Here is a 115,343-nt window from a genome sequence, read left to right as displayed (position 1 = left end):
GGACAACTTCCATTTTCTAAGTTTATTGCAAAGGAAAGTCCGAGATTTAAAACACCAGCAAATGCGATTACTGTTGAAATCATTTTAGGAATTATTTTAATGATTATTAGTGATCCGAATAAGCTATCTGAGATTTCCGTATTCATTATTTATATTTTCTACGTAATGACGTTTATTGGTGTCTTCATCTTAAGAAAACGTAATAAGAATAAAGAGCGTGCATATAGTGTACCGTTATTCCCGATCGTACCAATCGTAGCGATTTTAGGTTCGTTCTTTGTAATCGGTAGTGCGATTATTAACGATCCGGTAAGTTGTTTCTTATCAATTGGAATTGTCTTTACTGGACTGCCGGTGTATTGGTACTTAAATAAGAAGAAAGAAACAGAATGATGGAAGGGTAGGCGTATAATACGCCTACCTTTTTTACTGTAAAAAAATTATACTTGCGTCCACTTTCTATTTTGGTTACTATAGTCGTAGTAACCAAAATAGAAAGCGTGGGGAAAGACTTGAATTTTCGTGTTTATATTTTAGCTATCGCGGCTTTCGTAGTCGGAACGGTTGAGTTAATTATAGGAGGAACGCTCGATTTAGTTGCCAATGATTTAGGAGTATCTATTAGCGCAGCTGGTCAGCTTATCACAATATTTTCGGTAGTATTTGCTTTGTCAGGTCCAGTTTTATTAGCTTTGACAGGGAAGTTTGAAAGAAAAACATTGTATGTTGGAGCATTATCGATTTTCTTAATCGGAAATATTATTTCCGCATTTAGTGTGAATTACGGAATGCTAATGTTCTCAAGGGTTATTTGTGCAGCGAGTGGTTCATTAATTATTGCACTATCTGTAACACTTGCGTCTAGTGTAGTAGAACCGCATTTTCGTGCGCGTGCAATTGGAATCATTTTTATGGGAATTAGTGGATCACTTGTACTTGGAGTACCGCTTGGTCTTGTACTCGGAAATGCATACGGATGGCGTGCACCATTTGTATTAATTTCTGTATTAACAGTTATGGCAATTGCTTGTATTTCATTGTTCTTAACGAAAGTACCACCGACATCGGTATTATCAATAAAAGAACAACTTGCTACTTTAAAAGATAAAAAAATTGTAAGTGCACAGTTAACATCATTTTTGTTTTTAACGGGTCATTTAACATTGTATGCATATTTAACACCGTTTTTAAAAGATGTTATGCATGTTGAAGCAAACTGGATTAGTGTGTTTTACTTTATTTTCGGAATCGCAGCAGTAATTGGCGGCGGGTTCGGTGGATGGCTTGCTGATAAATGGGGATCGAAGAAAAGTATTATCTCGATTATTATCGTATTTGCATGTGCAATCTTCATGTTGCCATTAATGACATTCTCATTCCCGCTCTTCATCATTATGATGGGACTTTGGAGTATGCTGAGCTGGGCGATTTCACCAGCACAGCAAAATTATTTAATTGAAATTGCACCGGAATCAGCTGGTATTCAGCAAGGTTTAAATAACTCTGCGCTTCATTTAGGAATTGCACTTGGTTCAACAGTAGGTGGAGTTGTTATTGAAAAATCATCTGTTATATATAATGCTTGGGTAGGCGGTGGCTTTATTATATTAGCACTGCTTTGCGCTATTTTCTCGATTACGAGAGGACGCTCTACTCAGTTCGTGAAAGAAGAATCTATCGTTTGATAGGTTCTTTTTTATTTGTAAAAAATTGCAGGTTTTAGTAGGTAAATGGAGAAAAGGGTATATAGCGAGGTGAGGTATATGTATTCGAATTTTTCAATTATTGGTCTTCTAATTTCAATGCTCCCTTTGTTTCTTATTATTCTTGCACTTAGATGGATTCGTTTCATCTATCAAAATTCAGAGAAACAGGTAGAGCAAAATGAGAAAATCATTGAGCTGTTGATGGAGATAAAGGAACAAAATAAAAAGGAGTCTAAGTGAAAAACTAGACTCCTTTTTATTATTTAATTAGTATCTTAATTTCATTAACAAACTCTTAATTTCCTCATCTTCCATAAAGAGATCATGATGTTTCTGAGTAATCTTTGCAAGTGCAACGTCGTGATAGAAAAATTCTGTAAAGAACTTTACGAAAGGTTGTGACATTGTTTTCATCGCTTGCCATGATTCTTGTTCTACGCCAGCAAATAAAATTTCACGATCGTCAACGATGAGTAGCAAGTAGCGCTCTAATGCATTAGGCTCTTCAGCTGGGATTAGAAAATGCATGTTTTCTAAGTCTGTTTCTACTTCTCCAACAATAAGAGATTCAATTTGAACACCTTGTTTTGCTTTTTGTTCTAGTAAAGGGAGATATTCTAAAAGAGTATCATTCCAAGCTGAAATACGGATTGATTCTTGTGCACTTTCAATGAGTTCTTTACTTTGAACTCGAATAGAAGATTGCATTTTTAAGCTCCACACACGGTCATCTGTAAATGATTTTTTTGATATGTTTGTTTCCAGTTCTTTAATATTTGATTGGAATTCTGTCGTTAATTTTTCAATTGCTAGTTTTAGTGGTAATGCTGTATACAATTTTTTCTTTTCTGAAACAGAATCCATTACCATTCCTTTATCGATTAGGCGTGCTAGTACTTCATATATTTTTGCTTTTGGAACACCTGAATGCTTCACAATTGTTGTAGCATCTAATGGTTCATTGCTTGATACGACAACTTCATAAGCTTGGCTTTCATATTGTGAGAAACCGAATTTTTGTAACATAGTTCCCTCCGAACGAATGAGATTATATTTTAAGGATAATGAACTATTTGTTTTTGCACAAGTGGTAGTAAGTTTTCTAATTGTATTAAGGTGAGAATTAATTTCAATTTTTTAATTTTATCTATTATACTTAATATAATGATTAATAAGATTTTAATTTAATACGAAGGGGATGCTTGGGGGAAAATGTTAAGAAGTTTACGTTTAAAAATTGCGGTAGTGTTTTCAGTACTTATTTCTATGATGTTCGTAATATTGGGTACAGCTGTGTATCAATTACAGAAAGAAAAGGAAGTGCGTTCCTTAGACGAGTATTCTCAAAATGCGATGGATCTTGTGACAGAGCAACTTACGACATTTGTTCAAAGAACGGATGAAGATATGGGGTATTACGCGAACAGTGAGATGATTCGTAATATGCTTCAAGGTGGGGTTACTCCGGAAGAGGAAGCGTTTTTAACGAAAGAGTTTGCGGAGTATAAAAAGAATCATCCTGGTATTTTAGATTTATATATTGGTACGAAAGATAAAAAAACATTAAGTGCCAATCTTGCTGAAGGTGGGCAAGTGCCAGAAGGATACGATCCAACGACAAGACCATGGTATAAAGATTCAGAGGCTGATGTAAAAAAGGTCCATTGGGGACAACCTTCTTATGAAATTGCAACAGGCAAGTTAAGTGTAGGTGTTTCTAAAGCAATTACAGCTCAAGATGGGTCTGTATTAGGCGTTGTTGCGATGGATGTATCGCTTGGGACGATTCAGAAGTTGCTTCACAATATTCAATACAATAATGACGGAGAAATGTTTATTATAAATGATAAAAATATGGCTCTTGTTTATCCAGAAAAGATAGGAAAAGATGTTTCTAAAGAGCCACTTATAAAGAGCTTAAATAAAGAGGTAACAAAATATGCGGTCACTACAATAAAAGGTGAAGATGTAGTTGTTTACAGTCAATCATTTGATACGATGAAATGGACGATAGGAATCTTTTATCCGAAAGAAACGATCGATGGGCTATTAAATAGTACGAGAAATACAGTTATTATAATGGCATGTATTAGTTTATTAGTTGGAATCGTAGCTTCCTACTTATTCTCAAGAAGATTAGCAAGACCACTGCAACTATTAAAGAATCACGTGCAAAAAGTAGCAGAAGGCGATTTAACGCTGCGAATGAAAGTGACAAGTAAAGATGAAGTTGGAGAGTTGACGAAGCACTTTAATGATATGGTTGAACAAATGAATGAAATGGTAAGTAAAATTAAAAACAGCGTATCAACGGTGCAACAATCAACAAATAGTTTACATTATTTAACGAACGAAACAGTGGCGGCTAGTAGAGAAGTTTCAGGAGCAATGGATGATGTGAGCGGAGGAGCTTCTACTCTTGCGAATAGTGTGGATGAAGTTTCTGCTCAGCTCGAAAATATGGCGGAGTCAGTGGAACAAATGAATAGCTCTGTTGATGAAATAAAAGGAGTGGCTGGCAAAGCGGAAGAGGCATCTAAGCAAGGATTAAATACAATGAGGAATTTAATCCGTACGAGGGGACAATCATCTTCGATTGTTGTTCATACAGAAGAAGCATCGGATAAGTTAGAACAAAGAGTTGGATCGATTCAAAATGTTGTTGAGCTTATAAAAGGCATTTCGGATCAAACAAATTTACTTGCTTTAAATGCTTCGATTGAAGCTGCCCGTGCAGGTGAGCAAGGTAAGGGATTTGCGGTTGTTGCTGAAGAGGTTCGGAAATTAGCGGAACAATCAAAAGAGGCTACCGGAGAAATCACAACGATGATTGGTGATGTGCAAGTAGAAGTAAAAAGAGTTGTAGAAGTTGTAAGTAAATTGAAAGACATTGCAGATGTGCAAAATAAAGTGACGACAGAGGCAGAAATGGAGTTCCGCACAATTATGTCAGTTGTAAATACGATTAGTACTTCAGTTGAAAAAATTGTAGAAGAGGTACATAACATAGGTTACGAGCAAGGAGAAATTACAGCGGTAATGCACACAATTGCTGGTACGAGTCAAGAAAGTGCAGCTGTTTCCGAAGAGGTACATGCTGCAACGGAATCACAGGTGAATCATTTAGAAAAGGTAGCTCACACGATGGAAAGTTTGACAGAACATATGAGAGATTTAGAAAGATTAGTCGAGCAGTTTAAAGTGGAAGAGTAACATATTAGTAAAATGATGAGGATTTCGGTAAAATAGACAATGGATATATAAGAAACGATTATAGGAGGAAGACTACTATGGCAATTGTTGATGTATCGATTATTCCAGTAGGAACAGGTAATCCAAGTGTTAGTGAATATGTAGCAGAAGTACAAAAGGTGCTAGAGAAAAATGCGGATCGCGTGAAGTATCAATTAACACCGATGAATACAATTATTGAAGGAGATCTTCCTGTCATTCTAGAAGTAATTCAACAAATGCATGAAGTGCCTTATACGAAAGGTGCACAGCGTGTTGCAACAACAATTCGTATTGATGATCGTCGTGATAAAGTAAGCACAATGGAGAAGAAATTAAACTCTGTTCGATCAAAATTATAAGAAAAAGCAGCGATTTTCGCTGCTTTTTTCATATAGGAGGTAAATGAAATGAGTGAAAAGTTTAACGAGCAGTTTGACGGGTTACTAGAGAAATACACTGAGCTGTTACTTGGTGAGAGTAGTGAAGAGCGAAAAGAACAGGTGCAGAAGTGGGCACTTTATTCTTACATAGCGAAGACGATGCCAGCTTTAGTGAAGCATTGGAATGAGACTTATCCAGATGCGAAAGAAGAGATGGTGCAGTTAATTACGGATATTAAAAGGCTGAATGAAGAGAAGCGAAATGAGCAGTGAGAAAACTTGAGGTGAATGTTACCTCAAGTTTTCTTTATTAATATCCTTATATAATTTACATGGAATATTAAGGGTTTTATAAGCATGTCGAATATTTTCGACATACCTATTTTATGCCTAGTAAACCCGTTTTTTCTAAATGTCGAAAAATATTCCCTTCATATTTACATGCGAGAATATAGGTTTTTAAATGTTTTTATAGTATTTTATAAATTATCTAAATAATTATTTGTATCCAATAATTTTAAACAATGATATAATTTTGAAGAGGGGTAAAAAACAGATAAATTACAGTCATAGGGGTGAATTACATGGAACAATTAATGCGAAATTCGTTTCTTTTCTTGTCAAAAAATAAAGCGCTAACAAAACTGGCTAAAAAGTACGGTTTGCGCTTTGGTGCAGGTCGCTTCGTCGCAGGGGAGACGATTGAATTAGCGACAGCTGCAATTAAAGCATTAAATAAGCAAGGTCTTTGTGTAACGATCGATTATTTAGGTGAATTCGTTGATAACGAAGCGGAAGCAAATGAAATGGCTAGCGAATCGATTGAAGCGATTCGTGCAATTGGAAGAGAAGGTCTTAATTCGCAGCTTTCTTTAAAAATGACTTCTATGGGATTAGATATCTCTGATGAAATCGTAATGAACAATATGCGCCGTATTTTAGAAGCTGGAAAAGAAAATGGTGTGTTTATTACAATTGATATGGAAGACTATACGCGCTGCGGGAAAACAATTGAGATCTTTAAACAATTAAAATCTGAATACGATAATATTGGTACAGTTATTCAAGCTTACCTATATCGTACAGAAAAAGATATGGAAGACTTAAACGCTTATAATCCTAATTTACGTCTTGTAAAAGGGGCTTATAAAGAACCTGAAGAAGTGGCGTTCCCGGACAAGAAAGATGTAGATGACAATTATAAAAAAATTATTAAAATGCACTTATTAAATGGGAATTATACTGCAATTGCTTCACATGACGAAGCGATTATTGAATATACAAAAAAACTTGCCGAAGAACACAACATTCCAAGGGATCAATTTGAATTCCAAATGTTATATGGTATTCGTAATGAGCGTCAACTTGAGCTAGTAAAAGAAGGTTACAAAATGCGTGTTTACGTACCTTATGGAAACGACTGGTATGGCTACTTCATGCGTCGTCTAGCAGAGCGTCCAGCAAACGTTGCGTTCGTATTAAAAGGTATGGTTAAAAAATAACCAAGGAGAAAATACTCCTTGGTTATTTTAATTGCTGAAATGCGTAATGCGCCATTTTTTTCGTATCAGGATATAGTTGCGCGCGAGTAGAAGATAATACGACGTTAATGACGCGTTTACCGTCTTTTTCATCCACTGTTACGACTGTATATTTGCCGAGTGCTGATAGACCGCTTTTACTTCCAATCGCATATGGATCGTCATATAGTTCTTCTCGTCCATAGTTTGCGATGTTTGGAGAGCGTTCTGAAGTATGTAGAGTTGTACGTGTTGAATTCATATATTCTAAAACAACTGGATACTTTAATGCTTCTTTCGTAATAATAGCAATGTCATATGGTGATACTTTATTCCCAATTGCATCAGCACCACTTGCGTTCTTGAAAGTTGCATGCTTTGTACCAAGTTCCTTTGCTCTAGCATTCATCATTTTCACAAATTCATTTTTTGATCCTGCGATATGTTCTGCAATTGATTCAGCTATTGGATCTGCACTAATGATAAGCATAAGTTTTAATGCCTCATCACGCTTTAATTTTTCTCCAGCACGAAGTTTAATTTTCTTGCTTTGACTTTCTGTTTTAATTGCATTTTCTGTAACCGTAATTTCTTCATCTTCTTTTACATTCTCTAGTAAAAGAAGGGTTGTCATCATTTTGGCTATACTAGCCGGATAAGAACGTTCGTCTTCGCGTTTCCCATACAAAATATTCCCTGTGTTTGCATCGATTGTAACTCCATATTGCCCAGTAATGTTAGGTTGATCAGCTCTTACAGCTTGTTGCCTTTGTGCATAAGAGAAGAAAATCATCCCTGTAAATAGTGTAGCAATCATTACAATCATAACTATTGTTCGTTTCATCATCGTTCCCTCTTTTGTTTTCCATATGTACAAATAAATTGGGCAGAAAAAGCAGCCATTAATCATTATGCCACGTTCTCTGCCCAAAAATATAGCGTTATTTTTCGCCCATATTATGCTTCTTATATTGTTGGTTATTACCTTGGCGTCCTTTTTCAACACCGTGATTATGTGGACCTGCGTTTCCAGTTACACTAGCTGCACTAATTCCAGCCTTTGAAGGGTTCTTCTTAAGTTTTGCCATATATATTCCTCCAGTTTCGTCAGATTATAAAAAGGAAAAGTGCATTTAAACAAAGAAAATACACATGTATAGCATAGCCAAATGAAAGAAAAATATTTATTTCAGAAAATTTTATCAATAAATATATTGCGAAAATTTAAACAGTATCATATATTTATTAGTAGAGGCTCACTCATTGATTGCGACTTATGTCGAAAAATTGAATGAGCATTCATTCAAGAATAGGGGGAGAATTGGATGTTCCAAATTAAAAAGGCTGCTGTTCTAGGTTCAGGCGTAATGGGTTCGGGAATTGCGGCACACTTAGCTAATATTGGTATTCCGACATTATTGCTTGATATTGTACCACCTGCGCTTACGAAAGAAGAGGAAGCGAAGGGACTTACATTAGAACATAAAAGTGTGAGAAATCGTTTTAGTAATACGGCTGTACAGAAACTATTGAAGCAAAAACCAGCTCCTCTGACAGTGAAAGGAAATCTAGCACTGATTGAAGCAGGTAACTTAGAAGATGATCTTGAGCTTCTTGCTGATGTAGATTGGATTATTGAAGTAGTAGTTGAAAACTTAGATATTAAAAAGAAATTATTTGAAAAAGTAGACGCTGTTCGTAAACCGGGTTCTATTGTAAGCTCGAATACGTCAGGCATTTCAGTTGAAAAAATGGCAGAAGGTCGTTCAGACGACTTCCAGAAACACTTCTTAGGCACACACTTTTTTAACCCACCACGATATTTAAAACTTCTAGAGGTAATACCGACGAAAGAAACAGATCCACAAGTATTAAGCTTCATGAAACTATTTGGCGAAGACGTTCTTGGAAAAGGCGTTGTTATCGCAAAAGACACACCAAACTTTATTGGAAACCGCATCGGTACGTACGGTTTATTAGTAACTCTTCAAGAGATGATAAAACGCGGCTACAGCATTGGGGAAGTTGATTCTGTAACAGGTCCATTAATTGGTCGTCCGAAGAGTGCAACGTTCCGTACATTAGATGTTGTCGGTTTAGATACATTCGTACACGTTGCAAATAACGTATATGAAAACGTACAAGAAGAAGAGCGTGATGTATTTAAAGTACCAGCTTTCATGCATGACATGCTTGATAAAAAATGGCTTGGAAGCAAAACAGGTCAAGGCTTCTTCTTAAAACAAGGAAAAGAAATTTTAGAACTAAATCCTGAAACGATGGAATATGAAGCGCGTAAAAAATTAAAAGCTGCATCCGTAGAGTTAAGTAAACAAGAAAAAGGATTAGCGAATAAATTGAAAGCGCTTGTATACGCAAAAGACCGCGCAGGAGAGTTATTATGGAACATCATTACACCAACTCTTTTATACTCTGCAAAACTTCATAAAGAAATTGCTGACGATATCGTTGCAATTGACCAAGCGATGAAGTGGGGCTTCGGCTGGGAGCAAGGACCGTTTGAAGTTTGGGATGCAATCGGCGTTGGAAAATCTGTTCAAAAGATGGAAGAAAACGGCGTAGTCGTTCCTACTTGGGTGAAAGAAATGTTAGAGAAAGGTTTCACTACTTTCTATAAACATGATAACGGCGATAGCTACTATTACGATAATGGCGAATATAAGCTAATCGAGCGTAATAAAAAAGCAATTTCTCTTAAGCAATTAAAAGCGAAAAATGGTGTATTAAAGAAAAATAGCGGAGCGAGCTTAATTGATTTAGGTGACGGCATCCTTTGCTTAGAGTTCCATTCGAAGAGCAATGCAATCGGTATGGATATTACGCAAATGATTAACTACGCTGTTGATGAAGTAGAAAAGAATTATAAAGGTCTTGTTATCGGTAACCAATCGAAGAACTTCTGTGTTGGTGCGAACCTAGCAATGATCTTAATGGAAGCACAAGACGACAATTACTTTGAAATTGAGTTGGTTGTGAAAAACTTCCAAGATGCAATGACGAAAATTAAGTACTCTTCTAAGCCAGTTGTAGCAGCACCATACGGTATGACGCTTGGCGGAGGTACAGAAGTTTGCTTACCAGCAGCTAGCATTCAAGCTTCTAGTGAAACGTATATGGGCTTAGTAGAAGTTGGTGTTGGCTTAATCCCTGGCGGAGGCGGTAATAAAGAGCTATACATTAAACACTTAAATAAAATGCCAAACGGTGTAGAGTTTGATCTGCAAAAAGTTGCGAATAAAGTGTTCGAATCTGTAGCGATGGCGAAAGTTTCTACATCAGCACAAGAAGCTGTATCGAACAACTTCTTAGGCGATAAAGACGGTATTAGTGTGAATGGTGATCACTTACTATATGATGCGAAACAGAAAGCACTTGCTTTATATGAAGCTGGCTATAAAGCACCGATTCGTAAAAAGATACCAGTTGTTGGTGAAACAGGATATGCAACTCTTGTACTTGGTGCAGAAGCAATGCATTTATCAGGTTACATTTCTGAACATGATCTTCACATTGCGAAGAAACTTGCATATGTCATTGCGGGCGGAAAAGTGCCGTACGGAACAGAAGTTGATGAGCAGTATTTATTAGATGTAGAACGTGAAGCATTTATTAGCTTAGTAAGTGAGATGAAATCACAAGCAAGAATGCAGCACATGCTTGTAAAAGGAAAGCCATTACGTAACTAATAACGAGGGGAGATATCGTTCATGAGAGAAGCTGTCATTGTTGCGGGAGCAAGAACACCAATTGGAAAAGCAAAGAGGGGTTCATTAAAAACAGTTCGTCCTGACGATCTAGGGGCGTTAGTAGTAAAGGAAACGTTAAAGCGTGCAAATTATGAAGGACCAATCGATGATTTAATTTTCGGTTGTGCGATGCCAGAAGCAGAACAAGGTTTAAATATGGCTCGTAATATCGGCGGACTAGCAGGACTTTCTTACGATGTTCCAGCTATTACAATTAACCGTTACTGTTCTTCTGGTTTACAAAGTATCGCTTACGGAGCAGAGCGCATTATGCTTGGTCACTCTGAAGCTGTATTATCAGGCGGAGCGGAATCAATGAGTTTAGTTCCAATGATGGGACACGTTGTTCGTCCGAATAGTCGCCTTGTAGAAGCGGCTCCGGAATATTATATGGGTATGGGACATACAGCAGAGCAAGTTGCTGTGAAATATGGAATTTCTCGTGAAGAGCAAGATGCATTTGCAGTAAGAAGTCATCAACGTGCTGCCAAAGCATTAGCGGCAGGAAACTTTGCTGATGAAACAGTATCTGTAGATGTGACGTTACGCTCGGTTGGCTCAAACAATAAACTGCAAGAAGAAACAATCATTTTCGCACAAGATGAAGGTGTAAGAGCAGAGACGACGCTAGACATTTTAGGTAAATTACGTCCAGCATTTAACGTTCGCGGTTCTGTAACAGCTGGTAACTCTTCACAAATGAGTGACGGTGCAGCATCTGTACTATTAATGGATCGTGAAAAAGCAGTGAGCGATGGCATGAAGCCACTTGCGAAATTCCGTTCATTTGCAGTAGCTGGCGTACCACCAGAAGTAATGGGAATCGGCCCAATCGCAGCAATTCCAAAAGCGTTAAAACTAGCTGGGTTAGAGCTATCTGATATTGGCTTATTCGAACTAAACGAAGCATTCGCTTCTCAATCGATCCAAGTTATTCGTGAACTTGGTTTAGATGAAGAAAAAGTAAACGTAAACGGTGGTGCAATCGCACTTGGACATCCACTTGGCTGTACAGGAGCAAAACTAACACTATCTCTTATTCACGAAATGAAACGCCGCAACGAACAATTCGGTATCGTAACAATGTGTATTGGCGGCGGAATGGGAGCAGCGGGAGTATTTGAATTATTATAAAAAGTGGAAGCGGCTTGTTCAGAACGAGACGACGCTAAAGCAAAGAATGGAAGCAACAAAGGTTTATAAAAAATAAACGGGAGAGCCAGCTTCTTTCAAAAAGAGAGAAGCTGCTCATGAAAATATGAAGGAGGAAATTTTCATGGAAAAAACAGTAGGAAATGCGGTTAAAGGCGGTAGCTTTTTAGTTGATGAGATTACGATTGATCAAGTGTTTACGCCAGAAGATTTTTCATCTGAGCATAAAATGATTGCAAAAACGACAGAGGACTTTATCGTAAATGAAGTTCTTCCAGAGCTTGAATATTTAGAGCAACATGAATTTGATCGTTCAGTTCGTCTTTTAAAAGAAGCTGGGGAGCTTGGTTTATTAGGCGCTGACGTACCAGAAGAGTACGGTGGGATTGGTCTTGATAAAGTAAGCTCAGCGTTAATCGCAGAGAAATTCTCTCGCGCTGGCGGCTTTGCAATCACTCACGGTGCTCACGTAGGTATCGGATCGTTACCAATCGTATTATTCGGTAACGAAGAGCAAAAGAAAAAGTATTTACCATTACTTGCAACTGGTGAAAAATTAGCTGCATACGCATTAACTGAGCCAGGTTCAGGATCTGACGCATTAGGCGCAAAAACAACTGCACGTTTAAATGCAGAAGGTACACATTATGTATTAAACGGTGAAAAACAGTGGATTACAAACTCTGCATTCGCTGACGTATTCGTTGTATATGCAAAAATTGATGGAGAGCATTTCTCAGCATTTATCGTAGAGAAAGAATACGCTGGTGTATCTACAAGCCCTGAAGAGAAGAAAATGGGTATTAAATGTTCTTCAACTCGTACGTTAATTTTAGAAGATGCGTTAGTACCGAAAGAAAACCTACTTGGTGAAATCGGTAAAGGTCATATTATCGCATTCAACATTTTAAATATCGGTCGTTATAAATTAGGTGTTGGTACAGTTGGATCTGCAAAACGTGCAGTAGAAATTTCAGCACAATATGCAAACCAACGTCAACAGTTCAAGCAACCAATCGCTCGCTTCCCATTAATTCAAGAGAAACTTGCGAATATGGCAGCAAAAACATATGCAGCTGAAAGTTCTGTATATCGTACAGTAGGTTTATTCGAAAGCCGCATGAGCACATTATCTGAAGAAGAAGTAAAAGACGGTAAAGCAGTAGCAGCTTCTATCGCTGAATATGCAATCGAGTGCTCTTTAAACAAAGTATTCGGTTCTGAAGTATTAGACTATACAGTAGATGAAGGTGTTCAAATTCACGGTGGTTACGGATTTATGGCAGAATACGAGATTGAAAGAATGTACCGCGATTCTCGTATTAACCGTATTTTCGAAGGAACGAACGAAATTAACCGCCTAATCGTACCAGGTACGTTCTTACGTAAAGCGATGAAAGGTGAATTACCACTTCTTCAAAAAGCACAAAAATTACAAGAAGAGTTAATGATGATGATGCCAGAAGAAGTAGGCGATGAGCCATTAGCACTTCAAAAGTATTTAGTAACTAATGCGAAGAAAATAGGCTTAATGGTAGCTGGATTAGCTGCTCAAAAATACGGTAAAGCATTAGATAAAGAGCAAGAAATTCTTGTGAATATCGCTGACATCGTAAGCAACCTATACGCAATGGAATCAGCTGTTCTTCGTACAGAAAAAGCAATCAAAACAACTGGTCTTGAAAAGAATAAACAAAAAGTGTTATACACTGAAGTATTCTGCCAAGAAGCATTTAACGAAATCGAAGCAGACGCGAAAGAAACACTTATCGCAGTTGAAAACGGCGACATGCTGCGCATGATGTTATCATCATTACGTAAATTAACTCGCCACACACCACTTAACGTAATTCCGAAGAAACGTGAAATCGCTGCGAAAATTTTAGAAGATGAGCGTTACACAGTTTAATATCTTTAAAGAACAGTAGTCGTTTATACGGCTACTGTTCTTTTTTTTGAAAAAAAGAAATTTTTAGTGACATAAAACTAATACCATTAGTATAATAAAACTAATGGTATTAGTTTTCGTGAAAAGGGAGATGGGACTATGAGGATGATACATGAAAAAACGTTATATCAATTGTCATTTTTGCCAAGAGCGTTTCCTGTAAATTGTTACTTTGTAGAGGAAGATGATGGTTTAACTTTAATTGACGCGGCTTTGCCATATAGCGCAAAAGGTATTTTACAGGCGGCTGAGAAAATAGGAAAACCAATTACTAAGATTGTATTAACACATGCGCATGATGATCACATCGGTGCATTAGATGCATTAAAGGAAGTACTTCCTCATGTTCCAGTCCATATTTCTAAGCGGGACGCAAAGCTGTTAGAAGGAGATACGACGTTACAAAAGGATGAACCGAATATACCGATAAAAGGCGGTGTACCTAAAAAAGTAAAAACGGTACCTGATGTTTTATTAGAAGATGGCGACCGAGTTGGATCGCTTCTTGCAATTATGACACCGGGACATACACCAGGATCCATGTCGTTTCTTGATGTACGAAATAAAGCTCTTATTGTTGGGGATGCATTTCAAACAAGAGGAGGTATGGCTGTTTCGGGACAAATGAAATTTTGGTTTCCGTTTCCAGCGATGGCAACGTGGAGCAAAGAAATATCATTACAAAGTGCACAGAAGCTAAGCGAATATGAACCTTCCTTGCTTGCGGCAGGGCACGGAAAAATGATAAAGAATCCAGGGGCCGTCATAGAGCTTTCTATTAAGGAAGCGAAGCGGAATATAGAAAGTAAGAAAGAGGGGTAATTTATGTCACCGAGAATCGGACTTACATTGCAGAAAATTGTAGAAACAGCTGCAGAAATTGCAGATACAAATGGAATACAAGAAGTAACGTTAGCTTCATTAGCGCAAAGGTTAGGGATACGTTCGCCCTCACTATATAATCATGTAAAAGGGTTACAAGATGTACGGAAACATCTTGGTATTTACGGAATACAACAGTTGCATAACAAACTGGAAGAAGCGGCCGAGGATAAACAGATGGATGAAGCAATTCATGCATTAGGAGAAGCATATGTAGCATTTGTCCGAAAACATCCTGGACTATATGAAGCAACTTTTTTACGAGATGAAGAAGTAAGAAAAGCAGGTGACGGAATTGTAAAGCTTTGTCTTCAGGTTTTACAACAGTATGGCTTAGAAGGAGAGAATGCACTTCATGCGACACGTGGATTTAGAAGTATTTGTCATGGGTTTGCGTCAATTGAACAGCAAGGTGGATTTGGTTTGCCGTTAGATTTAGATACAAGTTTACATGTATTATTGGAAACGTTTATTAAAGGATTACGTGAATAAGAAACGAGGCAAACAAAAACCTTAGAAGTGATTCTAAGGTTTTTTAGTGCATATGATTCGAAAAGAGCGGTAGGCTTTTTCTCATTACATGATATTATTTAGCAGGTTTGAAAAATGTGTATATAGCTACGGAAAGGCAAACGAAAATAAAAGCAATAGGATCTTGATATGGACTAGGCTCAGAGCCCTTCTGGATTCCTGTAAGGAAGTCATGTGTTTTCATGTTCATTGCTCCTTTAACTAATAAATTTTATATGATGCGAGAGTTATGGTGGATAGATAAGAAATTTTTGGAATTTCATCTAATAATTATTCTATAGTAATCTAATTCCAAAAACTATATAATACAAAGCTTTCATGATATGTAAAATTGCATATTATTCTTTTTGAAAAAATTGTTATATTATCTATATATTTGTATTAAAGGTTTTTTGTTAAGGTAATGAAAACAAATGGAGGAATAGTATGAGAAAAACAGTATTAGACGCGTATAATGCAGAAAGAGAAGTAGATAACATAACATATAAAAATCTAGTTGTAACGATTGCAAGCATTCTAGGGTTCTCACTCTTAGGGGGATTATTCCTTGCTTTAGCCCTTGGAATTTTTGGAGAAGAGGTATTACGTGCTAATTTAGAGGGATATTATTTACTTCTATTTGATGCAGCTGTTGTTACTATTGTTTTATTTGCGTATAAACCAGTGCTTCATTTTATTAAGAACATATGGGATGTATCTATTTTAAAAAATGGGAAAACCTACTTGTATTTATTAATAGGTTTTATCATCATTGCATTAACTCAGTATGTAATGTTAGAGTTGTTTAGCTTTGAAAGTGCAGAGCAGCAACGAGATCAATTAGGGAGCTTAGGGCTTCAAAATAGTCTACAAAGTATTATATATGTGTTAAGTGTTGCTATAATTACACCAATTAAAGAAGAAATTTTATATAGAGGTATTTTGTATCGATTTTTTGAAAAGAAATATAGTTTTCTAGTTGGTATCATTATTTCTTCCTTTATCTTTGGGATTCTTCATGGTGGTTTTCCGGTTACGGCAATGATTATGGGGATTGTATTTGCTATGTTATACAAAAAGACGCAATCTATTATACCTAGTATTATTTTACACATTATATGGAACTTACTTGTGAGTATAAGTATGATTGTTTCTTTATAAAATTGAATGAATATTTAGCATAAAAGATGAATGGCCTAGCTATTCATCTTTTATTTTGTTTATATGTGGGAAAAGTTGATGAATACAATCCAAAAAGAACCAAATACTAATGATGAATGAACAAAGAAAGGCGGGTATGTTATATGCAAAACTTAACAGAGCTTGAAGTAGAAAACTTACGTCATTTAATTGGTGGACATGCAACGATTATTAACAAGTTGGAGCAGTATGCACAGACGTGTACAGATCCACAACTGAAACAAATGCTACAAAAAGATGCGCAAGATGCACGAAATACGAAACAGCAATTAATGACTTTCCTAGGATAGGAGGAAGAGAAAGATGAATGAAAAAGATATGGTAAATGATTATTTAGCAGGATTAAATGCAAGTTTAACAAGCTATGCAAATTATATTGCTCAGTCTGATAATGAACAGTTACATCAAACGTTAATTCAAATTCGTAATCAAGACGAGGCGCGCCAACGTAATATGTATGAGTACGCAAAGCAAAAGAGTTATTACAAACCGGCAGCACCTGCTAATCCGATGATTGTACAGCAATTAAAAAGTCAATTAAGTGCGGAACAATAGGGAAAAGAAAACGAGCGAATCTATTCGTTCGTTTTCTTTTTGTATATGTCAATAAATACATAATAAATATTTTTCCAGTTGTAACAAATATGACGAAAATGGAATATGACAATTCACAAAAAGGACAAAAACTTTGCTCAATATTTCACAAAGTATCCATGGTTTCTATCGTGAGAACCTCTATAATTAGGAGTGTAAAGAACAAAAGAAATAGATTATATGATCACTTAGGAGAGATTGCTATGAAAAGACATACAAGAAAAATTGCAATTATCGGTACTGGATTAGTTGGATCAAGTTGTGCGTATTCTATTGTGAATCAAGGTATTTGCGAAGAGCTATTATTAATTGATATAAATCATGAACGTGCAGTTGGGGAAGCAATGGATTTATCACATTGCATTAACTTTACAAATACAAGAACAAAAGTATATGCAGGAAGCTATGAAGACTGCAAAGATATGGACATTGTTATTATTACAGCAGGGCCAGCACCAAAACCTGGACAAAGTCGCTTAGATACTTTAGGAGCGAGTGCGAAGATTATGGAAAGTGTTGTTGGTGGTGTAATGGCAAGTGGATTTGATGGTATTTTCTTACTTGCATCGAACCCAGTTGATATTATTACATATCAAGTGTGGAAATTATCTGGATTACCTAGAAATCGCGTAATCGGTACTGGTACATCACTAGATTCTTCTCGCTTAAGAACAATTTTATCTGAAATGCTACATGTAGACCCTCGTAGTATTCATGGGTATTCATTAGGAGAACATGGTGATTCTCAAATGGTTGCTTGGTCTCATGTAACTGTTGGTGGAAAGCCAATTCTGCAAATTTTAGAAGAACAAAAAGAACGATTTGGTGAAATAGATTTAGATGAAATCGTTGAGAAGACTGCAAAAGCCGGATGGGAAATTTATAAACGTAAAGGAACTACTTATTACGGAATCGGAAATTCTCTAGCATATATTGCAAGCTCAATCTTTAATGATGATCACCGTGTCATTGCTGTATCAGCCATTTTAGATGGTGAGTACGGTGAATATGATATTTGTACAGGAGTACCCGCTATTATTACTAGAGACGGTATAAGAGAAGTTGTAGAACTCAATTTAACAGAGGATGAAGAATCTCGATTCGCAAAATCAAACGATATTTTACGTGATTATATGAAAACAATTGGTTACTAACTTATAGGAGAAGGTGAAACAAATGAAGGAATATATAATGTCTCGTGTATTTAAAGCATCTGCTGGTATCGCACAAGGTATTTTCGTATCCCTCGGAATTGGTTTACTAATCGAAAATATAGGAAGAATTGTTGATATACCATTACTTATTACAATCGGAGTTGTTGCAAAATCACTAATGGCACCAGCGATTGGTGCCGGCATTGCTTTTATGCTCGGTGCAAACGGTCTTGTAATCTTCTCGGCGATGGTAGCCGGAGCGATTGGTGCCGGATCCATTTCAATTACTGAAGCTGGTCTAATTATTAAAACAGGTGAGCCAATCGGTGCATTATTAACAGCAACTTTAGCTGTATATATTGGTAAACGTTTAAGCGGAAAAACTGCTTTAGATATGATGCTCGTTCCATTTGCGGCCATATTAGGTTCTGGTTTAGTTGGTATTTGGTTATCTCATAATATTACTCCTGTTTTAAATGCAGTTGGAGCGTTCATTAAAGATAGCTCAGCTGGTAGCCCGTTTATCGCTTCTATCGTCATTGCAGTAGTTTGGGGACTATTACTTATCTCTCCAGCTTCATCAGCTGCGTTAGCGATCGCACTTAGCTTAGACGGTGTTGCAGGTGGTGCAGCTCTTGCCGGATGCGTTGCTCAGTTTATCGGATTCTCTGTCATCTCAGCAAAAGAAAACAATTTAGGTGGCATATTAGCTCAAGCTCTTTGTACTCCGAAAGTACAGTTGCCAAATATCACTAAAAATCCAATGATTCTCGTCCCAACTGTCGTCGCCAGTGCTATAGTCGGTCCGGTATCCGCATTAATTTTCCAACTGGAAGCAGGAAAAGAAATTGCAGGTCTTGGATTAAGTTCTCTTATCGCACCAATTAATTTAATTTCCAGCGAAGGATGGGAAGTTCTCCCGGCGATGGTAATTACTTATATCGTCATTCCAGTAGCTGTTTCTTATATACTTTACATTGCTCTTAAAAAAGCAGGTCGTATTCATTCTGGTGATATGACTGTACCGCAATCTTAAATTGAACATCTCCTTAATAATAGATAAAAGCAGACTGAGAAGCCACAGTCTGCTTTTTTTTCATGTTACATTCTATGATTTTGTTTTACTGGAACTCTTATTGATTCTTTGGCCAATAAGAGTTGAACGCCGAAGTAAAGTATGCTTGCGAGTGTCATTCCAGAAACGGCATCTACAAAGGCATGTTGCTTCGTAAATAGCGTTGATAAAATAATAAGTGTACCGAAGAAAGTAAGGATGTAATATTCAAAAGCATGTTGCTCTCTACGCTTAAAGGCAGCTAACATAATTACAAATGTAGTAAGAACGTGAATGCTAGGGAAACAGTTTACCGGTTGATCGATACTATAAATATAGCGAACTAGTTCAGAAAATACATCTGTTCCAACGACAGTCGGACGCGGTACAGTTGTTTGCCAAAAATAATAAATAGAAAAACAAGCAAGCTTTCCAAAAATAACACTACTTAAAGTGACATAATATTGCTTTCGGTCAGCGAAGCAGTAATAAATAAGTGCGCCGTATAAGTATGGAAACCAAAGTAAATAAGGAATAATAAATGCTTTTACAAATGGAATCCAATCATCTACTACAGTTGTAACGTCTACTGCGTGAACAGTCGATTTATTTAATACGTCGTAAAGGGGACTTACGAGTACGAGTAGAAGTATATAACTTAACGGAAGAAAAGATGAAAGTTTAAATTTCTTCATGTTGATCTCCTATGTTTAGTAATGTAAGTAAATTCAATTGATTATAATATAGAAACGTGAATTGGGCTATCGATTTTACTTACATTTTCTTGAATTAACCTTACGTTTTTGTCACTTGACTAAAAAGAAGGGTGAGGGTGCTAAATGAAGCGTTTATCATATTTTTTAGTTTTTATATTGTTATGCCTAGTAGGTGCTGGGTGTGCAAAGAATAACGAAGGAGAAAAATTAGAATATAACGGAAGAGCACTCGTAATTGGAGTTGTTGGAGAAAAGCCGAAAGATACGTTTAGGAATGTAAAGTTTGAAAGTATAAAGTTAGAAGAAATGCAGGAGAACTCAGCAAAAGTTGATGGTTTTTTCGTTATGAAAGAATACTTTAAAGAGGCATCAAAGGAGCAGTATACGGACTTATTTTTATCGTTAAAGAAGCCGGTATTTTTTATTGGTTTGCAAGATAGACCGTATTTAATTTTTACTAACAAGGATTTAGATTATGATAATACCCCGAAGGATAAAACGATGACGTATACGCAAGGGTTTGTAAATATGGGGAACCCTGAAGGTCAATATTGGGGTATGGGATTATATAATGATACTGTTTCCGATCGAAATATTCATAATATGTATATAGTCGTATTTCAAACCATTTCGGATTACTTAAGTCGATGATGAAGGAGCCTGTAAAAAAGGCTTCTTATTTTTTAAAAATAAACGTTTGTTTAAGCTGTATGCTCGGTAGAAAGAAACTCATGTAGTTCAAAGGTTAAGAAAGAAAAATAAGAAATTAATCAAACGTTTGTTTAAGCTGTATGTTCGGTAGGAAGAAACCGATGCAGCTCAAAGGTTAACAAAGAAAAATGGAGAATTAATCAAACGTTTGTTTAAGCTGTATGTTCGGTAGAAAGAAACTCATGTAGTTCAAAGGTTAACAAAGAAAAATAAGAAATTAATCAAACGCTTGTTTAAGATATATGTTTGGTGCAGAATCTAAAAAAATTTATATATTTATTTTTTTCTTAACAAATGGCGGAAAAATAAGAAAAATTCGCAGGATTATTAAAAATTATCACGAAATAAGTAAAAGTTTAGCGAATAATGGTTTGAAATAATAAAACGTTTTCTATATGATAAAGGTAAAGGTTAGTAAAAAAGTAGGTGAATTTATGACAGTAACATTTTATTCATATCCAAAGTGTGGCACATGTCAAAAGGCAAAGAAATGGTTTGAGGCAAACGATGTAGCATATGAGATGATTCATATTGTTGAAAATCCACCATCAAAAGAAGATTTACGTAATTTACATGAAAAAAGTGAATTACCATTAAAAAAATTCTTTAATACAAGTGGAATGCGTTACCGTGAACTTGGTCTGAAAGATAAGTTGAAAGATGCAAGCGAAGACGAAATGTATGAGCTTTTAGCATCTGATGGCATGTTGATCAAACGTCCAATTGTAACAGATGGAACGAATGTAACACTTGGTTTTAACGAAGAGCAGTTTGAAAGTGTGTGGAAAAAGTACCAATAAGGTATTTTTACATAATTAATACATTCACTGGAGGTACAGTCATGAGCATTCCAAATAATTTACGTTACTCTGAAGAACACGAATGGGTAAAAACTGAAGGTAATGAAGTTGTTATCGGTATCACTCACTTTGCACAAGGTGAGCTAGGTGATATCGTATTCGTTGAACTTCCTGAAGTAGGTGCAACAATCGAAGCTGACGAGCCATTCGGAAGCGTAGAATCTGTTAAAACAGTTTCTGAGTTATACGCACCTGTAAGCGGTAAAGTTGTAGCAGTAAACGAAGAATTAAGTGACCAACCAGAACTTGTTAACGAATCTCCATACGAGGGTGCATGGATGGTTAAAGTTGAACTTTCTGATGCAAGCCAAGTTGAGAAGTTATTAACTGCAGAAAAATATGCAGAAATGACAAACCAAGACTAATTATAGTCGACTAAAGGACAGCCTTTGTGCTGTCCTTTTTTATTTTGTGTAAAATAATGAATGTAGAATCATATACTAATTATCGTGTAGGAGAACGTTTTTTGAAAAAACTTTTTCGTTTAATCTTTATGCAGGTCTAGCCGTTTTTGTTTTTCGTTGTCTAGCTCCAGCGACTAGATTGTTCGGTGGCTTCGCTTCTTCCTACAAGGCAAAAAGCGCCTCTACGTCAGAAGCTCCATCCCCCTCACAATCTAAATGAGCCGCTTGCGCTTTTCATTGTCTAGCTCCAACTCCTAGCCCTTCATGTCTAAGAACCTTCCGCACGAGAAGACAAAAAGCGTCTTCTGTACGGAAGAACCTTAGCCAACAGGGCTAAACAGTCGGTTTCGCTTTTCTTTTGCAAAAATAAACAGGAAACAACATGAAAATAACGAATATACTATATACTAAGTTCAAGGTTGTATAGTATATGGTGATCGGGTGATGACATATGATTTATGTGGAAAAAGTCATTATTGTAGAAGGTACATCAGATAGAAGAAAGATTGAATCTATTATTCGTGAACCAGTGGAAATTGTTTGTACAAATGGTACAATTGGTTTGTCGAAAATGGATGAGCTCGTTGATCAGTTTTTTGATAAGGAAGTGTATGTGCTAGTGGATGCTGATGATGCTGGAGAAAAGTTAAGGAAACAATTTCGAAAAGAATTTCCGCAAGCCGAGCATATCTATATTGATCGCTCGTACCGAGAAGTGGCAACTGCGCCATCTACACACTTAGCAAATGTATTATGGGGAGCCGACATTGACGTTTATACAGAATATTTACGGTAAGGAATGATAGAAGTGATCGATTGGACAGGAGCCGAAGCTACAGCCCTAATAGAGAATGAAGAAAAAACAGTGTTATATGTATATACTCCAATGTGTGGAACATGCCAATTAGCAAAAAAGATGTTAACAGTCGTTGAGATGACAATTGAAGGCCTCAAAATTGGGATGTTAGATTTAAATTATGCTCCGCATTTAGCGAAAGAGTATGGGATTGAAAGTGTACCTTGTTTACTTGTTTTTGAAAATGGGACACTGATGAAGAAGATATATGCATTTCATTCGGTTGAATATTTATATACGGAATTAAAGTAGGCGGCAAAATTTTTGCCGCCTCGACATATTTCTTGGGAAATATGTCGAGATGCAGGATGGATACAGTATTTGTCGAGCGAAAATAACAGGATTGCTCTTTAGTGAGAGGGAATGGTATGTAATAGAAAGTGATATGAAGGATGTGATTTAGGGTGAGATTATATTCTTTGCTTCAATCATTTGTAAATTACGCTAATGGTCAATATCATTTAGAGCCACTTTTAAGACAAGAAGAAAAAACTGTTAATTTCCGCTTTAGAGATGAAAGTTGTTCGTTACAAATTTCAAGAGATTATATAGAGCTGGTACATGAGGAAAGAGGAACGGAACAAATCATTTGCTTAGACGAAAAGGATATAGAACAATTGGTGAATGGAAATGTACGATTGCAAATGTTAATGAATGATGGACGTGTACAATATTCAGGAACGTACCGAACGATGTTATTAGTGGAATCGATGTTTCATATATGTAAACCGATGTCAGTAGGTGCTTAAAATTCTGAAGTTTCATTTTTTACGAAAATTTCTGTTGACATGGTGAGTGTATATTGATACAATTCAAGTCATAAAATATAGACAATTTCATAAATTTCAAATCAGACGAAAATTGAATCTGATTTCTCTTATCAAGAGAGGTGGAGGGACTGTGCCCTGTGAAGCCCGGCAACCGTCAACTTATGTTGAAATGGTGCCAATTCCTGCAAAGCGAATGCTTTGAGAGATGAGAGAGAGGGATAATGTTGTTATATACGCATATAAACCTTTCTGCTTCTCTAAAGCAGAAAGGTTTTTTTATTGTTTGAATGTGGAGGACATTCAAATAATAAAAGTAATGATAACAGTGGACTACACGCATTAAAAATAAAAAATTGCGGAGTCGACCTAAACAAAAAAGGGGTGAACATCATGATTCTATTAGAGAATGTAAGGAAAATATATAAGGCGAAAAGCGGTGATGTCACTGCTGTAGATAACGCCAATTTAAAAATAGAAAAAGGCGAAATATTTGGTGTTATCGGATATAGCGGCGCTGGGAAAAGTTCTTTAATCAGATTGTTTAATCAGTTAGAGAAACCGACTTCTGGCCAAATTACAATTGCGAATCGTGTTATATCAGCAATTACAGGAAGTGAACTTCGTAAGGCAAGGCAAGAAATCGGAATGATTTTTCAGCACTTCAACTTACTTTGGTCACGAACTGTACGTGAAAATATAGAGTTTCCACTTGAAATTGCAGGTGTTGATAAAACGAAGAGAAGAAAACGTGTTGATGAATTAATTCATCTTGTTGGATTAGAAGGAAGAGGAGACGCGTACCCATCTCAGCTGAGCGGGGGACAAAAACAACGCGTTGGGATTGCAAGAGCATTAGCTAACAACCCACAAGTACTTTTATGTGATGAGGCAACGTCAGCTCTTGATCCAGAAACGACAGATCAAATTTTGGATTTACTATTAGACATTAATAAGCGCCTTGGTTTAACAATTGTACTCATTACACATGAGATGCACGTAATTCGAAAGATTTGTAATCGAGTGGCGGTAATGGAGAGAGGAAAGATTGTAGAAACGGGTCCAGTACTTGATGTATTCCGTAATCCGAAGCAAGATATTACGAAACGATTTGTACAGCAGTTAACAGATTCTGAAGATACAAATGAAACGATTGAAAGTTTAATTGAAAAATATCCAGATGGAAAAGTGATTCGTTTGCAGTTTATCGGTGAGGCTGTAGAAAGACCAGTGCTTCAACGATTGATGCAACGCAGTGATATAGAAGTTAGCATTTTGCAAGGAAATATCGCACAAACGAATAACGGTTCTTACGGTAGTTTAGTTGTTCATTTAAATGGTGAGGAAACAGCGATCCAGCAAGCAATAGAAGGAATTCATCAAGATCAAGTAGAGCTGGAGGTGATTGCACATGGATAAGTTACTCGCAAATGTTGATTGGAATCAAATGTTAGAAGCAACTGGTGAAACGTTATATATGACGGCAATCGCAGCTCTTGCGACATTTGTTTTAGGACTAATTTTAGGATTGTTACTCTTCATGACAGCGAAAGATAATTTATGGGAAAACAAATCAATTAATACGGTGATTGGAGCATTCGTAAACATATTCCGTTCTATACCGTTCATCATTTTAATTATTTTATTAATCCCATTCACAAAGATTCTTCTTGGAACAATTCTTGGAGCAAGTGCAGCGCTGCCAGCTTTAATTATTGGAGCGGCACCATTCTACGCGAGAATGGTTGAAATCGCACTTCGCGAAATTGATAAAGGTGTAATTGAAGCTTCAAAAGCAATGGGAGCAAAAACAAGCACAATTATTTTAAAAGTATTGATTCCAGAATCGTTACCAGCATTAGTATCTGGTATTACAGTTACGACAATTGCTTTAGTAGGCTATACAGCAATGGCGGGAGTTGTTGGTGCTGGTGGTCTTGGAACACTTGCTTACTTAGAAGGATTCCAGAGAGGGAATAACGATGTAACAATCGTTGCGACAATTTGTGTATTACTAGTTGTATTTTTAATTCAGTGGATTGGTGATAGTTTAACGACTCGAATAGATAAACGATAATAAAAAACGGGAGGATGTTTCAAATGAAAAAATTATTACTTACGGCACTTATTTCAACTTCAATTTTTGGTTTAGCTGCTTGTGGCGGGAAAGATAAAGATGAAAAGAAACTTGTTGTTGGTGCGTCTAACGTACCGCACGCTGAAATTTTAGAAAAGGCAAAACCGTTACTTGAGAAAAAAGGAATTGAGTTAGAAATTAAAAAATTCCAAGACTACGTATTACCAAATAAATCGTTAGCGGATAAGGATTTAGATGCAAACTACTTCCAGCACATTCCGTATTTAGAAAAAGAAATTAAAGATAAAAAATATGACTTTGAAGTAGCAGGAAAAATTCATTTAGAGCCAATTGGTGTATATTCTCAAAAATATAAGAGCTTAAAAGAACTTCCGGACGGTGCAACAATCATTATGAGTAATTCAGTTGCTGATCATGGACGTGGTTTAGCGATTTTACAAAAAGAAGGCATTTTAAAGATTAAAGACGGAATAGATCCAGTTAAAGCAACTCCAAAAGATATTGCAGATAATCCGAAAAATCTAAAATTCAAAACGGATATCGAGCCTGGTTTATTGCCACAAGTGTATAACAATAAAGAAGGCGATGCTGTTTTAATTAACTCTAACTATGCAATTGATGCAAAGTTAAATCCGGAAAAAGATGCCATTGCAATTGAAGGAAATGATTCACCGTACGCAAACATAGTAGCTGTTCGTAAAGGCGATAAAGATAAGAAAGAGATTAAAGCTCTTGTAGAAGTATTACATTCTAAAGAAATTGAAGACTTCATTAATAAAGAATATAAAGGGGCAGTTGTTCCTGTAAAAGAATAATTGCTGAAAAGGGCTGGTCTGATGCCAGCTCTTTTTCATAACTACATAACTATTGGGGAGAAGGGGACATCATATGAAAAAGATTCTATTGTCAGTTGTTACAGCGCTGTCTGTATTTACATTAGCTGCTTGCGGAGGGAAAGATGAGAATAAGCTTGTTGTTGGAGCTTCTAACGTGCCACACGCTGTTATTTTAGAAAAGGCACAGCCGATATTAGAGAAAAAGGGTATTAAATTAGAAATTAAAAAATTCCAAGATTATGTGTTGCCGAATAAAGCGTTAGCGGATAAGGAAATTGATGCGAACTACTTCCAACACATTCCTTACTTAGATAAAGAAATCCAAGAAAAAGGATATAAAATTGTAAACGCAGGAAAAATCCATTTAGAGCCAATGGGCATTTATTCTAAGAAATATAAAAGCTTAAAAGACTTACCAGATGGCGGGACAGTGATTATGAGTAATAACGTAGCGGAGCGTGGCCGTATGTTAGCATTGTTACAAAAAGGCGGCGTGATTAAGCTTAAAGATGGTGTAGATGTGGTTAAGGCGACAGTAAAAGATGTAGTCGAAAATCCGAAAAACTTAAAATTTAAAACAGATGTTGAACCTGGACTTTCACCGAAGTTGTATGAAAATAATGAGGGAGATGCTTTATTCATTAATTCGAACTATGCAATTGATGCAAAATTAAATCCAACGAAGGATGCAATTGCGATTGAAGGAGCAGACTCTCCGTATGCAAACATCATTGCAGTTCGTAAAGGTGATGAGAAGAAAAAAGAAATTAAAGAGCTAGTAGAAGTGTTACATTCAAAAGAAATTCAAGATTTTATTAATAAAGAATATAAAGGTGCTGTACTTCCAGTAAGTGAATAAATATAAGGAAAGGACTGGGAAATTACCAGTCCTTTTTTCTTTATATAAATAAGAAGAAAGGTGTATCATAGAAAGATGTAAAGGAAATACTTATATACATTTGTGAAAAAACGGTTACTTTTTTTCGTCGTTTGCGATATCATTTTATTTGATATAAAATTAGAATGAGAATAAAATGAGAATATGAACGTTTTAGGAATTTTTAAAATGTATATATAGGATTAATGGAGGTATTGAGATGGCTGGTTCTACATTAACGGTTAAAGACTTACACGTATCAATTGACGGCAAAGAAATTTTAAAGGGTGTAAACCTTGAAGTAAAAGGTGGAGAAATCCACGCAATTATGGGACCTAACGGAACAGGTAAATCAACTTTATCTTCTGCAATTATGGGTCACCCAAAGTATGAAGTAACAGAAGGTAGCATCATCATTGACGGTGAAGATGTATTAGAAATGGAAGTAGACGAGCGCGCACAAGCGGGTCTATTCCTAGCAATGCAATATCCAAGTGAAATTAGCGGAGTAACAAACGCTGACTTCTTACGTTCTGCAATTAACGCACGTCGTGAAGAAGGCGATGAAATTTCTCTTATGAAATTTATCCGTACATTAGATAAAAATATGGAATTCCTAGAAATGGATCCAGAAATGGCACAACGTTACTTAAACGAAGGTTTCTCTGGTGGAGAGAAAAAGCGTAACGAAATTCTTCAATTAATGATGATTGAGCCAAAAATCGCAATCTTAGATGAAATCGACTCAGGTCTTGATATCGATGCATTAAAAGTTGTATCTAAAGGTATTAACCAAATGCGCGGCGAAGAGTTCGGTTGCCTAATGATTACGCATTACCAACGCTTATTAAACTACATCACTCCAGACTTCGTTCACGTTATGATGAACGGTCGTATCGTTAAATCTGGTGGCCCTGAGCTTGCACAACGTCTAGAAGCTGAAGGTTACGACTGGATTAAAAAAGAATTAGGTATTGAAGACGAAACAACAGAGCAAGAAGCGTAAGAGAGGAGCATAAACATGACAATCGGTACATTACCTTTCGATCAAGAAACAATCCGTCAACGCGCAAGCGAAGTAAACGAAGCTGCTTGGTTGACTGAGTTCCGCTTACAAGCTCTTGCACAAGCAACAGAACTTCCAATGCCAACGCCTGATAAAACGAAAATTGAAAAATGGGACTTTATCGGAAAAGGCGACGCTGCTAAGCAAGAGCCTGTAAGTTCTTTAACAGAGCTTCCAGAAGCAGTGAAAAACTTAATCGATGAAAATAACAGCGTATTAGTGCAACGTACTGGTACAACTGCGTTCGTTTCTTTAGCAGACGAAGCAAAAGACAAAGGTGTTATTTTCACAGATATCGTAACAGCTGCAACAGAGCATGCTGAACTACTACAAAAGTATTTAATGAAAGACGGCGTGAAAGTAGACGAGCATCGTCTAACTGCACTTCATGCTGCATTAATCAACGGCGGTGCATTCGTATATGTTCCGAAAAACGTTGTTCTTGAAACTCCACTTCAAGCTGTATTCTTAGTAGACGGCGAAGAAGCTAACGTATATAACCACGTATTATTCGTAGCTGATGCGAACAGTACTGCAACTTATGTAGAAAACTATGTTGCAAATGAAAATGCTAAAGGTATTGCAAATATCGTAGCAGAAGTAATCGTGGAACAAGGCGCACAAGTGAAATTCGGTGCGGTTGATCTATTAGCAAAAGACGTAACAACTTACGTTAACCGCCGCGGTGTTGTTGGACGCGACGGCCGCATTGATTGGGCTCTAGGCCTTATGAATGATGGAAACACAATTTCAGAGAACGTTACGAACTTAATGGGCGACGGTTCATATGCTGATACGAAAACAGTAACAATTGGCCGTGGTAACCAAACACAAAACTTTACAACTAAAGTTGTTCACTTCGGTAAACACTCTGAAGGTTGGATTTTAAAACACGGTGTACAAAAAGATAGTGCAACATCTATCTTTAATGGAATTGGTAAGATTGAACACGGTGCATCTAAATCAAATGCACAACAATCTTCTCGCGTTCTTATGCTAGACGAAAAAGCTCGCGGTGATGCGAACCCAATTCTTTTAATTGATGAAGATGATGTTATGGCAGGTCACGCAGCTTCAGTAGGCCGCGTAGATCCGTACCAATTATACTACTTGATGAGCCGTGGTATTCCAAAACGCGAAGCAGAACGTTTAGTCATCCATGGATTCTTAGCACCTGTAGTTAATGAGCTTCCAATTGAAGGAGTAAAAGCACAGCTTGTTGAGGTAATTGAAAGGAAAGTTCGCTAATGAATATTCATGAAATACGCAAACAGTTTCCAATTCTTGATCAAAAAGTGAACGGCAAACAACTTGTTTATTTCGATAGTGCAGCAACTTCTCAAAAACCAATTCAAGTCATTGAAACGTTAGAACGTTACTATAAAGAATATAATTCTAACGTGCATCGCGGTGTTCATACGCTCGGTACGAAAGCTACCGACGCGTATGAAGGTGCACGTGAGAAAGTTCGCAAGTTTATTAACGCGAAATCAATGGAAGAGATTATTTTCACGCGCGGAACGACAACTGCATTAAATACAGTAGCAGCTAGCTATGGTCTTGAAAATGTAAAAGAGGGCGATGAAATCGTTATTTCTTACATGGAGCACCATAGTAACATCATTCCGTGGCAACAAGTTGCGAAGAAAACTGGTGCAACTTTGAAATACCTTCCGCTTCAACCAGACGGTACAATTTCTTTAGAAGATGTTCGTCAAACTGTTACACCGAATACAAAAATCGTTTCTATTATGCAAGTATCAAACGTACTTGGAACGATTAATCCTGTAAAAGAAATCGGAGCAATCGCACACGAAAACGGAGCAATTATGGTCGTTGATGGTGCACAAAGTACACCTCACATGAAAGTGGATGTACAAGATTTAAACTGTGATTTCTACGCATTATCTGCTCATAAGATGTGCGGACCTACAGGTATCGGCGTATTATATGGTAAGAAAGAATTGCTAAACAATATGGAGCCAATTGAATTTGGTGGTGAAATGATTGATTTCGTAGATTTACAAGAATCTACTTGGAAAGAGCTTCCGTGGAAGTTTGAAGCAGGTACACCGATTATCGGTAATGCAATCGGACTTGGTGCGGCAATTGATTTCCTAGAAGAAATTGGTCTTGATAATATTGAAAAGCATGAGCATGAATTAGCGCAATACGCTTTAGAAAGACTATCAGAAGTAGATGGCGTTACAATTTATGGTCCAAAGCATCGCGCTGGTCTTGTTACATTTAATATTGAAGACGTACATCCTCACGATGTAGCGACTGTATTAGATGTAGAAGGCATTGCAGTTCGCGCAGGACATCACTGTGCACAACCGCTTATGAAGTGGCTAAAAGCTTCTTCAACAGCACGTGCGAGCTTCTATTTATATAATACAAAAGAAGAAATTGATACATTTGTTGAATCGCTAATCAAGACAAAGGAGTATTTCACAAATGTCATTTAATAATTTAGATACGTTATATCGTCAAGTTATTATGGATCATTACAAAAATCCTCGTAACCATGGCGTGTTAGAAGATAGTGTTACCGTTAACTTGAACAATCCAACTTGCGGCGATCGTATTCAACTTACGATGAAAGTAGAAGAAGGTATTGTGCAAGAGGCGAAGTTTGAAGGCGAAGGATGTTCAATCTCAATGTCTTCAGCTTCAATGATGACACAAGCAGTAAAAGGTAAGAAAATTGAAGAAGCACTTCAGCTTTCGAAAATTTTCTCTGACATGATGCTAGGAAAAGAGTACGATGACAGCATCGATTTAGGAGATATTGAAGCATTACAAGGCGTATGCAAGTTCCCTGCACGTATTAAATGTGCAACATTAGCGTGGAAAGCGTTAGAAAAGGGCTTAAACGAAGATAAGTAATGTTAAAGGTTCCTAAAAATGAGGTTATCTAAGGAGGGACACACCAACATGGCGAAGCAACTGCCAGATATCGGCGATTACAAATATGGTTTCAAAGACAAAGACGTTTCGATTTTCCGTGCTGGACGCGGTTTAACAAAAGAGATCGTTGAAGAGATTTCACGTATGAAAGAAGAACCACAGTGGATGTTAGACTTCCGTTTAAAATCACTGGATAAGTTCTATGAAATGCCAATGCCACAATGGGGCGGCGACTTAAACGACTTAGATTTCGATGAAATTACGTACTACGTAAAACCATCTGAGAAATCTGAGAAGTCTTGGGATGAAGTACCTGATGAAATTAAAGCAACATTTGATAAATTAGGTATTCCAGAAGCTGAGCAAAAATATTTAGCTGGTGTATCTGCACAGTACGAATCTGAAGTTGTATACCACAACATGAAAGAAGACCTAGAAGCTCTAGGAATCGTCTTCAAAGATACAGATAGCGCATTAAAAGAGAACGAAGATATTTTCCGTGAGCATTTCGGAAAAGTAATCCCACCAACAGACAACAAATTCTCTGCATTAAACTCTGCAGTTTGGTCTGGTGGATCATTCATCTACGTTCCAAAAGGTATTAAAGTTGATACACCACTTCAAGCGTATTTCCGTATTAACTCTGAAAATATGGGACAATTCGAGCGTACGCTTATCATCGTAGACGAAGGCGCACACGTACACTACGTAGAAGGTTGTACAGCACCTGTTTACACTACTAACTCACTTCACAGTGCGGTAGTAGAAATCATCATTAAAAAAGATGCGTATTGCCGTTATACAACAATCCAAAACTGGGCGAACAACGTATACAACCTAGTTACAAAACGTGCGGTTTGTGAAGAAAACGCAACGATGGAATGGATTGATGGTAACATCGGTTCTAAATTAACGATGAAATACCCAGCAGTTATCTTAAAAGGCGAAGGCGCTCGTGGTTTAACATTATCAATCGCGATTGCTGGTAAAGGCCAACACCAAGATGCTGGTGCGAAAATGATTCACTTAGCACCAAACACGTCTTCAACAATCGTTTCTAAATCGATTGCGAAGCATGGTGGTAAAGTAACTTACCGTGGTATCGTACACTTCGGACCAAAAGCGAAAAACTCTCGCTCTAACATCGAGTGTGACACGTTAATCATGGATAACCAATCTACATCTGATACAATTCCTTACAACGAAATCAAAAACGATTACGTTTCACTTGAGCACGAAGCGAAAGTATCGAAAGTATCAGAAGAACAATTATTCTACCTAATGAGCCGCGGTATTTCTGAGCAAGAAGCTACAGAAATGATCGTAATGGGCTTCATCGAGCCATTCACTCGCGAACTTCCAATGGAATACGCAGTTGAAATGAACCGTCTAATCAAGTTTGAGATGGAAGGTTCTATTGGTTAATAGATAAAGTAGAAGCGCCCTGCTGTGCAGGGCGCTTTTTTGTTTTGCGGATTTGTCTTGGCTTGGGAGAGGATACCCGGGTGGGTGTTCAGCTAAATATATCAACGATTTTTCAAATATATCGATCATAAACGGGAATATATCAACGATTATTTCAATATATCAACGTTTCGACAAGGAATATCGATTTGTCGACAAGATAAGACAAAAGAAAATCCTCACATACCCCAAACATTTTATAAGAACAGAGAACGACTAGGTTTAAGACAAAGATACTGACAAATCCACTTGAACAACCACCCACTGAATTCTCTATTAAACTTTTTGACAAATCCACCCCTCCCTCCACTATCTGGAATTCTTTCCTGCATTAGCAAAAGTTTCTCATATGAAAAGGACAATCTTTTGCTTTTTCCCTCAATGCGAGTACAATGTAAAATAGCAAGAAAAGACGAAAAGTATTTACAGGATTATTGCGTACGCGTAGCGTAAATGGCAGTAAGGAACTGAGAGGAGGTTTTTTCTCTGAATATAAATAAAGAAACAATCATCCACCTTTATCATACAAACGATATACATAGTCATTTTGAAAATTGGCCGCAAATTTCTCGGTTTGTTCTAGGGGAGAAAAAGCGAAGACAGGAAGCGGGAGAGACTGTTTTGACGGTTGATGTCGGTGATCATGTGGATCGTTTTCATAGTATTTCGGAAGCGACAAATGGCCTTGGGAATACGAAGCTTTTAAATGAGGCGTTATATGATTATGTAACGATCGGAAATAATGAAGGCATTACGTTAGCGAAGGAGCATTTGAATCGTCTATATGATGATGCTGGATTTGAGGTGCTCGTTGCGAATTTATTTGAAAAAGAAGGGGTACGTCCAGCGTGGGCGAAGCCTTATAAATTGCACACAACGACGGATGGGATTACCATTGCTTTTATCGGATTAACGGTAGCTTATCCAGAGTTTTATCATATGCTCGATTGGCATATTGAAGATCCGCTTATCCATTTAGAGTCTATTTTAGAAGAAGTGAAAGATGAGGCACATATTACCGTTGTCCTATCTCACCTTGGAAAAAGTATGGATGAGTATATGGCAGAGCATTATGATATAGATGTTATTTTAGGTGCACATACGCATCATTTATTTGAGCGTGGTGTTCTACTGAACAATACTTTACTTTGCTGTTGTGAAAAGTGGGGACGTTACGTTGGCCACGTTCAGCTTACTGTGGATAAAGAGACGAAGAAGTTGTTGGAAAAGGACGGTAGAGCGATTAAGACGGAACGGTTAGGTGCTTATAGCGAGCCGTTATCCACAATTGAAATACTGCAGGAAGAAAGTAATCATATAATGGCAGAGCCTGTCGTTCATTTAAAAGAGTCATTACTGGTTGATTGGTTTCAGGAGACGCCGTTTTCTCATATGTTAGCAAGTGCGCTGAAAACATGGTGCGATGCAGAGATTGGCATGGTGAACGCCGGTGTACTTCTTGAAGGGCTAGAAGAGGGTGTTGTAACGCGCGGAGATATTCACAGAATTTGTCCACATCCAATTAATCCGTGTGCTTTGAAAGTTCCAGGAAAGATATTAAGAGAAGTTATTTTGAAAGCACGTAAGCCGAATATGGAGAATCTTGAGGTGAAAGGATTCGGATTTCGGGGAAAAGTGATGGGGAAAATGATTTATGCTGGTGTAGAAGTCATTCCAGATACGATTCCTGGCAATAAAATTTTATTAGAAGATGTATTGATTAACGGCGAATCGCTGGAGTTAGACCGTATATATACGGTAGGAACAATCGATATGTTTACGTTTGGATACTTATACCCAGAGCTATCCACACTTTCTGGCAAACAATATTATATGCCAGAACTACTTAGAGATGTGTTAACGGATATGTTAATAACTCATACAACTTCCGTTAAACTATAGGCTAGTTAACTTGTAACACTCATTTTTCTCTTGTCATACAGATAAGAAAGAGAGGAGTGTGAACTATGGTTAATGTGGAGCCAATTATAATTGATAATTATACGTTTATTGCGGTTAGCGTGAAACTTCCAAAGACGAATTTGCTAGCTGTAATGAGCGATAAAGGATATATTATGTGTGGTGCATTAGATGTAGGTCTTTTAAATGAGAAATTAGGTGATCGAGGAATTATTGCTGGCCGTGCGGTTGGTGTAAGAACGATTGAACAACTTCTTGAAGCGCCACTAGAATCGGTAACGACTGGAGCTGAAGCGTTAGGCATTCCAGTAGGAACGATTGGAAAAGAAGCATTATTAAAAATGAGATAAGCATATATCGTCCCTCCTTCTTGCATAGAAATGATATAAGAAGGAGGTTTTTTTATGAGTATATTTCGCTCGAAAAACTCGCGGTTTCGAAGGGGACCTATTGCCTTTCGGTATATACTGCTTATGTCGTTTATTCTTTTTGTTATATTACTTACGCAAGGGTTGTGGATTGTGAACAGCAGCATTCAGCCGACCTTAATTAAATATGGGGAAGTAGAGACACATAAAATGGCGACAGCAATTATGACGAAGGCGGTAAAGGATAGAATTAATGAAGGATTCGATGTCGATTCATTAATGAAAGTACAGAATGATAAAAACGGAAAAGTATCCACAATTAATTTAAATACGAAGCAAGTAAATGAAATCGTAACGTCAACGACCACGTACATAGAAAAATATTTGCAACAAGTAGAACAAGGGAAGTTGAAGGAGCTAGGTATTTCTGAAAAAAACGGGGCGACTATGGCAGTTCCTTTTGGACGTGTAACTGATAATGCACTTCTTGGTAATATAGGACCAGATATTCCGATTCATTTCACGCCAATTGGGCATGTGAATACAGATATTAAACAAAAAATTGAGCCGCATGGAATTAATACTACAGCGATTCAAATTGTTATGGAAATGGAAGTAACATTGCAAGTAATTATTCCATTTCATACGAAAGAGATAACTGTGAAACAAAATGTTCCGATTGCGACGCGTATCGTTCAAGGGGAAGTGCCTACGTATTATGGAAGCGGAAGTGTTGCTGTACCTGATAAAAAGAAAACAGATAGTTAGTTGCATATAAAGTGAAACTCGGCTGAGCCGGGCTTTTACTGGATAAAAAATAACCGTAGCAATGCAGCTACGGTTATCTTTTTGTATTTGCTCGTTCTTTTCGTTCCCAAAGGCTTAAATGCATGTATGGATCGAAGGCCCATTCTGTATAGCCATTGTCTTTATATATGCCAAAATGTAAGTGGGGTGGGAATTTTCCGGCTGTACCAGGAGGTCCATAACCAGTGCTACCAACAAATCCAATTACTTTTCCTGGCTCAACAATTTGTCCAAGCTGTATTTCTTTTGAGAACCCGCCTAAATGAGCGTAATAATGGTAATTGTTATGAAGGTCACGAATACCAATGCGCCATCCACCAAGGCGGTTCCAGCCTTTTGTTTCAATAATGCCATAGCAAGTAGATCTTACTGGTACACCATAGCCTGCGAATATATCGGTTCCTTCATGAACTCTTCTTCCCCCAAAACTTCTTCCAGCGCCGAAAGTACTACGGTAGCTATGGTCACTACGAATCGGAAGAGGAAAAGCATTTCCTTCTAAATTAATACGTCCATAATGTTTATAAATTTGGGCGTATTCAGTAATTAAATCAACTGTTTTTGCACGTCTATAATATTCCCAAAGCATAATTTTAATACGGTCTTCTGACGTTCCTTGTTTCCTTAAAATAGTCGCTGCGGTATGCAGAAGATCACGGTCGCTATTTGCATTTGCAAATCCATCTTTGTCACCATCTAAACCTATTCCGCCAAATAGAGAAATTGTATGGGGGAGAGTATCGTTACTATTAACAGGTCCAGCCCATATTTCTGGTTTGAAATAAAGGGAAATGATGGCATCTGGTTTTTTTGGAATATCTTTTCTTACGCTCCGTATATTTCTTTCATATTGATCCATTGCAGCTAAGTAATACCATGGAATGCCTGAAGACTGCTCGGTTTTTTTATATAGTGCCATGCGCTTTTCGTATATGCTTTGCTGATTATCTTCACCGTAAGCGATGTTTTGGTGGAGAAGAAAACAAATAGAAAGCAAAAGAGAAATTTTTCGAAGCATGAAATAGACTCCTTTCACAACATCACTCTTTTTAGTGTGGGATATACGGAGTATTTCATTATAGGGAACGATTGGAAAAAATCTTAGAATCTTCATTTGAGCAAATCGCTTTCATACGTTAGAATAGATATGTTACATTGAAAGAAGCGAACACGGTAAACTATTTCATATTGTGCGGAGTTGATAACCATGACAAAACAAACAGAATATAAGCGCAAGCCCGAATGGTTGAAAATTAAGTTAAACACGAATGAAAACTATACAGGCTTAAAGAAAATGATGCGTTCTAAGAATCTTCATACCGTTTGTGAAGAGGCAAAATGTCCGAATATTCATGAATGCTGGGCTGTAAGAAAAACAGCAACATTTATGATTTTAGGTGCGGTTTGTACACGTGCTTGTCGTTTTTGTGCGGTTAAAACAGGCTTACCAACTGAGCTTGATTTACAAGAACCAGAACGCGTAGCAGATTCAGTAGTACAAATGGGCTTAAAGCACGTTGTTATAACAGCGGTTGCACGTGATGATTTAAAGGACGGCGGAGCAGCTGTTTTTGCTGAAACAGTACGAGCAGTACGTCGTAAAAACCCATTCACGTCTATCGAAGTATTACCATCTGATATGGCTGGGGTAGAAGAAAACTTAAAAATGTTAATGGATGCAAAACCAGATATTTTAAACCATAACATTGAAACAGTACGTCGATTATCTAACCGAGTTCGCGCTAGAGCAAAGTATGACCGTTCATTAGAGTTTTTACGTCGAGCAAAAGAAATGCAGCCTGATATTCCAACTAAATCGAGCATTATGGTCGGCTTAGGTGAAACAAGAGAAGATTTAATTGAAGCAATGGATGACTTACGTGCAAACAATGTGGATATTTTAACTCTTGGACAATATCTACAACCATCTAAGAAGCATTTACCAGTTATTAAATATTATCCACCAGCAGAATTTGCAGAGCTTAAAGAAATTGCACTTAGCAAAGGATTTAGCCACTGTGAAGCTGGCCCACTTGTGCGTTCTTCTTACCATGCGGACGAGCAAGTACGTTCTGCAAAAGAAAAAACAGCAGAAGCTAAATAATGAAAAAAGAGAGCTAACGATCAGCTCTCTTTTTGTTTGTACTCTAAAACGGTATTTGTACATGTTAATAAAATCTTTTTTAATTCTTCTGTGGATAATTCAATTGTAAATTCAGGTACACCAGGTGTAATTAAAATTTTATCGTACGTATAAACGGAACTGTCCACAATAATTGTTACTTCTTGTGAATAACCAAAAGGAGCTACACATCCTGGAGTACAGCCAGTTTCCATTCTTAGTTCATCAGGAGAACAGAGCGATAAGCGTTCTCCCGTTATTTCTTTCATCTCTCCGCGGTTAAGCCGATTTCCTTCTAACGTAAAAAACACATAAAAATTTCCAGATGTTGATTTTAAAAATAAGCTTTTACTTGGAGTACCTTGTAAGCCAAGTCTTTCACGTACAATCCGATCTGTCTCATAATCGAGTACCGGTTCGTGTTCGAACTTTTCATAAGAAACATTTGTTTTATGTAGTAGAGCAAGTACGTCTTCGTACATATGAAATAATACCCCTTTCTATTGTTAGAACAGTCTCTTCTCGTGGCGTCAACTGAATGTTTTGGAAAGGGATATTACTTGGACGATGCTTCCCATAAGCGTGTTATGATACATTGTTCGTCGATTGTAATTTCGTAAATATCAGGATTCGTTAAATTTCTCCATTCATTAAAACCAATCGTATGATCAAAATGCTTTAAAATGAGTGTAAGTAAATTGCCATGTGTAACAAGTAGTGTTGTCGTATGGTTTAATTGTAAAACGTCTTGAATAAGCGATATGGCACGGTCTGTTGCTTGTTTTGTGGACTCTCCGCCTAAGAAGGCAATATCTATGTTCGTAAAAGTGGATTCTAGTTTTTGCATCCAATCATCCATTGGAACGTTGCTCAATATGCGTTCAGTTAATCGTTCATCTTCTTGGATAGATAAGTTAGCTTGGAGCGCATAGGGCCGAATGGAATCGATAGCTCGGACAAATGGGCTTGAAATAATATGATCGATTTGTAGAGTATTTTCTAAGAGGAATGTGGCAAGGGTATTTGCTTGGTCTTTTCCATCGGTCGTTAATTCAGCATCACATTCTTGCCCAGTTGCTGAACAATGTCGTATTAAAATAATTTTCTTCATAATTCATCCCCATCTTTCAAGTTGACGCTATATACTTCGACAAATGTGGAAATAATTCCTTTTTATTGGAAACAGCATATGGATTTAAATATGTGGAAAAGTAATGTGGATAATAAAAAATTGAGGTGCAATGATGAAAAAAATGATATGTATCGTATTCATTATTTGTTTTCTTGCGCAATTGTCCACAACATATGCAGAATCCAACCGAAAACTAAATTATCCAAGCAATCAAAATAAGTCATTTGTGAGTGAGGATGCTTTTTATAAACAGTTAGATAAGAAGATCTATAAAGAATACAAAAATGCAGCATATAGTGTTCGGAAAAAAATCTTATTTAAAGAAGTGCCTGATGAAGAATTTTCTTTCCTACAAAAAACAGCTGTCGGTTGTCGAAGTAGAGTGGTGCTTCAAGATTTTTTTGTTCACCCTGATCGCCAAGTTTATTTTTTCGCTTCTTTTACTCAAAATGAAGTAGAAGCGTTTCATAAGTACATCGTTATAGATGCAGAAACAAAGAGGGAGCTGCAAGAGGGCAAAAGTTATCATCCATATAAAAAATAAACCACCAATTTTGGTGGTTTATTTTTTACTCCGGTACACTCATTAATTTCTCTTTCATTTTGCGAATAAGAACGACAGCGCCAATTGTACACAGAAGTGTAATTCCTTCGGCAACGAAGATGTTGATTGTTTTTGTTTGGTAAAGTGCCGCGAAAAAGTCTACAAATGCGTGGAATAGTATAGCGTATACTAGGAAGATGTATTTCTTCTGTTTTACTGCGTATAAAACAAGCATTGTAAAGGCGATTTGAAGCACGAGTGCCATAATTCTTTCTAAGCTACCAAGGAAGTATAAGTAGGCAGGTTGCTGAATTAACATGTCCTGTAAAATGCTGAGATCGGGTTTTTGTTCAATCAGTCGAGCGAAGCTACCATCGTTAATAGAATTAGCAAAAATTAATGCTTGTAATGCAGAAAAACCGCCAATTAAAATAGATTCAATTCCGCCGTGACCAATTCCATAAGCGAAGCCATCTTTATATTCTAGATATTTTTTTAGTAAGAAGAAGAAGGCAACGAAGCGTCCTAATTCTTCAAAAATACCAGCAGTCAATCCGCCATAAATTGCGAAGACAAACGGATTTTCTAAAAATGGAGCGATTGTTGGATTACCGCGCATAAATAGGTGGAATGGTGTTTCAAGAATTTGGGTGAATCCGATAAAGATAAGAACACCAACGCCGACCACTTTCCAATTAATATTATATTTTTTACGGAAATAAACGAGTACGATAATTGGGACCAGAATCGAGACAATGAGTTGAAAAATGATGCTGGCAATTACAGTATTTGAAACCATACTTTCACCGCTTTCTAATATATGTACATATCTATTATGCATGAAATAGGGGAGAGATGAAACTTTTAGAAAGAAAATGAATTTACTTATTGACTCTAACGTTGCGTCATACTTTATCGTATGTACTAAGGGGGAGATACAAATGACAATGAGAGTAAAAGAAGTAGCTGATTTAGTTGGAATTAGTGTGCGCACACTGCATCATTACGATGAAATTGGGTTGTTAACCCCAGATGAGACGACAGAGTCTGGATATCGTCTGTATTCCAATGAAAATTTAGAGACATTGCAGCAAATTTTGTTTTTTAAAGAGCTTGGCTTCCCTTTGAAGAAAATTAAAGAGATTATCATGAGTCCATCATTTGATCGCGAAGAGGCACTACAGCTTCATAAGAAGATGCTTCTTGAAAAGCGTGCCAGATTAGATAAGGTGATTGCGACGATTGATAAAACAATTCAGCATACAAAAGGAGAGATTGAAATGACGAATAAAGAGAAATTTGAAGGATTCGATTTCAGCCATAACCCATATGAAGAAGAAGCACGTGAAAAATGGGGAGATGCAGCTGTAGATAAAGCGAACGAATATGCAAAAGGTATGTCAAAAGAGAACCAAGAGGAGTTTAATGCTATTTATAGAAATTTAGCAACGCTTAGACACGATGCACCAGATTCTAAAGAGGCGCAGGCAGCTATCAAAGTATGGTACGATTACTTGCAAAACTTTAGTCACTATTCATTAGACGCTTTTAAGGGACTCGGTCAAATGTACGTCGCTGATGAGCGCTTTACGAAAAATATCGATAAGTTTGGCGAGGGGTTAGCGCAGTTTATGTGTGATGCGATGGAGATTTATGCGGATCGTAATAAAAAATAAAAAGTAAAACAGGTGGAGGTTCTCTCCACCTGTTTTACTTTTTAATCATATTATTTAAAGTCTGATCCCCCGTATTGTTCAAATGAGGATTTTTACTCATTTCACGTTTTAGCATATCGAGGCTTTGCGTATATTCTGTATCATTTAATGCGCCAGATTGAAGCCCTTGAATTTGAGAAATCAACTTTTGGTCTGTTGATACATATGCTTTATAATAGCGAGGGACGATGGACAAAGCGGTTTTATATACTTGATCTGCTACGAGTTTTGGATCCGTTGTGTTTGCACGGTATACAACAAATACTTCATCATCGGTAACGAGTGTAGCAGCGTTTGTAACGTCAGGAAGTTTGACTGTCATGCTTGTAATCATTTCAGCGACCTTCTCGCGATTAATGGCCCCTACTTGTTTGTTAGATACTTCATGTTTTTGTTTAGATGAATAACCGACTCTTGTGAGCCTTGTATTTGTATTTTCTGTATGATACATGTCGTTTTTATTGGAAACAAGAACACGGCTTCCTTCTTCGCGCTCCATTTCGGCTTTATTATTTGTTTGGCAGCCTGCAAATAAGGAAAGAGTGAGAAGGGAAAGTAAAATTTGTTTTTTCACGATGTATCACCTCCTTCTCCATAGCATGTACTAATTTGCAATTTTTTGTATTTGAAATTGTTGGTTGTTATGCTTTGTGATACGATAAAAAGAAGAATGCTTAGAGAGGAAGTTAATGATGGAGCAAAAGCAAGAGCAAGAGATTCATGCTACGGTGAGCATTAATAATGTTCAGTACGAAGTAATTAAAAACTTTCGTGACGGTTTTAGTGAAGAAGCATTTAAAGAGCGCTATGCAGAAATTTTAAATAAATATGATTATATCGTTGGAGACTGGGGATATGAGCAACTTAGATTGCGCGGATTCTTTGATGATAGTAACCAACGTGCGACATATGATACGAAAATTAGTACGTTAACGGAGTATTTATACGAGTACTGTAACTTCGGTTGCGCACATTTTGTATTACGAAAAGTGAAGAAATAAAAAAATCCTCTTACAATTGTAAGAGGATTTTTTGCATATTTTTGCTTACAAACAAATCGAGATATGATCGCCTTCAGAAAGTATTGTATTTGGCTTCATTTGTTGTCCGTTCAATTGAATATCCCCATTTTTAATTTTATCCACAATGCGTGTACGGCTCCAGTCGGAAATATATGTGGATAAGGCTTTATCGATGCGGTGGGAACCGAAAACAATATCTAATACGATCGTGATTTCGGTTATGCCGCTTTCTTGATGTTGCGTAATGGAAATGGTAGTAGTTGTTTCTGGCTGATCCTGCTGCGTCATATCGACTGTTTCAACGTGATCAGTAAATGCTTTATAAATACGAAGTTTTTGATTCCACGTATGGTCTTTCGGACATTTATAAATGGCAAAGCGGTATATGTTTTTTCCGTTGGCGTTATGCCTACGAATATTTGTGTCGGTAAATAGGGTAGTACGTCTGCAATTTTTACAATATTTTTCGATTGTGTTTTGCTCGTTTTCATATAAACTCCAAGAAAGTTGTACTTTCTGCATTTTCCTTCACCTCTTATAGTAGTGGTAAAGGAACGTAATACAGCTATTTGGATGTCTTGTAGTATGAAGGCATGAGAAAAAGACAAGAATAAAAGGAGGTCCCCAAAGAGGAACCTCCGTAAACATCATACTACAGATGCAATACGCTCCTTTGTAATGGGAATGGGCAGACTACTCCCTTGAAAAAGCACGGTGCTTTTTTGAGAGTAATGCTATCCAATTGCTGGTCCATTACAAAGTAGTTGTTGGCATACGTAGATAACGTCCTTTCTATCCAAATAGATTTATTCTTAATTATAACACAAAAGATTGAAAATTCTAAATACTCGTGATGGAAAAACACCAGCTAAAATAGCTGGTGCATACGATAAATTATATAAGTTCAAATAAAAATGAGCGTAATTCTTCTGCAATTTCTTCAGTCATAGAAAATGCGTGCTCTAAGTAGCCTGGTTCGTTTAAATCGTCAGCACCGATAATTGCAAATTTATTACTTTGCATATCAAGTACAATTGTTTTACCGTAATGACGATCGGAGTATAAAAGCGCTAAATCGTGACGCTCATTTTCTCCCATAAAGCTAACGAAACGAGTTTTTGTAGCGACAGTGTCGTCGTACAGAAAGAAACGTTCTTCCATACACATGGCTCCTTTATTAAATATCTAAGTTTAAGTGTGGTTTATGATCTAAATGGTGATGCGTTTTAATGAATCGTACTGTTCTTGTTTTGTAACGCATTACGATAGAGTATGTTTCAGCTAAATCTCCGCCAAGGAATTTAACACCGTCTAATAACTCACCAGCAGATACACCAGTTGCTGAGAAGATTGCATCATCCCCAGATACTAAGTCATCTAACATAAGAAGTTGACGAGGGTCTTCTAATCCCATTTCACGACAACGAGCTTCTTCTTCTTCGTTCATTGGAACTAAGCGAGCTTGCATTTCACCTTCAAGGCACTTTAATGCTGCTGCAGAAATAACACCTTCTGGAGCTCCGCCAATACCTACGAATAAGTCGATACCCGTTCCAGGTAGTGCTGTTGCGATTGACGCACCAACATCACCGTCACCAAATAATTTTACGCGTGCACCTTTTGCACGAACACGGTCAATAATATCTTGATGACGTTCACGTTCTTGAACGATAACCGTTAGATCACGAATCTTTTTATTGTTAGCTTCTGCTACAATTTCAATTGTTTTTTCAATTGGATCATCTAAGCTAATTTTACCAGCTGCTTTTGGACCAACCGCGATTTTTTCCATGTACATATCAGGAGCATGAAGAAGGTTCCCTTTGTCTGCGATTGCAATAACTGCCATTGCATTTGCAAGACCTTTTGCAACGATGTTTGTACCTTCTAATGGATCAACGGCGATGTCTACTTCCGGACCGTTACCTGTTCCTAGTTCTTCACCAATATACAACATCGGTGCTTCATCAAGTTCTCCCTCACCAATTACAACTGTACCTGCCATGTTTACTGAATCGAACATATCACGCATTGCTGTAGTTGCTGCATCATCTGCTTCATTTTTCTTTCCGCGGCCCATCCACTGTGCGGATGCTAAGGCTGCTGCTTCTGTTACACGGACAATTTCTAGTGCGAGTTCACGTTCCAAGATTCCATTCCTCCAATTTCAAAAATCATACAAATATAACTATAACAAATAACGGAGAAAAGGTGAATTCGAAAAATTGTCGATTTTTTCAGAAGAAAGCGTTACAATTAAAATGTAAATGCTTTAATTTCCAGGTAGGTGACATTCATGTATTTTGTAGACAGAAAGAAAATAGAACAAATGCTAGTATGTTTAGAACGAGCAACAAGTACATTTCAAGAGAAAAAGATATATGAAACCGAGTTTGAATTTTACGCATTAGAGCGCATAGCCCATCTGATTATTGATACTGTATTAGATGTAGGAAATGCGATGATTGATGGATTTATTATGCGCGATCCAGGAAGCTATGAAGATATTATTGATATTTTAATGGACGAGCGAGTGATAAGTGAAGAAGATGGACAAGGGATGAAAGAAATTATCCTTCTTCGAAAGATGCTTACGCAAGATTATATTCAAATGAATCATGACGAATTATATAAGACGATTCAAAAACATATTGCAGTGGTAGAAAAATACCCAGCAAATATTCGCAGTTATTTAGAAAAGGAATTAGGACCTGTATCTGCATTTGTACCAGAATAATTATGCTTATAAGATCCCCAGAGAATGCCTTTTGGGGATCTTATATTGTATGTGAGAAAGAAAAGGGAGAAGGGTGAAGTATGGGGGAAGCACGTACTACGAAAGACGAGATTGTACAATTGTTGAAAGTAAAGGGAGAGCACACAGTAGCTGAACTAGCTGATGTTTTAGAGATTACAGAAATGGCAATCAGAAGACATTTAAGTAATCTTGAGAAAGACGGACTCATTTATTCTAAGATGGTAAGGCAACATGTCGGAAGACCAACTTATTTGTATGGATTAAGTGAAAAGGGAGAAGATACATTCCCGAAAGAATATAAGCAATTTGCGATTGATATGTTAGAAGATTTAGCTCGAATGGGCGATGAAAAAATACTTCGTTACGTTTTAAAAGAGAGAACGAAGCGAATGGAAGAACAGTTGCAAAAGAGAGTAAGTAATCAAAAGAATTTAGCATATAAAGTGCAAGAGATAGCAGCTATGCAAGAGAAAAATGGTTATATGGTTCAAATAAAGAGAGATGGAGAGAACTCTTTCGTAATTGAAAAACAAAACTGTCCATTAAAAGAAATTGCAGAGAGATTCCCGCAAGTATGTGAAGATGAAAAAGAGATGTATAATCGTTTATTTACGAACGCAGAAGTGAAAACGCTAGCAAACATGTGCGAGGGCGATTGTAGTTGTTCTTACCAAATAAAAGAGAAAAAATGAACGTTATGGGGCGCTTTAAGGTAAAGCGTTTTTTTCTTTGGAAAAAGCGGGTAATATAAGAGTGGTATGATAGGTGAGAACGTTAGCATAGAAGGAGAGACATAATGATGTATAAAGGTTACTTAATTGACTTAGACGGTACGATGTATCGCGGAGAAGAACAAATTGAAGAAGCGAGCGACTTCGTAAAAGCTTTAGGAGAGCGCGGCATTCCTTATTTATTCGTTACGAATAACTCAACGCGTAAACCAGAACAAGTGGCAGAAAAACTTGTTCGTTTCGATATTCCAGCGAAAGCAGAGCAAGTATTCACAACGAGTATGGCGACTGCGAACTTCATTTATGAACGTAAACAAGATGCAACTGTATATATGATTGGTGAAGAAGGCTTACACGATGCACTTGTGGAAAAAGGATTTGAACTTGTGGATGAAAATCCTGATTTCGTTGTTGTTGGTTTAGATCGTGACATCACATATGAAAAGTTAGCAAAAGCGTGTCTTGCTGTGCGTAATGGTGCAACGTTTATTTCCACAAATGGGGACATTGCCATCCCAACTGAGCGCGGGTTATTACCAGGTAACGGTTCATTAACATCGGTTGTAGCAGTATCAACAGGTGTGGATCCAATCTTTATCGGAAAACCAGAATCAATCATTATGGAACAAGCTTTAAAAGTTCTTGGTATAGGAAAAGATGAAGCATTAATGGTTGGGGATAACTATGATACAGACATTTTAGCAGGAGTAAATGCTGGTATGCATACGCTTCTTGTCCACACTGGAGTCACAACTGTGGAGAAGTTAACAGAATACGAAGTTCAACCGACGCAAGTTGTGCATAACTTGACGGAGTGGATTGAGAAGATGTAATGAAAAAAGCTGTTCCAAACTTTGGAACAGCTTTTTTTATTTCGTTGTGACTAGTATCGATTTTTGTCGGTAAGTCGATATATTTGAAAAATAGCCGATATAATCTGAGTTACGCCGATATATTTAGAAAATCGCTGATATAATCTGAGTTGCGCTGATATATTAAAAAAATCGCTGATATAATTTTATTAGAATGCACGATTCACAACGTCTTTTACTTCTTCAAGATATTGTTTACGCACATCATTATCCACAGAAGGGACACTTGTATAGAATATATGCTCAAGTGTTTCAATACCTGTGAATTCAAAAATACCAACATCCGCTGTTTTCTTCATTGCATCAAACATGCCGCCTGCTGTGTATGCTTCTTTCGTATTGCCCATTGTAGATAATAACAATCCTTTTTTACCGCTTAATAACTTTTCAATGCCGTTTTCACCGTAAGCATAAGCAAATCCATGGCTAAACACACGGTCAACGTATCCTTTTAAAATAGCAGGAAGTCCCGCCCACCAAACTGGATAAATAAATGTAATGCTATCAGCCCAAGAGATATGCTCTTGTTCTTCTTTAATATCTTCGGGTGTGTTTCCTTGAGAAAATGAGATGAAATCGGAAGCGCCTAATACTGGATTGAAGTTTAATTCGTATAGATCGCGAACGCGTACTTCATGACCTTTTTCTTCTAATTCAAGTTTTACCGTTTCTAAAATTGCATGGTTGAAGCTTTCTGTATTTGGGTGTGCATAAACGATTACATGTTTCATTGTTCTTCCTCCTATTTGTGGATATGTGAATAGCTATTTGTATATCTGTAACCATTATGGTTACTGATTTTATAGAAGTCAAGTAATACATATGTAGGTATAAAAAGACGCTCGAAAATCGCCTTTTTATACCCCGCTCATACAAAGTACAAAGAAGACGAATAAAATGATAACAATACCAATGCCAAAGTTAAATACGAGAGTGCTATCCATATATGTAGCCTCCTTGTTTGAAAGTAAAAAGCACTCTAGTTAAGAGTGCTTTTTTTATTTTGAATCTACTTTATAACTTTTAGAAAGTGATTCATGCGTGTAATGATTTACATTATTTTATGTATTTATACTTTGAAATGAGTAAGTCCTTGTTGGATATAGAAAAAAAGACACTCGTTCGAGTGTCTTTTAAGATGACAAAATGTGCCAATTGCTTGAGGTTGATAAGACGCTAATTTCCGTGTTAACGCCTTTTCTTTAATCAAGAAGTGTAGCAACAGCGATTCAAATAAATTGTACCATCTGTTTAATCGCGGTGCGTATGCAATTGTGCATATTATGATCATGAGGTAGGTAATGAACTGTGAATAATTTGAAGTGATTTATTTACGATTTCTTCTGCGGCATATATGCCGATTGCGTCTGTTTTTAAAATATGGGGTTGTAAGTTATCATGCATTGCCCCTAACTCACCATGAAGTGGTGCGAAGGCATGGTTCGCCTTTTCAAGCATGCATAAATCAAGTAAAGAATCCCCAGCTGTAATAATCGTATCTATTTGCAAAATTTCTTTTATATATTGCACGGCGTCCCATTTATTAATTGGTTTTGGTACAAAGTATAGCTTTCTACCTTGAAGTGAATGATTCCAGCCTTGTTTGTCTAACCAGGAAGTGAAGGATGATAATTCATCATAAGGAATGTTCTCCCGTTTAATAATGCAATAATGGAATAGATCATCAGCTGTTTTTTGTGATATAACCCAATCTTTATGAGCTATTTGTCCAAATTCCTTTAGTATGTCGTTTCTCTCTATACATTCAACCGATAGTCTTTCTTTTACTGTCCTGTTCCAAGTACCATCTTGTTTCCCGTTATGAAGGATATTGCCGCCGTTACTTGTAATGGCGTATTCGGGAATGATTTCGTTTTGGAATAAAGCAATACGCTGAAACTGCTCAATAGTTCTTGTTGTAACTGGGATGAAATGTGAGTGCAGTTGTAATTTTTTTAGTAGTGAAATGGTTTTATGTGATATGAAAGAAATTTCTTTTCCATCTAAAGTTTCAATGAGTTGAATTGATGCATCTTCTATAGGGGCACGAAACGATTTCCGGGAATAAATAAGCGTTTGATCAAGATCACTGGCGAAAATCATATTGTTTCCCTCCTAAGAGGCTTAATGAGCCCACAACATGAATAAGCCATATTCTCATAGATTTCAATAGGGACATTCTTTTCTTTAGCGAGAAGTAAAATATGCTTTAAATCGGGATTGTTTTGCTGGCGTATTAAAATTTTCCACGGTATTCTCCGGAGTAATACGCGAGTTGTTTCACCGACTCCTGGCTTAATTAAGTTAATATCGTCAATTTTAAAGTGATTTTGGATAGACTGTATATCTTTTAATCCTTGCCAAGATGGATCAGTGTAAGTTGAAGTAATATAACGTAATTGATTATCTATATGAGAATGAACAGAAGGGAATAAATCTGTTACCTCATCAACGAAGAAATTTGATAAGTCTTCTTGTTCTAGCTCTTTATAATATTTAACACCATGAAAATCATTTGGACCGATATAGGTGTCATTTAGTACAGTGCGGCTAATTAGTCCAGAGACTGTTGCATTTAAGCAAGCGCTAGGAATAAGAAAATCTTCACGTGTACCGTAAATTGAAGTACAGTAACCGGGATCAGCAAGCACAGCCATACAATGAGAAATGTGTGTATTATTCCGTTCGTTAAATGTGTGTACTGCATATTCTAATTCTTTTTTTATTGCACCTTTTCCAGTCCACCCATCAATGAATTGAATTGTTTCTTTAGGGTGATGTTCCAAAATATAATGGAGTGCATTTTCATCAATACCGCGTCCGCGAACAATAGAAATACAATAGTGAGGTACATCAAGGTTGTATTGATAGCGTATGTAGCGTTTGATAAGAATGCCAATAGGTGTACCAGCACGAGCTAATGAAATGAGGACAAGGTTAGTTCCTTTAGTTTGTATAATCTGTTCGGCTACAACTCCAACAGCGATGGCTAGTTTGTGTTTGTATTGTTGCAGGGAAGAAAAGAATAAATCCATATACGCTTTAGATGGTTTATATTCCATTGGTAACATTTCGGAATAATGTGTGCCAGCTTGAATTGCTTGTTCTCTAGTTTCCGTGGAACTTTCTTTCATTAAATCACTAATATCTTTTAATAGAAAAATAGCATCATTTGGATTGTAACTACTAATATGAGAATTTACTTTTACCATAATTATCAACCTTCCTTTTCTATGCTATTTGAAAATGAGACGATATGAATAAAGGGAATAACTGTTTGTAACTGCTGTAGAAGAGGAAACAGGGCTTCTTCTCCTAAATCACGCTCAATAAAAACAAATACTTCATCGTAATCATGAGGTGAAATATTATAAAAGTAATTTGTAATAGTAGAATCTTCAGGACTTGGATATGAGAAATGATTATGAATGGCATAGTTCATATCATTTGAAACAGGATGGATAGGGCTTCTTGTTGTAGATTGATATAAAATATTTTCACCCATTTCAGCAGCAATTTTCATTGGGATATACATAAATTCACCCGTTCCGAGACAGAGTGTTCGTTTTCCAATTCTTTCTCTTTTTAAAGTTTTTCCCGCTTCTTTAGCGAAAGAATGAATGGGCTTTTGTTCATATGCTGAAATGCCAAATCGCCCAGTATATTTTATATAATTTGATGTATAGGTTGATTTTGGGCAGGTAAGGGTATGCTTTTTGAAATCAGGTTTTGTTTCTTTAATTTGAATATCTGTTTTTGCAATATTTAATGGTTGGCCAGTTGTATGAATACTGCCTTCTAATAAAGAAATAACATGAATCTTAATTTGAAGTTCTTCTTCTAATTGTTTAAATTGTTTTCTATTAGTATGAGAACGCCAGTCTAATAAAGAAGCAATTATATATTCTTCTCTTGGGAATTTATTTTGAATAGATCTAATAATATTTAATGCTGTTTTTCCTGTTGTCATCTCATCATCTACGAGAACAATTGGATTGTTGTTTTGAAAAAAACTTTCATCTACATAACAACGGTGCGATGTTGCATGAGAATGTTCTTCCTCAAATGTAATGACAGATTCTAGGTGGGGTATCGATTCCCTAGTTGTATGCACATACTTTGCATTTTGAAAGCATTGAAACATAGAATGACCAAGTGCTGTCGCTGTTTCAGCGAATCCGATGAACAAAACTTCTTCTTGCAGAGGATATTGATAACGAAATACTTCCTCTGGGATTTCATGAATTTCTAATGAAATGAGATTTAAAATTTCTTTTTGAAATGGATGAGAAGTATTATGTAGCATTTCCATATATCTTGCAGCGAGAGCAAATCCACTTGATAGAGAGACTGCAGGTTTAATAGGAAGATGCTTTCCAAGGATTGTACTCACAAATAAAAAACTACGTTTCTTATTTATTCTCGCAGCCATTTGAAACAGCTTGTCTAGCGCTAAATTATATGGATTATCACGTACTTCTACATGAACTTGTATATTATTTAAAACGTTATACGTGTTGCTTTGCGTTTGTAATAAGGAGATCGGTGAATTGTTTGTTTTCATGTAGCACCCCGTAAATATTAGATTTTAAAATGGTTTTGCGAGCCCAGCCATAATGAGGTTTTACTTCATTCATTTTGTTAGAAAAGCTGCTTTTTAGCACTCCATTATACGTATCTGCATTTTGTAAAATGGATCTCGCATCTAAATAATCTTCCATTGTGACAATATGCATTGCCTGTACAACTTTAATATGAGATGGGTGAATAACTGTCTTACCGATTAATCCATTTGCATGGTCGAGTGATACCTCTTGGATGAGCCCTTCTTCATAATCATTAGAAAAATATTCCCATACACATCCTGAAATAATATATTCATTTGTTGCCCTTGAGAAAACGTTAATAATGTCCGAAATACAATCACGAACAACAGTAATATGATAGATAGGTGTGTATTTATTACGCCGAATACTAAATATACTTGAAAAGTCAGTAGCACCAATACGTACATTTAAGATGTGATCACGATAGGAGTCTAGTAAATCCTTTATTTGTAATAATGATTCTATCCGTGTTTCTTTATACATAATTTCTGGTGATTCTAAAATCGGCATTCCATAAAGTGATAATGAGTATAACTCGTTTATATATGCAAGCTGATTGATATAAGCCTTTCCATTAATCGGTGTGAATTTTGGAAAGACAAAACCACATAAACAATGAACAGCACTACCTAATTCAGTAACAATTGTCTTCATTTGACTTGGCTGTCGAACTCTAATAAAAAGAAGTGGGATGTCTGCTTGATTTAGTATGTTGGCACTGACTAAGTTGGCGATTTGCTGTATTTGAACGACGATGTTTTGCTCTGCAAGTTTTACTTCTTCATCGCTGATAGCGTCCTCTAGACAAAGAATAATTGAGGTAGCATCCACATGTTTCTTTCTAATTATATCTTCCGCAATCGTTTCTTTCGTGCCAGGAGTATATAGTGTGGCGCCTAGTGCGTAAGCTAGTTGTTCTTTCCCTATATTTTTTGAAAAACTAAGAGGTTCTTTATAGAAAAAATTTTGCCGTTCTTCTAAGGAGAGGTAAGAAAAGTAATTCAAATTGTCACCACCTTATTTGTAATGATTCTGTTTAATCGTAACATAATAAGAAAAATCTTCCATAAAAATGAAGCGAGAAATTAAAAAAATATATTGAGAAAGATGAATTATAAGATGAATATCGAATATTGTTAATAGAAATATAATAGGGGGAAAGAGAAAGTGGATATACATAAGTTAACAGAGGAAGAGGCAAATGAGATAAATACGTGGACGTACGAGGAACCATATAGTTTATATAGTTTTTCAGGCGAGAAAGAAGTAATAGAAGAGCTATTAGATGGAACGTATTATGGCTGTTGTGTCGATCAAGGAGAGTTCATCGGCTATTTTTGTTTTGGAGAAAATGCACAAGTACCAGGTGGAAGAGATGCTAATTTATATGGTGGAGAAGATGTGATTGATATCGGACTTGGCATGAAGCCGGCGTTAACTGGGAAAGGAATGGGGAAAGAATTTTTCCAAGCTGGAATAGCGTTTGCCACGAAAGAGTTTAACGCAAACATGTTTCGATTAAGTGTAGCAACATTTAATACAAGAGCGATTACGTTATATAAAAATATCGGATTTAAGCAAGGGCTTATTTTTTTGAGCCGCGGAAGAGAATTTATGCTTATGGAATACGAAAGACCGTCAGCATGAAACTGACGGCCTAGAAAACATTATTATTCTGAGTGCTCAGCTCGGTGCGCTAAACGACTTGATGCAGCGGCAGCGATTCCGCCAACGATATCATCAAGGAACGTGTGCACCTTTCCAGTTGATTTATCATTTAAGTATTCTAAAATACCAGGTTTTAATTTATCAATATATCCAAAGTTTGTGAAACCGATAGAGCCGTACACGTTCACGATAGAAAGTGCGATAACTTCATCAATTCCGTATAAGCCTTCATCACGTTTTACAATATCTTGTAACGGTTCACTTAGCATTCCCTTTTCAGCAAGGACATCAAGTTCGATACCTGTAATCAGTGCGTTTTGTACTTCACGTTTTGATAGTACACGTTCTACATTGTAACGGCATTCTGACATCTCTAAATTTGGATGGTATTTTTTTTGAAGAAAATGAACAAGTTCAGCAATATCGTCAATTGTTACACCGCGTTCTTGTAATAGTTGTAATGCTCTTTCTTGTAGTTGATTTGATTCTTTCATGTTTATCACCTTTTTTTCTTTTTAGTATTTGTATACGTTTCGTTGCTTTATCATGTGCATAGGAATGAAAGGCGAGCACAAGCTCATATATATAAAGAAAAACCATAGGTGGCGACTGCGATGATTCAGCATATTTATGAGCATTATCACATGCATGTTAAAGAATTAATCCCCCTTGGCCCCTATAAAAGCTTTTGGATTCGCAACAAAATTTATGTACTTGTTCCAATTGGAGAAATGGAGGAAGAAGTACTTGTAGAGATGAAAAAGCTCAGTGATTATATGAACCAGCAAGGGGATATAACTGTAGCGACTTTCGTTCCGACTATACACGGCTACTATGTAAGTGAGATAGAAGAACAAAATTACTGCTTATTAAAAGGTATGCGCACGTTAGAACGACATGCTATGTCATTAGGAAGTGAACTTTCTATATTCCATAAACGAGGTGCATTCTTTCCAGAAGAAATCGAGCAATTAAGCCGCATTGGTGAATGGAAAGCGTTATGGGAAAAGAGACTCGATCAGTTAGAAAAGTTTTGGCAATCGCAAGTGATGAACCACCCTACAGACGTATTCGATCAATTGTTTATTGAATCCTTCCCGTATTACTTAGGAGTTGCAGAAAATGCCATTCAATATGTTGTTGATACAGAAATGGATGATACGCCGCAACTAACGGATGCAGCGACAATTTGCCAAGAACGATTCACACCTTTATTATGGCATCAAACGAAGCGTCTCAAACTCCCTTTTGATTGGGTGTATGATCACCCAACTCGAGATATAGCAGAATGGATTCGCTATATGATGATTGAAAAAAAGAAAGACTGGGATCAAACAATCGTTCAATTTGTTACAGATTATGAACGAAATTACTCGCTGTCCTCATTTGGGTGGCGCTTATTATTTGCAAGGCTCCTGTTCCCGCTTCACTATTTTGAAACGGTCGAACGATATTACCAAACTGGAAACGAAGAACAAAAAAGCATATATAGAGATCGCTTAGAAGCCATTTTACACGATGTGAACCGCTCAGAGCAATTTATGAAGCATTTTTATGGCTCACTTCGTTTACCAGTAGATAAGCTCGGGATTAGAAAATTAGATTGGCTATCCTAAAAATATAAAAAAGAGACCGAGTGAGGTCTCTTTTTTATATACCACAATTTTATGTAATACATTATGCCCCTACCTGCTGATCTGTACATATATTTAAAACGAATTGATGCCTTTCGAGCTTTTCATTTACTTTACCTAATAATTCTTGCTGGATTTCTTTAAATAAAAATTGATAGCTTGTATTCCATGTTGGTATAACGGATGAAAGGCCTAATAAATACTCTTTTTTCTTTTCTAGTTCTTGAATTGTTACAAAAGTGTTCCCCATTTTTGGCATTTGTCGTCCCCCTATGTTTTTTTACTGTATATGTGTGAACGATTCACTATATAGTATTAATTATCGCATTTTTTGAGAGGGATTTCCAATTTTGTTTTATGATGTTAACGGATAAATGTGATTTGAATAAAAAAAGGAGACCAAATTTGGTCTCCTTTTAGAAGGCGATTCTGAGCGAGCCGCTTCCGCTTTTAGATTAATATCTAGCTCCAGCGGCTAAAATGTTCGGTGGCTTCGCTTCTTCCGTCGAGGCAAAAAGCGCCTCTATGTCAGAAGCTCCATCCCCCTCACATTTTGAGCGAGCCGCTTCCGCTTTTAGATTAAAATACTTGTTCTACTTCGATAACGCCTGGTACTTCTTCAAGTAACGCGCGCTCGATACCAGCTTTTAGTGTGATTGTAGAACTTGGGCAGCTTCCGCATGCACCCATAAGGCGTAGTTTTACGATACCTTCTTCAATGTCTACTAATTCAACGTCTCCGCCATCGCGAAGTAAGAATGGACGTAATTTATCTAATACTTCTAATACTTGTTCTTGCATATGTGGGTTTTCCATTTTTATCGACTCCTTTCATCAGTTTTATTATAATCAAGATAGAGGGGAAAATCTATTTTTTCTCTTCTTGTTTTATTGTCGAAATATTGTATCGTGTTTTTTCAGTATAGAGGTATGGAATAAGTTTGTAAAATGATGTGCTTATGTAATAAGACATCTGAATATACTGTTGGGACAAGAAGTGGGGGAGAAGAAATGGTTAATGTTCAAGTGTATGGGACGAAAGTAATTTGTGCGAGCTGCGTCGGAATGCCATCTTCAACAGAAACGTTTGAATGGTTACAAGCGGCAATTGGTCGTAAATATGAAGGACAAGAAAATAAATTTAATTTCGAGTATATTGATTTCCAAGAAGAACAAGAAGATGCAGATAAAAAAGCATTCGCAGAGCGCGTAGTGGAAGAAGATTTATTTTATCCGGTCGTTCTTGTAAATGGAGAAATTGTTGGAGAAGGAAATCCTCGTTTGAAGGATGTTTATGAAGAAATCGAGAAATATTTATAAAACAAGAAGTCTTTGCGAATTTGCAAAGGCTTTTTTTATTGGAGGGATAGATATGAAAAATGGAGTGAAGCATGCGTTACCAACGGAAGTACAACAGTTAATGGAGCGGTACACAGTAGAATTAAAAGAAATTTTTTTAGATGAAAAAATAGTAGGGATATATATTTACGGCTCCATCGCACTTGGTGCATTTTATGCAGAAACGAGCGATGTTGATTTTGTTACAGTAATAAGTGATTCCGTGAATGAAGCTGAAAAACAGCAGCTTGTGGAACTACATAAGAAACTTAGTGATAATACGCTAGGTAAAAGAATGGACGGTATGTATATTCCGCTTGCTGACTTAGGGAAATACAATGATGAAATGAACGAGTACGTGTATTGTGCAGATGGTAAAGCTAATGTTGGTCATTGGGACATTAATGCGGTCACATGGTGGACGTTGAAAAATCAAGGCATTACAGTTACAGGAAAAGAAGCAGAAGATCTTCCGCTGCAAATACAATGGAATGATGTAGTAAATACGATGAAATACAACGTAGAACAGTACTGGAGTGAAAAGGTGAAGAAGCCATATTTATTTTTTATAGAAGAGTGGGTAGAATCAGCTGTCGTTACGATGGGACGCATTTTATATACACTAGATTATAAAACAATCGTTTCAAAAGATAGAGGATTGCAATACTTGTCAGAACGTTCAGCGGAAGAATGGGAGCTCTTATTAAAAGAAGTAGCGAGAATACGGCACAATCCAAAAGAAAAGCGAATGCTCTCAAGGTGGAGAAGAGCAGATATGACGAAGAGGTACTTACTGCATTTAATTGAGACGTGTAGAGAGAAATGGTAGGGAAGAAAATGGACAATACAGTGGGGTGTATTGTCTTTTTTTATGTTGGATTTGGTATATAATGGTTTAAAAGGTTTAATTATACTGGAGGGGATAGGATGAATATAGAATTAGCTACATATGAAGAAAAGAATGAACAAATGAGTATGCGCCAAGTAATTAGCATTCTATTAATTATTTTTGGGGCCATGCATGGAATTGGTTTTTTGAACCTTTTATATGATTCTTCCTTATATCCATGGTATGTAGATCATCTTATTCCACCTTTCACGTTTTGTATGATTATCGTAATGTATGCACCGGCAAGAAATTGCTGCTTACATTTAATAAAATCATTACAATTCAATAATTTTAAACACTATGTAACGATAGTAATGACAGCGATTGTAATGCTTATATATCTTGCAATATTAAATTTAGTTTTACCACATGGGATTGGTGTGGACGAGTCTAGTATAGTAATAAAGCCTACTAAAAATGAAATCATTTTATATGTAGTTGTGCTCACCATTTTTGCACCGATTTGGGAAGAGCTTTTATTTCGAGGGATACTTTTTAAGAAATTATCTCAGCGTTTTTCTACACTTACTAGTATCGTTATAAGTGCTTTCATGTTTACTTTTGGCCATCCCCTTACAGTAGGTAGTATTTTATATATTTTTGGTATGGGTATATGTTTAGCATACACATATAAGAAAACGAAGAATTTACTCGTTCCAATTGGGATTCATTTATTAAATAATTCGTTTTATTTATTAGTAAATTTTCAACTATAAAAAGACGCCTTTTAAAAAGGAAGTCTTTTTTATTTTGTAGTAGATAGAAAAGTATTTACAAGTATTGTGTAGAGGAAAGATAATAGAAAAAAATATGCGCATGGGGGAAGATGATGAGTAAATATAAATTACATATAGATAAAGAACAACTATGGAAAGGCTGCGTTTTAAATTCGATTGCCCATGCAATTAATGTAGCGCATTGTCCAGATTTCTCACATGAAAGTTCATGGGATGGATTTAACTATAGTATGCAAGATAGCCAAGGCGGACAAGGCACAATTACGTTTCATCCGAATTACACGATTATATGTCTTCAAGATGTGAATAGCGAGAGAATTGATGAGTGGATTGATGCGAAAAATTATTTTGAAGGGGCACCTTCGGAAGTAATAGATATTGCGAAAGAAGAAGCACTTCAATACGTATTAGAAGAAGTAGAAGGCGAAACAGTTCCTTTTATTACAACTGCATTTTGGATTGAGGATAGTGGTGCGTATTCAATTGATTCATTTGAAGAGATGGAAGAGCACGGCGGATTCTTATTAGAAATTCCATTACTTGATACAGAATCAGCAATAGAAAGACTGGAAGAAGAGTATGAACTGACAGAGGAACAAATAGAGCTTTTACAACTCGTGTATAAGAAAAAAATCCAAAGTCCAAATGAGGAAATTAAGTTGTCTAAAGAAGAAATAGCAATGATTGGAACGGAAGATAGCGAAGGATTGGAAGTTAGTAAGGACTCATTTGAAGAAATGAATATTACTTGGGAGTTGTAGGGGGAGGATAAAATATTTCTGATTTAAAAAGTCACAAAAGGAATATAAAGCACTAGTAGAAAGTACAATGTGAAATTACATTGTACTTTCTACTAGTTTTTTCATATACATATCAACTTCGTGAAAGAATATGGGCTCTTTTTCCTCGGTATTCAGATGCACGGTGCAATGTAAATATTGCTGTAAGTAGCGATTAGCTTGTTCGTACTGTTTTAATTTGTAGAAAGAAAAACAGGTAAGAAGTAGAAACGCTTTTTCTTCTAATATTGGAACGACAGCTAGTACCGGAGTAATGGAATGTATATTTATTTCCACTAAATTTTCATAAGATGCCCACGTTTGAAACCAGTCGAAAATAGTAGAAAGGTAATTCGGAATGTTGATAGTTTCATGTGAAACATTGTGCAATAGCTGGTTCTGTTTGATATGTATAGGCTCTATTCTCGTTTGTAGAATGCAAGCGAATATTGAAATGTTTTCTTTTATTTGTAATTGGTTCGTAATAAGCTGCGGGAGACCGATAGGGTGAACTCCTATATTTATATAAAAATCATCTCCAAACTGGCTTTTTTGTATGTTAATGAGCTTATAAAATCCGTTTTCAGCTTTGAAAAATGTATGTCTTTTTTTCTTAAAGCCGAGTGGTTTTAAAGTGGCGTGTAAATTTGTAATAAAATCTTGCTCCTTTTTAGAGCCAGGCTTATTCTTCGTCATATTCATAAGTAGTTAAGTTTTGTAAGAAACTTTCAAAGTTAGGTGCTAATTCAATAATTTCCTCAAACTCATTATCGATAAATATAACTGGAGGATTTTCAGCTACATTTCGATAGTCTAATGCAATCCATGTATGTCCATCACCAGATAAAAGTACGATATTCTCAGGCATTTCCCATTCTCGAATTAAATAGCGGCTCTCTAAAATACTAGATTCATTTTCATTAAAAGAAATACCATATAAACCAGATACATTAACGTGATCGTCTGCCCAAGAATTTGGCTTTGAAGTAGGGTGAACATCGAGACGAAGAGTTCCCCCATTTTGTTCTTTTAGAAGGGTTATATATGATTCTGGAAGCTTTACGTTCAGTACTTCTTCTGCTTTTTTGATTAGTTCATCGTTAATGGGTGCTAGTTTTAAATAGTCATCGTCTGCCCAAATTGTACTCTTCATATTCGGTCACCTCAAATAATAGTTTTAAGAATCTTATGTCATATATTATAGTTAGTTTAGATAACACGCAATAGAGGGAGGGACGGAGTATGGATGTGTATGAATACCTCGATCACGTAAATTCTAAAGAAGATTTATTAAAATTTCTTGTATACCTCCAAAAGGATTTTAAAGTGAATAAAGATGAATGGGAGAATGTAGAGGTAGAGACTTATTTAGAGGCATTAAATAGTTGGTTAGGTTCTTGTGAATCGGTTTATATAAATCAAGGAGAGAAGTTTCCAGAAAATATTTCATGGAAGTTTATTGCTCAAATGTTACTTGCGGCAGCTCATTATGAATAAAATTAGATTTTTAAAAGATAGAATGGAGAGGATATCATGATTAACCATAATAAAATTAAACAACTTTTAACACATATAGATCGTGCTGAGGATAATGAAATTGAGCTAGAGTATGAATCTGAACCTATGACGATAGAATTGTTTAATAGTGAAGAAATAGAAGAAGGGCAACTTGGTTATAGTTTTGATGAAGAAGGACAAAGCTTAGTCGGGAATGAAGAAGGAGATTGGAAAGAAGGATGGATTGTAATAGGGATAGATTCATATCTTGGAGACCCGATTTTTGTAGATAGTAATGATGAGAACTGTCCAGTTTATACAGCTATGCACGGTGAGGGAGAATGGGAGCTGGAATGTATAGCGGAACGTATAGAAGATATTATTGAGAAAGTGAAGGGGAATGTGGGGGAAATAAAATAGTATTTCAATGTGATTAAGAGGGAGGAAATAATGAAAAAGTTTCAAATCGAACTAAATAAACTGCCGACAGAAAATGCTGGAGAAATAGTACTTAGTATAGATGAGAGAATTGTGTTTGAAGAAAAAACAGACATAATAGGACCGATTTGTCAGTTGTTTGATGCTTGTATCGAGGTTTTTAAATATGATGACGCTACAATTTTCTTAAATGAATATGAAAAAAAGATGGAATTTAAGAAGAAAGATGGGGAGTTTCTCATTATTAATCAGAGAGGCAAGAAGTTAGCTAGTGTTGATAGCGAGCAATTTTTACGAGTACTCTTTTCGTTTCTTAAAAAGGAGATAGGGCAGATTTACATGAGTGGAGTTGATTCTTTTCGAATCAAAGATGCTTACCATAGAATGTTAGAAATTGATCCATTTGTTCCTAAACTTGTAAATGGAAATGACGAAATTATGTATCGAACTTATCATTCTACAAGTGACAAGTATGAATTAAAATGGAAGTATTTAAAAGGGAGAGAGGTTGAACCGATATTTACTCCGGTACTATCTCATGATAAGAAGAGTATCTTTTATGTAGAGGAAAATAACCATAGAATTCGTAAACTCGATAGTGAAACGAAAGAAGAGATTTGGCAGTGCCGTATTCCAATAGTAGAAGATTGTAATTGCGTTACTGTGAATGGTGTCGTAATTATTTGGCATGCAAATAGATTTGGAGAAAGTATTGCGAAATTGTATGCTATTTCATCAAGTTGTGGACAGCTTTTGTGGGATTTAGAAATAGAAGGGCATATTATACAAGATGTAAAAACTATGGGAGAAGAGTTACCACGTTTACTAGTTATTACACAAGAAGGCTACAATGTTTTATTAGAGCTTGAAAGTGGAGTAAAAGTATGGGAAAAGAATGTTCGAGTCGGAGGAGAAAAATTGCAGTGCCATCTTGGCCCAGATTACTATGTATTAGCAGGGAATCCTTTTGATGAAGATGGGGAAGTTGATGCATATAGTAATGTTGCAATTTACATTCAATTATTAGATGCTTCTACACGATGGAAACAAATGATGGAAGATTGTAATCCAAATGAACCAGTTACTTTAACTAATGAACATTTTATATGTGTAGCAATAGATTCATTACAAAAGTGGGAATATGGAAAAGAAGGCTGTAACTTAATTTTTGAAAAAGCTTTTGATGAGGTATGGTACTCTTGCATTGAATCAAAGGAAGCGAAAATACTATTAACAAGAACTGAGTATGGATATGAAGGGGTAAGTAGACAAATACAATGTTATGACCATAAGATCGGTCAAAAGTTATATGAAGTAAATATGTCTTTTGGAATTGAATTGCCTCCATTTCTTATCGGAGAGATGATGGTATTGTCCTTAGGAGAAGGCAGAATTTGTGGTATTAATATTCAAACAGGTAAAGTGCTTTGGAATAATACTACTCTACATGATATTACAGAGGTTCTGTTATATAAAGATGGAGAAATTTACATTGCAACTTCAAATTTAGAATTGATAATACTTGATGCTGAATGTGGCGAAGTAAAAAATATAATTAAACTTCCTAAAAATGTTGTTGTAATAGATTTTATTGTATCAATTGAGGAAGTTAATAATGGACTATTCATTAGTTGTGTAAGTGGAAATATGTTTGAAATAGTAGAAGGCTAATTTGTGAGTTTTCTTAAGTCGAGATGTTTGTTTTAAAGTAGTAGTATATATTCACTAAAAAAGATGTATAAAAATGATTTTGATGCATCCTTTTTAGTGAATATATAAAATAATTAACTTAGTGTATTAAAGATATGATACATGATTATTTTAATATAATTAAAAGTAAAATGAAATAAGAAACGGATAATTGTCGGAATATATTCGATTTCCGTTCATTTTTATGAAATATGTGTACTTTTTGTTAGATTCCTTCATTTTGTCCATATACAATAAATGTATATAGAAATAAGAAAAGGATGATGTACGTGAAGGACACTGTTTTACAAGAAACGATTTCTCCACAAGAATTACATAAAGTTGTTCAAAAGAATACAGCTTATTATGATTTTAAGTGGGGTAAAGTAGAAAACCCTGCGCAAGGGAATACGTGGAATTGGGTAGCCTTTTTCTTCCCAACCTTTTGGTTAGCTTATCGTAAAATGTATAAGTTATTTATTATATTTGCGTTATTGGCTATACCTAGTATAGTTATACCCCCTTTTATAGATATTCCAGATGGGATTTATGTAACATTTAGTTTAGCTCTTCAATTAGGAATGATGATATTTACTGGATGGCAAGGAAACCGTTTATATTATAAGCAGGCTGTTCGTGTTTTTCATAAGGGAGAAGATGCGTCTGATCATGAGAAGGCGTATTTCTTACAATCTAAGGGTGGCGCTAGTGTAGCTGGTATGATTGGTTTACAAGTTATAGTCGGGATTGTGTTTGGCGGAGCTATGCTCGGACTTTCTCTTTTACCAACTGAGCCGAATATTAAAAACGTTGTTCGTTCAACTGGTGAAGGGGTTACTTTAGAGATTATGACTGATAATCCAACCTGGAAGTTTGTGAAGAAAGAAAAAGATTATGATGTAGTAGAGTTTACTGGTTATGATTATACAGAGAAGAAAAACGTGAAAATTAAATTTGCTGTTTATTTCGATGAAGATTATTTCGAGTGGCAAGAGGTATATGAAAATAATAAGAAGTTAAGTGAAGAAGAAGTAGAAGAATATCAAATTTACATTGAAGAAAATAATTGGGGTTTCTAGAGGGAACTCGTTCATTTTGAAAAGAAGAATCTTGTGAAGATTCTTCTTTTGTTTATTAGGGGGGAGAGAAATAATTTCAGCATTAATAGAAGCTCTAATAGGATCTATTAGTTTAAGTACGGGTTTACACACGAAAAAGATTGATGCTAACATACTTTACTTGCAGCAGTATGAATGGTTTCGAATGATATATGAAGACGAAAAGTATCGAAAGTTATTTATTACGAACTACAAAGTTCGCTCATATTTACAAAGTAAGTTAAGAGTTCGATTGCTCGTAAAAAATAAAAATGCACAACGAAGATTTTTAAAATTAGTAGAAGAACAAATAGAAAAAAGGCATACGAATTGAAATTTTGTAAAATACAATAAAAAATGAGAATTTGAGGTAGGCTTGTCAATAACGTGAGACTATGGCACTATAAAGAAATGCTATACAAATTTTATTTATCGAGATGTAAACATCAATTTTGATTTTTACGTATAAATAATGAACGGAGGAAATGAATTTATGGCTACTTTACCAAATTGTCCAAAATGTAATTCAGAATATACGTATGAGGATGGCGTTCTTTTCGTATGTCCAGAATGTGCTCATGAGTGGGGCCAAGAAGCAGAAGCTGAAAATAATGATGGTGCAAGAGTTGTAAAAGATGCGAACGGAAACGTTCTTCAAGATGGCGATGCAGTTACTGTTATTAAAGACTTAAAAGTAAAAGGAACTTCTTCAGTTGTGAAGATCGGTACGAAAGTAAAAAGTATCCGTCTAGTTGATGGCGATCACGATATCGATTGCAAAATCGACGGTTTCGGAGCTATGAAGTTAAAATCACAGTTCGTTAAGAAGGCGTAAGACAATAAAAAGAGGAGGCGAATAGCCTCCTCTTTTTATTATGTCACTTTTGTCGGTAAATCGATATTTCGTACAAAATCGTTGATATATTCTGAGTTATGATAGATATATTTGAAAAATCGTTGATATATTGCAAGTTATGATAGATATATTGAAAAAATCGTTAATATAATTTCATTCATCGTGAACTACGCACGATTCACCGTGCACCATAGTCAATTTCTTTCAACTGACATCGCTTATTAAAGAACGTTTTATATCCAAGCTGTAAAAAGATAATGACAGCAAAGGCAGTACTTCCTGAAATACCGAGTATGATAGCGATTTGATATTGAATGGCTGTGAATGGTGATACACCGGATAATATTTGACCAGTCATCATGCCTGGTAAGCTTATAATCCCCATTCCGACCATAGAATTAATTGTTGGTAAAATAGCAGAATCAAAAGCGTCTCGAATGAGCGGAGCAGCAGCTTCTTTCGGTGTTGCTCCGAGCATAAGTGCACCTTCAATTTGACCTCTTTGCGACTTCATATTGTTTAAGAACGTATTTGCACCGAGAGAAACACCAGTCATGGCATTCCCAACTAACATGCCTGTAATAGGGACGATATATTGCGGAGCATACCAAGGGTTATGACCGATAATAACGAAGATAAATAGTAGAAGTGGCCCAATTGATCCGGCGACCATGGAAAGGGCGGCTACTCGTTTTAATTCTTTAGACATCGGGATGTTAACTCGTTTATAAATATTAAAAATTGCAAAGGTAGTAATAGAAGTAATGAGAGCAATTGTATAAAATGGATTACTGTTTTCAAATACGTATGTAAGGACATATGCAACAAGTACGAGCTGAATGGTCATACGGAATGTTGCGAGCGCGATTTGTTTTTCGCGAGGTATTCCTTTTAATTTTACAAGTCCAATTAAAATAAGAATAAAAATATAGGCAGCTGCAAGTTGCCAAATTTGGAGTTCAATAACGCCCTTCAACAGAGAGCACTTCCTTTCTAGTTGCACCGTTTGCTTTACTAATCTCAATAATGTCGTCTGCAATTTCTTCTGGAAGTTGTTGTGAGTGTGTGATGAAGATAATTGTTTTTTTCTTTTTTCGTGCTAGTTCAGTAAATTGTTTCATAACGCGGCGTTCTGTATCACTGTCTAATGCTGAAGTGGGTTCATCTAATAAATAAACAGGCGGATCCATAAGTACGATACGTGCAAAGGCAAGTCTTTGTTTTTCACCGCCGGATAATGAGGAGGCGCTATCTTCTAATTGCTTGTCTAAGCTAACGGTTTGTAGTGCGCTCCGCAGGGCATCATCATTTGGAAATGGTTTTTCAGAAAGACGAAGTCCCATTAATAGATTTTCTTTAACGGTTCCATCAAAAAGAGGTGGAGTTTGCCCAAGCATAACTACGTCACGACGTAATTGAATAGGCGGATAATCAGAAATTAACTTTCCGTTATATTCAATTGTGCCGGATGTTGGAGATTGTAAATCGTTTAACATGCGAAGCAATGTGCTTTTTCCGCTTCCGCTTTCACCGATAATGCAAGTGATCTTTTCTTTTTGAATCTGTAAATAAGGAATGTGTAGTATATCTTTATATATAACGTCTTTTAATATAAACATAAATCGCTCCTTTCTGATTCTAGTTATATCGTATCAAAAAAGAGGGGGAAATGGTTATAACGAACAACGTTTTTTCTTCGTCTTGAGTTTTATTAATAAGTTAAGTAAACGATCTAATTCTTGGCTGAAAGAAATCACTTTATCATGAGTGAATCCGTATCGTTCAACGAGATAGATTAACTCTTTCTTTTTCGCTTCTATTCGATTGTTTAGTTTCGATAAGTTCATAAGTGGAATGTAATGCCTCCTACAAAAGTATTTATAACATAAAAAATAAGACCGAATGAATTCGGTCTTCAAGGAAATAATAAAATAACTTACAAATAGCATACACTGTTTATCAATAGTTTTTAATATAAAAATGAAAAATAAATCATTATACATATTGAGAAAGATGTGTCTGATAATTTTTAAAAACTGATGCAAAGAAGCTGCCTACATAGTAGACAGCCTGTAAAGTATTAACCTTTATGATATTTGTACATCCAAAGAAGGCCGGATTTTAATAATCTTGGTACACGTCCCATTAACGGTTGATTTGCGAGTAAACCGAATCCATGCTTCTTACCAAGAGATCCTAGAACACCTTTTAATTTAATAACAGGTAGTTCATCAGGGAGTGGTTCATTATTCCAACGTTTTAATAATATTTGGACAATTTGTTCTCCTTGACCTTCAGCAAGTTGGGCAGATGGTGCATGTGGAAGTGCTGCGCAATCTCCTACAACGTAAACGTGCTCGTTGTTTGGAATATTGTGATATTTCGTTAAGACAACCCGTCCGCTACCATCTTGTTCAACTGGAAGGTTTCGAACAACTTCATTTGCTTGAATACCAGCTGTCCAGACGATTGCATCACATTCAAGTGGTTCATCGTGGTTATACACAATATTTGGTTCCACTTTTGTAATGTTAGAGTTTCTTATAATATTAACTTTATGTTTTACGAACCATTCTTCTACGTATCTACTTAATTTCTCTGGATACGGGAATAAAATTCTATCTTTTCGATCAAATAAATAGATTTTTAAATCAGAACGGCTTTCGCGAAGTTCACTTGCAACTTCCACACCACTTAAGCCAGCACCAACGACAGCTACTGTTGCATTTGGTTCTAGACTATTTAATTGTTCATATGTTTTACGTGTTTGTTCAATTGATTGTAGACTATGTGTATATTCCTTCGCCCCAGGAACGTTATGATATTTATCTTCACAGCCAAGTCCGATAATTAAATCATCATATTGGATTGCTTCGCCGCCATCGAGATGAACCGCTTTTTCTTCGAGGTCAATATTTGTTATTGTGCCGTATTGAATATTGAGGCGTGGGTGCTCAGGAAACGGTATACGAATATGCGTTTCTGAAATAGTACCCGCAACTAATGCATAATATTCAGTTTTGAAGCAATGATATGGTACTTTGTCGATTAATGTCACTTGTACATCATCTGGAAGTTGGTTGCTTGGAAGTAGCCTTTGTAGAATTCTCATTCCACCGTAGCCGCCACCTAGTATTACGAGGTGTTTCATGATGGATTACCCCTTTTCTGTTGAAATATCCCCTAATCATAAAATTTTATATTAATAAAATATTTTGACTTTACTCAATCAAATTATATCGAATTTGTGAACAAATAACAATGCATGAATGAATACTCTGTTGTACAATAAGAAGAAAAGTAAAGTAAACTGTTTTGCCCTTTTAGTTACTATTTCATTGCAAGTAGCATGTTATATAAAATAAAATCATCTACTTTGAAGTGAAATAGTGAAGTAACTAAATAGTTTAGGATGTATAACGAAAACAACAAGAGACAGCTTAGTTTTCTTCTTATAGATGAAGTCAGAAGGTAATTTGTTTTGTAGTACAGGGGGGAGAATTTTGATTAAACCATTAATTGAATTTTGTGTAGGTAACCTTGCAAGTGGTTCACAAGCAGCTCTAGAAAAATTAGAAAAAGATCCGAATTTAGATGTAATGGAGTATGGTTGTCTAGGGTATTGTGGTATTTGTTTTGAAGGACCGTTTGCACTTGTAAATGGTGAAGTTGTACAAGGTGCAACAGTAGAAGAGCTTGTTAATAATGTATATGAGTATTTGGATGAAAATCCAATGTTTTAAGGTGTTGCGAATGAGCAACGCCTTTTTCATTTTATTTTAGATAAAACGTTATTTTGGAGGGTAGTTTAATACTATAGATAAATAAAAAAAGGCCCTTTTTAGAAGGGCTTTTTTCTTACACAATGTGTGTAAGAGTGGCTCATCGCCAAACGTTGTCAAATATGAGAAACGGGGGACATTCATATTGTGTTCTAAAAGCATGCATTCTATACTTAAAATAACAAATTATTTTTGGAGTGAATACAAATGAGCCAATTTTCTTTTACAAAAATGCATGGTCTTGGCAATAGTTATATATATGTAAATATGTTTGAAGAGCAAATTCCTGAAGAAGATTTAGCCCTTGTGGCGGAAAAGGTTTCAAATATTAATACTGGTATTGGAGCAGACGGAATGATTTTAATTTGTCCGTCTGATGTAGCTCCGGTGAAAATGCGTATGTTTAATAATGATGGATCAGAAGGAAAGAGCTGTGGTAATGGTTTGCGCTGCGTAGCGAAATATGCGTATGAGCATAAACTAGTAGAGGAAACAGTTTTCACAATTGAAACGTTAGCTGGCATTGTAACGGCTGAAGTAACAGTAGAAGATGGTTTCGTGACATTAGCGAAAATCGATATGGGAGCACCGCGTCTAACACGTGCAGAAATACCGATGCTCGGTGAAGGTGAAACACCATTTATTCGTGAAAACTTCTTATATAATAATCATCGTTATGCATTTACGGCTGTTTCAATGGGGAACCCGCACGCGGTTATTTTTGTTGAGGATGTAGAGAAGGCACCTCTTACAACACTTGGTCCAGTTCTTGAGACACATGAAATGTTCCCAGAGCGAGTGAATGTTGAATTTATCGAGATTTTAAACGATGAAGAAATGAATTTCCGCGTTTGGGAACGTGGTTCAGGTGTAACGCAAGCTTGCGGAACAGGGGCATGCGCTGCCGTTGTAGCTGCTATTTTGAATGGGAAGATGGAACGTGGTAAAGAAATTACAGTCCATTTAGCTGGCGGCGATTTAATGATTGCGTGGACAGAAGAAGGAAACGTGTTAATGAAAGGACCTGCGGAAGTAATTTGCCGCGGAGTGTATGAGTACAAGATAGAAGCGTAAAGATGTATAATAGAATGAGAACAGAAAGGATGGTGTATTTCATGATTGAAGTAACAGAACAAGCAGCTTTTCAAATTAAAGATATGTTAAAAGATGCTGAAGATGGAGAGAAGTACGTGCGCCTTGCTGTACATGGCGGCGGATGTACTGGCCTTTCTTACGGCTTAGGATTTGAAGTAGAACCAAAAGAAGACGACACAGTTCTTGAGTTTTTCGGTGTTGAATTTGTTATCGATACAGAAAGTGCTCCAATTGTTAAAGGAGTAAAAATTGATTATAAACAATCTATGCTTGGTGGCGGATTCACAATCGACAATCCAAACGCAATCGCATCATGCGGATGCGGATCATCTTTCCGTACAGCGACGAATGCCGGTAAGCCAGAAGAGTGCTAAGTTTTTAGCCGAAATAGAAAAAGACCTTTTTAGCGATGGAATAAAATCGTTAAGGAGGTCTTTTCTTTTGCCGTAAAAGCCCGATTACCAAGGCTAATCAATATTTCACTTTATCTTTGCATAGATGCAAGTATCAGTTAGTTGTTTGCCGTCAGCTGAAAAATCTTCATTACGTAATATCCCTTCAAGTTCAAAGCCTAGTTTTTCAGGGAGTGCACGACTTTTCGTGTTATTACATTCACATCGTATTTCAATCCTTCTAAATTTGAATAACTGAAATCCAAGGTTTGCTAACGCACTTACTGTTTCTGTCATATATCCACTGCCACTAAATTGCGTGTTAATCCAGTATCCAATTTCACATTTAGAAACCTTCCAATCAATTCGATGAAGGCTAGCTGTTCCAACAAAATCATTCGTCTCTTTATGATAGATAAGATAGCGAAAGCTTTCTCTTTTCAAAAAATCTATATGTGCATTTCTCAGAAGAATTTCCGTTTCTTCAACAGTAGGAATGGACTGAAATAAAGACAACCATTGCTTTAATTCATTAATGGAATCTTTAATAGCTTGTTGTACTATATCCCCTTCACCAGCTTGAAGTGGTGCTCGAAGAATGAGTCTGTCTGTTTCTATTTGTAACGGAACATCTAATAAAATAGGGTTCATATCATTTCTCCTCTCGAAAACTTTAAATTAGGACAGAATGAAACTTATATCATAAAAAACTTTCACCCAAAAGAAATAATTCTGGGGGACGAGAGTTGCAATTTATAATAAATGAATTGAAAAATACTTTATCTCACTAATAGAAAATCACGTCACAGCATCACCATTAGTTATTATAGAACTGTGCGAAGTACAGGAATATAGTAAAGCTTATCTCCCATAAAGGAACCTCTCAAAAACGCGTAAACAATAAATATATATTCAATTCATTATTTAGAAATCCCTTTTCACATATTGAAAACTAAACTATCAGTTGGTACAGCAACATTAGGTTGTTAAACTAATGAATAGGTTAATTGAATAAGAAATTATTATTTTTTAACCTGCTTTAAATTGAATGCATAATTCACGATTGATTATCTAAACGCAATCGCATCATGCAGATTTGGATCACTTTTCCGTACAGCGATGAATGCTGGTAAGCCAGAAGAGTGCTAAGTTTTTAGCCAAAATAGAAAAGACCTTTTTAGCGATAGAATAAAATCGTTAGAAAGGTCTTTTCTTTTGGCGTTAAAACAGAAAATGCATGTAAAGTTACTTTAGAATTTAATTTGAATGTTATTATATAGAGAATATATGATAATTGTTGTGAATTCGACTTTCATATTGTTCGTTTAAGACAAGATTATGCAACAGAAATGTAAATGAATAGAAGAAATATACTATTTATTAGTTATATTTAATGTTAATATTTGTAACGAAGATGATTGGTGAGGGCTGATTAAAGTTTCACTTTATATAAAAAAGGTGCATGAGAGAGAAGGCTATAGCAAATTGTATAGAACTGAATAGTTCCGTATTAATTAAAATACGTTGATTACTAGATATTAAAAAATACCGGGGGGATTAGAGTGAAGTCATTTAAGAGAGTACTTATAGTAGGGATGGCGTTGACTACAGTATCGATTTTGGGAGCTTGTTCTAGCGATACAGACGTATTAACAAAAGTAGGAGCAAAGCAACCAGCGAAGGCGGAAGGTGACGTACTAAAAGATCAGAAGAAAACACCTATGACTACGAGTAAACGTGAAAGTATTAAAAATGAGGACGCTTCATCATCACAGAAGCGTTATATTTCTCATGATGAATCTCAAAAAATTGAGGAAGGTATGACGTATACGGATATTCTTAATACGATTGACTATGGTGGTGAGAACATAAAATATTATAATAACAATGAAAAACGCGTATTTTATACTGAAAAAGATACGGATGGTACATATGAGATTATGGTTGAATTAAATACATATGGTTACGTTGTGAATATTGAACGTACTGCTATAAAGGATAAAGATAAAGAGAATGAGGCATCTACGAAACGTATTGAAGAGCCTGTAAAGGAATATGAAGAAAAAAACGATCGTGTACCGTGGTATAAAGATGTAAATAACAATTCGGCAGCAGTAAGTTACAATCAATATTTGAAAATAAAAAAAGGTATGCCCGCGAATCAGGTAAAAGCTACAATTGGACAGCCACATGTGATTGAGAAATATAAATCTTATTCAGTATATGACTATACTGGTTATGGTGGAGAAGGATCATTACGTGTAATCTTTGAACCGAATGGAACTGTTACGGATGTAGTGGAAGACGGTTTACCACGATAATAAATTAGTTACGGGAAGAGTTGTAGTAAAGTTGTCTTTGATTTTATAAAGTTTTTGGGAGCATCTCCGAATATAGGTGAAAAAATAATTCTCTTAGCCATGTTAACTATAGTATTAGTATTTACCGAAGTTTCTTCCAAATTCAATAGCGTTATTGTGGATGTTGTTGTCGTATTATTTTTGTTGATATATACCGCAGTAGGGCAGCAATTGTAATTGGACGTAAAAGGACGCGGAGGAGTAGCAGCTTCCTTTTGAAAGAAGGAGGAAAATATGATGGAGGATATTTTTGAATTCATAGGGAGATACGTAATTAAACCTATTATTAATTTAGTAAGATATCTTGTAATAGAGATTATAATTGAGGGCATAATAGAAGGCGTAATAAACGGTATAAGGAAATTACGTGATAAGTGGCGAAATTGGCGTGAAAGACGTTATTGGCGGTAGTGTAGCTGATGAGCGTGCGAAACAAAAACGTTATACAGAAGTTATGAAGAAGTTTAATGAAATGATAGCAAACGACCCGCATTTACAATCTGTACTGGTTCCAATTGGTGATAGAATGATGATTTCTAAAGTGAAGAAATAATTATTATCTTACAAAAGTGTAATGTTCATGTCATGTTTTTGAATTTCTTCTTTAAGCTCTTGGCTTTAAGATAAGAATATAAGAAAAAACATATGAGGTGAAGGAAATGAAAAGATACATTGCACTGTTTAGTATTTTAGTTGTATTTGCAAGCTTGTTAGTTGGTTGTGATTTAAACCGTATGGGTAAAGATGAGTACTACGTTCAAATTACAGTAGATGGAAAAGAGTATAATGGTAAGTCTAGTAATGGTGAACCATATAAAGATTATCAATATAAACTAACTGGATTTGATAAAGAAGGTAAAGAAAAAGAATTAGAATTTACAGCTGTGAAAAATCTTCGTAAAGAAGCATTCCTACGCGTATATCACTCAGATAAAAAAGGTGTATCAGCTTGGGAAGAAGTAAAGAAAGACGAGCTTCCTGCGAAAGTGAAAGAAAAATTAAATGTGAAATAAGACAGATAAAAAGGAATTGACGAACAGGGTCAATTCCTTTTTTTGTTTTCAAATTCTTCTTCTGAAATGACTTTAAATCCGTGTCTTTTAAATAAAGCAGTAGTTACCCCGTAACCAGTTTGCTTATTGCCGTTAAATTCTCCAGTGTAAATCGTAGAACTGCCACAAGATGGACTACGTTCCTTTAAAATAATATATTCTGGGTGTAAATTTTTAATTTGTTCTAATGCTTTATAAGCACCATTTACGAAAGCTTCTGTGACATCTTCACCATCTTTTGTCATCACTTTCGCTTTTCCGTCCAAAACGTCGTCGCCATTCCCGCCAATAATTTCAGCAGAAGGACGAGGTGTTGGCAGTCCTCCTAATACTTCAGGACAAATGAGGACTGTATCTTCTTTTTGCAAAAGCTCCTCTATTTTTGAAACGAGATTGTCATTTCCGTCATATCGACAAGCTATACCACCTAAACAAGCGCTAATTACGATCATATTTTCATCTCCATTAAAAAAATATTAAATTCCACGCCAAATTCTCTTCCTGCCTCTTACTTATAAATGAGGTGATATAAATGGGAAGCTTATATAATTTAATGAAACCATACAGTGAATTTCGAAGTAAAGAAGAGTTTAATACATATCAAAAACAAGTTTTGAAGTGCTATCGATTTCAATTGAATAAAACGGATGCTACCATTATTCATTTTTTAGGAAAGTATGCGGTGAATGAGAAACAAAAAACAGTAGGAGTCGCCTGTCCGTTAATGGAGACGATTGCGAAGAATGTTGGAAAGAGTATTCGTACAGTACGCCGTTCAATTGCAAAGTTAGAGGAACTAGGAATTATAAAGCGTGTTGCGACAAAAGAAAGACATAGGCGCGGCGGATATAGTGCGAACTTATATGTATTTCTTATATCTGCAATTGACCGCATGGATGACCGTATGAAAATGTCCGCATGTGAAAGTGAGGATCGTGCATCTGGCTGTAGTAAAAATGTGCAAAAAAATGAGGGTGAAACAATTCTTTCTAAAAACATTCCACAAATAAAAGAGAATAGAAAAGAAACGTACGAGCTTGATGAGACGTATTGCCGTCATGATATACCGAAGCCTTTTATATACGCACTGGTACCGATGACGAGTAATCCGAAGAAAATTAATATATTTTGGAGTAAGGTCGAGCTTGCGTATAAAAAGAGCGGGTTACTAGAGCAAGGTGTTTTACTAGAGCAAATATTAGCTGATGAAGAAGTGTATGGAAATTTCATTTGGCGAGTGAAGAGTGTTGTGAGAGCTTATAAATATGGGGAAATCCGTAAAAATGTGAAGGCACTTTTATATAGTACAGTGCGAGATTTATTTTTAGAGGTTGGATTAGAATGGGGAGCAGCTGTGAGAAGAAGTAAGGGGATAGCGTTATTTGATCCATTTAAAAAGGAGCCATGCGTATAATACATGACTCCAAGTAGCTAGTCGAACTTTCTTACAACTGGAACACGAATCGCTACAAATAGTACGAAGACGATAACAGCAATTGCACCGCTTTTCATAACGGTTACGATTGGAATTCCCATTGCAAGTGCGATTGATGTGAATGCATAAGAGAGCGGGATAAAGCCCATTGATGATAGCATAAGTAAGCTCATTACGCGTCCCATCATTTCCTCTTTTACTGTCGATTGAATCATCGCCATAAGCGGAACGATAGCCATTGCAATTGTAATACCATAAAACATGCCGGCTAATAATGCTTGCCAAAGTACGGTGCTAAAGTTGATGGATAAGAAGAATACACCAGACAGTAGCATCATGATAATGCAAAATAGTCCGCGTCTACGATTAATATTTTTTAAACCGACAATGACAGCGCCTATTGCCATTCCGCCGCCTACAGATGCTTCTAAGTAACTGAAATGGAGCGAGTCACCGTGCAGAACATTTTTAACGAAAAGCGGGAAACCGACTTGCATCGGACCAATTAAAAATAAATTTAAAAAGGCGCTACAAAGAAGGAAAGTTGAAAGGAATGGCGATTCCTTTACATATAAGATTCCTTCTTTAATGGAAGTGAACATACCTTTATCTGTATCTTTTAGTTCTGGCATCGTAAATTGTATTTTTTGAACGAGTATGGCTGCGACAATCAGTAATAAAATTGTAATAGAAAATATTGTCTCGTAGTTTGTAAATTTGATCAGAATTCCGCCAAGTACAGGGCCTAAGATGACCGATGCTTGGTTCGTCATTTGTGTAAGTGAATTCGCTTGTGTTAACCGGCTTTTTTCTACCAATTCAGGTAAGATAGATCCATCTGCTGACCAGAAGAAAGCATCAGCAAGTCCAAAGAATAAAGCGAATAAAGCAAATGTATATAGTGTTACATCACCAACGATAAACCATGTGAGAATGGTTGCGACAAGAATCGCTCGAATAATATTGGAGTAAAACATAATGTTTTTTTTCGGGAATTTATCAGCTACAGCGCCGCCGATAATCATAAAAATAAGCCTTGGAACACTAAGAGCTACGAAAACAACACCGAGTGAAGCTTCAAGGTTTAATGTTTTTGCTATGTACCACGTTTGTGAAAAAGTAAAAAAGGCTAAAGCAAAGCTTGAAAAAAGAGTAGCTGCCCAAAGAAAAAGGAAATTCGTATTTTTTAATAACGGTTTTCCGCTTCCTTCTAAAGCAGTTTTATTTTGTTGTAGTTCCTCCATATTGCTTCCTTTCTATGTGACAAATTTAAACTAAAAAAACAGTAAACGCCCGATTGGTGAGGGCTAATACTCAATGGGAGATGCCCTCCGCTGAGTATAGTTTCACTTTATACAGTTTCTAATATTTCTATACTGCACTTTCTCATTGTAGACAATAATAATGGATTTGCCCAGTAGCTATTTAACGACAAAAAAAGATGCCGAATGGGCATCTTTTTTTAGGCTAACGCAATATAAATATCCAATTGTGCATGATTTGGGTCTAATGCTCTTTCGGCGTAAAGTTCAAAGTCTGTTGTGAAGGCACGTTTATTTTCTTTCGACCATTTCCAAATATATTCCCAAGCTTCGCAAACGACTTCAGCAACTGGTCCCTTTCTCGTTGTAAATACCGCATACGTAGCGGCAGGTATTGTTAAAGTTGTCATATTTTCAGGAACATCTTCTAATGAAGAAACGGGCATACCGATTGTAAATGTATATGTACCGGTTTCATCTGATTCGTAGTTGGAGTAGAAAGCGAATGTTTCTTTCGTTTGTTGATTTGGGATGTGATGCATCATTTGTTCTTGAAAGTATTTGTTCCAAAGCCCGGGGATTTTTCCTTCAGGAGATGCCTCTATTTCATTAGTTGTCGTAACCGAAACGCCGATTGCTTGGAAAGCTTCTTTTTTTACGATAATGGGTTCGTTTATCATTACAAATTCCTCCTTTAAAATAAGAACATACGTTCTTTAATAATATAACATATTTTTACATGTAACGGTTATTGTTTTTTGAAAATTTTAATCATAAACAACAAACTGAAATAACTAAAAAATGGTAAAAATTCTATTGTATGTATGAATAGGTTAGGGAGTATGTTAAGATTTTTATGTATCCTTTAACTGTTATATAAGCCTATGCAGTAGAACGTTTTTACTATATTAAAAATGGTAAAGGTTTGTATAAGTGTCCGATATATATGCTATTTTTGATAAATTAAAATAGTAATATTCTATGAGATTTATATTGTTGACATTGGGATTTCAACGATACATTTTCGTAGGACGGATTGTTGCGAGTGGATATATATTGCTATGTATACGGCTACGAAATTAAGTAGACGGATAGCAAGTATATAGAAAGGAGAAAGGTAGAAAATATGAAGCAAGTATTGAAGTGTTTTAATGTCGTAACGATGATCACACTTCTCCTATCCATCATATTGCCTTCACCCAGTGCTTTTGCTACAGAGATAAATAAAAAAAGCTGGGATGAGTTACAAGGAAATGATGTGAAAATTAAGGCAGAGCAAGTAAATGCTGAAATATATAAGGGAGAAGTAGCGGAGAGGGAGCACGTATTTCAATATACGATTGAAAATACGGGAGCTACACCAATTCAAGAATTGGTGCTTAAACAAAATAATGAAAATGAAATTACGTTCCCTTCGCAATCTGTGAAAGTAAACGGAGAGAAGTTACCTGAAAATAAGGTAGCGGATTTCTATGTAGAGGAAAAAGATAAGGGAGGAAAGGTTCTTTCTTCTAATCTTAAAATTAAAGATTTAAAATCACATAAAAAAATGACTGTGTTAATAAAAGCTCGTCGTGCACAACATTTTAATAAAGAGTATAAGCAAAAAATTAGTGTGCAAAAGGATCAACTACAAATAGGGAACATGTCTGTAGATGTTGAGGGAATCCCTTCTGAAGAAAAGGTAGCAGCTAATGCCGATGAGGAGGCTGACAGTAGTAAGAAAGAAGTTGGCCCATCAGCTAATAATACAATTAAAAAAGTTGATGAAAAGCTAAAAGTATCTGTAGAAGATAAAAATAACCCTACATCAAAAACAGAACCACCAAAACAACCAGTAACCGAAGCTGAGAAACTAGAAAAAGAAGCGGAAAATCAGAGCGATGCAAAAGTACAAGCTGCATCAGAGAATGCTTCGAAGGTTCAAATGCAAACAGGGGATAAGCAAGGATTTGGAGATCCACTGTATTCTACAATTACTGCTGGTAATTTAGTACAGACTGGTAATGTAACACTTGGTTTGACGACCGATCATTATGGCAGACAAAGTCTGGGGTATAAGACGAATAAAATGACTGTGGACGTTGATAACGATGATAGTACTTTTAATTCGTCAACAGGAGCTTTTCCTAACATTCCTGCTGGAAGTAAAGTGAAAAAGGCTTATTTATTTTGGACAGCAGCTATGGGGTTACCAGGAAATATTGCTGATAGAAAGGTTACCGAGGATCAAGTAAGACAACCAGTCAAAATGAAAATGGGAAATAAAGAATATGCAGATGTAACTGCTGATAGCATACGAAAAGCGGATTACCTACCTTATATTTCTAATTACTCAGGTAGTGGCGCAGGATATGTTGCGTATGCAGATGTAACAAATGTAATTGCACAGCAAGGGATTTCACAAACGTTGACAGTTGCAAATGTGCCACAAATTAAAGATGTAACAGGTGGCGGCTATTACTGGGGTAACTGGAATCTTATATTAGTTTATGAAAACTATAAAGAAACAGTAAAAGACATGAAGATTTGGGAAGGGCTAGTCTCTCAAAAAAGTACAGCCTGGACAGATATTAGTGTTAATAAAATAAACACACCAAAAGAAGGTGCTTTTAAGGCGAAATTTAGTTATTTTTCATCGCAAGGTGACCCAGCTGAGAAAGATGGATATGCATATGATTATGGAGAATATGATTTTGGTGCTGGATATATAAAGATAAAAAATATTAACGGTAAAGACAATGATGCGAATGATTCGTCTATGACAGAAGTACAAGTAGACGGTACTAACGAGTTTGTTACAAAAAAATATCCAGGATATAACCCGGATTGGACAAATTCATTCAGTACTGACATTCATACGTATCATCTTGAAGGACCTACTCAAGTAAAAAATGATTTAAAAGAAGCAAAAATGCGTTTTAGAGCAAATGGTGGCGGTGGTGATATTTACGTATTAAATAACGCTACATTCGTTACAGAACATAATGCTCCAAACTTACAAGTTGATAAAAAGGCATTAGATAGTGCCGGTAAAGAAGTTAAGGAAATTAAATCTGGTGAAGAGTTTACGTATCAAATTGAAGTGAAAAATGATACGAAAAATAACCAAGCACCTGTATCTAATGTAAAAGGTTTTGATAAATTAGATGATCGTTTAGAGTATGTTCCGGGGTCTATACAATATATTTCTGGAAGTAATAAAGGAAATAAAACAGATAATGCAAGCGATGATGAAGCAGAGTTTGTAAATAATCAAATTGATTTCCGTATTGGTGAAGGGGCAGATGCTAAAGACGGCGGTGTTTTAAAACCTGGTGAAAGTGCCATTATTACATTTAAAGTAAAAGTGAAAGCTTCTGTACAATCAGATACAACAATAAAAAATATCGTTGCTGTAAAGGGAAAAGATAGTACCGAGGTAAATTATGAAACTACAGATGATGCAAATGTTACGGTTACGCTTCCGAAAGAAGTTCCGGGAGAAATAGAGGCAAGAAAAATAGCTTCTAATAAAACACCGAAGCTAGGTGACGAGGTAGAGTATCGTATTACATTTAAAAATAAGACAAAAGATGGACGTCTAGATGTATTGACCATTGAAGATGAATTACCAAGCAATCTTGAATACGTGAAAGATAGTTTGAAAGCAGAAGGTGCAAAACCAGAGCCAGTAGAGCTGAAGTTTGAAAATGGAAAAGTAATTGCAAAGTATCCAGAAATTATGGATATGGAAGAAAGAAGTATCGTCTTTAAAACAAAAGTAAAAGAAACTGCAAAAATTGGTGAAGAAATTGTTAATAAAGCAACCGTTAGTGATAAAACAAATCCACCAAAGAATCTAGAAGAGAAGATTACACCACAGCATAAGGCCGGTAAAATTGCTGCAAAGAAAAAAGCAACAAATAAGAAGCCAAAGCTAGGAGAAGAATTTGAATATCAAATTAGCTTCCAAAATACGGTGGAAAACGGAAGACTAGATGCAGTTACAATAGAAGATGAAATTCCAGCTAACTTAGAATTTGTTCAAGGCAGTGAGAGAGCTGAAGGTGCTGAACCAAATCCAGTAGAGTTAAAAGTAGAAAATGGTAAGGTAATCGCAAAATATCCAGAGATTATGGATACAAAAGAGCGAAGCATTGCCTTTAAAGTGAAAGTAAAAGAAGAGGCAAAAGCCGGAGAAACGATTGTTAATAAAGCGGTTGTGAGTGAGCCGAATGGACAAACTGAGCATCCAGAAGAAAAGATTACGCCGGATTATAAATACGGTAAAGTGGATGTTGAAAAAAGCGTAACGAATCAAACACCAAAACTAGGAGAAGAAGTGGAATACCGAATTACATTTTATAATACGGTAGAAAACGGAAAACTAGAAAAGGTGCTAGTAGAAGATACACTACCTAAAGGTGTTGAATACGTGAAAGATAGTTTGAAAGCTGAAGGTATAAAACCAGAGCCAGTAGAACTAAAAGTGGAAGACGGCAAAGTAATGGCAAAGTATCCAGAAATTACGGATACAGAAAAAAGAAGTATTGTTTTTAAAGTGAAAGTAAAAGATTCGGCAAAAGTAGGGGAGGCAATCGTAAATAAAGCAATTGCAAAAGATCCGAAAAATGAGCCTGTTGAATCAAAGGTTGTTATTACACCGCAAAGTAAAAAAGGTGAAATTGCTGCTACAAAGGTAGTTAATAATAAGAAGCCAAAGTTAGGCGAAGAAATCGAGTACCGCATTAGTTTTCATAATACGGTTGAGAACGGAAAACTTGAAGAGGTGCGAGTGGAAGATACAATTCCAAAAGGTCTTGAATATGTAGAAAATAGTATCAAGGCCGAAGGAGAAGCACCTGGACCAGTAGAATTAGCTGTTGAAAATGGAATAGTCAAAGCTAAGTATATCGATATTATGGATATGAAAGAAAGAAGTATCGTCTTTAAAGTAAAGGTGAAGGAAGAAGCAAAAGTAGATAAAGAGATTGTCAATAAAGCAATTGTTGATGATACGAAAAATCCACCGATTGAGCCGGAAGAAAGAATTACTCCGCAATATAAGGATGGAATAATTGATTCGAAGAAGACAGTAGATAATCCATCACCAAAACTAGGAGAAGAAGTAGAATACCGAATTAGCTTTAAAAATACGGTAGAAAACGGAAAACTAGAAAAGGTAACGATAGAGGATACAATTCCTAACGGTTTAGAGTATGTAAAAGGCAGTGAAAAGGCTGAAGGTGATAAACCAGCTCCATTAAAGTTAAGTGTGAAAGATGGAAAAGTCATTGCTGAATACGACAATATTACAGATATGAAAGAAAGAAGTATTGTCTTTAAGGTAAAGGTGAAGGAAGAAGCGGAAGTAGGTAAGGAAATCATCAATAAAGCAATTGTTGATGATATGAAGCATCCGAAAGAACCAGAAGCAAAAATCACACCATTACACAAAGATGGAAAAATTAAAGCGAAGAAAATCGTAAATAATGAAACACCGAAGTTAGGAGAAGAAGTAGAATACCGAATTAGTATGAAAAATACGGTTAAGTACGGAAAGCTAACAGACGTGATAATAGAGGATACTCTACCAGAAGGTTTAGAGTATGTAGAAAATAGTTTGAAAGCAGAAGGTGCCGGAACAGATTCAGTAGAGCTGAAATTTGAAAACGGTAAGGTAATGGCAAAATATCCAGAAATTATGGATACAGAAGAAAGAAGTATCGTTTTTAAAGTGAAAGTAAAAGAAGAAGCAACAGTTGGTAAAAAAATCATTAATAAAGCAACTATTGATGATTCACAAAACAAGCCAGTTAATCCGACAGCGGAAATTATTCCTCAGTATAAAGATGGAAAACTTGAAGCGAAAAAGATGGTAAATAATGAAACGCCGAAGTTAGGAGAAGAAGTGGAATACCGAATCAGCTTTAAAAATACGGTAGAACATGGAAAGCTAACAGAGGTAAAAATAGAAGATGATTTACCAAATGGATTAGAGTATGTGAAAGATAGTGTAAAAGCAGAAGGTTCTAAGCCAGATCCAGTGGAATTGAAATTTGAAAACGGTAAGGTAATGGCAAAGTATCCTGAGATTACAGATACAAAAGAGAGAAGTATTACCTTTAAAGTGAAAGTAAAAGGTAAAGTGAGCGATTCAATTGTTAATGAAGCGATTGTGAGCGATACGAAACATCCGCCAGAAACACCGATAGCAGAAATTATTCCGCAACATAAAGACGGAAAAGTGAAAGCGAAGAAGACGGTAAATAATGAAACGCCGAAGTTAGGAGAAGAAGTAGAATACCGAATTAGTTTTAAAAACACGGTAGAAGATGGAAAACTAGCAGAGGTGAAAATAGAAGATACTTTACCCGAAGGTTTAGAGTACGTAGAAAACAGTGTGAAAGCAGAAGGATCTAAGCCGGATCCAGTAGAATTGAAAGTGGAAAATGGTAAGGTAATGGCGAAGTATCCAGAGATTACGGATACAGAAGAAAGAAGTATCACTTTTAAAGTGAAAGTAAAAGATGAAGTGACAGTCGGTAAAAAAATCGTCAATAAAGCAATTATTGATGATACGAAAAATGAGCCAGAAACACCGACGGCAGAAATTACTCCACAGCATAAAGACGGAAAAGTGGAAGCGAAGAAGACGGTAAATAATGAAACGCCGAAGTTAGGAGAAGAAGTGGAATACCGAATTAGCTTTAAAAATACGGTAGAAAACGGAAAGCTAGCAGAGTTAAAAATAGAAGACGATTTACCAAATGGATTAGAGTATGTGAAAGATAGTTTACGAGCAGAAGGATCTAAGCCAGATCCGGTAGAACTGAAAGTGAAAGATGGAAAAGTAATCGCAAAATATCCAGAAATTACGGATACAGAAGAAAGAAGTATCGTCTTTAAAGCGAAAGTAAAAGAAGAATTTAAGGTTGGTGAAGGCATTGTCAATAAAGTAGTTGTTGATGATACAAAAGATCCAACAACTTCAGAAGTAACAATTACGCCAGAATATAAAGACGGTAAGCTTAAAGCAGAGAAATTTGTAAACAATAAAAAACCGAAATTAGGAGAAGAAGTAGAATACCGAATTAGTTTTAAAAACACGGTAGAAAACGGAAAACTAGTAGAGGTTAAAGTAGAAGATGAAATTCCAGCTGGATTAGAGTACGTGGAGAACAGTTTACAAGCAGAAGGATCTAAGCCTAGTCCAGTAGAATTGAAATTTGAAAACGGTAAGGTAATGGCAAAGTATCTAGAAATTACCGATACAAAAGAAAGAAGTATTATCTTTAAAGTGAAAGTAAAAGAAGAGGTAGAAATAGGTAAGGAGATTGTTAATAAAGCAATTGTAGTAGATACAAAAAATAAGCCAGAAGAGCCTCATGTGGAAATTACTCCGCAATATAAAGATGGTAAAATTGCTGCGCAGAAAGTGGCAAATAATCATAAACCGAAACTAGGAGAAGAAGTAGAATATCGAATTAGTTTTAAAAATACGATAGAAAACGGGAAACTAGCAGAGGTAAATATAAAGGATGCCTTACCAAATGGTTTAGAGTATGTAGAAGGCAGCATCACAGCAGAAGGTTCTAAACCGAAACCAGTAGAGCTACAGGTGAAAAATAATAAAGTAATGGCAAAGTATCCAGAAATTACAGATACAGAGGAAAGAAGTATTGTCTTTAAAGCGAAGGTAAAAGAAAGCGCAAAAGTGGGAGAAGAAATCGTAAATGAGGCAATTGTAGATGATACAAAGAATCTACCAGAAGAGCCTTATGTACCGATTACACCACAATATAAAGATGGAAAAATTGAGGCAAGAAAAGAAGTAAGTAATCGTGAACCGAAGTTAGGTGAGGAAATCGAATATCGAATTATTTTTAATAATACGGTGAAAGATGGAAAACTAGTAGAGGTAAAGATAGAAGATAAAATTCCAGCTGGATTAGAGTTTGTAGAAGGAAGCGAAAAGGCTGAAGGTGAAGAGCCAAAACCAGTGGAGTTGAAAGTAGAAAATGGTAAGGTAATGGCAAAGTATTCAGAGATTATGGATACGAAAGAAAGAAGTATCGTCTTTAAAGTGAAGGTGAAAGATTCGGTTACAATAGGTAAGGACATTACAAATAAAGCGATTATCCACGTTGATGATCCGAACCACCCTATAACTGAACCGACAGCGAAAATTACACCGCAATATAAAGACGGTAAAATTGCTGCTCATAAAAAGGTGAATAATCATAAACCGAAGCTAGGTGAGGAAATCGAATACCGAATTTCATTTAATAATACGGTGAAAGATGGACAGCTGGCAGAAGTGAAAATTGAGGATGAAATTCCGTCTGGTTTAGAGTATGTGAAAAATAGTCTAAAAGCAGAAGGTGATAAGCCAGCCCCAGTAGAGTTGAAAGAAGAAGCTGGTAAGGTTAGTGCGAAGTATGAAAATATCACTGACATGAAAGAAAGAAGTATTATCTTTAAAGTGAAGGTGAAAGATTCTGTTGAAGTGGACAAAGCAATTGTAAATAAAGCAATTGTTGATGATACAAAAAATCCACCAGAGCGACCGGAAGTAGATATTACACCGCAGCATAAAGCTGGTAAATTTAAAGCTGATAAAAAGGTAAGCAAAAAAGATCCAAAGCTAGGAGAAGAAGTAGAGTACCGAATTAGTTTTAAAAATACGGTAGAAAACGGAAAACTAGCAGAAGTGAAAATTGAGGATCAATTACCAACTGGCTTAGAGTATGTGAAGGATAGTTTAAAATCAGAAGGTAATGAGCCAGCGCCAGTAGAGTTAAAAGAAGAAGCTGGTAAGGTTAGTGCGAAGTATGAAAATATTACTGATACAGCTGAGCGTAGTATTCGCTTTAAGGTAAAAGTAACGGAAGCAGTAAAAGTCGGTAAGAAAATCGTGAATACGGCAATTGTGGATGATGATAATCCGAAGAATCCGCCGCAAAAACCAGAAGCGATTATTACGCCGGAGTATAAGGACGGAAAACTAAAAGCTGAGAAAACAGTAAATAATCCAGCTCCAAAATTAGGAGAAGAAGTAGAGTATCGAATTACTTTCCGTAACGTAGTAGAGCATGGAAAAGTAGCGAAGGTGAAGATTAAGGATGAATTACCAACTGGCTTAGAGTTTGTAGAAGGTAGTGAAAGAGCCGAGGGAGAGAATCCGAAACCGTTGTATGTGAAAGTGAAAAACGGCACAGTACTCGCAGAATATCCAGAAATTACGGACATGAAAGAAAGAAGCATCGTCTTTAAAGTAAAAGTGAAAGATAAAGCTAAAATTGGCGAAGCGATTGTGAATACGGCGGTTGTGGAAGATACAATAAACCCACCAGAGAAACCGAATGTCGCTATACAGCCTCAACATAAAGATGGTGCATTACAAGCAGAAAAAACAGTAAGTAATCATGAACCGAAGTTAGGAGAAGAAGTAGAATATCGAATTAGCTTTGAAAATACGGTAGAGAACGGAAAACTAACTGAGGTAAAGGTAGAAGATGAAATTCCAGCCGGTTTAGAATACGTACAGGATAGTATAAAGTCTGATGGGCCGGAACCAAATCCAGTAGAACTTAAAGTTGAGAATGGAAAAGTAACAGCAAAGTATCCAGAAATTACGGATACGAAAAAAAGAAGTATCATCTTTAAAGCGAAAGTACAAGAAACGGTACAAGTAGGAAAAGAAATTATAAACAAGGCGGTTGTGGATGATAATAATCCGACAAATCCACCGGTTGAGTCACTTGTACCAATTACACCGCAATATAAAGATGGGAAACTAGAGGCAAGGAAAGAAGTAAGTAATCATGAACCAAAGCTAGGGGAAGAAATCGAATATCGAATTACTTTTAACGGCATAGTAGATGGCGGGAAGTTAGTTGATGTAAAGATTGAAGATGAAATTCCGTCTGGTTTAGAGTATGTGAAAGATAGTCTGAAGGCTGTAGGTGATAAGCCTGTACCAACAGAACTTAAAGTTGAGAATGGAAAAGTAACAGTAAAGTATCCAGAAATTACGGATACGAAAGAAAGAAGTATCATCTTTAAAGTAAAGGTAAAAGAATCAGTAAAAGTTGGAGAGGAAATAACAAATAAAGCGATTATTCACGTAGATGATCCAAATCATCCAGTTATGGAACCGACAGCGACAATAAAGCCAGAATATAAAGATGGTAAGGTAAAAGCAACGAAGACAGTAAGTAATAAAGAACCGAAGCTAGGAGAAGAAATCGAATACCGAATTAGCTTTGAAAATACGGTAGAAAACGGAAAATTAGCTGAGGTAAAGATAGAAGATGAAATTCCAGCCGGTTTAGAGTACGTGCAAGATAGTATTCGATTTGAAGGGGCTGAACCAAATCCAGTAGAGTTAAAAATGGAGTTTGGAAAAGTAATAGCGAAGTATCTAGAAATTACAGATACGAAAGAACGTAGTATTATTTTTAAAGCGAAGGTAAAAGCAGCACCAAGTAAAGGGATAACAAATAGAGCGATAGTGGACGATAGAATAAATACACCACTTGAGCCTACAGTTACAATTTTACCGAAAACAAAAGAAGATTTTAAGATACCGGAAGATCCGAAAGAACCAGAAGTGAAACCGGAAGATCCGAAAGAACCGAAGGAGCCAGAAGTGAAACCAGAGGATCCGAAAGAACCGAAGGAGCCAGAAGTGAAACCGGAAGAGCCGAAAGAGCCGAAGGAGCCAGAAGTGAAACCGGAGAAACCGGAAGTAAAACTTGAAAAGTTAATTAAAGAACCGCAAGTAAAAGTAGAAAAAGAATTACCGAAAACAGGGGCAGCACATCCATGGATGATGTCAGTTGGTGCGGGAATTTCATTCTTAGTTGGCGGAGTATTATTCGTATTAGGTAGAAGAAGAAAACAATAATTTTTGTAGACGAAAAGCACACTGAGTTCGATAGTTTATCGAATTCAGTGTGCTTTCGTGGTATATAAAATAAAAGCTCCTTCCGCGTATGGAAGGAGCTTTTATTTTTACATATTAAAACATGCTTGAGCTATGCATTGGTTGAAGTTTTGCATTTGGATCGAAGTAAGCTTTTGCATTGTTTACTGCTGTCGGTGCTTCGCCAAATCCACAAGCGATAAGTTTTACTTTTCCTTCATATGTACAAATGTCACCAGCAGCGTAAATGCCAGGAATATTTGTTTCCATTTTTGAATTCACAAGGATGCTATTTTTTTGTATATCTAAGCCCCAGTTTTTAATTGGGCCAAGAGAGGAAACGAAGCCGTAGTTTACAATTACATCATCAACATCGATGATAACTTTTTCTTCAGTTTTTACGTGCTGAAGAACGACTTGTTCAATTTTGTCATCACCAATGAGTTCAACTGGAACATACGGTGTACTTACTTCTGCACGAGAATTCATTAAGTTTTCGACGCTATGTTCATGTGCGCGGAATTTATCACGGCGATGAACGATTGTAACTTTGTCAGCAATCGGTTCTAACATCATCGTCCAGTCTACTGCTGAGTCGCCACCGCCAAATACTACGACGCGCTTGCCAGCAAATTTATTCATATCATCAACGAAATAATGTAAGTTTTTCTTTTCGTATTTTGCTGTACCTTCTAATTCTAAGCGGCGTGGTTGGAAAGCACCATTGCCGGCAGTAATAATGACTGATTTAGAATAGTGAGTTTGTTTATTCGTAACAAGTTTAAATATACCATCAGCTTGTTTTTCAAGCGTATCAACAGCTTCTTCTAAGCAAATGGTTGGATCAAATTTCTTCATTTGCTCTTTTAAGTTATCAACTAATTCTTGTGCGCGCACTTTTGGAAATCCAGCTACATCATAAATGTATTTTTCAGGGTAGAGTGCGGATAATTGTCCTCCAAGTTGAGGTAAGCTTTCAATGATTTTTACACTTGCTTGTCTCATCCCGCCATAAAATGCTGTGAATAGTCCTGTTGGACCACCACCAATAATTGTTATGTCGTAAACTTTTTGATTTTCTGCCACTTTCATTCCCCCTATAGATGGAATTTTGATATTGATTTCATATATTGTTCATATGTACACGAAAATCCTGCAAATGATGACACTTTCAAATAAATGATAGCATATTTGAGTTCATAATACTTCTGAAAACGACTGAATTGTGTGTAAGTTTTCGCATAGATGCTTTTTGTATTGTATAAAATATACAGAAAGGAAAATACATGAAAAAAAGGCTGAAAAACCCTTGAAAACGCTATGTTATTTTAAAATATTGATAATTCTCCAGAAGCTTGAATTCTGGAATAAAACCGACTAATATAGGGAAGTATTATGTTAAATTTCTATGACAAAATTCGTACGATTTTTTGACTGCGTTTTGTTATGATATAGAATGTGATAAATTCCACATTCTTGACAAATAGAGTTTTTAGTACTTGGTATTATTTCTCATTACTATTATATAAAGAAAAGGGTTGTGATTTGGTGAAGACTCCAAAAATCGTAGTTTTAGGTGCAGGTTATGGCGGGATGATTACGACTGTTCGTCTGCAAAAAGCATTATCTGTAAATGAAGCTGAAATTACGTTAGTAAACAACAACAGCTATCACTACCAAGCGACTTGGTTACACGAGAGCGCAGCTGGTACATTACAAGATGAAAAAATCTGTCTAGATATTCAAGACGTTATTGATACAAATAAAGTGAACTTTGTACAAGACACAGTAGTAGAAATTAAAGCTGCTGAAAAACGTATTATCTTAAAAGACGGCGAGTTAGAGTATGACTACTTAGTAATCGGTCTTGGTTTCGAATCAGAAACATTCGGAATTACAGGATTAAAAGAGCATGCATTCTCAATCGCTAACATTAATGCAACTCGTGAAATTCGTGAGCATATGGAAGCTAGTTTCGCTAAATATGCAGATGAAAAGCGCGATGAGTTAGTAACAATCGTTGTTGGTGGTGCTGGATTTACTGGTATCGAGTACGTAGGTGAGCTTGCAAACCGTGTTCCTGAACTTTGCAAACAGTACAATGTACCACGTGAAAAAGCACGTATCATCTGTGTAGAAGCTGCTCCAACAGCACTTCCAGGTTTCGATCCAGCATTAGTAGAATATGCTGTAAAACAACTTGAGAAAAAAGGCGTAGAATTCCGCATCGGTACAGCAATTAAAGAAGCAACTGAAGAAGGTATTATTGTTGCAAATGGTGATGATACTGAATTAATTAAGTCTGAAACAGTAGTTTGGGCTGCGGGTGTTCGTGGTAATGGTATTGTGGAAGAGTCTGGCTTTGAAGCAATGCGCGGACGTGTAAAAGTTGATGAGTACATGCACGCTCCAGGATACGAAGAGGTATTCATGGTTGGTGATGCAGCGTTAATCATTAACGAAGAAATTAACCGTCCTTACCCACCAACAGCACAAATTGCAATTCAACAAGGTTACAATATTGCACACAACTTAACTGTATTAGTTCGTGGCAAGGGCGAAATGAAAAAATTCGCATTCGATAATAAAGGATCTGTATGTTCTTTAGGTCATGACGATGCAATGGGCGTTGTTATGGGTAAAAAGTTAACAGGTTGGAAAGCTTCCTTCATGAAGAAAGTAATCGATAACCGCTACTTATTCTTATTAGGTGGACCTTTATTAGTTCTTAAAAAAGGTAAATTAAAGTTCTTTTAATATATAGTAGAAAAAGCAGAAACGGCTAAGCGCCGTTTCTGCTTTTTTTTCATATAATACATGTTTTCGATATAACAATAGAAAGATGGGAGAAATGTTTTATTTGAACATTGCCTTATCATGAAATGGATGAATCCAATGTTTTATTTTCTTCATAATTACATTTCTGCATCTTGATATTTTTTTGTTAACAGTATATCGACAAAATGGGTTTTTTCACTTTTTGAAAAAAGGAAATTTCACAGCGAATTAAAAAGTATAGTATAATATATAGAAAAGAAAGAATATTCTGTCCGTTCAGATAGAGGAGGATGCATCATGGGGAAGCGCGGGAAAGTATGGTTAGCTGTTAGTGGCTTAGTAGCTACAAAAGATGGCAGGTGGCTATTCGTTAAGAAGAAATACAGTGGATTAAAAGGGAAATGGTCTTTACCGGCTGGTTTTGTAAATGAAGGTGAGACAGTTGATGAAGCTGTGAAACGCGAAGTGTTAGAAGAGACAGGCATTGTCGCTCATGTGAAGGGGATCATTGGTGTTCGATCGGGTGTTATTCGTGATGAAATTAGTGATAATATGATTATTTTCCTTTTGGAGCCTGAAGGAGAAAATATTATTGTACAGGAGAAAGAATTGTCTGAAGTGGCGTTCTTACATCCAGATAAGATTGCGGACGATCCGAATACGTCTGTACTTATTAAATATTTGTTAGAAGGAAGATCAGAACTACATCTTGAAGTGGACAAAACATTAAATCCAGGAGAACCATTTGGTTATACAGCCTATCACGTATTTACGGCACGTGCGAAGGAGAGGGAGAAAGAGTGAGTATACCGGTACTACTTATTTCAATGATGTTATTTTTTATTTTGTTCTTTGGAATTGGATTTTTACTCAACATGATTTTGCGAGCTACTTGGGTAATGGTTATTGTGTATCCGATTGTTTGTATGCTTATTATTAATAAAGCGAGTATGTGGGATTATTTTTCAAAACCGAAAGAAACATTTTCTTCATTTGGGACAAGTGTATCGCACTTAGGACAAGCAGACGTGTTTATTCTATCTACTGGATTAGTAGGGGCTGCTTTAGCAGGAGTCGTGATCAAGAAACTTCGGAAAAGCGGATATCAAATGTTTTAATCTCCAACTAAGTTGGAGATTATTTTTTGCATATTCCTTCATCGTATAGGGAATGATTAACGATGAAGGAGTGTGGAATATAAAAATGTTAAAACGATATTGTATTCGCATTATGATGACTTGTTTACTTGCATTTGCATTATGCGTAACATGGAAGGCTTTCACTGGAGTTTCTTTATTAGAGATTGTAAAGACATATGAAGGAATGAGTGCAAAAGAAGTACATGCAGCAGAAGTTAAGAGAAATGTTGCTCCGAGTAAAGAAGTGATAAATGCTTTAGAGCAGGCAAACGACTGGTCTAAATATCGTTCAATTGAAATGACTGCAACAGGTTATACATCGGGGATTGAGTCAACAGGTAAGAGGCCAGGGCATCCAGAGTATGGTATTACATATTCAGGTGTTAAAGTGAAAAGGGATTTATATTCCACAATTGCTGCGGACTTACGCGTATTCCCGATTGGAACGATTCTCTTCGTGCCAGGTTACGGGTATGGTGTAGTAGCTGATAAGGGCGGAGCAATAAAAGGAAACCGTCTTGATTTATATTATGATACGGTGAAAGATGTTTATAGCCAATGGGGTAAGAAAAAAGTAAATGTGTATGTAGTAAAAGTAGGAAAAGGTAAGTTTACAGAAGAAGAGTTAACGATGTTAAATCAAGACGAAACGATGCAAGTGTTTCGTGGTCAATATTTAAAGCAAAGATAGTCTAGTCGTAATTACGCTAGACTTTTTTTCTTGGCTTATTTCATAATAGAGGAGATTTTACAGGTCATATAACTGTAGTTAGAATTGTCGCATTTTATCGAAAATAAAGTTATAATGGTGGTAGAGAAATTTAGGGGGTCTGAACATGTTTCAAGTACAAAAAGAATTAGCAGGTCACGAAGCAGTAATTGTCGCTTTATTTGAAGAAGAGAAAATGAGTAGTTTTGTACAAGAACTGGACAAAGCGTTTGAAGGACAATTACAAGTTTTACTAGAAGAGAAAGAATTATCTACAAAGAAAAAGGCCATTTCGAAAGTACATAGCTTAGGAAAAACAAATGTGAAACGGTATTACTTTGTTGGTTTAGGCAAGAAAGAGTCTTATACGACAGAAACGTTACGTGTGGCTCTTGGAAAAACGTTTAAAACACTACAAGCAGCAAAAGTACAAGATGCAGCAATCTTACTTGATTCTTTCATAACAGAGAAATTAGACGCGATTGATGTCGCTCATATTGCAGCAGAGGTACAAGGCCTTGGTACATATGAATTACAAACGTATAAATCAGATAAAAAGGATCGTGTAGAGTTAGAGAAGTTCACGGCTATTACAGCGGAAGATGCACAAGAAATTGAAGCCGCATTAACAGTTGGCTACGTACATGGACGTGCAACAAATTCAGCTCGTACACTTGTAAATATGCCGCCAAACGTATTAACAGCGACAAAGCTTGCTGAGTATGCTGTTGAGTTAGCGGAGAAGTATGATATGGACTATAAAGTTCTTGAAAAAGAAGAGATGGAAGATCTTGGTATGGGTGCGTTACTTGCAGTAAACCAAGGTAGTACAGAGCCACCCAAAATGATTGCTCTTATTTATAAAGGAAAAGAAGAGTGGACAGATGTCATTGGATTCGTTGGAAAAGGTATTACATACGATACAGGTGGTTATTCTTTAAAACCACGTGAAGGCATGGTTGGTATGAAAGGTGATATGGGCGGTGCAGCTGCTGTATTAGGTGCGATGGAAATTATCGGAGAACTGCGCCCAGAACAAAATGTGATCGCTGTTATTCCTTCAACAGATAACGTTGTAAGTGGTACGGCATTTAAGCCAGACGATGTAATCACATCTATGAGTGGAAAAACAATTGAAGTATTAAATACGGATGCAGAAGGTCGTCTAGCTTTAGCTGATGGTATTACGTATGCGAAAAAACTTGGCGCAAACTACCTTGTTGATGTTGCAACATTAACAGGCGGTGTAATTGTTGCACTTGGAAACCATACGACAGGCGCAATGACAAATAATGAAGAGTTGTTTGAGCAAGTACTAGAGGCTTCTATGGAAACAGATGAACCAATTTGGCAACTACCGATTTTTGATCGTGATAAAGAACGTGTGAGAAACAGTAAGTTTGCTGATTTAAATAACTCACCAGGCCGTGAAGGACATGCGGTTATGGCAGGTACATTCCTAGGCGAATTCGCTGAAGATACACCGTGGGTACACTTAGATATCGCTGGAACATCAGAAACAAAAGGCGCGCACGACTTAGGTCCAGCTGGAGCAACTGGTGCAATGGTACGTACACTTGCAACACTTGTGGAGCGTTTCGGAGAAGAATAAGAGTATAAGTGAAGACTGTTCCAATATTTTGGAACAGTCTTCTTTTTTATAGGTTTGTTTATCCCGCTATTTGCCGGACAGTAAGACCCTAACCTCAAAATTCAGTGGAAGCAAAGAAGTGAGGTGGGGTTGCCCGTAAACGCTCAATTGGTGAGGGCTGATTAAAGTTTCACTTTATAAAGAAATTGTATACAAAATCCCATTTAAAGCAAAAGAAGTACGGCCCGTTTCTTCAGAGACAACTAATATAAGTGCATCACTCTTTTCTGATAAGCCTATTGCAGCTCTGTGACGCGTTCCTAGCTCAGAATCAACTTCTGTACTTTTCGTTAAAGGAAGAATATTAGCAGCTGAGACTATATGATTATTTTTTACGAGAACGGCACCGTCATGAAGAGGGTTACCTGGGTAAAATATTGATTCGAGTAATGGCGCAGTTAAATGAGCGTTTAATGTCGTTCCAGTTTGAATGAAAGCTTCAAGCGTTTCATTTCGTTCCACAACGATAAGAGCACCATGTTTTCTAGCGCTTAAATGTTGGATAGCTGTCGTAATAAAAGATGAACTTTCCGTATAAGGTGATAAATATGCCTGAATATAGTATGTAGCTGCCAATGTTTGTACATTTGCCAACATATGATGAATATCTTCCATTTTGCATAAAATACATTCATCTTCTTTATCGATTGCGTTTCTCATAATCGATAGTTCTCTTTCAGCAATTTCAATCATTTGCTTTGTTTGTATTTTGAGCTCTTCTGACAAGCCCCATTCTTGCATAATCCTCATTCCCTTTAGTGGAGTATTTAACAATAGTGTATACAAATATTCCTAGTAAAATCCTGCTAGATTTTATAAAATATTGAGATACAGCATATTTTTTTCATATAATAAAGATATGACAAGCGGGAGGAGAGAGAAGAATGAATTGGAAACAAGAATTTAGTCGCTGGCTTTCTTACGCACAATTAGATGCAGAATTAAAAGAACAGCTAGAAAATATGAAGCAAGATGAGAAGAAAATCGAGGATAGCTTTTATAAAAATCTAGAGTTTGGCACAGGTGGTATGCGTGGTGAACTTGGTGCTGGTACGAACCGTTTAAACGTATATACAGTTCGTAAAGCAACAAAAGGATTAGCAAGCTTTATTGAAAAGTTAGGTGAGGAAGCGAAAAAACGAGGTGTTGTTGTAGCCTATGATTCTCGACATAAATCACCTGAATTCGCAATGGAGGTCGCTGCAACACTTGGCGCACGCGGTATCACAACATATGTGTTTGAAAGCTTACGTCCAACGCCAGTGCTTTCTTTCGCAGTTCGTCATTTACATACAGTAAGTGGAATCGTCCTTACGGCAAGCCATAATCCGCCTGAATATAACGGATATAAAGTATACGGTGAAGATGGTGGACAGTTGCCTCCAAAAGAGGCAGATGAGTTAATTAGCTACGTAAACGCAGTAGAAGATGAATTAACAGTTGAAGTCGCTGATGTAGAGCAATTAAAAGCTGACGGTTTATTACATATTATTGGACAAGAAGTAGATGATGCATATGCTGCAGAATTGAACAATGTCATCATTAATAAAGAAATGGTACAAAAGGTTGGTAAAGACTTAAAAATCGTCTTTACACCATTACACGGAACATCAAATATTTCTGTACGCCGTGGTTTAAAAGAAGTTGGATTTACAGATGTAACAGTTGTAAAAGAGCAAGAGTTACCAGATCCAAACTTCTCTACAGTAAAATCACCGAACCCAGAAGAGCACGCAGCGTTTGAGTATTCAATTCGTGACGGTGAAAAGGTAGGCGCAGATGTATTAATCGCAACTGATCCTGACGCAGATCGCCTTGGTGTAGCAGTTCGTAATCATAATGGTGAGTTCCAAGTATTAACAGGTAACCAAACAGGTGCATTAATGCTTGATTACTTACTATCTCAAAAGAAAGAAAACGGAACGCTTCCAGAGAACGGTGTCGTATTAAAAACAATCGTAACGTCTGAAATTGGTCGTACAATTGCAAAAGCATACGGTTTAGATACAATTGATACGTTAACTGGATTTAAATTTATCGGTGAGAAAATTAGACAGTATGAAGAAAGCGGACAATACGAATTCCAATTCGGTTATGAGGAAAGCTATGGTTATTTAATCCGTCCATTCTGCCGTGATAAAGATGCAGTACAATCTGTCCTATTTGCATGTGAAGTAGCTGCATACTACAAATCACAAGGGAAAACGTTATATGATGGTCTATTAGAAGTATTTGAGAAATACGGATTCTTCCGTGAAGACCTTGTATCGTTAACGTTAAAAGGAAAAGATGGAGCGGAACAAATCCAAGAGATGATGGCGACGTTCCGTGAGAATCCTCCGAAAGAAGTAGCGGGCTTAACAGTCGTAGCAGTTGAAGACTATAAAGCAAGCATTGTTACATCTTTACAAGATGGACATAAAGAAGAGATTCACTTACCGAAATCAAATGTGTTAAAATATCAATTAGAGGATGGTTCATGGTTCTGCCTACGTCCATCTGGAACTGAACCGAAGATTAAGTTCTACTTTGGTGTAAAAGATAGTTCTTTACAAAATAGTGAACAAAAGTTACTTACTATTAAAGAAGATATTATGAATCGTTTATAATATAAAGTAATTTTAAGTAGTAGGGAACAAAAGGGAGCGAAATCTCCCTTTTGTTTTATGTAAGGAAATGATCGTTATTGATTCTGACAGAAGAGAGGGTATTTTGTGATGAAAAAAGTAAGAAAAGCCATAATCCCAGCAGCTGGATTGGGAACACGTTTTTTACCAGCAACAAAAGCAATGCCGAAAGAAATGTTGCCGATAGTAGATAAACCAACTATCCAATACATCGTAGAAGAAGCAATACAATCAGGAATCGAAGACATTATTATCGTTACTGGTAAAACAAAGCGCTCTATTGAAGATCATTTTGATAATGCATTTGAGTTAGAGCAAAACTTATTAGAAAAGAAAAAGTATGAGTTACTTGAAAAAGTACAGGCTTCTTCAAAAATGGTAGATATTCATTATATTCGTCAAAAAGAACCAAGAGGATTAGGACACGCTGTTTGGTGTGCACGTAAATTCATCGGTGATGAGCCATTTGCTGTTTTATTAGGCGATGATATCGTTCAAGCTGAAAAACCATGCTTACGTCAATTAATCGAAGAATATGATAAAACGCTTTCTTCTGTTATTGGTGTACAAACGGTTCCAGAAAATGAAACACACCGCTACGGAATTATTGATCCATTAGAACAAGAAGGTCGTCGTTACCAAGTTCGCAATTTCGTTGAGAAACCAGCACAAGGTACAGCACCTTCAAACTTAGCGATTATGGGCCGTTACATCTTAACGCCTGAAATCTTTATGTTCTTAGAGCAGCAACATGTCGGTGCTGGTGGTGAAATTCAGTTAACAGATGCAATCCAAAGCTTAAATGAAATCCAACGTGTATTTGCTTACGATTTCGAAGGAAAGCGCTACGACGTAGGTGAAAAGCTAGGATTTGTTCAAACGACAATCGAAATGGCCCTGCAACACCCAGAATTACGTGATGACATGGTTGTAATGATGAAGAAAATTTTAGAAGAACAAGTGAATCAAGAGTCTTAATATAAAAAAAGAGTTATTGCAGCAAGCTGCAATAACTCTTTTTTATTATGAAATCGTCGAATGAGAATGCTGATAAGCAGAACGACGCACAGCATAGTATATGCGAGGGGCGATAATAGCACCGATAATTGTAAATACAATATCTTTTACTGCAAACCACATCATAATCATCCAAGCAGCTTTATAGCTCATATTACCGCCCATAAAGAGATTGACTGCCCCGTACATGTAAGTAGTACCGATTATATAAGTTAAAATAATTCCTGTGAAAGAGGCAATCGCGAATGTAATGAATGTTGGTCTTTCTTTTTGTTCTACTAGTTTCCCCGATACGTAAGCAACGATAATAAATGCGATAATAAAACCACCAGTAGGATCTAAAAGTGCTCCAAATCCAGCCTTGAAGTTAGCGAAAATTGGTGCGCCGGCTACGCCAACGAGCATATAAACAGTCATGGATAAAGCACCAAGTCTACTTCCAAGAAGAAGACCTGCTAAAATTGCGAAAAATGGTTGCATAGATAATGGGATACCTGCTACTTGAAGGAATGGTGCCCAAGATACAATATTTGCACCGATGGCCATAAGAGCAACGAACATGGCAGCTAATGCTAAATCTAAAACATGTAATCTTCTCATAATGTTAACCTCCTGTTGTTTTTAGGTTAACATTATCGTAGCTAAAATATTTACTTGTTGTCAATCAAAATATTTTGATAAGAAGGCTTTAAATAGTCTCTTAGCAACGTATATGGAATACGAAATTGCGGAATTCCACTTGAATACGGAGCAATCTCATATAAAGGGAAATAAATGACGAGATTGTCTGGCTCTAAAAAGAAGTGAAACTTTTTCATACTCATTACCTTTTCAGTTGCATCAGGAAAATAAATACTTTCATTTTGTTTAATTTGTCTTACAATCTCTGCACGGATTACATCTTTATATTTATCTTTTTGTTGAAATAAATCGTCTAAGTGCAGTAGCTTTTTTTCTTTTAAATCAAATGTATTTGCCTTCCACGTATAAAGACCGTGTGCTCCGCCAGTATATTGATAGTAATTCACATATAGGCTAAGAAAAGGTGGTTTGTTTAAAGAGACTTTATAATCAACATTTGCTACGTACGGATGAAATGGTGTACTAGATCCTTCTGTCTCTTTATAGTATTTTTTTGCTTCTTTTTCTAATTTGTTTTTAAATTTGTCAGTGGACTTTTTGTAGTATAAATTGAGCTTATTTTGAAATGTAGAGTCAGAAAAGTTGTGAAAAGAAGGCCTATTTATTTGATATTCTATATAAGGTTTCTTACCTTTTTGCGTTACAGTCTTAACATCGATTGTCAGGTTAGATGCTTTGGCTGTTATTGCACAATTTGGTACAATAGTCAGCAAGGAGAACATAAGCAGTAATATACAAAATTTCTGTTTCATTTAGGTGAAGCCTCCTTATATAAGTGTTATAAGTAGTTTGAAAATAAATAGGTAAAATTATACATTTAATTAAAGCAAGAGAAGGAGGAAGCGATATGGCAAAAACTTTAATGGATTCACTTGGAATTGAGTTGTTAGAGATGACAGAAGATAAGGTGGTTGCTACGATGCCTGTTGATGAGCGTACGCATCAGCCATTTGGATTTTTACATGGCGGTGCATCGGTTGCATTGGCAGAAACAGTGGCAAGTGTTGGTTCATACAATTTAATTGATCAAGAAAAATGTATTTGTTTCGGATTAGAAATTAATGCAAACCACATTCGCTCAAAGAAAGATGGAATTGTAACAGCGATCGGAACACCGATACATAGAGGACAATCGACAATGGTTTGGGATGTTCGTATTATTGATGAAAATGATGATTTACTATGTATATCAAGATGTACAGTAGCAATTAAAGAAAAACGTGAAAAGTAAAAAAGAGGCGCTCTTATGAGCAGCCTCTTTTTCTTATAATTAGAACTGGATTTTCTTCTCTAAGAAACCTTTTAGTTCGCTAATTGGCATACGAACTTGTTCCATTGTATCACGGTCACGTACTGTAACAGCTTTGTCTTCAACTGAGTCGAAGTCGTATGTGATACAGAATGGTGTACCGATTTCGTCTTGACGACGGTAACGTTTACCGATAGAACCAGTTTCATCAAAGTCTACCATGAAGTCTTTAGCTAATTCTGCGAATACTTCAGTAGCACCTTCAGATAGCTTTTTAGATAATGGTAAGATAGCTGCTTTGTATGGTGCTAAAGCAGGGTGGAAACGAAGAACTGTACGAGAATCGTTTTCTAATTGCTCTTCTTCATATGCATCACATAAGAATGCTAATGTTACACGGTCTGCGCCTAAAGATGGCTCGATGCAGTATGGTACGTAACGCTCATTCGTTTGTGGATCGATATAATTAAAGTCTTCGTTTGAGTGTTCCATGTGACGTTTTAAGTCGAAGTCTGTACGAGATGCAACGCCCCAAAGTTCGCCCCAACCGAATGGGAATTTGAATTCAATGTCAGTTGTTGCATTACTATAGTGAGATAACTCTTCTTCACCGTGGTCACGAAGACGCATGCTCTCTTCAGTCATACCAAGTGAAAGTAACCAGTTTTTACAAGTTTCACGCCAGAATGCGAACCACTCTAAATCTTCACCAGGCTTACAGAAGAATTCAAGTTCCATTTGTTCGAATTCACGTGTACGGAATGTGAAGTTACCAGGCGTGATTTCGTTACGGAAACTCTTACCGATTTGGCCAATACCAAATGGAAGCTTTTTACGCATAGAGCGTTGAACGTTTTTGAAGTTTACGAAAATACCTTGTGCTGTTTCAGGACGAAGGAAGATTTCGTTTGTGCTAGACTCTGTAACACCTTGGAATGTTTTGAACATTAAGTTGAACTGACGGATTTCAGTGAATTCTTCACTACCGCAATCAGGACATTTTACTTCATGTTCTTTCATTAAGTCAGCCATTTGGTCGAAAGTAAGACCATCAACAACCATTTCGATGCCTTTTGCATCTAAAGCATCCTCAATTAATTTGTCAGCACGGTGACGAGCTTTACATTTTTTACAGTCGATCATTGGATCGTTGAAGTTACCAACGTGACCAGAAGCGATCCAAGTTTTAGGGTTCATTAAAATAGCTGCGTCTAAACCAACGTTGTATGGAGATTCTTGAATGAATTTTTTCCACCAAGCTTTTTTAACGTTATTTTTTAATTCGATTCCAAGTGGACCGTAATCCCAAGTGTTTGCAAGACCACCGTAAATTTCAGAACCAGGGAAAACAAAACCGCGATGTTTCGCTAAGTTTACAACTTGTTCCATTGAATACATAAGAAAATCCTCCTTTTGAAAGTTAACGTATTGGCGATGACATACTCTGATACTTTGGAAACGAGCAGTATAGCTAAAAAGAACATAAAAAAACGCTCATCCCAAGGCTTATTTGCCTAGGGACGAGCGTTTGCCCGCGGTTCCACCCTAGTTGATACACAAAGGTGCATCCACTTTATCATGTATTGCTCGGGACTGCCGTTTCCTTGCGGCTTCAGGCTTTCACTATCCCTGAATCGCTTTTTATGCAAGTACTTATAAGTCCGTCATCGCTACTTATATTAGTAATAATGAACATATTCTAACACGTTCTTTTTTAAATCTCAATAGAGGAACGCGTCTATCTATGATAGAGTCTCGCCTATTTTTTCATTATTTATTCCGTAATTTTCTTTAATATGCTTAATTGCTTCACGCTTACTTAATGGAGCGAGCTCGTTGTTTTGCACGTATTCCCAAACTACATCCGGATTTGTTTTTGCATATTCACGAAGGACCCAGCCAATCGCTTTTTGAATGAAAAATTCTTTTGAAGAATGTAGTTGTCCAATAATCCAGAAAAGAAGTTCCTCATCCATCTTTTGTTTATATTTCAGTTGGAATAAAATGGCGGCGCGTTGTAACCATATGTTATCTGATGCAATCCATTTTGGAATATAAGCAGAAATCAATTCTGGGTGTTTTAAAAAGATAGTACCTAAGAATGTAGGGACGATGCTATCGACAGAGTCCCACCAAGATTTTGTGACAATAAGTTCTTCTAAGAAGGGGATATGAGTTTCGTTTATATGCTTTTTATATTTTTGCATAATATCAAGTGCGGCCGCTTGGAATTCACGTTCTGGTAAGTCCCAAAGCTCACGTACGATAATTTGGAAGTCTTTTTTATCTGGGAGAGTATGTATTTGAATGACGTCTTTTAATAATTGGCGTCTTTCCGGTGTTTGAATACCTAGAAATGGGAAGTGATTTTTCATATAACGAGCCATAGGTTCTGCTTTTTCAGGATTTTTATGAGCTGTGAAATGCTCTTGTAATGCTTTTACAAATGGATGCATAAGTGTTTCTCCTCTCTTATTCTCTTTCTTCTCTTATTATACAAAGAGTTTGGATAAATTTTAAAACATAACTTGCAATGTAATGAAATATGTTGAAAGTAGAGAGGAGAGGATAAGATGGAGGATCAAGGCGTACTAGCAGGTTTCTTTGCTCTTAGTTTTGCGTTTATTCTTGTTATATTGATTTGGGCAATTATTTCATATTTGTTAACGGCTTTTGCACTTTATTCGATGGCGAAAAATGATGGTGCAACGGACGGGGTGCTTGCGTTTATTCCGTTTTTGAATAGTAAGACATGGGGTGACTTAGCGAAAGATAAATTACCAGATTTTTTGAAAGAAGAAGCAGGGTGGAAAGTATTCGGTATATATGTTGCATGTTTCATTTTTAATTTCGTACCAATTATAAGTTTACTAGCAACAGCTGTATCGATTGTATTGTCTATTTATCTTATCTACGCTATTTTAGACAGATATGGAACGAACTCTATATTATTTACGATTATTCATGTAATCACATTTTCGGTGTTCTTACCGATTCATTTATTTATTATTCGAAATGAACCGGTGAGATATAAAGAGTAGATTTTTCGTTTTTGTTGATAAGTCGATATATTTTAGATATAAGTAAAAAAGCGCCCTGATTATCAGAGCGCTCTTTTTACTACATAAGGTAGCGTAAATAAATATAAATGTGAGAAATGATTAATGAAACGATCATAATTGGGAAACCGACTTTTAGGAATTCCATGTAACTAAATTTATGTCCTTCGCGGCTCGCAATACCTGCAACGATTACGTTAGCAGAAGCTCCGATTAATGTTCCGTTTCCACCGAGACAAGCACCTAGTGCTAATGCCCACCATAATACATCGATTTGTGCGTCAGATGGTGATAAGCCTAGCCCGACTGCCATATCGTTAATAAGTGGAATCATTGTTGCGACGAATGGGATGTTATCAATTGTTGCAGAGGCGATACCAGATACCCATAAAATAAGGATGGATGCGTAAGAAATATCTCCGCCTGTTATACCAATTACTTTTTGAGCTAACATTTTGATAAGACCGATATCGATAAGTCCTCCAACAAGTACGAATAGCCCTGCGAAGAAGAAGATTGTTACCCACTCTACGCTTGCAAATACTTCTTCAATTTCATGCTCTTTCACACCAATTAACATAAGTACAGTAGCACCAGTTAAGGCAATGATAGCCGCATCAATATGGAAAATAGAATGAGTCATGAAACCTACAATCGTAAGTCCAAGCACCGTTAAAGATTTTTTCATTAATACTGGATCTTTAATGTATTGTTTTTCATCTAAGCTCATTAATTTTTTAACCTGTACAGGATCGGCAATTAATTGTTTACGGTACATGAAGTAAAGTATTGTTGCTGTAACTCCAATAATAATAATTACGATTGGTGCTAGATTCAATAGGAAAGCATTGAAGTCTAAATGCTTATTGGCAGAACCAATCATAATGTTAGGTGGATCACCAATTAATGTTGCCGTTCCCCCAATGTTTGAAAAAATAATTTCAGAAAGTAAATATGGAACAGGATTTACTTGCAGTATGCGCGTAATAGATAAAGTAACTGGAACAACAAGAAGTACAGTTGTAACGTTATCTAAAAATGCGGAGCCAAGCGCGGTAAGTAGGGAAAGGGAAATTAAAATTTTAATTGGATTTCCTTGTGCCCCTTTTGCTGCTTTAATGGCAACGTATTGGAAAACACCTGATTTACTCGTAATGTTCACCAAAATCATCATACCGATGAGTAGCGTAATCGTTCCCCATTCAATATGTTTCGTAAAGGCGTTATGTAAATCGACGACCCCCATAATTACCATGAATGCTGCACCAAGAAGTGCGATGACAGCGCGATTAATTTTTTCAGAAATAATAATGGCATATGTAATTAAAAAGACTGCGATAGCAAAATAATACTGCCAGTTAGCGAGTTCTTGCGTTGTTTCGTGCAAAAATCTCATCTCCTTTCATTCATTTTTCTTAGTGTGTCAAATATTAACTAGATGAAACACACATAACGTCATTATAAAGTAGAAAAACTGCGGATGTAAATGCAAGGAGGGATTTTGTCATATTTTCTGCATAGGTCATTTTTTCTTATTTTTTAAAATATTTGTGGGCATTTGACATATATATAAGATACATCCAATCTGAATATTTAAAATGGAATTAGCATTCGAGCTTGTTCGTGTAGGAGTGTCAAATAGAAAGGAATGATAAAAATGATAAGGAAGGGATCGTATGGATGAACAACGATTTTTATTTTTAGACTTTGAGTTTACGATGCCCCAGCATAGAAAGAAACCGAAAGGATTTTTTCCGGAAATTATTGAGGTAGGACTCGTTTCAGTTGCTGGCTGTAAGGTGGAAGATACGTATTCATCACATGTCAGGCCGAAAACATTTCCCTCTTTAACGGATCGATGTAAGAAGTTTTTAGGAATAAAACAAGAAGTCGTGGATAAAGGGATTTCATTTCCTGAACTCGTTAAGAAGCTTGCGGAATACGAAACGAAATGTAAACCGACAATTGTAACGTGGGGAAATATGGATATGAAAGTGCTGAAGCATAATTGTGAAATGGCAGGGATAGCTTTTCCATTCTTCGGACAGTGTCGTGATTTATCGCTTGAGTATAAGAAGTTTTTTGGAGAAAGAAATCAAACAGGATTATGGAAAGCAATTGAGGCGTACGGAAAAGTAGGGACAGGGAAGCATCATTGTGCGCTTGATGATGCGATGACGACGTACAATATTTTTAAACTAGTAGAAAAAGATAAAGAGTATTTAGTAAAACCAGCACCTCCAACATTAGGAGAACTCGTTGATTTTTCAAAAGTGTTAAAGAAAGTGAGCACACAGTAACGACCAAATTGCACATTATGTAATTTGGTCGTTTTGTTTTTTAAAGTTTGTAGTCTTTCTTTAACTGTTCTAATGTTTCTAGACTACGCTCTGCAAAAGGTGAATCATCTTCAGAAAATGAATTCATTTGGGTTTCTAATGCTAATTTTAGTGACTCGGTATAATCCGGAATTTCTCCTTCATATTTTTTCACCATTTGCTCTGGAATGTTCGTCTGTTCACGGAAAGCTAAAGCGCGTCTTTCATGGAAAAATGGTACGTCAGCTTGTTTTACGTTATGTAAGTCACCTTGCACCGGATGTTTTAAAACAGCTAATACTTTTACGACGTAACTGCCAGGGCGGCTATTTGTAACTTCGCCGATGTATTTGCCAGTTTTATAAATGCCAGTAACGATTTCACCAATTTCAAATGTTTCTCTCATATTTTTCACCTCAAGTTTATAGTAAGGAAAGTAGGAGAAGGAGTCAAAGAAATCATTCGCTTTCGGAACGCCCCCTTGAGAATATGGATAGGTTCCACTATAATTTAAAGTTATATAACAGAAAATTCTGATGTTTTACAAATCCTATAATAAGGAGTGTTCTATATGATGCCTTTATATTTTCCGGAAGATAAAACAGAATATATTATTCCAGGGATTGTTTGCGTGCTATTTATAATTGGTGCCGTTGCTACGTGGCGTATGTTCATTCGTGTATCAAAACGCGAAGCAGAGCGATTACAGAAAGTTGAAGAAAAACTATTAGCTGAAAAGAAACAGTAACTCATTTTTGTATGTTTCCCTCTATGCTCGGACAATCTAAGGGCAGAATATATTTTGGAGGGAATAGAATGAAGAAGCGGCTTTTTTTCAGTTGTTGTTTATTATTTCTGATGGCAGGTTGTGACCAAGGAAAGCCGAAAGAAATTGAAGTGAAATTACATAATGCTTCAGGAGATGAAGTAGGGACTGCGAAAGTAGTGCAGCAAACAAGTGGCGTGAAAATTACGATTAAAGGAGAAGGTTTCACGCCAGGACCACACGGACTACATGTACATGAAATCGGAGAGTGTAAGGCACCTCGTTTTGAATCATCCGGGAATCATTTTAATCCTGATGATAAAAAACATGGTCTTCTTAATCCGAAGGGTGCAGAAAACGGTGATTTACCGAACGTAGTTGCAGATGGTTCTGGGAAGATTAAAGCGGAAATCGATGCACCTCACATCACACTTGAAGAAGGAAAAACGACGATTCATAGAAAAGATGGAGCGTCTATTATTATTACAGAAAACCCTGATGATGGTATGACACAACCGACAGGTAAATCAGGCGATCGAATTGCTTGTGGTGTAATTGTAAAAAAAGCAGCGGATATGAAGAAAAAGTAAAAGCTACCGTGCTGGTAGCTTTTTTTGTGTAGTATAAGTGAAAATATATCAGCGATTATTGGAATATATCGACTTACCGACAAAATATGGCAAAGGAGTCTGTCCAAGAATGATTAGGGGACAGACTCCTCTATTATTATGAAAACGTATGACGCAGTCTGTTCAAAATTTCTTCTAAAACAGATCGTGGACAGCCGATGTTAATTCGAATATGTTCTTCGCCACCTAACCCGTATTTCTCACCAGGTTCAACGATGATTTTTCCTTTTTCCTCAAGTAATGTAGTACGCTCGTTTTGAGAAAGCTTTAGACGAGAACAATCAATCCATAATAAAAAGCTACCTTCTGGCTTTGTTACGGAAAGAGCAGGTATGTGAGTTTTAATATATTCACAAGCAAATTGAGCATTATCTTCTATATATAATCGAATTTCGTTTAACCAATCATTACATTCTGTATAGGCACTTTGCATCGCTGTGTAGGCAAAGATATTTAACCCGTGGAAGCCTTGTCTATATTGGATAGCTGTAAAGGCGTGACGGAGTTTTTCGTTTGGAATGATAATAATCGAAGCTTGTAATCCAGCGATATTAAATGTTTTACTTGGAGCCATACAAGTGATAGTGCGCTCTGCTAATTCTTCAGATAAGGAAGCGAACGGCGTATGTGTATGGTCTGCATAAATGATATCGGAATGAATTTCATCCGCGACAACGATAACGTCATATTTAGTACATAACAATCCGAGCTGCACAAGTTCCTCTTTCGTCCAAACGCGTCCGATTGGGTTATGAGGGCTACAAAGAAGCATGAGTTTGACACCTTGCTGAAACTGCTTTTCTAAATGCTCGAAGTCTATCACATATGTATCATTTTGTTTCTGTAATGGACTCACGCATAACTGCCTGTTGTTTGTTGTGACCATTTCGAAAAATGGAGGATAAATAGGTGGTTGTACGAGAACGGATTCGTTTTCTTTTGTGAAAGCCTGTATGCTCGTACTAAGAGCTGGAACGATCCCCGCGCTAAAAACAATCCATTCTTTTTGAATGTCCCAGTTATATTGTTTTTTTGTCCAGTTACAAATAATATCTCCAATATTTTCGGGAGGAAGTGTATAGCCGAAAATAGGATGCTCAATACGTTTCTTTAAAGCAGTTTGAATTTGTGTTGGTACTTCAAAATCCATATCAGCAATCCAAGCATGGATAAGTTCTTCGTTTTTATATGTATCCCATTTTATACTATGCGTTCCACGTCGATTGATTGCTTTATGAAATAGTTGCATACGTTTGCCCCCTTCTTCTGTAAAACCAATAAGTTATGAAAGTTCTCTCTCTTCTTATAGAATAGCTGATGTGATAGGATAAAGAAAAGTATTAAAAAGTGAAAAGGCGGGAAGCGAATGGGTACATATGAAAAGATGATAGAGGTTGTGAAGAATTGGGATCCGTTTCAAATGGGACCGGAGTTTTATGAAACAGAAGCGAGCGATGTTGTGAACGTCATAAGTGTGTTTGATGATCCAAAATACATCGCAAAGAAGATTCAACATATATACTTTATGTCTTTTGAGGAAGTACCTGCGCTTGAAAAATGTGAGAAATTAGCTGTGGAATTACTTGTAATAAAAGAAGGCGGAAGCTGTTCATTATAGGCTGTCGGAATTTCCGACGGCCTTTTTTATATTATCCCGCTATTTGCCGGGCAGTAAGACCCCCACCTCAAAATTCAGCAGAAGCAAAGAAGTTAGGTGGGGGCTAATTAAAGTTTCACTTTATTGCGCAGAAAAAGCGATAATTTCTTCATAAACATGTTCAGGCTTTTCTTCAGGTAGTAAATGTCCTGTATTTTCGTAAGAAATAAATTTTGAATTCGGTAAATCTTTGTGTAGACGATGACCTACATGTACAGGGACGACGCGGTCTTTTTCACCCCAAATGAGTAGTGTAGGTGTTTCGATTTTTTGTAATTCAGTTGAAGATAAGTCACCTTCACGGTCTCGTATCATGCGAGTTAAAGCGGGAAATATACGGTCGTCATAAAAAGGAGCGGAGTAACCTTTTTTCATTTCATCGTCAATTAATGAGTGATCATGAACGACATTCATTAAGTTATGAACAATACCGCGTCTAATAATCCAGTTCTTTACGTATAAATGAAAGAACGGTAAATAAGAAGAGTATAGTAAAGGTAAGGTTGCGCGTGCTAAATAGCTAGAGCTGCATAGTAAAATCGTTTTTGAAATGAGTTCAGGACGTATACGGTTTACATAGAGAGAAATTTGCCCACCCATAGAGTGCCCAACTAATACAATGTTTGAGAGAGATAAATGTTCAATTAAATCAATAATAATCGTTGCTAAATTGTGATAAGAATACTTAAACAGATGAGACTTATCACTTTTTCCGAACGGTGGTAAATCAAGAGCAATCACTGTTCCTGCTTTCGATAGTAAGGGAATGAGACGACGGTAACTGAATGAGGAAGATAAAAAGCCGTGAACGAGTACGAAAGTAGGACGTTCTGTTTTGTTATCGTGTTCATACAATTCGTAATGAATAGTAGTGCCGCGAGTGGAAAAAGTGAAATAAGGACAAGTATATTCGTGATTCATTTTTTGTCACTCCATTGATTTTTGTTCATATCATCTCCAAGGAAGAAGAAAATATGTTAACAAAAAAAGGCAAGATGACGACGTCATCTTGCCTTTCGTTTATTCAGTATTACCCGCGAACAATATTAGGCGGTGTTTTTCCTTGTAATCCTGCAACTAAATTTTCAGCGGCGGTCATAGCCATTTGCTGCCTAGTTTTTAATGTTGCAGATCCGATGTGTGGTAAAGTCACAACATTTTGTAATGATAAGAGTGGATTATCTTTTTGAATCGGCTCTTGTGTAAATGTATCAATACCTGCTGTAAAGATTTTCTTTTCTGTTAAAGCATGGATTAACGCTTCTTCATCTACTGTTTTCCCGCGAGAAGCATTAATGAAGATTGCTGTTTCTTTCATTAATGAAAATTCCTTTTCTCCGATAAGGTGATATGTTTCATCTGTTAATGGAGTAAGAAGAACAATAAAGTCAGACTGCTTCAGTAGCGTCTGTAAATCACAATATGTAGCATCGAATTTTTGTTCAGCTTCTTCTTTACGACGGCGGTTATAGTAAAGAACATTCATATCAAATCCGAATTTTGCTCGTTTTGCAACGGCTTCTCCAATTCGGCCCATACCGATAATACCAATTGTGCTATGGTGTACATCTAGTCCGAAGTGTTCTTTTCCGATTTCAGCGTTCCATTCACCATTTTTCACGTAAGAATCAAGTTCGCAAACGCGGCGCCCAGCTGATAGCATAAGGGCGAAAACGAGATCAGCTACTGTATCATCTAATACGTATGGTGTATTCGTTCCGATAACATTTCGGCTTTTCATCGCTTGTAAATCAAAATTATCGTAACCGACAGAAATGTTGCTCACTACTTTTAAGTTAGGAGCCACTGTCAGTAATTCTTCATTAATAGCAGATCCGAAATTTAATAACCCATCTTTATCTTGTATTTTCTCTAATAGAACATCACGAGGTACTTTCTCATTTTGATCCCATTTTTCATAATCACAGTGTTCTGATAAATAGTTTTCTACAAATGTTGGAACTGGTTCAGCAATATAAACTTTTGGTTTCACGGTTCCATCCCCTTTCGCTTTATCACGCATTTTTCCGCTGATTAAAGTTTCACTTTATTTTGACATAATTCAATAGAAAAATCTTCTTTTCAAACTGGAAAGGGTATTTGTATAATTTAAACACAAACGAAAAGGAAGGATGATTTATATGGTGACAGAAAAAGAATTAGAATTATTAGCTTGTCTTGAAAAGAGTAGTCGATTATCTGTAGATACATTAGCGAAGCTGTTAAATATAGAGGTAGAAGAAGTAAAGAAGATGGTTGCGAGGTTAGAAAATGAAAAGATTATTGTGGATTATGTAACACATATTGATTGGACGAAGGTGAAAGAACATACAGGTTTAACGGCAATGATCGATGTGAAAGTTACGCCAAAGCATGGCGTTGGGTTTGATGCGGTTGCTGAACAAATTTATCGTTATTCAGAAGTGAAATCCGTTTATTTAATGTCAGGGACATATGATCTTTCTATTACATTAGAAGGGAAAACGATGGGAGAAGTAGCGATGTTTGTTTCTGAGAAATTAGCAACAATTGAATCTGTTGTTTCTACAACTACTCATTTCATTTTGAAGAAGTATAAACATGAGGGCGTTATTTATGAAAAAGACGATGATGATAAGCGAATTGTGGTGACACCATGAAGCAATTTGAACTATCTAGATCAGCAGAATCTTTAAAACCATCTGGTATTCGAAAATTTTTTGATTTAGCAGCAAATATGAAAGGTGTTATTTCCCTCGGGGTAGGAGAGCCGGATTTTGTTACACCTTGGAATGTAAGGCAAGCATGTATTCGTTCTTTGGAACAAGGGTATACGTCATATACAGCAAATGCAGGATTATTGGAGCTCCGTCAAGAAATAGCAAAGTATCTAAAAAAACAATTTGCAGTATCTTATGATCCAAGTGATGAAATCATTGTTACAGTTGGAGCGAGCCAGGCGTTAGATGTAGCGATGCGCGCCATTATAAATCCTGATGATGAAGTGCTCATTATTGAACCGAGCTTCGTTTCTTATGCACCACTTGTGACATTAGCTGGAGGAGTTCCGGTTCCTGTGGCGACTACGTTAGAAAACGAGTTTAAAGTACAACCAGAACAAATTGAAGCAGCTATTACAGCGAAAACAAAGGCAATTTTGCTTTGTTCACCAAATAACCCGACAGGTGCAATGCTAAATAAATCCGAGCTTGATGAAATAGCAGTGATTGTTGAGAAGTACAATTTAATCGTATTATCTGATGAAATTTATGCAGAACTTGTATACGACGAAGTATATACAAGTTTCGCGAGTATTAAAAATATGCGTGAGCATACGATTTTAATTTCAGGATTTTCAAAAGGATTTGCGATGACAGGATGGCGCCTCGGTATGATTGCAGCTCCTGTTCAATTTTCAGAATTAATGCTCAAAATCCATCAGTATTCAATGATGTGTGCACCGACGATGTCTCAGTTTGCAGCACTTGAGGCGTTACGCGCAGGGAACGATGAAGTAATTCGAATGAGAGATAGCTATAAGAAGCGTCGTAACTTCATGACGACATCTTTCAATGAAATGGGCTTAACGTGTCATGTGCCGGGCGGAGCATTTTATGTTTTTCCTTCTATATCTTCAACCGGATTATCTTCAGCGGAATTTGCAGAACAGTTATTGTTGGAAGAAAAAGTGGCCGTTGTCCCTGGTAGCGTATTTGGCGAAAGTGGTGAAGGATTTATTCGTTGTTCATATGCGACGTCGCTTGAACAACTTATGGAAGCGATGAAGAGAATGGAACGATTTGTAGAAAATAAAAAAAGGACAAAACGTAATACGTTTTGTCCATAAAAGGGGGGGAATACTAGAAAGCCATGTGTTAGTATTCTATCCCAATATTGGAGAATTATACTTCTTTAAGGGAAATTTTTCATGAATTTTGAATGAGTTCTGTCATAGTGGTATAATTTACTAATATAAGGTATACGCATTCTAGATATCATTATCTAGAATGCGTACTAACCAATCGGATATTTAAAATAAATATATCTGCTTTGCTCTCTATAATTGTAGAGAGAATGGTAAACGTATGGGAGTGTTTCATATGTCAGAACAATATACAACAGGAGTGGTTGTAACAGGGAAAGTGACTGGAATTCAAGATTACGGTGCATTTGTAGCGTTAGATGCAGAAACACAAGGACTTGTGCATATATCTGAAATTACAAATGGATATGTAAAGGATATTCATGACTTTTTAAAAGTCGGCGATACAGTAGAAGTAAAGGTACTTTCAATTGATGAAGAGCACAGAAAAATGAGTTTATCGTTAAAAGCGGCGAAAAGAAAACAAGGAAGGATTCTTATACCGAACCCATCTGAAAACGGATTTAATACGCTGCGAGAAAAGTTGGCAGAATGGATTGAAGAGTCCGAGTTAACAAAGTAAAAGAGGAACGCATATGAGCGTTCCTCTTTTACTTTATCTTATGATATATATTTGCAAATATGATTGCATGCAATCATATTCGTATGTCGGAGGTGAAAGGACATACTGATTATCGAATTTCGTTTGTTTCTGGGTGCGTACCAAGATTTTCAGATGGTTTAAACAGTAAACCAAGGTTGATAAGCCCAGATATACCAACGATGCCGTAAATAATACGTGCAAGAGCTGAATTTTGTCCGCCGAAAATGGCTGCTACTAAGTCAAACTGGAAAAATCCGATTAGTCCCCAGTTCACAGCGCCAATTACAGTAAAGACTAATGCGATACGTTGCAAAGTACTCATGAAAAAGCCCCCCTTAATTGTGAAGCATGAGCAAGCGATGAGTTAATTAACTCTTTTATAGAATGGGGTAGTTATGTTGTTTTTATACATAAAAAATGTTCGAAAGATGATGTATATACATCTATACCGAAAAATGCGAATTTTTATGCAAAAAATGAACTTTTTCTAAAAAATATATATTGGTTACGTTTACAATGGTTGAATCGCTTGATTTACAACTTCAGTTTCGCTAAAGTGAATACAGAAATACATATCCATAATTGGAGGGAAAAAGATGAGTACACATGTAACGTTCGACTATTCTAAAGCGTTATCCTTCATCGGTGAACATGAAATCACTTATTTACGTGATGCAGTGAAAGTAACACATCACGCAATCCACGAAAAAACTGGAGCTGGGAACGATTTCCTTGGGTGGGTAGACCTTCCGCTTCAATATGACAAAGAAGAATTCGCTCGCATTCAAAAATGCGCAGAAAAAATTAAAAACGACTCTGACATTTTACTTGTTGTAGGTATTGGTGGTTCTTACCTAGGAGCACGCGCAGCAATCGAAATGTTAAGCCATTCTTTCTACAACACGCTATCTAAAGAACAACGTAAAACTCCACAAGTGCTATTTGTTGGACAAAACATTAGCTCCACTTATATGAAAGATTTAATGGACGTATTAGAAGGTAAAGACTTCTCTATTAACGTTATTTCCAAATCAGGTACAACAACAGAGCCAGCACTAGCATTCCGTATTTTCCGTAAGTTATTAGAAGAGAAGTATGGAAAAGAAGAAGCTCGCAAACGTATTTATGCAACTACAGATAAAGCACGTGGTGCATTAAAAACATTAGCTGATAACGAAGGTTACGAAACATTCGTTATTCCAGATGATGTTGGAGGACGTTTCTCTGTATTAACGCCAGTTGGTTTATTACCAATCGCAGTAAGTGGCTTAAATATTGAAGAGATGATGAAAGGTGCAGCTGCTGGTCATGATGACTTCGGAACATCAGAACTAGAAGAAAACCCAGCTTACCAATACGCAGTAGTTCGTAACGCTTTATACAATAAAGGAAAAACAATTGAAATGCTTGTTAACTATGAGCCAGCACTTCAATACTTCGCTGAGTGGTGGAAACAGTTATTTGGTGAAAGTGAAGGAAAAGATCAAAAAGGTATTTTCCCATCTTCAGCAAACTTCTCAACTGACTTACACTCATTAGGTCAATACGTTCAAGAAGGTCGTCGTGACTTATTTGAAACAGTTCTTAAAGTAGGTAAATCTACACATGAACTAACAATCGAATTAGAAGACAACGATTTAGACGGATTAAACTACCTTGCTGGTGAAACTGTAGACTTCGTAAACACAAAAGCATACGAAGGTACATTACTTGCACATAGCGACGGGGGAGTACCAAATTTAATCGTAAATATTCCTGAATTAAATGAGTACACATTCGGTTACCTTGTATACTTCTTCGAAAAAGCATGTGCGATGAGCGGTTACTTATTAGGCGTAAATCCATTTGACCAACCTGGCGTAGAAGCATACAAGAAAAACATGTTTGCTTTACTTGGTAAACCAGGATTTGAAGAATTAAAAGCAGAATTAGAAGAGCGTTTAAAATAATAAAAAGCGACCGGATTCCGGTCGCTTTTTATTATTTTATCGAAAAGTCCATCAGTATATTCAAACTAGAGTGGGTATGCTAAAGGAAAAGTCTTGGAGGGATGGGCTTGATTCCGATTCAATCAAATTTAGAAGGACGTACATATGCGTTATATAAATTAGAAGAGGTTATGAAACCACTTGGATATAGTATTGGTGGTAATTGGGATTATGATAAAGGATGCTTCGATTACAAAATCGATGAAGAAGATGGGTATCAATTTTTACGAGTGCCGTTTACAGCAGTAGATGGTGAACTAGATGTACCTGGTGTAGTAGTCCGTCTTGAAACGCCGTATATTCTTTCGCACGTATATCAAGACGAACTAGATGATAATGTGAATACTTTAACCGCGGGAACGAGTGGGATGGATCAATTTGCTGAACCGAAAGATCCAGATGCAGAAGTGAAAAGAAAATATATCAATATTGGAAAAGTGCTCATGCGGGAACTAGAAAAACATTTTCTTAATGGTGAATAACAATGAGTACGTCGCTTTCGATAAGAATGAAGGTATGGACTGGGTTAATCATATATTGATCGTCGCGCTTTATACCTAGTAAGAGAATGTTTTGTTTTAAAAGGGTATAGCTACAATTTGCAAAGGTTTGTCCGGTGCAGGACGGAGAAAGCTCCATCAGTTGTAATTTATTATCAGAGATTTCATCGTAAAGTGAGAATAGTACACCTGAAATAGAAGGGAATAAAAGAGAAGCGGTAAATACATAACTCGTTAATTTATTTCCTTCTATAATTTCTGACGCGCCAGCTCTCGTTGCATTTTGAATTTGTTCAGTAGTAAGTAGTTCTGCGATGCAGTGAATGTTTGGATTGAGTCCTTTTGCAGTTAAAATATTTAAAATGGATTGTGTATCTGCTAAGCTTTCGTTCTTTTCTTTATCAGCTGTTATTAATATGGTGTGTGCCGTTTTAATATTAGCTTTTAATAAAGTTTGATCGTGGTGCGGACAACCTTTTATAAATTCTAAATGATGAAATGGTTTTGGGAGTAAAGAAAGTGTTTCATCAATTAAAACGATATCAAGGTTTGGTTGTAATACATGCATTTGCTTTACAACATGTTTTGCACGCTCATTCCAGCCAACGATAATCATATGACCGTTAGAGGTAGCGGCTTCTTCACCTTTAATTTTCATATATTGTTTACTGATCATCTCAGTAGCGAATAGAACCATATAATAAGAACAAAAGCCAGTTCCTAATAAAATAATACTTATACCTATTAGTTTTCCTATCGTTGTATGGGGAGCAAAGTCGCCATATCCAACTGTAAAAATGGTAACGATTGACCACCAAATTCCGTCAAACCATGTAGTGAAATGAGAGGGTTCTAATCTATGTATAAGAAAACCAGAAAAAGCAGTGAATACAATAATAAAACAAATTAAACGAAAAATAATGGAATCACGAAATGTATCTACTAAATTCGGACGGGATTTCAATAGTAAATTCCTCCTTGTTTTGCAGGACTACATTCATTGTTACCATTATAGAAAAAAGAAAAACTCTCTAATTAAAGAGAGTTTGTTTTATGCTACATACTTTCCACTTCAGTTTGTTGGACACTTTCAAGATGTTGAAGAGCATAGTAAACATCAGCAGTAGGTCTTTTTTGATCAATGGACAGTTTAAGATGTAAATAGTGAGAACCGTTTTCTAATGTTTTAAGCTTCATATTCTTAACTTTTATATCCATTTCCTTTATTTCTTCAATTACGATTGGGATATTGTCCATATTTCGTACAACAAGTTTCACAGCGATATCACGTTGACGAAATGACCTAGGGCCTACATATTTCATCGCGAGTGGTATAAGTTCGACACTAATCATAAGGAAACACATTCCGAAAATCGCCTCGATATAGAAACCAGCTCCAACGGCAATACCAATACCAGAAGCACCCCAGATCATAGCGGCAGTCGTGAGCCCTGCAATGCTATCGTTGCCTCTTCTTAAAATTACGCCAGCACCTAAAAAACCAATTCCTGATACAATTTGAGCGGCAAGTCGAAGTGGATCCATATTCATATGATCGGTATGTGGTAAGTTATAAGCTGCTTTAATAGAAACAATCGTTAGGAGGCAACTAATAATAGAAATAACTAAACACGTTTTTAAACCAAGTGGTTTCCGTTTTAATTCGCGTTCTAAACCAATGGCAAACCCTAAAATAGCCGAGAGACCTAGTTTGATTAATAAATCGGTATAGTCCATATATATTCCTCCTTGTATGATATGGTATATGAATAAAACGCTTAGTATAGAAAGAAACGTTTTTTGATAGAGTAACTTTATATAAAATATATGTAGGAATTACTCATACATGAAAGAGATATTTCGTTTAAGTATATGATATTAAAAAAGAAATGTGGGCAGTTTTAAAAAAAGTTTATAAAAGGTGTTGCATTTCATTTTTCACCATGATATATTAATAACCGTCGCTGATGCGGAAACGCAGAAAACGACAAAA

124 protein-coding genes, 2 pseudogenes and 1 riboswitch (1 of these 127 running past the window's edge) are annotated in these 115,343 nt (G+C 36.3%); of the genes and pseudogenes, 82 read left to right on the top strand and 44 right to left on the bottom strand.

Features of this window, described 5'->3' with window-relative positions; genetic code table 11:
- The 3 genes from IBT51_RS13450 to IBT51_RS13440 all read left to right on the top strand — a co-directional run.
- Window positions 1-393, top strand: partial view of an APC family permease gene (locus IBT51_RS13450; RefSeq protein ID WP_023523356.1) — the 3' portion only. 918 nt of this gene lie to the left of the window's left edge; 393 of the gene's 1,311 nt are visible here — the last part of the coding sequence; its start codon lies beyond the left edge, outside the window; the stop codon is at window positions 391-393.
- A 53-nt stretch (window positions 394-446) separates the two neighbouring features.
- Window positions 447-1,685, top strand: a complete 1,239-nt coding sequence (locus IBT51_RS13445) for an MFS transporter (protein WP_140155578.1) — start codon at window positions 447-449, stop codon at window positions 1,683-1,685.
- A 78-nt stretch (window positions 1,686-1,763) separates the two neighbouring features.
- The gene (locus tag IBT51_RS13440) at window positions 1,764-1,946 is read left to right on the top strand and encodes a hypothetical protein (protein WP_069356427.1); all 183 of its coding nucleotides are present in this window, start codon (window positions 1,764-1,766) and stop codon (window positions 1,944-1,946) included.
- 27 nt (window positions 1,947-1,973) lie between these two features.
- On the opposite strand, the gene IBT51_RS13435 is transcribed toward IBT51_RS13440, so the two are convergent.
- Window positions 1,974-2,732 (bottom strand): TrmB family transcriptional regulator, encoded by a 759-nt coding sequence (locus IBT51_RS13435; protein ID WP_000939481.1) that lies wholly within the window; start codon window positions 2,730-2,732, stop codon window positions 1,974-1,976.
- A 186-nt stretch (window positions 2,733-2,918) separates the two neighbouring features.
- On the opposite strand from IBT51_RS13435, the gene IBT51_RS13430 reads away from it, so the two are divergent.
- The 4 genes from IBT51_RS13430 (at window position 2,919) to IBT51_RS13415 (ending at window position 6,822) form a co-directional block, all read left to right on the top strand.
- Window positions 2,919-4,919: a methyl-accepting chemotaxis protein gene (locus IBT51_RS13430; RefSeq protein WP_088020145.1), complete on the top strand. Its 2,001-nt coding sequence runs from the start codon at window positions 2,919-2,921 to the stop codon at window positions 4,917-4,919.
- Window positions 4,920-4,996: 77 nt separating this feature from the next.
- Complete coding sequence (locus tag IBT51_RS13425) at window positions 4,997-5,299, top strand: MTH1187 family thiamine-binding protein (protein WP_001018860.1); 303 nt, start codon at window positions 4,997-4,999, stop codon at window positions 5,297-5,299.
- Window positions 5,300-5,347: 48 nt separating this feature from the next.
- The gene (locus tag IBT51_RS13420; RefSeq protein WP_001290600.1) at window positions 5,348-5,593 is read left to right on the top strand and encodes a YusU family protein; all 246 of its coding nucleotides are present in this window, start codon (window positions 5,348-5,350) and stop codon (window positions 5,591-5,593) included.
- A 311-nt stretch (window positions 5,594-5,904) separates the two neighbouring features.
- A complete protein-coding gene (locus IBT51_RS13415) occupies window positions 5,905-6,822 on the top strand; it encodes a proline dehydrogenase family protein (protein WP_200458470.1) in 918 nt (305 codons plus the stop codon).
- A gap of 22 nt (window positions 6,823-6,844) precedes the next feature.
- On the opposite strand, the gene IBT51_RS13410 is transcribed toward IBT51_RS13415, so the two are convergent.
- Complete coding sequence (locus IBT51_RS13410) at window positions 6,845-7,684, bottom strand: D-alanyl-D-alanine carboxypeptidase family protein (protein ID WP_053563422.1); 840 nt, start codon at window positions 7,682-7,684, stop codon at window positions 6,845-6,847.
- A 97-nt stretch (window positions 7,685-7,781) separates the two neighbouring features.
- A complete protein-coding gene (locus IBT51_RS13405; RefSeq protein ID WP_001096344.1) occupies window positions 7,782-7,928 on the bottom strand; it encodes a YuzL family protein in 147 nt (48 codons plus the stop codon).
- Window positions 7,929-8,165: 237 nt separating this feature from the next.
- Here IBT51_RS13405 and IBT51_RS13400 point away from each other — a divergent pair, with 237 nt between their 5' ends.
- From IBT51_RS13400 to IBT51_RS13355, 10 genes are all read left to right on the top strand, one after another.
- Window positions 8,166-10,547 (top strand): 3-hydroxyacyl-CoA dehydrogenase/enoyl-CoA hydratase family protein, encoded by a 2,382-nt coding sequence (locus tag IBT51_RS13400; RefSeq protein ID WP_200458471.1) that lies wholly within the window; start codon window positions 8,166-8,168, stop codon window positions 10,545-10,547.
- A 21-nt stretch (window positions 10,548-10,568) separates the two neighbouring features.
- A complete protein-coding gene (locus IBT51_RS13395; protein ID WP_001206331.1) occupies window positions 10,569-11,741 on the top strand; it encodes an acetyl-CoA C-acetyltransferase in 1,173 nt (390 codons plus the stop codon).
- A 142-nt stretch (window positions 11,742-11,883) separates the two neighbouring features.
- Window positions 11,884-13,668: an acyl-CoA dehydrogenase family protein gene (locus tag IBT51_RS13390; protein ID WP_000416293.1), complete on the top strand. Its 1,785-nt coding sequence runs from the start codon at window positions 11,884-11,886 to the stop codon at window positions 13,666-13,668.
- A gap of 138 nt (window positions 13,669-13,806) precedes the next feature.
- Complete coding sequence (locus tag IBT51_RS13385; protein WP_098852448.1) at window positions 13,807-14,529, top strand: MBL fold metallo-hydrolase; 723 nt, start codon at window positions 13,807-13,809, stop codon at window positions 14,527-14,529.
- 3 nt (window positions 14,530-14,532) lie between these two features.
- Entirely contained in the window at window positions 14,533-15,081 is a 549-nt protein-coding gene (locus IBT51_RS13380) for a TetR/AcrR family transcriptional regulator (RefSeq protein ID WP_029443535.1), read from the top strand.
- Window positions 15,082-15,546: 465 nt separating this feature from the next.
- A complete protein-coding gene (locus tag IBT51_RS13375; RefSeq protein WP_065224353.1) occupies window positions 15,547-16,260 on the top strand; it encodes a CPBP family intramembrane glutamic endopeptidase in 714 nt (237 codons plus the stop codon).
- A 143-nt stretch (window positions 16,261-16,403) separates the two neighbouring features.
- Window positions 16,404-16,589, top strand: coding sequence for a hypothetical protein (locus tag IBT51_RS13370; protein WP_001180555.1), 186 nt, complete (start codon window positions 16,404-16,406; stop codon window positions 16,587-16,589).
- Window positions 16,590-16,602: 13 nt separating this feature from the next.
- Window positions 16,603-16,854 (top strand): spore coat protein, encoded by a 252-nt coding sequence (locus tag IBT51_RS13365; protein WP_001002982.1) that lies wholly within the window; start codon window positions 16,603-16,605, stop codon window positions 16,852-16,854.
- 242 nt (window positions 16,855-17,096) lie between these two features.
- Entirely contained in the window at window positions 17,097-18,047 is a 951-nt protein-coding gene (locus tag IBT51_RS13360; protein WP_000820649.1) for an L-lactate dehydrogenase, read from the top strand.
- A gap of 22 nt (window positions 18,048-18,069) precedes the next feature.
- Window positions 18,070-19,083, top strand: a complete 1,014-nt coding sequence (locus tag IBT51_RS13355; protein WP_000666168.1) for a PTS sugar transporter subunit IIC — start codon at window positions 18,070-18,072, stop codon at window positions 19,081-19,083.
- A 65-nt stretch (window positions 19,084-19,148) separates the two neighbouring features.
- Here the strand turns inward: IBT51_RS13355 and IBT51_RS13350 are convergent, their stop codons facing one another.
- Entirely contained in the window at window positions 19,149-19,796 is a 648-nt protein-coding gene (locus IBT51_RS13350) for a phosphatase PAP2 family protein (protein ID WP_000713773.1), read from the bottom strand.
- Between the two features lie 144 nt (window positions 19,797-19,940).
- Between IBT51_RS13350 and IBT51_RS13345 the strand changes: the two genes are divergently transcribed.
- The 18 genes from IBT51_RS13345 to yunB all read left to right on the top strand — a co-directional run bounded on the left by IBT51_RS13345 (window position 19,941) and on the right by yunB (window position 35,722).
- Window positions 19,941-20,468 carry a hypothetical protein gene (locus IBT51_RS13345; protein ID WP_200458472.1) on the top strand — a complete coding sequence of 176 codons (528 nt, stop codon included), beginning with the start codon at window positions 19,941-19,943 and terminating at the stop codon, window positions 20,466-20,468.
- Window positions 20,469-20,962: 494 nt separating this feature from the next.
- Complete coding sequence (locus IBT51_RS13340) at window positions 20,963-21,328, top strand: arsenate reductase family protein (protein ID WP_000218968.1); 366 nt, start codon at window positions 20,963-20,965, stop codon at window positions 21,326-21,328.
- 41 nt (window positions 21,329-21,369) lie between these two features.
- The gene (gcvH, locus tag IBT51_RS13335) at window positions 21,370-21,753 is read left to right on the top strand and encodes a glycine cleavage system protein GcvH (RefSeq protein ID WP_000026896.1); all 384 of its coding nucleotides are present in this window, start codon (window positions 21,370-21,372) and stop codon (window positions 21,751-21,753) included.
- Window positions 21,754-22,243: 490 nt separating this feature from the next.
- Window positions 22,244-22,588: a toprim domain-containing protein gene (locus tag IBT51_RS13330; RefSeq protein ID WP_000640870.1), complete on the top strand. Its 345-nt coding sequence runs from the start codon at window positions 22,244-22,246 to the stop codon at window positions 22,586-22,588.
- Between the two features lie 3 nt (window positions 22,589-22,591).
- Window positions 22,592-22,900: a thioredoxin family protein gene (locus tag IBT51_RS13325; RefSeq protein ID WP_002025020.1), complete on the top strand. Its 309-nt coding sequence runs from the start codon at window positions 22,592-22,594 to the stop codon at window positions 22,898-22,900.
- Window positions 22,901-23,052: 152 nt separating this feature from the next.
- Window positions 23,053-23,397: a hypothetical protein gene (locus IBT51_RS13320; protein WP_001242140.1), complete on the top strand. Its 345-nt coding sequence runs from the start codon at window positions 23,053-23,055 to the stop codon at window positions 23,395-23,397.
- 125 nt (window positions 23,398-23,522) lie between these two features.
- Window positions 23,523-23,630: riboswitch (SAM riboswitch) on the top strand.
- Between the two features lie 178 nt (window positions 23,631-23,808).
- Window positions 23,809-24,834: a methionine ABC transporter ATP-binding protein gene (locus IBT51_RS13315; RefSeq protein WP_000601791.1), complete on the top strand. Its 1,026-nt coding sequence runs from the start codon at window positions 23,809-23,811 to the stop codon at window positions 24,832-24,834.
- Window positions 24,827-25,492 (top strand): methionine ABC transporter permease, encoded by a 666-nt coding sequence (locus IBT51_RS13310; protein ID WP_000359401.1) that lies wholly within the window; start codon window positions 24,827-24,829, stop codon window positions 25,490-25,492. The genes IBT51_RS13315 and IBT51_RS13310 overlap by 8 nt, the downstream gene beginning before the upstream one ends.
- Before the next feature lie 23 nt (window positions 25,493-25,515).
- On the top strand, window positions 25,516-26,328 hold the full coding sequence (gene metQ, locus IBT51_RS13305; RefSeq protein ID WP_053563423.1) for a methionine ABC transporter substrate-binding lipoprotein MetQ: 813 nt from the start codon (window positions 25,516-25,518) through the stop codon (window positions 26,326-26,328).
- A 73-nt stretch (window positions 26,329-26,401) separates the two neighbouring features.
- Window positions 26,402-27,208 (top strand): methionine ABC transporter substrate-binding lipoprotein MetQ, encoded by an 807-nt coding sequence (gene metQ, locus IBT51_RS13300; protein ID WP_000722397.1) that lies wholly within the window; start codon window positions 26,402-26,404, stop codon window positions 27,206-27,208.
- A gap of 238 nt (window positions 27,209-27,446) precedes the next feature.
- A complete protein-coding gene (gene sufC, locus IBT51_RS13295) occupies window positions 27,447-28,232 on the top strand; it encodes a Fe-S cluster assembly ATPase SufC (RefSeq protein WP_000929163.1) in 786 nt (261 codons plus the stop codon).
- Between the two features lie 15 nt (window positions 28,233-28,247).
- On the top strand, window positions 28,248-29,540 hold the full coding sequence (sufD, locus tag IBT51_RS13290) for a Fe-S cluster assembly protein SufD (RefSeq protein ID WP_000152173.1): 1,293 nt from the start codon (window positions 28,248-28,250) through the stop codon (window positions 29,538-29,540).
- Entirely contained in the window at window positions 29,540-30,760 is a 1,221-nt protein-coding gene (gene sufS / locus IBT51_RS13285) for a cysteine desulfurase SufS (RefSeq protein ID WP_001020767.1), read from the top strand. The genes sufD and sufS overlap by 1 nt, the downstream gene beginning before the upstream one ends.
- Window positions 30,750-31,181 (top strand): Fe-S cluster assembly sulfur transfer protein SufU, encoded by a 432-nt coding sequence (gene sufU, locus IBT51_RS13280; RefSeq protein ID WP_000009523.1) that lies wholly within the window; start codon window positions 30,750-30,752, stop codon window positions 31,179-31,181. Before sufS ends, sufU begins: the two co-directional genes overlap by 11 nt.
- A 48-nt stretch (window positions 31,182-31,229) precedes the next feature.
- Complete coding sequence (gene sufB / locus IBT51_RS13275) at window positions 31,230-32,627, top strand: Fe-S cluster assembly protein SufB (protein ID WP_001118824.1); 1,398 nt, start codon at window positions 31,230-31,232, stop codon at window positions 32,625-32,627.
- Between the two features lie 525 nt (window positions 32,628-33,152).
- Window positions 33,153-34,568: a bifunctional metallophosphatase/5'-nucleotidase gene (locus tag IBT51_RS13270; protein WP_234465762.1), complete on the top strand. Its 1,416-nt coding sequence runs from the start codon at window positions 33,153-33,155 to the stop codon at window positions 34,566-34,568.
- Between the two features lie 65 nt (window positions 34,569-34,633).
- A complete protein-coding gene (locus IBT51_RS13265) occupies window positions 34,634-34,936 on the top strand; it encodes a YunC family protein (RefSeq protein ID WP_000248467.1) in 303 nt (100 codons plus the stop codon).
- A 54-nt stretch (window positions 34,937-34,990) separates the two neighbouring features.
- The gene (gene yunB / locus IBT51_RS13260; protein ID WP_200458473.1) at window positions 34,991-35,722 is read left to right on the top strand and encodes a sporulation protein YunB; all 732 of its coding nucleotides are present in this window, start codon (window positions 34,991-34,993) and stop codon (window positions 35,720-35,722) included.
- Window positions 35,723-35,795: 73 nt separating this feature from the next.
- On the opposite strand, the gene IBT51_RS13255 is transcribed toward yunB, so the two are convergent.
- Window positions 35,796-36,779 (bottom strand): M23 family metallopeptidase, encoded by a 984-nt coding sequence (locus IBT51_RS13255; RefSeq protein WP_200458474.1) that lies wholly within the window; start codon window positions 36,777-36,779, stop codon window positions 35,796-35,798.
- Window positions 36,780-36,968: 189 nt separating this feature from the next.
- Between IBT51_RS13255 and lipA the strand changes: the two genes are divergently transcribed.
- On the top strand, window positions 36,969-37,865 hold the full coding sequence (gene lipA, locus IBT51_RS13250) for a lipoyl synthase (protein WP_000166367.1): 897 nt from the start codon (window positions 36,969-36,971) through the stop codon (window positions 37,863-37,865).
- A 20-nt stretch (window positions 37,866-37,885) separates the two neighbouring features.
- Here the strand turns inward: lipA and IBT51_RS13245 are convergent, their stop codons facing one another.
- Both IBT51_RS13245 and IBT51_RS13240 read right to left on the bottom strand, forming a co-directional pair.
- The gene (locus IBT51_RS13245) at window positions 37,886-38,365 is read right to left on the bottom strand and encodes a YbaK/EbsC family protein (RefSeq protein WP_000272751.1); all 480 of its coding nucleotides are present in this window, start codon (window positions 38,363-38,365) and stop codon (window positions 37,886-37,888) included.
- Window positions 38,366-38,439: 74 nt separating this feature from the next.
- Entirely contained in the window at window positions 38,440-38,994 is a 555-nt protein-coding gene (locus IBT51_RS13240; RefSeq protein ID WP_088022016.1) for a histidine phosphatase family protein, read from the bottom strand.
- Window positions 38,995-39,127: 133 nt separating this feature from the next.
- On the opposite strand from IBT51_RS13240, the gene IBT51_RS13235 reads away from it, so the two are divergent.
- Complete coding sequence (locus tag IBT51_RS13235) at window positions 39,128-39,559, top strand: hypothetical protein (protein ID WP_078401284.1); 432 nt, start codon at window positions 39,128-39,130, stop codon at window positions 39,557-39,559.
- A 25-nt stretch (window positions 39,560-39,584) separates the two neighbouring features.
- Here the strand turns inward: IBT51_RS13235 and IBT51_RS13230 are convergent, their stop codons facing one another.
- Entirely contained in the window at window positions 39,585-40,400 is an 816-nt protein-coding gene (locus tag IBT51_RS13230; protein ID WP_140155619.1) for a YhfC family intramembrane metalloprotease, read from the bottom strand.
- Window positions 40,401-40,500: 100 nt separating this feature from the next.
- Between IBT51_RS13230 and IBT51_RS13225 the strand changes: the two genes are divergently transcribed.
- Entirely contained in the window at window positions 40,501-41,235 is a 735-nt protein-coding gene (locus IBT51_RS13225; protein ID WP_000178777.1) for a MerR family transcriptional regulator, read from the top strand.
- A 34-nt stretch (window positions 41,236-41,269) separates the two neighbouring features.
- On the opposite strand, the gene IBT51_RS13220 is transcribed toward IBT51_RS13225, so the two are convergent.
- The gene (locus tag IBT51_RS13220; RefSeq protein ID WP_089171934.1) at window positions 41,270-41,848 is read right to left on the bottom strand and encodes a YhcN/YlaJ family sporulation lipoprotein; all 579 of its coding nucleotides are present in this window, start codon (window positions 41,846-41,848) and stop codon (window positions 41,270-41,272) included.
- Between the two features lie 115 nt (window positions 41,849-41,963).
- Between IBT51_RS13220 and IBT51_RS13215 the strand changes: the two genes are divergently transcribed.
- A complete protein-coding gene (locus IBT51_RS13215) occupies window positions 41,964-42,275 on the top strand; it encodes a YutD family protein (protein ID WP_000970508.1) in 312 nt (103 codons plus the stop codon).
- Between the two features lie 45 nt (window positions 42,276-42,320).
- Here the strand turns inward: IBT51_RS13215 and IBT51_RS13210 are convergent, their stop codons facing one another.
- The 3 genes from IBT51_RS13210 to glpX form a co-directional block, all read right to left on the bottom strand.
- Complete coding sequence (locus IBT51_RS13210; RefSeq protein ID WP_001174567.1) at window positions 42,321-42,818, bottom strand: hypothetical protein; 498 nt, start codon at window positions 42,816-42,818, stop codon at window positions 42,321-42,323.
- Between the two features lie 372 nt (window positions 42,819-43,190).
- Window positions 43,191-43,457 carry a DUF3055 domain-containing protein gene (locus IBT51_RS13205; protein WP_000392611.1) on the bottom strand — a complete coding sequence of 89 codons (267 nt, stop codon included), beginning with the start codon at window positions 43,455-43,457 and terminating at the stop codon, window positions 43,191-43,193.
- A 16-nt stretch (window positions 43,458-43,473) separates the two neighbouring features.
- Window positions 43,474-44,445 (bottom strand): class II fructose-bisphosphatase, encoded by a 972-nt coding sequence (gene glpX / locus IBT51_RS13200; protein WP_000439090.1) that lies wholly within the window; start codon window positions 44,443-44,445, stop codon window positions 43,474-43,476.
- A gap of 147 nt (window positions 44,446-44,592) precedes the next feature.
- On the opposite strand from glpX, the gene IBT51_RS13195 reads away from it, so the two are divergent.
- The 3 genes from IBT51_RS13195 (at window position 44,593) to IBT51_RS13185 (ending at window position 46,618) form a co-directional block, all read left to right on the top strand.
- Window positions 44,593-45,033 carry a DUF86 domain-containing protein gene (locus IBT51_RS13195; RefSeq protein ID WP_000274010.1) on the top strand — a complete coding sequence of 147 codons (441 nt, stop codon included), beginning with the start codon at window positions 44,593-44,595 and terminating at the stop codon, window positions 45,031-45,033.
- Window positions 45,034-45,113: 80 nt separating this feature from the next.
- Window positions 45,114-45,746: a helix-turn-helix transcriptional regulator gene (locus tag IBT51_RS13190; protein WP_000503349.1), complete on the top strand. Its 633-nt coding sequence runs from the start codon at window positions 45,114-45,116 to the stop codon at window positions 45,744-45,746.
- Window positions 45,747-45,853: 107 nt separating this feature from the next.
- Window positions 45,854-46,618 carry a TIGR01457 family HAD-type hydrolase gene (locus IBT51_RS13185; RefSeq protein ID WP_000276470.1) on the top strand — a complete coding sequence of 255 codons (765 nt, stop codon included), beginning with the start codon at window positions 45,854-45,856 and terminating at the stop codon, window positions 46,616-46,618.
- A gap of 188 nt (window positions 46,619-46,806) precedes the next feature.
- Here the strand turns inward: IBT51_RS13185 and IBT51_RS13180 are convergent, their stop codons facing one another.
- The 5 genes from IBT51_RS13180 to IBT51_RS13160 form a co-directional block, all read right to left on the bottom strand.
- Window positions 46,807-47,388 carry an NAD(P)H-dependent oxidoreductase gene (locus IBT51_RS13180; RefSeq protein ID WP_088022021.1) on the bottom strand — a complete coding sequence of 194 codons (582 nt, stop codon included), beginning with the start codon at window positions 47,386-47,388 and terminating at the stop codon, window positions 46,807-46,809.
- Between the two features lie 556 nt (window positions 47,389-47,944).
- Entirely contained in the window at window positions 47,945-48,760 is an 816-nt protein-coding gene (locus IBT51_RS13175) for an HAD family hydrolase (RefSeq protein ID WP_140155620.1), read from the bottom strand.
- Window positions 48,757-49,869 (bottom strand): cysteine protease StiP family protein, encoded by a 1,113-nt coding sequence (locus IBT51_RS13170; protein WP_078401280.1) that lies wholly within the window; start codon window positions 49,867-49,869, stop codon window positions 48,757-48,759. Before IBT51_RS13170 ends, IBT51_RS13175 begins: the two co-directional genes overlap by 4 nt.
- A gap of 5 nt (window positions 49,870-49,874) precedes the next feature.
- Entirely contained in the window at window positions 49,875-51,221 is a 1,347-nt protein-coding gene (locus tag IBT51_RS13165) for a phosphoribosyltransferase family protein (protein WP_200458475.1), read from the bottom strand.
- Window positions 51,166-52,269, bottom strand: coding sequence for an HpcH/HpaI aldolase/citrate lyase family protein (locus tag IBT51_RS13160; RefSeq protein ID WP_078401278.1), 1,104 nt, complete (start codon window positions 52,267-52,269; stop codon window positions 51,166-51,168). The genes IBT51_RS13165 and IBT51_RS13160 overlap by 56 nt, the downstream gene beginning before the upstream one ends.
- 162 nt (window positions 52,270-52,431) lie before the next feature.
- Here IBT51_RS13160 and IBT51_RS13155 point away from each other — a divergent pair, with 162 nt between their 5' ends.
- Window positions 52,432-52,911, top strand: coding sequence for a GNAT family N-acetyltransferase (locus tag IBT51_RS13155; protein WP_200458476.1), 480 nt, complete (start codon window positions 52,432-52,434; stop codon window positions 52,909-52,911).
- Between the two features lie 23 nt (window positions 52,912-52,934).
- On the opposite strand, the gene IBT51_RS13150 is transcribed toward IBT51_RS13155, so the two are convergent.
- Window positions 52,935-53,426, bottom strand: a complete 492-nt coding sequence (locus tag IBT51_RS13150; protein WP_000665103.1) for a phosphatidylglycerophosphatase A family protein — start codon at window positions 53,424-53,426, stop codon at window positions 52,935-52,937.
- A gap of 120 nt (window positions 53,427-53,546) precedes the next feature.
- Between IBT51_RS13150 and yutH the strand changes: the two genes are divergently transcribed.
- Window positions 53,547-54,548: a spore coat putative kinase YutH gene (gene yutH, locus IBT51_RS13145; protein ID WP_088025375.1), complete on the top strand. Its 1,002-nt coding sequence runs from the start codon at window positions 53,547-53,549 to the stop codon at window positions 54,546-54,548.
- Window positions 54,549-54,609: 61 nt separating this feature from the next.
- Here the strand turns inward: yutH and IBT51_RS13140 are convergent, their stop codons facing one another.
- Window positions 54,610-54,825, bottom strand: a complete 216-nt coding sequence (locus tag IBT51_RS13140) for a hypothetical protein (protein ID WP_001125507.1) — start codon at window positions 54,823-54,825, stop codon at window positions 54,610-54,612.
- 320 nt (window positions 54,826-55,145) lie between these two features.
- Window positions 55,146-55,382, bottom strand: coding sequence for a NifU family protein (locus IBT51_RS13135; RefSeq protein ID WP_000431159.1), 237 nt, complete (start codon window positions 55,380-55,382; stop codon window positions 55,146-55,148).
- Window positions 55,383-55,577: 195 nt separating this feature from the next.
- On the opposite strand from IBT51_RS13135, the gene IBT51_RS13130 reads away from it, so the two are divergent.
- The 4 genes from IBT51_RS13130 (at window position 55,578) to IBT51_RS13115 (ending at window position 58,291) form a co-directional block, all read left to right on the top strand.
- On the top strand, window positions 55,578-55,886 hold the full coding sequence (locus IBT51_RS13130; protein WP_000248588.1) for a YuzD family protein: 309 nt from the start codon (window positions 55,578-55,580) through the stop codon (window positions 55,884-55,886).
- Window positions 55,887-55,938: 52 nt separating this feature from the next.
- Window positions 55,939-56,733, top strand: a complete 795-nt coding sequence (locus IBT51_RS13125; RefSeq protein ID WP_200458477.1) for a nucleotidyltransferase domain-containing protein — start codon at window positions 55,939-55,941, stop codon at window positions 56,731-56,733.
- A gap of 98 nt (window positions 56,734-56,831) precedes the next feature.
- On the top strand, window positions 56,832-57,509 hold the full coding sequence (locus tag IBT51_RS13120) for a CPBP family intramembrane glutamic endopeptidase (protein ID WP_200458478.1): 678 nt from the start codon (window positions 56,832-56,834) through the stop codon (window positions 57,507-57,509).
- A 113-nt stretch (window positions 57,510-57,622) separates the two neighbouring features.
- Entirely contained in the window at window positions 57,623-58,291 is a 669-nt protein-coding gene (locus tag IBT51_RS13115) for a hypothetical protein (protein ID WP_197235759.1), read from the top strand.
- Between the two features lie 75 nt (window positions 58,292-58,366).
- Here IBT51_RS13115 and IBT51_RS13110 read toward each other — a convergent pair whose 3' ends face one another.
- Both IBT51_RS13110 and IBT51_RS13105 read right to left on the bottom strand, forming a co-directional pair.
- Window positions 58,367-59,005, bottom strand: a complete 639-nt coding sequence (locus tag IBT51_RS13110; RefSeq protein WP_006918875.1) for a DUF4304 domain-containing protein — start codon at window positions 59,003-59,005, stop codon at window positions 58,367-58,369.
- Entirely contained in the window at window positions 58,992-59,462 is a 471-nt protein-coding gene (locus tag IBT51_RS13105) for an SMI1/KNR4 family protein (RefSeq protein ID WP_002025033.1), read from the bottom strand. The genes IBT51_RS13110 and IBT51_RS13105 overlap by 14 nt, the downstream gene beginning before the upstream one ends.
- A gap of 89 nt (window positions 59,463-59,551) precedes the next feature.
- Between IBT51_RS13105 and IBT51_RS13100 the strand changes: the two genes are divergently transcribed.
- From IBT51_RS13100 to phnA, 6 genes are all read left to right on the top strand, one after another.
- Window positions 59,552-59,806 (top strand): DUF7660 family protein, encoded by a 255-nt coding sequence (locus IBT51_RS13100; protein WP_000383680.1) that lies wholly within the window; start codon window positions 59,552-59,554, stop codon window positions 59,804-59,806.
- 36 nt (window positions 59,807-59,842) lie between these two features.
- Window positions 59,843-60,226 (top strand): hypothetical protein, encoded by a 384-nt coding sequence (locus IBT51_RS13095; protein WP_078385294.1) that lies wholly within the window; start codon window positions 59,843-59,845, stop codon window positions 60,224-60,226.
- Between the two features lie 30 nt (window positions 60,227-60,256).
- Window positions 60,257-61,915, top strand: a complete 1,659-nt coding sequence (locus IBT51_RS13090; RefSeq protein WP_197235758.1) for an outer membrane protein assembly factor BamB family protein — start codon at window positions 60,257-60,259, stop codon at window positions 61,913-61,915.
- Window positions 61,916-62,214: 299 nt separating this feature from the next.
- Window positions 62,215-63,012 (top strand): DUF2628 domain-containing protein, encoded by a 798-nt coding sequence (locus tag IBT51_RS13085; protein WP_200458479.1) that lies wholly within the window; start codon window positions 62,215-62,217, stop codon window positions 63,010-63,012.
- Window positions 63,013-63,082: 70 nt separating this feature from the next.
- A complete protein-coding gene (locus IBT51_RS13080) occupies window positions 63,083-63,364 on the top strand; it encodes a hypothetical protein (RefSeq protein WP_065229545.1) in 282 nt (93 codons plus the stop codon).
- 159 nt (window positions 63,365-63,523) lie between these two features.
- Complete coding sequence (gene phnA / locus IBT51_RS13075) at window positions 63,524-63,865, top strand: alkylphosphonate utilization operon protein PhnA (RefSeq protein ID WP_200458480.1); 342 nt, start codon at window positions 63,524-63,526, stop codon at window positions 63,863-63,865.
- Between the two features lie 199 nt (window positions 63,866-64,064).
- Here the strand turns inward: phnA and IBT51_RS13070 are convergent, their stop codons facing one another.
- The 4 genes from IBT51_RS13070 to IBT51_RS13055 form a co-directional block, all read right to left on the bottom strand.
- Window positions 64,065-64,862, bottom strand: a complete 798-nt coding sequence (locus tag IBT51_RS13070; protein ID WP_069356403.1) for an ABC transporter permease — start codon at window positions 64,860-64,862, stop codon at window positions 64,065-64,067.
- Window positions 64,846-65,505, bottom strand: coding sequence for an ABC transporter ATP-binding protein (locus tag IBT51_RS13065; RefSeq protein ID WP_000470263.1), 660 nt, complete (start codon window positions 65,503-65,505; stop codon window positions 64,846-64,848). Before IBT51_RS13065 ends, IBT51_RS13070 begins: the two co-directional genes overlap by 17 nt.
- A 54-nt stretch (window positions 65,506-65,559) precedes the next feature.
- Complete coding sequence (locus tag IBT51_RS13060) at window positions 65,560-65,733, bottom strand: aspartyl-phosphate phosphatase Spo0E family protein (RefSeq protein ID WP_001054089.1); 174 nt, start codon at window positions 65,731-65,733, stop codon at window positions 65,560-65,562.
- Window positions 65,734-65,966: 233 nt separating this feature from the next.
- Complete coding sequence (locus IBT51_RS13055) at window positions 65,967-67,037, bottom strand: NAD(P)/FAD-dependent oxidoreductase (RefSeq protein WP_000682065.1); 1,071 nt, start codon at window positions 67,035-67,037, stop codon at window positions 65,967-65,969.
- 352 nt (window positions 67,038-67,389) lie between these two features.
- On the opposite strand from IBT51_RS13055, the gene IBT51_RS13050 reads away from it, so the two are divergent.
- From IBT51_RS13050 to IBT51_RS13040, 3 genes are all read left to right on the top strand, one after another.
- Window positions 67,390-67,629 (top strand): YuzB family protein, encoded by a 240-nt coding sequence (locus tag IBT51_RS13050; RefSeq protein WP_000595026.1) that lies wholly within the window; start codon window positions 67,390-67,392, stop codon window positions 67,627-67,629.
- A gap of 246 nt (window positions 67,630-67,875) precedes the next feature.
- Window positions 67,876-68,742, top strand: coding sequence for a diaminopimelate epimerase (gene dapF / locus IBT51_RS13045; protein WP_000077392.1), 867 nt, complete (start codon window positions 67,876-67,878; stop codon window positions 68,740-68,742).
- 41 nt (window positions 68,743-68,783) lie between these two features.
- Window positions 68,784-69,137 (top strand): HesB/IscA family protein, encoded by a 354-nt coding sequence (locus IBT51_RS13040; protein ID WP_000573830.1) that lies wholly within the window; start codon window positions 68,784-68,786, stop codon window positions 69,135-69,137.
- Window positions 69,138-69,242: 105 nt separating this feature from the next.
- Here the strand turns inward: IBT51_RS13040 and IBT51_RS13035 are convergent, their stop codons facing one another.
- Window positions 69,243-69,806, bottom strand: a complete 564-nt coding sequence (locus IBT51_RS13035; RefSeq protein ID WP_069356402.1) for a GNAT family N-acetyltransferase — start codon at window positions 69,804-69,806, stop codon at window positions 69,243-69,245.
- Between the two features lie 405 nt (window positions 69,807-70,211).
- Here IBT51_RS13035 and IBT51_RS13030 point away from each other — a divergent pair.
- The 5 genes and pseudogenes from IBT51_RS13030 to IBT51_RS13015 all read left to right on the top strand — a co-directional run.
- Window positions 70,212-70,304: pseudogene (locus tag IBT51_RS13030) on the top strand (iron-sulfur cluster assembly accessory protein); the annotation flags it as partial.
- Between the two features lie 413 nt (window positions 70,305-70,717).
- Window positions 70,718-71,476: a hypothetical protein gene (locus IBT51_RS13025; RefSeq protein WP_200458481.1), complete on the top strand. Its 759-nt coding sequence runs from the start codon at window positions 70,718-70,720 to the stop codon at window positions 71,474-71,476.
- A 99-nt stretch (window positions 71,477-71,575) separates the two neighbouring features.
- A pseudogene (locus tag IBT51_RS27395) lies at window positions 71,576-71,769 on the top strand (hypothetical protein).
- Window positions 71,770-71,882: 113 nt separating this feature from the next.
- Window positions 71,883-72,068 (top strand): O-methyltransferase, encoded by a 186-nt coding sequence (locus tag IBT51_RS13020; RefSeq protein WP_200458482.1) that lies wholly within the window; start codon window positions 71,883-71,885, stop codon window positions 72,066-72,068.
- Between the two features lie 106 nt (window positions 72,069-72,174).
- A complete protein-coding gene (locus IBT51_RS13015; RefSeq protein WP_088025397.1) occupies window positions 72,175-72,528 on the top strand; it encodes a YxeA family protein in 354 nt (117 codons plus the stop codon).
- A 29-nt stretch (window positions 72,529-72,557) separates the two neighbouring features.
- Here the strand turns inward: IBT51_RS13015 and IBT51_RS13010 are convergent, their stop codons facing one another.
- Window positions 72,558-73,019, bottom strand: coding sequence for a 2-thiouracil desulfurase family protein (locus tag IBT51_RS13010; protein WP_000635488.1), 462 nt, complete (start codon window positions 73,017-73,019; stop codon window positions 72,558-72,560).
- An 80-nt stretch (window positions 73,020-73,099) separates the two neighbouring features.
- On the opposite strand from IBT51_RS13010, the gene IBT51_RS13005 reads away from it, so the two are divergent.
- Complete coding sequence (locus tag IBT51_RS13005) at window positions 73,100-73,981, top strand: helix-turn-helix domain-containing protein (protein WP_078400736.1); 882 nt, start codon at window positions 73,100-73,102, stop codon at window positions 73,979-73,981.
- A gap of 17 nt (window positions 73,982-73,998) precedes the next feature.
- On the opposite strand, the gene IBT51_RS13000 is transcribed toward IBT51_RS13005, so the two are convergent.
- Together IBT51_RS13000 and IBT51_RS12995 are read right to left on the bottom strand one after the other, a co-directional pair.
- Window positions 73,999-75,246, bottom strand: coding sequence for an MFS transporter (locus tag IBT51_RS13000; protein WP_000391931.1), 1,248 nt, complete (start codon window positions 75,244-75,246; stop codon window positions 73,999-74,001).
- Window positions 75,247-75,464: 218 nt separating this feature from the next.
- Entirely contained in the window at window positions 75,465-75,944 is a 480-nt protein-coding gene (locus IBT51_RS12995) for a GyrI-like domain-containing protein (protein WP_000606667.1), read from the bottom strand.
- A gap of 446 nt (window positions 75,945-76,390) precedes the next feature.
- Here IBT51_RS12995 and IBT51_RS12990 point away from each other — a divergent pair, with 446 nt between their 5' ends.
- On the top strand, window positions 76,391-86,158 hold the full coding sequence (locus tag IBT51_RS12990; protein ID WP_200483283.1) for an isopeptide-forming domain-containing fimbrial protein: 9,768 nt from the start codon (window positions 76,391-76,393) through the stop codon (window positions 86,156-86,158).
- A gap of 114 nt (window positions 86,159-86,272) precedes the next feature.
- Here IBT51_RS12990 and IBT51_RS12985 read toward each other — a convergent pair whose 3' ends face one another.
- Window positions 86,273-87,262 carry an NAD(P)/FAD-dependent oxidoreductase gene (locus tag IBT51_RS12985; protein ID WP_000829772.1) on the bottom strand — a complete coding sequence of 330 codons (990 nt, stop codon included), beginning with the start codon at window positions 87,260-87,262 and terminating at the stop codon, window positions 86,273-86,275.
- A gap of 462 nt (window positions 87,263-87,724) precedes the next feature.
- Between IBT51_RS12985 and IBT51_RS12980 the strand changes: the two genes are divergently transcribed.
- The 5 genes from IBT51_RS12980 to pepA all read left to right on the top strand — a co-directional run bounded on the left by IBT51_RS12980 (window position 87,725) and on the right by pepA (window position 92,414).
- The gene (locus tag IBT51_RS12980) at window positions 87,725-88,933 is read left to right on the top strand and encodes an NAD(P)/FAD-dependent oxidoreductase (RefSeq protein ID WP_000856602.1); all 1,209 of its coding nucleotides are present in this window, start codon (window positions 87,725-87,727) and stop codon (window positions 88,931-88,933) included.
- A 318-nt stretch (window positions 88,934-89,251) separates the two neighbouring features.
- The gene (locus tag IBT51_RS12975; RefSeq protein ID WP_000517993.1) at window positions 89,252-89,758 is read left to right on the top strand and encodes an NUDIX hydrolase; all 507 of its coding nucleotides are present in this window, start codon (window positions 89,252-89,254) and stop codon (window positions 89,756-89,758) included.
- Window positions 89,755-90,072 carry a YuiB family protein gene (locus IBT51_RS12970; protein ID WP_000027016.1) on the top strand — a complete coding sequence of 106 codons (318 nt, stop codon included), beginning with the start codon at window positions 89,755-89,757 and terminating at the stop codon, window positions 90,070-90,072. The genes IBT51_RS12975 and IBT51_RS12970 overlap by 4 nt, the downstream gene beginning before the upstream one ends.
- Before the next feature lie 85 nt (window positions 90,073-90,157).
- Window positions 90,158-90,784 carry a 3D domain-containing protein gene (locus tag IBT51_RS12965; RefSeq protein WP_002094181.1) on the top strand — a complete coding sequence of 209 codons (627 nt, stop codon included), beginning with the start codon at window positions 90,158-90,160 and terminating at the stop codon, window positions 90,782-90,784.
- Between the two features lie 145 nt (window positions 90,785-90,929).
- Window positions 90,930-92,414 carry a cytosol aminopeptidase gene (gene pepA, locus IBT51_RS12960; RefSeq protein WP_088025403.1) on the top strand — a complete coding sequence of 495 codons (1,485 nt, stop codon included), beginning with the start codon at window positions 90,930-90,932 and terminating at the stop codon, window positions 92,412-92,414.
- A gap of 174 nt (window positions 92,415-92,588) precedes the next feature.
- Here the strand turns inward: pepA and cdaS are convergent, their stop codons facing one another.
- Complete coding sequence (cdaS, locus tag IBT51_RS12955; protein WP_001158743.1) at window positions 92,589-93,194, bottom strand: sporulation-specific diadenylate cyclase CdaS; 606 nt, start codon at window positions 93,192-93,194, stop codon at window positions 92,589-92,591.
- A gap of 143 nt (window positions 93,195-93,337) precedes the next feature.
- On the opposite strand from cdaS, the gene IBT51_RS12950 reads away from it, so the two are divergent.
- A complete protein-coding gene (locus IBT51_RS12950) occupies window positions 93,338-95,062 on the top strand; it encodes a phospho-sugar mutase (protein WP_088025405.1) in 1,725 nt (574 codons plus the stop codon).
- Window positions 95,063-95,170: 108 nt separating this feature from the next.
- Window positions 95,171-96,058, top strand: coding sequence for a UTP--glucose-1-phosphate uridylyltransferase GalU (gene galU, locus IBT51_RS12945; protein WP_000757815.1), 888 nt, complete (start codon window positions 95,171-95,173; stop codon window positions 96,056-96,058).
- A 45-nt stretch (window positions 96,059-96,103) separates the two neighbouring features.
- On the opposite strand, the gene IBT51_RS12940 is transcribed toward galU, so the two are convergent.
- On the bottom strand, window positions 96,104-96,697 hold the full coding sequence (locus IBT51_RS12940) for a biotin transporter BioY (RefSeq protein WP_001253381.1): 594 nt from the start codon (window positions 96,695-96,697) through the stop codon (window positions 96,104-96,106).
- Window positions 96,698-96,747: 50 nt separating this feature from the next.
- A complete protein-coding gene (locus IBT51_RS12935) occupies window positions 96,748-97,491 on the bottom strand; it encodes a DUF3298 and DUF4163 domain-containing protein (protein ID WP_000810334.1) in 744 nt (247 codons plus the stop codon).
- Window positions 97,492-97,586: 95 nt separating this feature from the next.
- Between IBT51_RS12935 and IBT51_RS12930 the strand changes: the two genes are divergently transcribed.
- The gene (locus IBT51_RS12930) at window positions 97,587-97,970 is read left to right on the top strand and encodes a hotdog fold thioesterase (protein ID WP_001140612.1); all 384 of its coding nucleotides are present in this window, start codon (window positions 97,587-97,589) and stop codon (window positions 97,968-97,970) included.
- Window positions 97,971-98,009: 39 nt separating this feature from the next.
- Here the strand turns inward: IBT51_RS12930 and IBT51_RS12925 are convergent, their stop codons facing one another.
- Both IBT51_RS12925 and IBT51_RS12920 read right to left on the bottom strand, forming a co-directional pair.
- The gene (locus IBT51_RS12925) at window positions 98,010-99,386 is read right to left on the bottom strand and encodes a glycine--tRNA ligase (protein WP_000287154.1); all 1,377 of its coding nucleotides are present in this window, start codon (window positions 99,384-99,386) and stop codon (window positions 98,010-98,012) included.
- 344 nt (window positions 99,387-99,730) lie between these two features.
- Window positions 99,731-100,444, bottom strand: a complete 714-nt coding sequence (locus tag IBT51_RS12920) for a DNA alkylation repair protein (RefSeq protein WP_023523268.1) — start codon at window positions 100,442-100,444, stop codon at window positions 99,731-99,733.
- 117 nt (window positions 100,445-100,561) lie between these two features.
- On the opposite strand from IBT51_RS12920, the gene IBT51_RS12915 reads away from it, so the two are divergent.
- A complete protein-coding gene (locus tag IBT51_RS12915) occupies window positions 100,562-101,029 on the top strand; it encodes a hypothetical protein (protein ID WP_000390061.1) in 468 nt (155 codons plus the stop codon).
- Between the two features lie 79 nt (window positions 101,030-101,108).
- Here IBT51_RS12915 and IBT51_RS12910 read toward each other — a convergent pair whose 3' ends face one another.
- Entirely contained in the window at window positions 101,109-102,434 is a 1,326-nt protein-coding gene (locus tag IBT51_RS12910) for an ArsB/NhaD family transporter (RefSeq protein ID WP_200458877.1), read from the bottom strand.
- A 289-nt stretch (window positions 102,435-102,723) separates the two neighbouring features.
- Here IBT51_RS12910 and kapD point away from each other — a divergent pair, with 289 nt between their 5' ends.
- A complete protein-coding gene (gene kapD, locus IBT51_RS12905; RefSeq protein WP_000344356.1) occupies window positions 102,724-103,347 on the top strand; it encodes a 3'-5' exonuclease KapD in 624 nt (207 codons plus the stop codon).
- A 40-nt stretch (window positions 103,348-103,387) separates the two neighbouring features.
- Here kapD and kapB read toward each other — a convergent pair whose 3' ends face one another.
- Window positions 103,388-103,771: a kinase-associated lipoprotein KapB gene (gene kapB, locus IBT51_RS12900; RefSeq protein WP_001209343.1), complete on the bottom strand. Its 384-nt coding sequence runs from the start codon at window positions 103,769-103,771 to the stop codon at window positions 103,388-103,390.
- A 165-nt stretch (window positions 103,772-103,936) separates the two neighbouring features.
- On the opposite strand from kapB, the gene IBT51_RS12895 reads away from it, so the two are divergent.
- Window positions 103,937-104,113 carry a hypothetical protein gene (locus tag IBT51_RS12895; protein WP_000982763.1) on the top strand — a complete coding sequence of 59 codons (177 nt, stop codon included), beginning with the start codon at window positions 103,937-103,939 and terminating at the stop codon, window positions 104,111-104,113.
- 68 nt (window positions 104,114-104,181) lie between these two features.
- Window positions 104,182-104,721, top strand: coding sequence for a superoxide dismutase [Cu-Zn] (gene sodC / locus IBT51_RS12890; protein ID WP_023523265.1), 540 nt, complete (start codon window positions 104,182-104,184; stop codon window positions 104,719-104,721).
- A gap of 136 nt (window positions 104,722-104,857) precedes the next feature.
- Here sodC and IBT51_RS12885 read toward each other — a convergent pair whose 3' ends face one another.
- The gene (locus IBT51_RS12885; RefSeq protein WP_200458878.1) at window positions 104,858-106,009 is read right to left on the bottom strand and encodes a PatB family C-S lyase; all 1,152 of its coding nucleotides are present in this window, start codon (window positions 106,007-106,009) and stop codon (window positions 104,858-104,860) included.
- Window positions 106,010-106,126: 117 nt separating this feature from the next.
- On the opposite strand from IBT51_RS12885, the gene IBT51_RS12880 reads away from it, so the two are divergent.
- Window positions 106,127-106,378, top strand: a complete 252-nt coding sequence (locus IBT51_RS12880; RefSeq protein WP_000537641.1) for a YugE family protein — start codon at window positions 106,127-106,129, stop codon at window positions 106,376-106,378.
- A gap of 120 nt (window positions 106,379-106,498) precedes the next feature.
- Here the strand turns inward: IBT51_RS12880 and IBT51_RS12875 are convergent, their stop codons facing one another.
- Window positions 106,499-107,338: an alpha/beta fold hydrolase gene (locus IBT51_RS12875; RefSeq protein WP_001015204.1), complete on the bottom strand. Its 840-nt coding sequence runs from the start codon at window positions 107,336-107,338 to the stop codon at window positions 106,499-106,501.
- A 109-nt stretch (window positions 107,339-107,447) separates the two neighbouring features.
- Window positions 107,448-108,440: a 2-hydroxyacid dehydrogenase gene (locus IBT51_RS12870; protein WP_200458879.1), complete on the bottom strand. Its 993-nt coding sequence runs from the start codon at window positions 108,438-108,440 to the stop codon at window positions 107,448-107,450.
- Window positions 108,441-108,558: 118 nt separating this feature from the next.
- Here IBT51_RS12870 and IBT51_RS12865 point away from each other — a divergent pair, with 118 nt between their 5' ends.
- From IBT51_RS12865 to yugI, 3 genes are all read left to right on the top strand, one after another.
- Window positions 108,559-109,056 carry an Lrp/AsnC family transcriptional regulator gene (locus tag IBT51_RS12865; protein WP_000255696.1) on the top strand — a complete coding sequence of 166 codons (498 nt, stop codon included), beginning with the start codon at window positions 108,559-108,561 and terminating at the stop codon, window positions 109,054-109,056.
- The gene (locus IBT51_RS12860; RefSeq protein ID WP_000808528.1) at window positions 109,053-110,243 is read left to right on the top strand and encodes an aminotransferase; all 1,191 of its coding nucleotides are present in this window, start codon (window positions 109,053-109,055) and stop codon (window positions 110,241-110,243) included. Before IBT51_RS12865 ends, IBT51_RS12860 begins: the two co-directional genes overlap by 4 nt.
- Before the next feature lie 253 nt (window positions 110,244-110,496).
- Window positions 110,497-110,841: a S1 domain-containing post-transcriptional regulator GSP13 gene (gene yugI / locus IBT51_RS12855; protein WP_000003764.1), complete on the top strand. Its 345-nt coding sequence runs from the start codon at window positions 110,497-110,499 to the stop codon at window positions 110,839-110,841.
- Window positions 110,842-110,950: 109 nt separating this feature from the next.
- Here the strand turns inward: yugI and IBT51_RS12850 are convergent, their stop codons facing one another.
- Window positions 110,951-111,184, bottom strand: a complete 234-nt coding sequence (locus IBT51_RS12850; protein ID WP_000105788.1) for a DUF378 domain-containing protein — start codon at window positions 111,182-111,184, stop codon at window positions 110,951-110,953.
- Between the two features lie 274 nt (window positions 111,185-111,458).
- On the opposite strand from IBT51_RS12850, the gene IBT51_RS12845 reads away from it, so the two are divergent.
- Window positions 111,459-112,811: a glucose-6-phosphate isomerase gene (locus IBT51_RS12845; RefSeq protein WP_000103664.1), complete on the top strand. Its 1,353-nt coding sequence runs from the start codon at window positions 111,459-111,461 to the stop codon at window positions 112,809-112,811.
- A gap of 107 nt (window positions 112,812-112,918) precedes the next feature.
- Window positions 112,919-113,332 carry a YugN-like family protein gene (locus IBT51_RS12840; protein ID WP_000612347.1) on the top strand — a complete coding sequence of 138 codons (414 nt, stop codon included), beginning with the start codon at window positions 112,919-112,921 and terminating at the stop codon, window positions 113,330-113,332.
- Here the strand turns inward: IBT51_RS12840 and IBT51_RS12835 are convergent.
- Both IBT51_RS12835 and IBT51_RS12830 read right to left on the bottom strand, forming a co-directional pair.
- Entirely contained in the window at window positions 113,319-114,314 is a 996-nt protein-coding gene (locus tag IBT51_RS12835) for a potassium channel family protein (RefSeq protein WP_000842316.1), read from the bottom strand. The genes IBT51_RS12840 and IBT51_RS12835 overlap by 14 nt on opposite strands.
- A 92-nt stretch (window positions 114,315-114,406) precedes the next feature.
- Window positions 114,407-115,087: an MgtC/SapB family protein gene (locus IBT51_RS12830; protein WP_000386677.1), complete on the bottom strand. Its 681-nt coding sequence runs from the start codon at window positions 115,085-115,087 to the stop codon at window positions 114,407-114,409.
- Window positions 115,088-115,343 lie beyond the last annotated feature (256 nt).

The organism is Bacillus sp. S71, from assembly GCF_016625265.1.
GTDB classification, from domain to species: Bacteria; Bacillota; Bacilli; order Bacillales; family Bacillaceae_G; genus Bacillus_A; species Bacillus_A cereus.
The sequence above is the reverse complement of the archived record's forward strand: the minus strand, read 5'-3'. Positions and strand labels throughout refer to the sequence as shown.

Bases quoted from the DNA above. Each gene is read 5' to 3' on its own strand.
- IBT51_RS13440 (WP_069356427.1), top strand. From the start codon at position 1,764: ATGTATTCGAATTTTTCAATTATTGGTCTTCTAATTTCAATGCTCCCT.
- IBT51_RS13435 (WP_000939481.1), bottom strand. From the start codon at position 2,732: ATGTTACAAAAATTCGGTTTCTCACAATATGAAAGCCAAGCTTATGAA.
- IBT51_RS13430 (WP_088020145.1), top strand. From the start codon at position 2,919: ATGTTAAGAAGTTTACGTTTAAAAATTGCGGTAGTGTTTTCAGTACTT.
- IBT51_RS13425 (WP_001018860.1), top strand. From the start codon at position 4,997: ATGGCAATTGTTGATGTATCGATTATTCCAGTAGGAACAGGTAATCCA.
- IBT51_RS13420 (WP_001290600.1), top strand. From the start codon at position 5,348: ATGAGTGAAAAGTTTAACGAGCAGTTTGACGGGTTACTAGAGAAATAC.
- IBT51_RS13415 (WP_200458470.1), top strand. From the start codon at position 5,905: ATGGAACAATTAATGCGAAATTCGTTTCTTTTCTTGTCAAAAAATAAA.
- IBT51_RS13410 (WP_053563422.1), bottom strand. From the start codon at position 7,684: ATGAAACGAACAATAGTTATGATTGTAATGATTGCTACACTATTTACA.
- IBT51_RS13405 (WP_001096344.1), bottom strand. From the start codon at position 7,928: ATGGCAAAACTTAAGAAGAACCCTTCAAAGGCTGGAATTAGTGCAGCT.
- IBT51_RS13400 (WP_200458471.1), top strand. From the start codon at position 8,166: ATGTTCCAAATTAAAAAGGCTGCTGTTCTAGGTTCAGGCGTAATGGGT.
- IBT51_RS13395 (WP_001206331.1), top strand. From the start codon at position 10,569: ATGAGAGAAGCTGTCATTGTTGCGGGAGCAAGAACACCAATTGGAAAA.
- IBT51_RS13390 (WP_000416293.1), top strand. From the start codon at position 11,884: ATGGAAAAAACAGTAGGAAATGCGGTTAAAGGCGGTAGCTTTTTAGTT.
- IBT51_RS13385 (WP_098852448.1), top strand. From the start codon at position 13,807: ATGAGGATGATACATGAAAAAACGTTATATCAATTGTCATTTTTGCCA.
- IBT51_RS13380 (WP_029443535.1), top strand. From the start codon at position 14,533: ATGTCACCGAGAATCGGACTTACATTGCAGAAAATTGTAGAAACAGCT.
- IBT51_RS13375 (WP_065224353.1), top strand. From the start codon at position 15,547: ATGAGAAAAACAGTATTAGACGCGTATAATGCAGAAAGAGAAGTAGAT.
- IBT51_RS13370 (WP_001180555.1), top strand. From the start codon at position 16,404: ATGCAAAACTTAACAGAGCTTGAAGTAGAAAACTTACGTCATTTAATT.
- IBT51_RS13365 (WP_001002982.1), top strand. From the start codon at position 16,603: ATGAATGAAAAAGATATGGTAAATGATTATTTAGCAGGATTAAATGCA.
- IBT51_RS13360 (WP_000820649.1), top strand. From the start codon at position 17,097: ATGAAAAGACATACAAGAAAAATTGCAATTATCGGTACTGGATTAGTT.
- IBT51_RS13355 (WP_000666168.1), top strand. From the start codon at position 18,070: ATGAAGGAATATATAATGTCTCGTGTATTTAAAGCATCTGCTGGTATC.
- IBT51_RS13350 (WP_000713773.1), bottom strand. From the start codon at position 19,796: ATGAAGAAATTTAAACTTTCATCTTTTCTTCCGTTAAGTTATATACTT.
- IBT51_RS13345 (WP_200458472.1), top strand. From the start codon at position 19,941: ATGAAGCGTTTATCATATTTTTTAGTTTTTATATTGTTATGCCTAGTA.
- IBT51_RS13340 (WP_000218968.1), top strand. From the start codon at position 20,963: ATGACAGTAACATTTTATTCATATCCAAAGTGTGGCACATGTCAAAAG.
- gcvH (WP_000026896.1), top strand. From the start codon at position 21,370: ATGAGCATTCCAAATAATTTACGTTACTCTGAAGAACACGAATGGGTA.
- IBT51_RS13330 (WP_000640870.1), top strand. From the start codon at position 22,244: ATGATTTATGTGGAAAAAGTCATTATTGTAGAAGGTACATCAGATAGA.
- IBT51_RS13325 (WP_002025020.1), top strand. From the start codon at position 22,592: ATGATAGAAGTGATCGATTGGACAGGAGCCGAAGCTACAGCCCTAATA.
- IBT51_RS13315 (WP_000601791.1), top strand. From the start codon at position 23,809: ATGATTCTATTAGAGAATGTAAGGAAAATATATAAGGCGAAAAGCGGT.
- IBT51_RS13310 (WP_000359401.1), top strand. From the start codon at position 24,827: ATGGATAAGTTACTCGCAAATGTTGATTGGAATCAAATGTTAGAAGCA.
- metQ (WP_053563423.1), top strand. From the start codon at position 25,516: ATGAAAAAATTATTACTTACGGCACTTATTTCAACTTCAATTTTTGGT.
- metQ (WP_000722397.1), top strand. From the start codon at position 26,402: ATGAAAAAGATTCTATTGTCAGTTGTTACAGCGCTGTCTGTATTTACA.
- sufC (WP_000929163.1), top strand. From the start codon at position 27,447: ATGGCTGGTTCTACATTAACGGTTAAAGACTTACACGTATCAATTGAC.
- sufD (WP_000152173.1), top strand. From the start codon at position 28,248: ATGACAATCGGTACATTACCTTTCGATCAAGAAACAATCCGTCAACGC.
- sufS (WP_001020767.1), top strand. From the start codon at position 29,540: ATGAATATTCATGAAATACGCAAACAGTTTCCAATTCTTGATCAAAAA.
- sufU (WP_000009523.1), top strand. From the start codon at position 30,750: ATGTCATTTAATAATTTAGATACGTTATATCGTCAAGTTATTATGGAT.
- sufB (WP_001118824.1), top strand. From the start codon at position 31,230: ATGGCGAAGCAACTGCCAGATATCGGCGATTACAAATATGGTTTCAAA.
- IBT51_RS13265 (WP_000248467.1), top strand. From the start codon at position 34,634: ATGGTTAATGTGGAGCCAATTATAATTGATAATTATACGTTTATTGCG.
- yunB (WP_200458473.1), top strand. From the start codon at position 34,991: ATGAGTATATTTCGCTCGAAAAACTCGCGGTTTCGAAGGGGACCTATT.
- IBT51_RS13255 (WP_200458474.1), bottom strand. From the start codon at position 36,779: ATGCTTCGAAAAATTTCTCTTTTGCTTTCTATTTGTTTTCTTCTCCAC.
- lipA (WP_000166367.1), top strand. From the start codon at position 36,969: ATGACAAAACAAACAGAATATAAGCGCAAGCCCGAATGGTTGAAAATT.
- IBT51_RS13245 (WP_000272751.1), bottom strand. From the start codon at position 38,365: ATGTACGAAGACGTACTTGCTCTACTACATAAAACAAATGTTTCTTAT.
- IBT51_RS13240 (WP_088022016.1), bottom strand. From the start codon at position 38,994: ATGAAGAAAATTATTTTAATACGACATTGTTCAGCAACTGGGCAAGAA.
- IBT51_RS13235 (WP_078401284.1), top strand. From the start codon at position 39,128: ATGAAAAAAATGATATGTATCGTATTCATTATTTGTTTTCTTGCGCAA.
- IBT51_RS13230 (WP_140155619.1), bottom strand. From the start codon at position 40,400: ATGCATAATAGATATGTACATATATTAGAAAGCGGTGAAAGTATGGTT.
- IBT51_RS13225 (WP_000178777.1), top strand. From the start codon at position 40,501: ATGACAATGAGAGTAAAAGAAGTAGCTGATTTAGTTGGAATTAGTGTG.
- IBT51_RS13215 (WP_000970508.1), top strand. From the start codon at position 41,964: ATGATGGAGCAAAAGCAAGAGCAAGAGATTCATGCTACGGTGAGCATT.
- IBT51_RS13210 (WP_001174567.1), bottom strand. From the start codon at position 42,818: ATGCAGAAAGTACAACTTTCTTGGAGTTTATATGAAAACGAGCAAAAC.
- IBT51_RS13205 (WP_000392611.1), bottom strand. From the start codon at position 43,457: ATGGAAGAACGTTTCTTTCTGTACGACGACACTGTCGCTACAAAAACT.
- IBT51_RS13195 (WP_000274010.1), top strand. From the start codon at position 44,593: ATGTATTTTGTAGACAGAAAGAAAATAGAACAAATGCTAGTATGTTTA.
- IBT51_RS13190 (WP_000503349.1), top strand. From the start codon at position 45,114: ATGGGGGAAGCACGTACTACGAAAGACGAGATTGTACAATTGTTGAAA.
- IBT51_RS13185 (WP_000276470.1), top strand. From the start codon at position 45,854: ATGTATAAAGGTTACTTAATTGACTTAGACGGTACGATGTATCGCGGA.
- IBT51_RS13180 (WP_088022021.1), bottom strand. From the start codon at position 47,388: ATGAAACATGTAATCGTTTATGCACACCCAAATACAGAAAGCTTCAAC.
- IBT51_RS13175 (WP_140155620.1), bottom strand. From the start codon at position 48,760: ATGATTTTCGCCAGTGATCTTGATCAAACGCTTATTTATTCCCGGAAA.
- IBT51_RS13170 (WP_078401280.1), bottom strand. From the start codon at position 49,869: ATGGTAAAAGTAAATTCTCATATTAGTAGTTACAATCCAAATGATGCT.
- IBT51_RS13165 (WP_200458475.1), bottom strand. From the start codon at position 51,221: ATGAAAACAAACAATTCACCGATCTCCTTATTACAAACGCAAAGCAAC.
- IBT51_RS13150 (WP_000665103.1), bottom strand. From the start codon at position 53,426: ATGAAAGAATCAAATCAACTACAAGAAAGAGCATTACAACTATTACAA.
- yutH (WP_088025375.1), top strand. From the start codon at position 53,547: ATGATTCAGCATATTTATGAGCATTATCACATGCATGTTAAAGAATTA.
- IBT51_RS13140 (WP_001125507.1), bottom strand. From the start codon at position 54,825: ATGCCAAAAATGGGGAACACTTTTGTAACAATTCAAGAACTAGAAAAG.
- IBT51_RS13135 (WP_000431159.1), bottom strand. From the start codon at position 55,382: ATGGAAAACCCACATATGCAAGAACAAGTATTAGAAGTATTAGATAAA.
- IBT51_RS13130 (WP_000248588.1), top strand. From the start codon at position 55,578: ATGGTTAATGTTCAAGTGTATGGGACGAAAGTAATTTGTGCGAGCTGC.
- IBT51_RS13125 (WP_200458477.1), top strand. From the start codon at position 55,939: ATGAAAAATGGAGTGAAGCATGCGTTACCAACGGAAGTACAACAGTTA.
- IBT51_RS13120 (WP_200458478.1), top strand. From the start codon at position 56,832: ATGAATATAGAATTAGCTACATATGAAGAAAAGAATGAACAAATGAGT.
- IBT51_RS13115 (WP_197235759.1), top strand. From the start codon at position 57,623: ATGAGTAAATATAAATTACATATAGATAAAGAACAACTATGGAAAGGC.
- IBT51_RS13110 (WP_006918875.1), bottom strand. From the start codon at position 59,005: ATGACGAAGAATAAGCCTGGCTCTAAAAAGGAGCAAGATTTTATTACA.
- IBT51_RS13105 (WP_002025033.1), bottom strand. From the start codon at position 59,462: ATGAAGAGTACAATTTGGGCAGACGATGACTATTTAAAACTAGCACCC.
- IBT51_RS13100 (WP_000383680.1), top strand. From the start codon at position 59,552: ATGGATGTGTATGAATACCTCGATCACGTAAATTCTAAAGAAGATTTA.
- IBT51_RS13095 (WP_078385294.1), top strand. From the start codon at position 59,843: ATGATTAACCATAATAAAATTAAACAACTTTTAACACATATAGATCGT.
- IBT51_RS13090 (WP_197235758.1), top strand. From the start codon at position 60,257: ATGAAAAAGTTTCAAATCGAACTAAATAAACTGCCGACAGAAAATGCT.
- IBT51_RS13085 (WP_200458479.1), top strand. From the start codon at position 62,215: ATGATGTACGTGAAGGACACTGTTTTACAAGAAACGATTTCTCCACAA.
- phnA (WP_200458480.1), top strand. From the start codon at position 63,524: ATGGCTACTTTACCAAATTGTCCAAAATGTAATTCAGAATATACGTAT.
- IBT51_RS13065 (WP_000470263.1), bottom strand. From the start codon at position 65,505: ATGTTTATATTAAAAGACGTTATATATAAAGATATACTACACATTCCT.
- IBT51_RS13060 (WP_001054089.1), bottom strand. From the start codon at position 65,733: ATGAACTTATCGAAACTAAACAATCGAATAGAAGCGAAAAAGAAAGAG.
- IBT51_RS13055 (WP_000682065.1), bottom strand. From the start codon at position 67,037: ATGAAACACCTCGTAATACTAGGTGGCGGCTACGGTGGAATGAGAATT.
- dapF (WP_000077392.1), top strand. From the start codon at position 67,876: ATGAGCCAATTTTCTTTTACAAAAATGCATGGTCTTGGCAATAGTTAT.
- IBT51_RS13040 (WP_000573830.1), top strand. From the start codon at position 68,784: ATGATTGAAGTAACAGAACAAGCAGCTTTTCAAATTAAAGATATGTTA.
- IBT51_RS13035 (WP_069356402.1), bottom strand. From the start codon at position 69,806: ATGAACCCTATTTTATTAGATGTTCCGTTACAAATAGAAACAGACAGA.
- IBT51_RS13015 (WP_088025397.1), top strand. From the start codon at position 72,175: ATGAAAAGATACATTGCACTGTTTAGTATTTTAGTTGTATTTGCAAGC.
- IBT51_RS13010 (WP_000635488.1), bottom strand. From the start codon at position 73,019: ATGATCGTAATTAGCGCTTGTTTAGGTGGTATAGCTTGTCGATATGAC.
- IBT51_RS13005 (WP_078400736.1), top strand. From the start codon at position 73,100: ATGGGAAGCTTATATAATTTAATGAAACCATACAGTGAATTTCGAAGT.
- IBT51_RS13000 (WP_000391931.1), bottom strand. From the start codon at position 75,246: ATGGAGGAACTACAACAAAATAAAACTGCTTTAGAAGGAAGCGGAAAA.
- IBT51_RS12995 (WP_000606667.1), bottom strand. From the start codon at position 75,944: ATGATAAACGAACCCATTATCGTAAAAAAAGAAGCTTTCCAAGCAATC.
- IBT51_RS12990 (WP_200483283.1), top strand. From the start codon at position 76,391: ATGAAGCAAGTATTGAAGTGTTTTAATGTCGTAACGATGATCACACTT.
- IBT51_RS12975 (WP_000517993.1), top strand. From the start codon at position 89,252: ATGGGGAAGCGCGGGAAAGTATGGTTAGCTGTTAGTGGCTTAGTAGCT.
- IBT51_RS12965 (WP_002094181.1), top strand. From the start codon at position 90,158: ATGTTAAAACGATATTGTATTCGCATTATGATGACTTGTTTACTTGCA.
- pepA (WP_088025403.1), top strand. From the start codon at position 90,930: ATGTTTCAAGTACAAAAAGAATTAGCAGGTCACGAAGCAGTAATTGTC.
- cdaS (WP_001158743.1), bottom strand. From the start codon at position 93,194: ATGCAAGAATGGGGCTTGTCAGAAGAGCTCAAAATACAAACAAAGCAA.
- IBT51_RS12950 (WP_088025405.1), top strand. From the start codon at position 93,338: ATGAATTGGAAACAAGAATTTAGTCGCTGGCTTTCTTACGCACAATTA.
- galU (WP_000757815.1), top strand. From the start codon at position 95,171: ATGAAAAAAGTAAGAAAAGCCATAATCCCAGCAGCTGGATTGGGAACA.
- IBT51_RS12940 (WP_001253381.1), bottom strand. From the start codon at position 96,697: ATGAGAAGATTACATGTTTTAGATTTAGCATTAGCTGCCATGTTCGTT.
- IBT51_RS12935 (WP_000810334.1), bottom strand. From the start codon at position 97,491: ATGAAACAGAAATTTTGTATATTACTGCTTATGTTCTCCTTGCTGACT.
- IBT51_RS12930 (WP_001140612.1), top strand. From the start codon at position 97,587: ATGGCAAAAACTTTAATGGATTCACTTGGAATTGAGTTGTTAGAGATG.
- IBT51_RS12925 (WP_000287154.1), bottom strand. From the start codon at position 99,386: ATGTATTCAATGGAACAAGTTGTAAACTTAGCGAAACATCGCGGTTTT.
- IBT51_RS12920 (WP_023523268.1), bottom strand. From the start codon at position 100,444: ATGCATCCATTTGTAAAAGCATTACAAGAGCATTTCACAGCTCATAAA.
- IBT51_RS12915 (WP_000390061.1), top strand. From the start codon at position 100,562: ATGGAGGATCAAGGCGTACTAGCAGGTTTCTTTGCTCTTAGTTTTGCG.
- kapD (WP_000344356.1), top strand. From the start codon at position 102,724: ATGGATGAACAACGATTTTTATTTTTAGACTTTGAGTTTACGATGCCC.
- kapB (WP_001209343.1), bottom strand. From the start codon at position 103,771: ATGAGAGAAACATTTGAAATTGGTGAAATCGTTACTGGCATTTATAAA.
- IBT51_RS12895 (WP_000982763.1), top strand. From the start codon at position 103,937: ATGATGCCTTTATATTTTCCGGAAGATAAAACAGAATATATTATTCCA.
- sodC (WP_023523265.1), top strand. From the start codon at position 104,182: ATGAAGAAGCGGCTTTTTTTCAGTTGTTGTTTATTATTTCTGATGGCA.
- IBT51_RS12885 (WP_200458878.1), bottom strand. From the start codon at position 106,009: ATGCAACTATTTCATAAAGCAATCAATCGACGTGGAACGCATAGTATA.
- IBT51_RS12880 (WP_000537641.1), top strand. From the start codon at position 106,127: ATGGGTACATATGAAAAGATGATAGAGGTTGTGAAGAATTGGGATCCG.
- IBT51_RS12875 (WP_001015204.1), bottom strand. From the start codon at position 107,338: ATGAATCACGAATATACTTGTCCTTATTTCACTTTTTCCACTCGCGGC.
- IBT51_RS12870 (WP_200458879.1), bottom strand. From the start codon at position 108,440: ATGCGTGATAAAGCGAAAGGGGATGGAACCGTGAAACCAAAAGTTTAT.
- IBT51_RS12865 (WP_000255696.1), top strand. From the start codon at position 108,559: ATGGTGACAGAAAAAGAATTAGAATTATTAGCTTGTCTTGAAAAGAGT.
- IBT51_RS12860 (WP_000808528.1), top strand. From the start codon at position 109,053: ATGAAGCAATTTGAACTATCTAGATCAGCAGAATCTTTAAAACCATCT.
- yugI (WP_000003764.1), top strand. From the start codon at position 110,497: ATGTCAGAACAATATACAACAGGAGTGGTTGTAACAGGGAAAGTGACT.
- IBT51_RS12850 (WP_000105788.1), bottom strand. From the start codon at position 111,184: ATGAGTACTTTGCAACGTATCGCATTAGTCTTTACTGTAATTGGCGCT.
- IBT51_RS12845 (WP_000103664.1), top strand. From the start codon at position 111,459: ATGAGTACACATGTAACGTTCGACTATTCTAAAGCGTTATCCTTCATC.
- IBT51_RS12830 (WP_000386677.1), bottom strand. From the start codon at position 115,087: ATGGACTATACCGATTTATTAATCAAACTAGGTCTCTCGGCTATTTTA.